General features: G+C 59.7%; 107 protein-coding genes, 4 tRNA genes and 1 pseudogene (1 of these 112 only partly in view). 54 read left to right on the top strand and 58 right to left on the bottom strand.

Translation table 11 applies throughout. The features are described 5' to 3' along the window. Nucleotides 1-465, bottom strand: the beginning of a protein-coding gene (locus AB4N74_RS13340; protein ID WP_460100690.1) for an AMP-binding protein. The gene continues 1,233 nt to the left of window position 1, outside the view; only the first 465 of its 1,698 coding nucleotides appear in the window; the start codon lies at nt 463-465; the stop codon falls past the left edge of the window. Nucleotides 466-765: 300 nt separating this feature from the next. Here AB4N74_RS13340 and AB4N74_RS13345 point away from each other — a divergent pair, with 300 nt between their 5' ends. The 4 genes from AB4N74_RS13345 to AB4N74_RS13360 all read left to right on the top strand — a co-directional run bounded on the left by AB4N74_RS13345 (nt 766) and on the right by AB4N74_RS13360 (nt 6,431). After that, the gene (locus AB4N74_RS13345; protein ID WP_093434150.1) at nt 766-1,929 is read left to right on the top strand and encodes an isovaleryl-CoA dehydrogenase; all 1,164 of its coding nucleotides are present in this window, start codon (nt 766-768) and stop codon (nt 1,927-1,929) included. Nucleotides 1,930-1,941: 12 nt separating this feature from the next. Continuing rightward, nucleotides 1,942-3,549: a carboxyl transferase domain-containing protein gene (locus tag AB4N74_RS13350; protein WP_414926371.1), complete on the top strand. Its 1,608-nt coding sequence runs from the start codon at nt 1,942-1,944 to the stop codon at nt 3,547-3,549. A 117-nt stretch (nt 3,550-3,666) separates the two neighbouring features. After that, the gene (locus AB4N74_RS13355; protein WP_093434145.1) at nt 3,667-4,482 is read left to right on the top strand and encodes a gamma-carboxygeranoyl-CoA hydratase; all 816 of its coding nucleotides are present in this window, start codon (nt 3,667-3,669) and stop codon (nt 4,480-4,482) included. Beyond that, complete coding sequence (locus tag AB4N74_RS13360; RefSeq protein WP_460100693.1) at nt 4,482-6,431, top strand: acetyl/propionyl/methylcrotonyl-CoA carboxylase subunit alpha; 1,950 nt, start codon at nt 4,482-4,484, stop codon at nt 6,429-6,431. Before AB4N74_RS13355 ends, AB4N74_RS13360 begins: the two co-directional genes overlap by 1 nt. 40 nt (nt 6,432-6,471) lie before the next feature. Here the strand turns inward: AB4N74_RS13360 and AB4N74_RS13365 are convergent, their stop codons facing one another. Then, on the bottom strand, nt 6,472-7,131 hold the full coding sequence (locus tag AB4N74_RS13365; protein ID WP_320337575.1) for a LexA family protein: 660 nt from the start codon (nt 7,129-7,131) through the stop codon (nt 6,472-6,474). Between the two features lie 130 nt (nt 7,132-7,261). Between AB4N74_RS13365 and AB4N74_RS13370 the strand changes: the two genes are divergently transcribed. Then, the gene (locus tag AB4N74_RS13370; RefSeq protein ID WP_093434137.1) at nt 7,262-7,600 is read left to right on the top strand and encodes a DUF6124 family protein; all 339 of its coding nucleotides are present in this window, start codon (nt 7,262-7,264) and stop codon (nt 7,598-7,600) included. A gap of 219 nt (nt 7,601-7,819) precedes the next feature. Here AB4N74_RS13370 and AB4N74_RS13375 read toward each other — a convergent pair whose 3' ends face one another. Beyond that, entirely contained in the window at nt 7,820-7,984 is a 165-nt protein-coding gene (locus AB4N74_RS13375; protein ID WP_156685516.1) for a hypothetical protein, read from the bottom strand. A gap of 96 nt (nt 7,985-8,080) precedes the next feature. Between AB4N74_RS13375 and AB4N74_RS13380 the strand changes: the two genes are divergently transcribed. Together AB4N74_RS13380 and AB4N74_RS13385 are read left to right on the top strand one after the other, a co-directional pair. Beyond that, on the top strand, nt 8,081-9,232 hold the full coding sequence (locus tag AB4N74_RS13380; protein WP_095050788.1) for a M14 family metallopeptidase: 1,152 nt from the start codon (nt 8,081-8,083) through the stop codon (nt 9,230-9,232). Nucleotides 9,233-9,380: 148 nt separating this feature from the next. Next, the gene (locus AB4N74_RS13385) at nt 9,381-10,574 is read left to right on the top strand and encodes an MFS transporter (RefSeq protein ID WP_099756677.1); all 1,194 of its coding nucleotides are present in this window, start codon (nt 9,381-9,383) and stop codon (nt 10,572-10,574) included. Here the strand turns inward: AB4N74_RS13385 and AB4N74_RS13390 are convergent. Next, nucleotides 10,571-11,116, bottom strand: a complete 546-nt coding sequence (locus AB4N74_RS13390) for a cytochrome b (protein ID WP_093434126.1) — start codon at nt 11,114-11,116, stop codon at nt 10,571-10,573. The genes AB4N74_RS13385 and AB4N74_RS13390 overlap by 4 nt on opposite strands. Next, a complete protein-coding gene (locus tag AB4N74_RS13395) occupies nt 11,113-12,219 on the bottom strand; it encodes a catalase family peroxidase (protein WP_320337573.1) in 1,107 nt (368 codons plus the stop codon). Before AB4N74_RS13395 ends, AB4N74_RS13390 begins: the two co-directional genes overlap by 4 nt. A gap of 157 nt (nt 12,220-12,376) precedes the next feature. Here AB4N74_RS13395 and AB4N74_RS13400 point away from each other — a divergent pair, with 157 nt between their 5' ends. Both AB4N74_RS13400 and AB4N74_RS13405 read left to right on the top strand, forming a co-directional pair. After that, nucleotides 12,377-12,883, top strand: coding sequence for a sigma-70 family RNA polymerase sigma factor (locus AB4N74_RS13400; protein ID WP_007917263.1), 507 nt, complete (start codon nt 12,377-12,379; stop codon nt 12,881-12,883). After that, nucleotides 12,880-13,635: an anti-sigma factor family protein gene (locus AB4N74_RS13405; RefSeq protein ID WP_093434121.1), complete on the top strand. Its 756-nt coding sequence runs from the start codon at nt 12,880-12,882 to the stop codon at nt 13,633-13,635. Before AB4N74_RS13400 ends, AB4N74_RS13405 begins: the two co-directional genes overlap by 4 nt. Nucleotides 13,636-13,786: 151 nt before the next feature. Here AB4N74_RS13405 and AB4N74_RS13410 read toward each other — a convergent pair whose 3' ends face one another. From AB4N74_RS13410 to AB4N74_RS13440, 7 genes are all read right to left on the bottom strand, one after another. Beyond that, entirely contained in the window at nt 13,787-14,758 is a 972-nt protein-coding gene (locus tag AB4N74_RS13410; protein WP_320337571.1) for a Csu type fimbrial protein, read from the bottom strand. Then, nucleotides 14,755-17,112: a fimbria/pilus outer membrane usher protein gene (locus tag AB4N74_RS13415; RefSeq protein ID WP_460100701.1), complete on the bottom strand. Its 2,358-nt coding sequence runs from the start codon at nt 17,110-17,112 to the stop codon at nt 14,755-14,757. Before AB4N74_RS13415 ends, AB4N74_RS13410 begins: the two co-directional genes overlap by 4 nt. Nucleotides 17,113-17,192: 80 nt before the next feature. Then, nucleotides 17,193-17,981 (bottom strand): fimbrial biogenesis chaperone, encoded by a 789-nt coding sequence (locus AB4N74_RS13420; RefSeq protein ID WP_460100704.1) that lies wholly within the window; start codon nt 17,979-17,981, stop codon nt 17,193-17,195. 33 nt (nt 17,982-18,014) lie between these two features. Continuing rightward, entirely contained in the window at nt 18,015-18,515 is a 501-nt protein-coding gene (locus tag AB4N74_RS13425; RefSeq protein WP_099756683.1) for a Csu type fimbrial protein, read from the bottom strand. Nucleotides 18,516-18,519: 4 nt separating this feature from the next. Continuing rightward, the gene (locus AB4N74_RS13430) at nt 18,520-19,056 is read right to left on the bottom strand and encodes a Csu type fimbrial protein (RefSeq protein WP_064389251.1); all 537 of its coding nucleotides are present in this window, start codon (nt 19,054-19,056) and stop codon (nt 18,520-18,522) included. A 20-nt stretch (nt 19,057-19,076) separates the two neighbouring features. Next, nucleotides 19,077-19,610 carry a Csu type fimbrial protein gene (locus AB4N74_RS13435; protein WP_093434107.1) on the bottom strand — a complete coding sequence of 178 codons (534 nt, stop codon included), beginning with the start codon at nt 19,608-19,610 and terminating at the stop codon, nt 19,077-19,079. 99 nt (nt 19,611-19,709) lie between these two features. Next, complete coding sequence (locus AB4N74_RS13440) at nt 19,710-20,213, bottom strand: Csu type fimbrial protein (protein ID WP_093434104.1); 504 nt, start codon at nt 20,211-20,213, stop codon at nt 19,710-19,712. A 305-nt stretch (nt 20,214-20,518) separates the two neighbouring features. Between AB4N74_RS13440 and zapE the strand changes: the two genes are divergently transcribed. Then, complete coding sequence (gene zapE, locus AB4N74_RS13445; RefSeq protein ID WP_257355573.1) at nt 20,519-21,649, top strand: cell division protein ZapE; 1,131 nt, start codon at nt 20,519-20,521, stop codon at nt 21,647-21,649. Nucleotides 21,650-21,865: 216 nt separating this feature from the next. Beyond that, the gene (locus AB4N74_RS13450) at nt 21,866-23,179 is read left to right on the top strand and encodes a leucine-rich repeat-containing protein kinase family protein (protein WP_460100710.1); all 1,314 of its coding nucleotides are present in this window, start codon (nt 21,866-21,868) and stop codon (nt 23,177-23,179) included. Between the two features lie 126 nt (nt 23,180-23,305). On the opposite strand, the gene AB4N74_RS13455 is transcribed toward AB4N74_RS13450, so the two are convergent. Next, complete coding sequence (locus tag AB4N74_RS13455) at nt 23,306-24,010, bottom strand: YebC/PmpR family DNA-binding transcriptional regulator (protein ID WP_099756686.1); 705 nt, start codon at nt 24,008-24,010, stop codon at nt 23,306-23,308. A gap of 221 nt (nt 24,011-24,231) precedes the next feature. On the opposite strand from AB4N74_RS13455, the gene AB4N74_RS13460 reads away from it, so the two are divergent. Then, entirely contained in the window at nt 24,232-25,623 is a 1,392-nt protein-coding gene (locus tag AB4N74_RS13460) for a type VI secretion system Vgr family protein (RefSeq protein ID WP_460100713.1), read from the top strand. A gap of 105 nt (nt 25,624-25,728) precedes the next feature. Here AB4N74_RS13460 and AB4N74_RS13465 read toward each other — a convergent pair whose 3' ends face one another. Together AB4N74_RS13465 and AB4N74_RS13470 are read right to left on the bottom strand one after the other, a co-directional pair. Continuing rightward, nucleotides 25,729-27,120 (bottom strand): FAD-dependent oxidoreductase, encoded by a 1,392-nt coding sequence (locus AB4N74_RS13465; RefSeq protein ID WP_460100716.1) that lies wholly within the window; start codon nt 27,118-27,120, stop codon nt 25,729-25,731. A gap of 72 nt (nt 27,121-27,192) precedes the next feature. Then, nucleotides 27,193-28,518 (bottom strand): MFS transporter, encoded by a 1,326-nt coding sequence (locus AB4N74_RS13470; RefSeq protein ID WP_460100718.1) that lies wholly within the window; start codon nt 28,516-28,518, stop codon nt 27,193-27,195. A gap of 281 nt (nt 28,519-28,799) precedes the next feature. On the opposite strand from AB4N74_RS13470, the gene AB4N74_RS13475 reads away from it, so the two are divergent. Then, entirely contained in the window at nt 28,800-29,672 is an 873-nt protein-coding gene (locus AB4N74_RS13475; protein WP_093434080.1) for a LysR family transcriptional regulator, read from the top strand. Between the two features lie 97 nt (nt 29,673-29,769). On the opposite strand, the gene AB4N74_RS13480 is transcribed toward AB4N74_RS13475, so the two are convergent. Beyond that, nucleotides 29,770-30,630 (bottom strand): LysR substrate-binding domain-containing protein, encoded by an 861-nt coding sequence (locus AB4N74_RS13480; protein ID WP_460100721.1) that lies wholly within the window; start codon nt 30,628-30,630, stop codon nt 29,770-29,772. A gap of 112 nt (nt 30,631-30,742) precedes the next feature. Here AB4N74_RS13480 and AB4N74_RS13485 point away from each other — a divergent pair, with 112 nt between their 5' ends. The 3 genes from AB4N74_RS13485 to AB4N74_RS13495 all read left to right on the top strand — a co-directional run bounded on the left by AB4N74_RS13485 (nt 30,743) and on the right by AB4N74_RS13495 (nt 33,562). After that, on the top strand, nt 30,743-31,852 hold the full coding sequence (locus AB4N74_RS13485; RefSeq protein ID WP_099756690.1) for a 2-aminoethylphosphonate--pyruvate transaminase: 1,110 nt from the start codon (nt 30,743-30,745) through the stop codon (nt 31,850-31,852). A 143-nt stretch (nt 31,853-31,995) separates the two neighbouring features. Beyond that, entirely contained in the window at nt 31,996-32,823 is an 828-nt protein-coding gene (phnX, locus tag AB4N74_RS13490; RefSeq protein WP_093434071.1) for a phosphonoacetaldehyde hydrolase, read from the top strand. A 190-nt stretch (nt 32,824-33,013) separates the two neighbouring features. Next, complete coding sequence (locus AB4N74_RS13495) at nt 33,014-33,562, top strand: cytochrome b (protein ID WP_093434069.1); 549 nt, start codon at nt 33,014-33,016, stop codon at nt 33,560-33,562. Between the two features lie 3 nt (nt 33,563-33,565). Here AB4N74_RS13495 and AB4N74_RS13500 read toward each other — a convergent pair whose 3' ends face one another. The 3 genes and pseudogenes from AB4N74_RS13500 to AB4N74_RS13510 form a co-directional block, all read right to left on the bottom strand. Next, nucleotides 33,566-34,492: a 1-aminocyclopropane-1-carboxylate deaminase/D-cysteine desulfhydrase gene (locus AB4N74_RS13500; RefSeq protein WP_460100725.1), complete on the bottom strand. Its 927-nt coding sequence runs from the start codon at nt 34,490-34,492 to the stop codon at nt 33,566-33,568. A 93-nt stretch (nt 34,493-34,585) separates the two neighbouring features. Next, nucleotides 34,586-34,675: pseudogene (locus AB4N74_RS13505) on the bottom strand (metal ABC transporter ATP-binding protein); the annotation flags it as partial. A gap of 17 nt (nt 34,676-34,692) precedes the next feature. Then, entirely contained in the window at nt 34,693-36,732 is a 2,040-nt protein-coding gene (locus AB4N74_RS13510; protein WP_093434064.1) for an NADPH-dependent 2,4-dienoyl-CoA reductase, read from the bottom strand. Between the two features lie 208 nt (nt 36,733-36,940). Here AB4N74_RS13510 and AB4N74_RS13515 point away from each other — a divergent pair, with 208 nt between their 5' ends. Then, nucleotides 36,941-38,071 carry a carbon-nitrogen hydrolase family protein gene (locus AB4N74_RS13515; protein WP_460100728.1) on the top strand — a complete coding sequence of 377 codons (1,131 nt, stop codon included), beginning with the start codon at nt 36,941-36,943 and terminating at the stop codon, nt 38,069-38,071. Nucleotides 38,072-38,074: 3 nt separating this feature from the next. Continuing rightward, nucleotides 38,075-39,115, top strand: coding sequence for an AraC family transcriptional regulator (locus AB4N74_RS13520; protein ID WP_099756693.1), 1,041 nt, complete (start codon nt 38,075-38,077; stop codon nt 39,113-39,115). Nucleotides 39,116-39,526: 411 nt separating this feature from the next. Here AB4N74_RS13520 and AB4N74_RS13525 read toward each other — a convergent pair whose 3' ends face one another. Then, a complete protein-coding gene (locus AB4N74_RS13525) occupies nt 39,527-40,381 on the bottom strand; it encodes a DUF2242 domain-containing protein (protein ID WP_099756694.1) in 855 nt (284 codons plus the stop codon). Between the two features lie 92 nt (nt 40,382-40,473). Next, nucleotides 40,474-41,373, bottom strand: a complete 900-nt coding sequence (locus AB4N74_RS13530) for a LysR family transcriptional regulator (RefSeq protein ID WP_257355582.1) — start codon at nt 41,371-41,373, stop codon at nt 40,474-40,476. Between the two features lie 118 nt (nt 41,374-41,491). Here AB4N74_RS13530 and AB4N74_RS13535 point away from each other — a divergent pair, with 118 nt between their 5' ends. Next, nucleotides 41,492-42,697, top strand: coding sequence for an MFS transporter (locus AB4N74_RS13535; protein WP_257355583.1), 1,206 nt, complete (start codon nt 41,492-41,494; stop codon nt 42,695-42,697). Between the two features lie 688 nt (nt 42,698-43,385). Here AB4N74_RS13535 and AB4N74_RS13540 read toward each other — a convergent pair. The 6 genes from AB4N74_RS13540 to tig form a co-directional block, all read right to left on the bottom strand. After that, nucleotides 43,386-45,257: a SurA N-terminal domain-containing protein gene (locus AB4N74_RS13540; RefSeq protein WP_460100733.1), complete on the bottom strand. Its 1,872-nt coding sequence runs from the start codon at nt 45,255-45,257 to the stop codon at nt 43,386-43,388. Nucleotides 45,258-45,485: 228 nt separating this feature from the next. After that, nucleotides 45,486-45,758 (bottom strand): HU family DNA-binding protein, encoded by a 273-nt coding sequence (locus tag AB4N74_RS13545; RefSeq protein ID WP_003183171.1) that lies wholly within the window; start codon nt 45,756-45,758, stop codon nt 45,486-45,488. Between the two features lie 148 nt (nt 45,759-45,906). Next, nucleotides 45,907-48,303, bottom strand: a complete 2,397-nt coding sequence (gene lon / locus AB4N74_RS13550; RefSeq protein WP_016986884.1) for an endopeptidase La — start codon at nt 48,301-48,303, stop codon at nt 45,907-45,909. Between the two features lie 163 nt (nt 48,304-48,466). Continuing rightward, complete coding sequence (gene clpX, locus AB4N74_RS13555; RefSeq protein WP_003223632.1) at nt 48,467-49,750, bottom strand: ATP-dependent Clp protease ATP-binding subunit ClpX; 1,284 nt, start codon at nt 49,748-49,750, stop codon at nt 48,467-48,469. A gap of 112 nt (nt 49,751-49,862) precedes the next feature. After that, a complete protein-coding gene (clpP, locus tag AB4N74_RS13560) occupies nt 49,863-50,498 on the bottom strand; it encodes an ATP-dependent Clp endopeptidase proteolytic subunit ClpP (RefSeq protein ID WP_007951559.1) in 636 nt (211 codons plus the stop codon). Between the two features lie 93 nt (nt 50,499-50,591). Next, nucleotides 50,592-51,902: a trigger factor gene (tig, locus tag AB4N74_RS13565; protein WP_007917329.1), complete on the bottom strand. Its 1,311-nt coding sequence runs from the start codon at nt 51,900-51,902 to the stop codon at nt 50,592-50,594. A 144-nt stretch (nt 51,903-52,046) separates the two neighbouring features. Between tig and AB4N74_RS13570 the strand changes: the two genes are divergently transcribed. Then, nucleotides 52,047-52,259, top strand: coding sequence for a hypothetical protein (locus tag AB4N74_RS13570; protein WP_093434046.1), 213 nt, complete (start codon nt 52,047-52,049; stop codon nt 52,257-52,259). A gap of 45 nt (nt 52,260-52,304) precedes the next feature. Here the strand turns inward: AB4N74_RS13570 and AB4N74_RS13575 are convergent. The 4 genes from AB4N74_RS13575 to AB4N74_RS13590 form a co-directional block, all read right to left on the bottom strand. Further along, nucleotides 52,305-52,380, bottom strand: a tRNA-His gene (locus AB4N74_RS13575). A 77-nt stretch (nt 52,381-52,457) separates the two neighbouring features. Continuing rightward, nucleotides 52,458-52,542, bottom strand: a tRNA-Leu gene (locus AB4N74_RS13580). A 56-nt stretch (nt 52,543-52,598) separates the two neighbouring features. Continuing rightward, a tRNA-His gene (locus AB4N74_RS13585) sits at nt 52,599-52,674 on the bottom strand. A gap of 32 nt (nt 52,675-52,706) precedes the next feature. After that, nucleotides 52,707-52,783, bottom strand: a tRNA-Arg gene (locus AB4N74_RS13590). Nucleotides 52,784-53,058: 275 nt separating this feature from the next. Here AB4N74_RS13590 and folD point away from each other — a divergent pair. Further along, nucleotides 53,059-53,913, top strand: coding sequence for a bifunctional methylenetetrahydrofolate dehydrogenase/methenyltetrahydrofolate cyclohydrolase FolD (folD, locus tag AB4N74_RS13595; RefSeq protein ID WP_038362797.1), 855 nt, complete (start codon nt 53,059-53,061; stop codon nt 53,911-53,913). Between the two features lie 230 nt (nt 53,914-54,143). Continuing rightward, nucleotides 54,144-55,082, top strand: a complete 939-nt coding sequence (gene pbpG / locus AB4N74_RS13600) for a D-alanyl-D-alanine endopeptidase (protein ID WP_093434043.1) — start codon at nt 54,144-54,146, stop codon at nt 55,080-55,082. A gap of 62 nt (nt 55,083-55,144) precedes the next feature. Here pbpG and AB4N74_RS13605 read toward each other — a convergent pair whose 3' ends face one another. The 3 genes from AB4N74_RS13605 to AB4N74_RS13615 all read right to left on the bottom strand — a co-directional run bounded on the left by AB4N74_RS13605 (nt 55,145) and on the right by AB4N74_RS13615 (nt 56,331). Beyond that, nucleotides 55,145-55,351: a hypothetical protein gene (locus AB4N74_RS13605; protein WP_257355589.1), complete on the bottom strand. Its 207-nt coding sequence runs from the start codon at nt 55,349-55,351 to the stop codon at nt 55,145-55,147. Nucleotides 55,352-55,363: 12 nt separating this feature from the next. Continuing rightward, nucleotides 55,364-55,570, bottom strand: coding sequence for a DUF6021 family protein (locus AB4N74_RS13610; protein WP_320337558.1), 207 nt, complete (start codon nt 55,568-55,570; stop codon nt 55,364-55,366). Between the two features lie 89 nt (nt 55,571-55,659). Beyond that, nucleotides 55,660-56,331, bottom strand: a complete 672-nt coding sequence (locus AB4N74_RS13615; protein WP_093434034.1) for a peptidase C39 family protein — start codon at nt 56,329-56,331, stop codon at nt 55,660-55,662. A gap of 234 nt (nt 56,332-56,565) precedes the next feature. On the opposite strand from AB4N74_RS13615, the gene AB4N74_RS13620 reads away from it, so the two are divergent. Then, nucleotides 56,566-56,736: a hypothetical protein gene (locus tag AB4N74_RS13620; protein WP_186625636.1), complete on the top strand. Its 171-nt coding sequence runs from the start codon at nt 56,566-56,568 to the stop codon at nt 56,734-56,736. Between the two features lie 268 nt (nt 56,737-57,004). Here the strand turns inward: AB4N74_RS13620 and AB4N74_RS13625 are convergent, their stop codons facing one another. Together AB4N74_RS13625 and AB4N74_RS13630 are read right to left on the bottom strand one after the other, a co-directional pair. Further along, nucleotides 57,005-57,754: a TerC family protein gene (locus AB4N74_RS13625; protein ID WP_034154674.1), complete on the bottom strand. Its 750-nt coding sequence runs from the start codon at nt 57,752-57,754 to the stop codon at nt 57,005-57,007. Nucleotides 57,755-57,783: 29 nt separating this feature from the next. Beyond that, nucleotides 57,784-58,026, bottom strand: coding sequence for a hypothetical protein (locus AB4N74_RS13630; protein ID WP_007965379.1), 243 nt, complete (start codon nt 58,024-58,026; stop codon nt 57,784-57,786). Nucleotides 58,027-58,159: 133 nt separating this feature from the next. Here AB4N74_RS13630 and nhaR point away from each other — a divergent pair, with 133 nt between their 5' ends. Next, entirely contained in the window at nt 58,160-59,059 is a 900-nt protein-coding gene (gene nhaR / locus AB4N74_RS13635) for a transcriptional activator NhaR (RefSeq protein WP_095050826.1), read from the top strand. On the opposite strand, the gene AB4N74_RS13640 is transcribed toward nhaR, so the two are convergent. Then, nucleotides 59,054-60,217, bottom strand: a complete 1,164-nt coding sequence (locus AB4N74_RS13640) for an MFS transporter (protein ID WP_460091498.1) — start codon at nt 60,215-60,217, stop codon at nt 59,054-59,056. The two genes, nhaR and AB4N74_RS13640, sit on opposite strands and share 6 nt — an antisense overlap. Before the next feature lie 336 nt (nt 60,218-60,553). On the opposite strand from AB4N74_RS13640, the gene sstT reads away from it, so the two are divergent. Next, on the top strand, nt 60,554-61,786 hold the full coding sequence (sstT, locus tag AB4N74_RS13645) for a serine/threonine transporter SstT (protein ID WP_093434023.1): 1,233 nt from the start codon (nt 60,554-60,556) through the stop codon (nt 61,784-61,786). Nucleotides 61,787-62,042: 256 nt separating this feature from the next. On the opposite strand, the gene AB4N74_RS13650 is transcribed toward sstT, so the two are convergent. Then, a complete protein-coding gene (locus AB4N74_RS13650; protein ID WP_093434020.1) occupies nt 62,043-62,552 on the bottom strand; it encodes a DUF1993 domain-containing protein in 510 nt (169 codons plus the stop codon). 124 nt (nt 62,553-62,676) lie between these two features. Here AB4N74_RS13650 and AB4N74_RS13655 point away from each other — a divergent pair, with 124 nt between their 5' ends. Further along, entirely contained in the window at nt 62,677-63,324 is a 648-nt protein-coding gene (locus AB4N74_RS13655; protein WP_093434017.1) for a YceH family protein, read from the top strand. Nucleotides 63,325-63,440: 116 nt separating this feature from the next. Here AB4N74_RS13655 and AB4N74_RS13660 read toward each other — a convergent pair whose 3' ends face one another. Then, complete coding sequence (locus AB4N74_RS13660; RefSeq protein ID WP_460100746.1) at nt 63,441-63,959, bottom strand: cupin domain-containing protein; 519 nt, start codon at nt 63,957-63,959, stop codon at nt 63,441-63,443. A 218-nt stretch (nt 63,960-64,177) separates the two neighbouring features. Continuing rightward, nucleotides 64,178-64,996, bottom strand: coding sequence for a shikimate 5-dehydrogenase (locus tag AB4N74_RS13665; RefSeq protein WP_460100749.1), 819 nt, complete (start codon nt 64,994-64,996; stop codon nt 64,178-64,180). A gap of 256 nt (nt 64,997-65,252) precedes the next feature. Here AB4N74_RS13665 and AB4N74_RS13670 point away from each other — a divergent pair, with 256 nt between their 5' ends. The 3 genes from AB4N74_RS13670 to AB4N74_RS13680 all read left to right on the top strand — a co-directional run bounded on the left by AB4N74_RS13670 (nt 65,253) and on the right by AB4N74_RS13680 (nt 66,309). Continuing rightward, nucleotides 65,253-65,603 carry a hypothetical protein gene (locus AB4N74_RS13670; protein WP_093434008.1) on the top strand — a complete coding sequence of 117 codons (351 nt, stop codon included), beginning with the start codon at nt 65,253-65,255 and terminating at the stop codon, nt 65,601-65,603. Between the two features lie 230 nt (nt 65,604-65,833). Further along, on the top strand, nt 65,834-66,028 hold the full coding sequence (locus tag AB4N74_RS13675; RefSeq protein WP_016984641.1) for a hypothetical protein: 195 nt from the start codon (nt 65,834-65,836) through the stop codon (nt 66,026-66,028). Nucleotides 66,029-66,126: 98 nt separating this feature from the next. Next, nucleotides 66,127-66,309 (top strand): hypothetical protein, encoded by a 183-nt coding sequence (locus tag AB4N74_RS13680; RefSeq protein WP_093434005.1) that lies wholly within the window; start codon nt 66,127-66,129, stop codon nt 66,307-66,309. On the opposite strand, the gene AB4N74_RS13685 is transcribed toward AB4N74_RS13680, so the two are convergent. After that, complete coding sequence (locus AB4N74_RS13685) at nt 66,306-67,367, bottom strand: AI-2E family transporter (RefSeq protein WP_093434002.1); 1,062 nt, start codon at nt 67,365-67,367, stop codon at nt 66,306-66,308. The two genes, AB4N74_RS13680 and AB4N74_RS13685, sit on opposite strands and share 4 nt — an antisense overlap. A 155-nt stretch (nt 67,368-67,522) precedes the next feature. Between AB4N74_RS13685 and trhP the strand changes: the two genes are divergently transcribed. Next, a complete protein-coding gene (gene trhP, locus AB4N74_RS13690; RefSeq protein WP_460100754.1) occupies nt 67,523-68,854 on the top strand; it encodes a prephenate-dependent tRNA uridine(34) hydroxylase TrhP in 1,332 nt (443 codons plus the stop codon). Nucleotides 68,855-69,188: 334 nt separating this feature from the next. Here the strand turns inward: trhP and AB4N74_RS13695 are convergent, their stop codons facing one another. Both AB4N74_RS13695 and AB4N74_RS13700 read right to left on the bottom strand, forming a co-directional pair. Further along, on the bottom strand, nt 69,189-69,422 hold the full coding sequence (locus AB4N74_RS13695; protein ID WP_093433996.1) for a hypothetical protein: 234 nt from the start codon (nt 69,420-69,422) through the stop codon (nt 69,189-69,191). Nucleotides 69,423-69,514: 92 nt separating this feature from the next. After that, nucleotides 69,515-70,228: a FadR/GntR family transcriptional regulator gene (locus AB4N74_RS13700; RefSeq protein ID WP_093433993.1), complete on the bottom strand. Its 714-nt coding sequence runs from the start codon at nt 70,226-70,228 to the stop codon at nt 69,515-69,517. A 347-nt stretch (nt 70,229-70,575) separates the two neighbouring features. Between AB4N74_RS13700 and AB4N74_RS13705 the strand changes: the two genes are divergently transcribed. Beyond that, nucleotides 70,576-71,922, top strand: coding sequence for an MFS transporter (locus AB4N74_RS13705; protein WP_186624143.1), 1,347 nt, complete (start codon nt 70,576-70,578; stop codon nt 71,920-71,922). Between the two features lie 39 nt (nt 71,923-71,961). Then, nucleotides 71,962-73,305 carry a glucarate dehydratase gene (gene gudD, locus AB4N74_RS13710; RefSeq protein ID WP_122597342.1) on the top strand — a complete coding sequence of 448 codons (1,344 nt, stop codon included), beginning with the start codon at nt 71,962-71,964 and terminating at the stop codon, nt 73,303-73,305. Nucleotides 73,306-73,427: 122 nt separating this feature from the next. On the opposite strand, the gene AB4N74_RS13715 is transcribed toward gudD, so the two are convergent. Beyond that, nucleotides 73,428-74,300: a LysR family transcriptional regulator gene (locus tag AB4N74_RS13715; protein WP_460100759.1), complete on the bottom strand. Its 873-nt coding sequence runs from the start codon at nt 74,298-74,300 to the stop codon at nt 73,428-73,430. A gap of 160 nt (nt 74,301-74,460) precedes the next feature. Between AB4N74_RS13715 and ampC the strand changes: the two genes are divergently transcribed. Beyond that, nucleotides 74,461-75,627, top strand: coding sequence for a class C beta-lactamase (gene ampC / locus AB4N74_RS13720; RefSeq protein WP_460100762.1), 1,167 nt, complete (start codon nt 74,461-74,463; stop codon nt 75,625-75,627). A gap of 63 nt (nt 75,628-75,690) precedes the next feature. On the opposite strand, the gene AB4N74_RS13725 is transcribed toward ampC, so the two are convergent. Together AB4N74_RS13725 and AB4N74_RS13730 are read right to left on the bottom strand one after the other, a co-directional pair. Beyond that, nucleotides 75,691-75,957, bottom strand: coding sequence for a hypothetical protein (locus tag AB4N74_RS13725; protein ID WP_194935582.1), 267 nt, complete (start codon nt 75,955-75,957; stop codon nt 75,691-75,693). Between the two features lie 16 nt (nt 75,958-75,973). Beyond that, nucleotides 75,974-76,300, bottom strand: a complete 327-nt coding sequence (locus AB4N74_RS13730) for a DUF6124 family protein (RefSeq protein WP_460100765.1) — start codon at nt 76,298-76,300, stop codon at nt 75,974-75,976. A 472-nt stretch (nt 76,301-76,772) separates the two neighbouring features. Between AB4N74_RS13730 and AB4N74_RS13735 the strand changes: the two genes are divergently transcribed. After that, nucleotides 76,773-77,123, top strand: coding sequence for an AAA family ATPase (locus tag AB4N74_RS13735; RefSeq protein ID WP_460100768.1), 351 nt, complete (start codon nt 76,773-76,775; stop codon nt 77,121-77,123). Between the two features lie 132 nt (nt 77,124-77,255). On the opposite strand, the gene AB4N74_RS13740 is transcribed toward AB4N74_RS13735, so the two are convergent. Beyond that, nucleotides 77,256-77,498: a hypothetical protein gene (locus AB4N74_RS13740; protein ID WP_460100771.1), complete on the bottom strand. Its 243-nt coding sequence runs from the start codon at nt 77,496-77,498 to the stop codon at nt 77,256-77,258. Here AB4N74_RS13740 and AB4N74_RS13745 point away from each other — a divergent pair, their 5' ends adjacent. Then, entirely contained in the window at nt 77,499-77,906 is a 408-nt protein-coding gene (locus tag AB4N74_RS13745; protein WP_460100774.1) for an AAA family ATPase, read from the top strand. A gap of 154 nt (nt 77,907-78,060) precedes the next feature. On the opposite strand, the gene AB4N74_RS13750 is transcribed toward AB4N74_RS13745, so the two are convergent. Further along, entirely contained in the window at nt 78,061-78,624 is a 564-nt protein-coding gene (locus AB4N74_RS13750) for a DUF4174 domain-containing protein (RefSeq protein ID WP_093433972.1), read from the bottom strand. A 208-nt stretch (nt 78,625-78,832) separates the two neighbouring features. On the opposite strand from AB4N74_RS13750, the gene AB4N74_RS13755 reads away from it, so the two are divergent. Further along, nucleotides 78,833-79,297, top strand: a complete 465-nt coding sequence (locus AB4N74_RS13755; RefSeq protein WP_460100777.1) for a GNAT family N-acetyltransferase — start codon at nt 78,833-78,835, stop codon at nt 79,295-79,297. A 36-nt stretch (nt 79,298-79,333) separates the two neighbouring features. Here AB4N74_RS13755 and AB4N74_RS13760 read toward each other — a convergent pair whose 3' ends face one another. The 4 genes from AB4N74_RS13760 to AB4N74_RS13775 all read right to left on the bottom strand — a co-directional run bounded on the left by AB4N74_RS13760 (nt 79,334) and on the right by AB4N74_RS13775 (nt 82,843). After that, nucleotides 79,334-79,660 carry a hypothetical protein gene (locus AB4N74_RS13760; protein WP_180698828.1) on the bottom strand — a complete coding sequence of 109 codons (327 nt, stop codon included), beginning with the start codon at nt 79,658-79,660 and terminating at the stop codon, nt 79,334-79,336. Nucleotides 79,661-79,667: 7 nt separating this feature from the next. Continuing rightward, nucleotides 79,668-80,453, bottom strand: a complete 786-nt coding sequence (locus AB4N74_RS13765) for a sulfite exporter TauE/SafE family protein (RefSeq protein WP_034154648.1) — start codon at nt 80,451-80,453, stop codon at nt 79,668-79,670. A gap of 229 nt (nt 80,454-80,682) precedes the next feature. Beyond that, nucleotides 80,683-81,897 (bottom strand): MFS transporter, encoded by a 1,215-nt coding sequence (locus tag AB4N74_RS13770; protein ID WP_460100781.1) that lies wholly within the window; start codon nt 81,895-81,897, stop codon nt 80,683-80,685. 196 nt (nt 81,898-82,093) lie between these two features. Next, nucleotides 82,094-82,843: a hypothetical protein gene (locus AB4N74_RS13775; RefSeq protein WP_095051023.1), complete on the bottom strand. Its 750-nt coding sequence runs from the start codon at nt 82,841-82,843 to the stop codon at nt 82,094-82,096. Nucleotides 82,844-83,121: 278 nt separating this feature from the next. On the opposite strand from AB4N74_RS13775, the gene AB4N74_RS13780 reads away from it, so the two are divergent. From AB4N74_RS13780 to AB4N74_RS13790, 3 genes are all read left to right on the top strand, one after another. Next, nucleotides 83,122-84,270: an aldose epimerase family protein gene (locus AB4N74_RS13780; protein ID WP_257355602.1), complete on the top strand. Its 1,149-nt coding sequence runs from the start codon at nt 83,122-83,124 to the stop codon at nt 84,268-84,270. A 184-nt stretch (nt 84,271-84,454) separates the two neighbouring features. Next, nucleotides 84,455-85,276 carry an aldo/keto reductase gene (locus tag AB4N74_RS13785; RefSeq protein WP_257355603.1) on the top strand — a complete coding sequence of 274 codons (822 nt, stop codon included), beginning with the start codon at nt 84,455-84,457 and terminating at the stop codon, nt 85,274-85,276. Between the two features lie 25 nt (nt 85,277-85,301). After that, nucleotides 85,302-85,772 (top strand): DUF1810 domain-containing protein, encoded by a 471-nt coding sequence (locus tag AB4N74_RS13790; protein WP_093433943.1) that lies wholly within the window; start codon nt 85,302-85,304, stop codon nt 85,770-85,772. Here AB4N74_RS13790 and AB4N74_RS13795 read toward each other — a convergent pair. Beyond that, a complete protein-coding gene (locus AB4N74_RS13795) occupies nt 85,737-88,097 on the bottom strand; it encodes a DNA polymerase II (RefSeq protein ID WP_460100787.1) in 2,361 nt (786 codons plus the stop codon). The genes AB4N74_RS13790 and AB4N74_RS13795 overlap by 36 nt on opposite strands. Nucleotides 88,098-88,295: 198 nt before the next feature. Between AB4N74_RS13795 and AB4N74_RS13800 the strand changes: the two genes are divergently transcribed. Then, complete coding sequence (locus AB4N74_RS13800) at nt 88,296-88,736, top strand: CBS domain-containing protein (protein ID WP_008084932.1); 441 nt, start codon at nt 88,296-88,298, stop codon at nt 88,734-88,736. Between the two features lie 127 nt (nt 88,737-88,863). Here the strand turns inward: AB4N74_RS13800 and AB4N74_RS13805 are convergent, their stop codons facing one another. Further along, on the bottom strand, nt 88,864-89,487 hold the full coding sequence (locus AB4N74_RS13805; RefSeq protein ID WP_093433937.1) for a glutathione S-transferase: 624 nt from the start codon (nt 89,485-89,487) through the stop codon (nt 88,864-88,866). Between the two features lie 1,113 nt (nt 89,488-90,600). Here AB4N74_RS13805 and AB4N74_RS13810 point away from each other — a divergent pair. From AB4N74_RS13810 to AB4N74_RS13865, 12 genes are all read left to right on the top strand, one after another. Beyond that, nucleotides 90,601-91,425 (top strand): energy transducer TonB, encoded by an 825-nt coding sequence (locus tag AB4N74_RS13810; protein WP_099756719.1) that lies wholly within the window; start codon nt 90,601-90,603, stop codon nt 91,423-91,425. 67 nt (nt 91,426-91,492) lie between these two features. After that, nucleotides 91,493-92,179: a MotA/TolQ/ExbB proton channel family protein gene (locus tag AB4N74_RS13815; RefSeq protein ID WP_371748312.1), complete on the top strand. Its 687-nt coding sequence runs from the start codon at nt 91,493-91,495 to the stop codon at nt 92,177-92,179. Then, nucleotides 92,179-92,580 (top strand): ExbD/TolR family protein, encoded by a 402-nt coding sequence (locus AB4N74_RS13820; RefSeq protein ID WP_007918272.1) that lies wholly within the window; start codon nt 92,179-92,181, stop codon nt 92,578-92,580. The genes AB4N74_RS13815 and AB4N74_RS13820 overlap by 1 nt, the downstream gene beginning before the upstream one ends. Nucleotides 92,581-92,788: 208 nt before the next feature. Continuing rightward, on the top strand, nt 92,789-95,500 hold the full coding sequence (locus AB4N74_RS13825) for a TonB-dependent receptor (RefSeq protein ID WP_177413120.1): 2,712 nt from the start codon (nt 92,789-92,791) through the stop codon (nt 95,498-95,500). 89 nt (nt 95,501-95,589) lie between these two features. Next, nucleotides 95,590-97,455, top strand: coding sequence for an extracellular solute-binding protein (locus tag AB4N74_RS13830; protein ID WP_460100793.1), 1,866 nt, complete (start codon nt 95,590-95,592; stop codon nt 97,453-97,455). Between the two features lies 1 nt (nt 97,456). Beyond that, on the top strand, nt 97,457-98,521 hold the full coding sequence (locus tag AB4N74_RS13835) for a microcin C ABC transporter permease YejB (RefSeq protein ID WP_460100796.1): 1,065 nt from the start codon (nt 97,457-97,459) through the stop codon (nt 98,519-98,521). Next, entirely contained in the window at nt 98,521-99,543 is a 1,023-nt protein-coding gene (locus AB4N74_RS13840; RefSeq protein WP_320337542.1) for an ABC transporter permease, read from the top strand. Before AB4N74_RS13835 ends, AB4N74_RS13840 begins: the two co-directional genes overlap by 1 nt. Before the next feature lies 1 nt (nt 99,544). Further along, on the top strand, nt 99,545-101,179 hold the full coding sequence (locus tag AB4N74_RS13845; RefSeq protein ID WP_460100800.1) for an ABC transporter ATP-binding protein: 1,635 nt from the start codon (nt 99,545-99,547) through the stop codon (nt 101,177-101,179). A gap of 168 nt (nt 101,180-101,347) precedes the next feature. Next, on the top strand, nt 101,348-101,869 hold the full coding sequence (locus tag AB4N74_RS13850) for a DUF3455 domain-containing protein (RefSeq protein WP_093433916.1): 522 nt from the start codon (nt 101,348-101,350) through the stop codon (nt 101,867-101,869). Nucleotides 101,870-102,031: 162 nt separating this feature from the next. Next, entirely contained in the window at nt 102,032-102,565 is a 534-nt protein-coding gene (locus AB4N74_RS13855) for a sigma-70 family RNA polymerase sigma factor (RefSeq protein WP_093433913.1), read from the top strand. Then, nucleotides 102,562-103,254, top strand: a complete 693-nt coding sequence (locus AB4N74_RS13860) for an anti-sigma factor (RefSeq protein WP_257355612.1) — start codon at nt 102,562-102,564, stop codon at nt 103,252-103,254. The genes AB4N74_RS13855 and AB4N74_RS13860 overlap by 4 nt, the downstream gene beginning before the upstream one ends. 132 nt (nt 103,255-103,386) lie before the next feature. Continuing rightward, the gene (locus AB4N74_RS13865) at nt 103,387-103,827 is read left to right on the top strand and encodes a phage infection protein (protein ID WP_460100805.1); all 441 of its coding nucleotides are present in this window, start codon (nt 103,387-103,389) and stop codon (nt 103,825-103,827) included. A 70-nt stretch (nt 103,828-103,897) separates the two neighbouring features. On the opposite strand, the gene AB4N74_RS13870 is transcribed toward AB4N74_RS13865, so the two are convergent. Further along, nucleotides 103,898-104,989, bottom strand: coding sequence for a DUF1615 domain-containing protein (locus AB4N74_RS13870; protein ID WP_116256007.1), 1,092 nt, complete (start codon nt 104,987-104,989; stop codon nt 103,898-103,900). 221 nt (nt 104,990-105,210) lie between these two features. Here AB4N74_RS13870 and AB4N74_RS13875 point away from each other — a divergent pair, with 221 nt between their 5' ends. Then, entirely contained in the window at nt 105,211-107,415 is a 2,205-nt protein-coding gene (locus AB4N74_RS13875) for a TonB-dependent receptor (protein WP_460100809.1), read from the top strand. 394 nt (nt 107,416-107,809) lie between these two features. After that, nucleotides 107,810-109,345, top strand: coding sequence for an FAD-dependent oxidoreductase (locus AB4N74_RS13880; RefSeq protein ID WP_460100812.1), 1,536 nt, complete (start codon nt 107,810-107,812; stop codon nt 109,343-109,345). A gap of 124 nt (nt 109,346-109,469) precedes the next feature. Here the strand turns inward: AB4N74_RS13880 and hemB are convergent, their stop codons facing one another. The 3 genes from hemB to AB4N74_RS13895 all read right to left on the bottom strand — a co-directional run bounded on the left by hemB (nt 109,470) and on the right by AB4N74_RS13895 (nt 112,888). After that, nucleotides 109,470-110,444: a porphobilinogen synthase gene (gene hemB / locus AB4N74_RS13885; protein WP_116256004.1), complete on the bottom strand. Its 975-nt coding sequence runs from the start codon at nt 110,442-110,444 to the stop codon at nt 109,470-109,472. Nucleotides 110,445-110,698: 254 nt separating this feature from the next. Further along, nucleotides 110,699-111,397: a glutathione binding-like protein gene (locus tag AB4N74_RS13890; RefSeq protein ID WP_460100814.1), complete on the bottom strand. Its 699-nt coding sequence runs from the start codon at nt 111,395-111,397 to the stop codon at nt 110,699-110,701. Nucleotides 111,398-111,481: 84 nt separating this feature from the next. Continuing rightward, complete coding sequence (locus AB4N74_RS13895) at nt 111,482-112,888, bottom strand: hypothetical protein (RefSeq protein WP_460100817.1); 1,407 nt, start codon at nt 112,886-112,888, stop codon at nt 111,482-111,484. Between the last annotated feature and the right edge of the window lie 76 nt (nt 112,889-112,964).

Consider the following 112,964-nt stretch of genomic DNA (forward strand, 5'->3'; position numbering starts at 1 on the left):
GCCGATGGATTGCTCGGCCAGTTCCGGCACCAACCCTTGCAACATGGCGTGGTAGTTGGAGGACTTGAACGCCCCGGCGCAGACAAGCCATTGGCAGCCGGATTGCTTGAGCACGTATTCGAGTTCGGAGCTGCGATAGGCCGGGTTGATGTTGACCAGGATCACGCCGATTTTTGCCGTTGCAACTTGGGTGATGCACCACTGCGCGCAATTCGGCGCCCAGATACCGAGGCGATCGCCGGCCTGCAAACCCAGGGCGAGCAGCGCTCTGGCGTGCAGGTCCACCGCATCGGCCAGTTGTCGCCAGGAGTAACGCAGTTGCTGATGGCGCACGACGAGCGCTTCACTGTCAGGGTATTGCGCGGCGGTGTGATCGAACTTCTGCCCGATGGTCAGTGCCAGCAAGGCTTTGTCCTGTGAGCCACGGGTGTAGCTGCGCTGCGGGTTTGCACTGGGTTGATCCATGACGACCCCTATTGTCTTTATTAGTGGGTTTTGCCGGATTTAACCCCTGTGGGAGCGAGCTTGCTCGCGAAGAGGCCAGCAGATTCAACATCCGTCGTGTTGACTGATCTGACGCTTTCGCGAGCAAGCTCGCTCCCACGAGGCCTACTCCGTTTCAATCTTGAACTGCCCCTACTCTCGCCTAAGTTGACGTTAACGTAAAGGGTGATTGACAGCCATCCATCGCAGGCTTACGTTAACGTAAAGGTGAGAGCTGAGTGACCGCCCTCCCCACCCTACAAAAAAGCCAAAAGGTGACCCATGAGCTATCCCTCCCTGAACTTCGCCCTCGGTGAAACCATCGACATGTTGCGCGATCAGGTTCAGTCCTTTGTCGCCAAGGAGATCGCTCCGCGCGCCGCGCAGATCGACAGCGACAACCTGTTCCCCGCCGACATGTGGCGCAAATTCGGTGACATGGGCCTGCTCGGCATCACTGTGCCGGAAGAGTACGGCGGCGCTGGCCTGGGTTACCTGGCGCATGTGGTGGCGATGGAAGAAATCAGCCGTGGTTCGGCTTCGGTCGCCCTGTCCTACGGCGCGCACTCCAACCTTTGCGTCAACCAGATCAACCGTAACGGCAACCACGAACAAAAAACCCAATACCTGCCGAAGCTGATCAGCGGCGAACACGTCGGCGCCCTCGCCATGAGCGAGCCGAACGCCGGTTCCGACGTGGTCTCGATGAAACTGCGCGCCGACAAACGCGGTGACCATTTCGTCCTCAACGGCAGCAAAACCTGGATCACCAACGGCCCTGACGCCAACACCTACGTGATCTACGCCAAGACCGATCTGGAAAAAGGCCCGCACGGCATCACCGCGTTCATCGTCGAACGCGACTGGAAAGGCTTCAGCCGCAGCAACAAATTCGACAAGCTCGGCATGCGCGGCTCCAACACCTGCGAGCTGTTTTTCGATGACGTCGAAGTGCCGGAAGAAAATATCCTCGGCGTGCTCAACGGCGGCGTCAAAGTGTTGATGAGCGGTCTCGATTACGAACGCGTCGTGCTCTCCGGCGGCCCGACCGGGATCATGCAGTCGTGCATGGACCTGATCGTTCCATACATCCACGACCGCAAACAGTTCGGCCAGAGCATCGGCGAGTTCCAGCTGATCCAGGGCAAAGTGGCCGACATGTACACCCAGCTCAACGCCAGTCGCGCCTACCTCTACGCCGTGGCCCAGGCCTGCGAGCGCGGCGAAACCACCCGCAAGGATGCCGCCGGAGTGATCCTCTACACCGCCGAGCGCGCCACGCAAATGGCCCTCGACGCGATCCAGATTCTCGGTGGTAACGGTTACATCAACGAATTCCCGGCGGGCCGCTTGCTGCGTGACGCCAAGCTGTACGAAATCGGCGCCGGTACCAGTGAGATCCGTCGCATGCTGATCGGTCGCGAACTGTTCAACGAAACCCGCTAAACGGAGCTGGCCATGGCTACCCTGCACACTCAGCTCAACCCTCGTTCAGCGGAGTTCGCCGCCAACAGCGCGGCGATGCTCAAACAGGTCGACGCCCTGCACACCCTGCTCGCCCAAGTGGCGCAGGGCGGCGGCGCGAAAGCCCAGGAACGCCACACCTCACGCGGCAAACTGTTGCCTCGTGAACGCATCAACCGCTTGCTTGATCCAGGTTCGCCATTTCTGGAAATCAGCCAACTGGCCGCCCACGCCGTGTATGGCGAAGACGTTCCGGCCGCTGGTGTGATTGCCGGGATCGGCCGGGTTGAAGGCGTCGAATGCATGATCGTCGCCAACGACGCGACGGTTAAGGGCGGTTCGTACTACCCGCTGACCGTGAAAAAACATCTACGTGCACAAACCATCGCGCAACAGAATCGTCTGCCGTGTATCTATCTGGTCGATTCGGGCGGCGCCAACCTGCCGCGTCAGGACGAAGTGTTTCCGGATCGTGAGCACTTCGGGCGGATCTTCTTCAATCAGGCCAACATGAGCGCGATGGGCATCCCGCAGATCGCCGTGGTCATGGGCTCGTGCACTGCCGGCGGCGCGTATGTACCGGCAATGGCGGACGAAGCGATCATGGTGCGCAATCAGGCGACGATTTTCCTCGCCGGCCCGCCGTTGGTGAAAGCCGCGACCGGTGAAGTGGTCAGCGCCGAAGACTTGGGCGGTGCCGATGTGCACTGCAAGATTTCCGGGGTCGCCGACCATTACGCCGAGAGCGACGAACACGCCCTCGCCCTCGCCCGCCGCAGTATCGCCAACCTTAACTGGCGCAAACTCGGTGACGTGCAGCAACGCGCGCCGATTGCGCCGCTGTACGCCAGCGACGAGTTGTACGGCGTGGTTTCGGCCGACGCCAAGCAGCCGTTCGACGTGCGCGAAGTGATTGCGCGACTGGTCGACGGTTCGGTGTTCGATGAATTCAAAGCGCTGTTCGGCACCACGCTGGTCTGCGGTTTTGCGCATCTGCACGGCTACCCGATCGCGATTCTGGCGAACAACGGCATCCTCTTCGCCGAAGCCGCGCAGAAAGGTGCGCACTTTATCGAACTGGCCTGCCAGCGCGGTATTCCGTTGCTGTTTTTGCAGAACATCACCGGCTTCATGGTCGGTCAGAAATACGAGGCCGGCGGCATCGCCAAACACGGCGCGAAACTGGTAACAGCGGTGGCTTGCGCCAAGGTGCCGAAATTCACCGTGATCATCGGCGGCAGCTTCGGCGCCGGTAACTACGGCATGTGCGGCCGCGCTTATGACCCGCGTTTCCTGTGGATGTGGCCAAACGCGCGGATCGGCGTGATGGGCGCCGAGCAGGCGGCGGGCGTGTTGGTGCAGGTCAAACGCGAACAGGCTGAACGCAGTGGCCAGGCCTTCAGTGCCGAGCAGGAAGCCGAGATCAAGCAACCGATCCTCGACCAGTATGAAGAGCAAGGTCACCCCTACTATTCCAGCGCACGGCTATGGGACGACGGCGTCATCGACCCGGCGCAGACCCGCGATGTGCTGGCCCTGGCCTTGTCCGCGTCGCTGAACGCGCCTATCGAACCGAGCCGCTTCGGCGTGTTCCGAATGTGATTTTTTGTGGGAGCGAGCCTGCTCGCGAATACGGTTTGTCAGCTAGCGGATAGGTCGACTGATACAACGCTTTCGCGAGCAGGCTCGCTCCCACAAGAACCGTGGAGACGGATGAATATGAGCGATTTCAACACCCTCGAACTGCACAGCGACCCACGCGGTTTTGCAACGCTGTGGCTCAACCGCGCAGAAAAGAACAACGCCTTCAACGCCGAGATGATCCGCGAGCTGATCCTCGCGCTGGACAAAGTCGCCAGCGACGCCAGCCTGCGTTTCCTGCTGGTGCGTGGTCGTGGCAAGCACTTCAGTGCCGGCGCTGATCTGGCGTGGATGCAGCAATCGGCCGAACTCGATTACCACACCAACCTCGACGACGCACGTGAACTGGCAGAGCTGATGTACAACCTCGCCAAGCTGAAGATCCCCACAGTGGCCGTGGTGCAAGGCGCGGCGTTCGGTGGCGCGCTGGGGCTGATCAGTTGCTGTGACATGGCGATTGGCGCCGATGACGCGCAGTTCTGCTTGTCGGAAGTGCGCATCGGTCTGGCGCCGGCGGTGATCAGTCCGTTCGTGGTGCAAGCCATCGGCGAACGCGCTGCGCGTCGATATGCGCTGACCGCCGAGCGTTTCGGCGGACAACGTGCGCGCGAAATCGGTTTGTTGTCCGAGAGCTATCCGGCGGCAGAACTTGATCAGCAAGTCGAACAGTGGATCAACAATTTACTGCTCAACAGCCCCGCCGCCATGCGTGCCAGCAAGGACTTGCTGCGTGAAGTCGGTAACGGCGCGCTAACCCCGGCGCTGCGCCGCTACACCGAAAATGCCATCGCCCGTATCCGCGTCAGCCCTGAAGGTCAGGAAGGCCTGCGCGCCTTTCTGCAAAAACGTCCGCCGAGCTGGCAAGCCGCAACCACCACCAAGGAGCCGCGTTGATGAGCGCACCTGTTCTCACCACCCTGCTGGTGGCCAACCGTGGCGAAATCGCCTGCCGCGTGATGCGCACCGCCAAAGCCTTGGGCCTGACCACGGTTGCCGTGCACAGCGCCACCGACCGTGAGGCGAGGCACAGCCGGGAAGCGGATATTCGCGTGGACCTGGGCGGCAGCAAAGCCGCCGACAGTTATCTGCAGATCGACAAGCTGATCGCAGCGGCCAAGGCCAGTGGCGCGCAGGCGATTCATCCGGGTTACGGGTTTCTCTCGGAAAACGCCGGGTTCGCTCGTGCCATCGAAGCGGCCGGGCTGATTTTCCTCGGCCCGCCCGCCTCGGCCATCGATGCCATGGGCAGCAAATCCGCCGCCAAAGCACTGATGGAAACCGCCGGTGTGCCACTGGTGCCGGGTTATCACGGCGAAGCGCAGGATCTCGACACCTTCCGCGATGCCTGCGAACGCATCGGTTATCCAGTGCTGCTCAAAGCCACGGCCGGCGGTGGTGGCAAAGGCATGAAAGTGGTCGAGGACGTCAGCCAGTTGGCCGAAGCCCTCGCCTCGGCTCAACGTGAAGCGCAGTCGTCGTTCGGCGATTCGCGCATGCTGGTGGAGAAATACCTGCTCAAGCCACGTCACGTGGAAATCCAGGTGTTCGCCGATCAGCATGGCAACTGCCTGTACCTCAATGAACGGGATTGCTCGATTCAACGGCGCCATCAGAAAGTCGTCGAAGAAGCGCCGGCACCCGGCCTGTCCACGCAACTGCGGCGGGCGATGGGTGAAGCAGCGGTGCGTTCGGCACAGGCGATCGGTTACGTCGGCGCCGGTACGGTGGAGTTCCTGCTGGATGCGCGCGGTGAATTCTTCTTTATGGAGATGAACACGCGGTTGCAGGTCGAGCACCCGGTGACAGAAGCCATCACTGGCCTGGATCTGGTCGCCTGGCAAATCCGCGTCGCTCGTGGTGAAGCACTGCCGATCACTCAGGAACAAGTGCCGTTGAATGGCCATGCGATTGAAGTGCGCTTGTACGCCGAGGATCCTGCGAATGACTTCCTGCCGGCGACCGGACGTCTGGCGTTGTATCGCGAATCGGCCGAAGGGCCAGGGCGCCGGGTGGATAGCGGGGTTGAAGAAGGCGATGAAATTTCGCCGTTCTACGACCCGATGCTCGGCAAGCTGATTGCCTGGGGCGAGGATCGCGAACAGGCTCGATTGCGCTTGTTGAGCATGCTCGACGAGTTTGCGATTGGCGGTTTGAAAACCAACATCAACTTCTTGCGGCGGATCATTGCGCACCCGGCGTTCGCGGCGGCGGAACTGGATACCGGGTTTATTCCGCGTTACCAGGAGCAATTGCTGCCTGCACCGGGCACGCTGAGCGACGCGTTCTGGGCGGCGGCGGCTCAAGCGGTGGCGCAGAGCCTGCCACAACTCGCACGCCAGGATGACCCTGCTTCGCCTTGGTCGCTCAATAGCGGTTTGCGTGCGGGGCTGCCGCCGGAAATCACCCTGCATTTGAGTTGCGAGGGGCAGGATCGCGCCTTGACGCTGAATGCTGCCGACCACGCCAGACTGTCCGGCGAAGCACTTATCGTCGAGCACGAAGGCGTTCGTCGTACGTTGCGTGCGATTCGCCAGGGCGATGCGCTGTACCTGCAATGGGAAGGTGAGTTGCGCCGTATCGAAACATACGATCCGATCAGCGCCATCGAAGCCAGCCACAGTCATCAGGGCGGCCTGACCGCGCCGATGAACGGCAGCATTGTCCGCGTGTTGGTGGAGGCCGGGCAATCGGTTGAGGCCGGTGCGCAACTGGTGGTGCTGGAAGCGATGAAGATGGAACACAGCATCCGCGCGCCGCATGCCGGGGTGATCAAAGCGCTGTATTGCCAGGAAGGTGAAATGGTTGGCGAAGGCAGCGCTTTGGTTGAGCTGGAAGAAGTATGAACGGGAGGATCGATCCTGCGCCTGGCGAGGATCGATCTGACTAGTAACGCGCCGTTGCCTGCACCACAACACCGATGATTCGACACTCATCGGTCAGCAGGGCTTTCGGCCATGTCGGATTGAGCGGCACCAGGTAACGCTGGCCGCCCTCTTCGTCGAGTTTGCGAAAAATCGCCTCCGTACTGTCGAGCCACTGGGCGATCACCAGTTTACCGGGCAGCGCTTCGGCGGCCGGGTCGACCAGAATCAGCATGCCTTCGGCAATGCTCTGGCCACTGGGTGCGGTCATTGAATCTCCCGTCACCGTCAACCAGAACGCCGGGCCGCGCGCGTGGTAATCCGTCAATTCGAAGCGCTGCTTGCCTGCTGCCTTGTCGTAGGACGCCGGATCGCTTTCACGCACTTCGCACGTCGTCTGCCAATCGCTGACCGGGTAACGGAAGTACGGGTTGTACTTCTGCGCCAGCGGCATCTCGTCCTCGGACGTGGGTTGCGGTTCACGGATCACCAGCACCACTTCGAGGAAATCCATGCCCAGCGCTTGCAGCACCCGGTTCATTTCAGTGATACCGGGTTCGCGACGCTTGTTCAGCCAATGGCCGATCCCGCCCTGGGACATGCCGACGCGCTCTCCGAGCTCTGTTTGAGTGATTTTGAGTTCACTCATCTTGGCCTTGACCAACTCAATCCATTTATCCATGTGCAGCACCTTACGTGGACGCCTTCGGCCAGCAAAACACATATTGTAGTATTTAAATTCTCGTCACAACTACACAGAGTACTATTCTGAAGGCACGGATTTTCAATCGACCAAGGAGTGCCCCCTCATCATGAATATCAGCAGCAAAGACTTGCCCGATCTGCAAATGGACACCACCTTCACCTCGCCCCAAGGCAATGCGGCGGCGCAACGAGCGCTGGACTACTACTTGAAACCAGCTGTGTCAGAACCTGAGGTCGACGAGCGTTTTTTCGATGTCAGGCGCCATCTCAGTGGCGAGGAAGCCCTGGTGCACGCCTCGGACCTGCTGCGCTGCGCGGCAGCCACGGCGTTCAAGGCAGCCGAAAATCTGCAAGGCGCGAGTCGCGATCTGGCATTTTCAGTGGTGCATATGGTGGATATGGCGCGCGCGATGGTCGACCATTCACTCGATGGCGATGAAGCCTGAGAAACGGAAGTGCGGGCGGACGGGAAAGAATTTTCCAATCGAGCAGGTAAAAACATTTGACTTGCAAATGATAATGATTATTATTGCAAGCAACTGGTCGCGAGATCAGTCGATGGACCAGAGACCTTAGGTCGGTCTTCTGGACTATCTCCTCATCAGGCTAATCACGGTTTTTGACCCGGCTTTTTGCCGGGTCTTTTTTTTGCCCGTTTTTCAGGCTTATGGCTTCAGGCTAATGAAGTCTTTAGGTGCTGCAAATTCGATGGCGCGGATAATATCAAAAGAATATTGGTTGGCAAGCGAAGCCCGGCCGCATTGGGGCAAACTAATGCCAATTAGCACTTGAGAATCAATCGCACAGTCTCTAAGCTGCTTGCGCGTCATGGAGGACGCCCCCCGCCACACACCGCAATTCCCCTCGGTTTCAGCCCTGCCTGCGTGTACAGTAACGGCCATAAAAATCATATTCAGGAATCGATTATGACCGTGGCCAAATCTTCGTTCGACATCAGCGCCAACTTCGACAGCGGCAACATCCAAGTCATCGACATCAGCAATCCACTCAATCCGGTTCTGGCCATTCGTCCAGATACTCGCAGCGCGCATTTCCAGTGGTTTCACTTCAAGGCCAGCGGCCTGCATGTCGGCCAGGAACACTGGTTCCGCCTGAACAATGCCAGCCAATCCACGTACAGCAAGGGCTGGCCCGGTTATCAGGCCGTAGCGTCCTACGATCACGTCAACTGGTTCCGCGTGCCAACTATTTACGAGGGCGACTGCCTGCGCTTTTGCCTCGAGGCCACGCAGACCCATGCCTGGTTCGCCTACTTCGAACCCTATAGCCGTGGCCGTCACGACTGGCTGATCGAGCAGGCGCTGAGCAAGGCCGGCACCGAATTACTGGCGACCGGTAAAAGTGTCGAAGGTCGCGACATTCAATTGCTGCGCAAAGGCACTGGCGCTGAAGGCCAGCGCAAAATCTGGATCATCGCTCAGCAACATCCCGGCGAGCACATGGCCGAATGGTTCATGGAAGGCGTGATCGAGCGCCTGGAGAGGCACGATGATCCGGTGCTGAACAAGCTGCTCGCCAGTGCCGATCTGTACCTGGTGCCGAATATGAATCCGGACGGCGCGTTCCATGGTCATCTGCGCACCAACGCCATGGGCCAGGATTTGAACCGGGCCTGGCAGAACGCCAGCCAGGAGATCAGTCCCGAGGTGCTCTTCGTCCAGCAGCAAATGGAAAAGTACGGCGTCGATCTGTTCCTGGACGCCCATGGCGATGAAACCATTCCTCACGTATTCACCGCCGGCTGCGAAGGCAATCCGGGCTACACGCCGCGTATCGAGAAGCTCGAAGAGCATTTCCGCAATCACCTGAAACACACCACCAAAGATTTCCAGACCAAGTACGGCTACACCCGCGACGAACCGGGCCAGGCCAACATGACCCTGGCGTGCAACAGCGTCGGCCAGAAATACGACTGCCTGTCGCTGACGCTGGAAATGCCGTTCAAGGATCACGACGACCATCCCGACAAGGTCACCGGCTGGTCGGGTAAACGCTCTAAACAGCTGGGCAAAGACGTGCTGACCACCATCGCTGACATGGTTGATACCCTGCGCTGATCCCCTCCTCCGTTCTGTAAAAGATCGCAGCTTGTCTGCGATCTTTTGTTTTCCGCCATTCACCATCTTGCGCAAACAGGTTGCAAAATAAAACCCGAATCAATACCGTACACAAGGTTTTATTTTGAAACCTAAAAGGATGCGGGAAATGAAACCTCTAAAGAGCAGTGCCGTTTTGCTTTTCTCCGTGGCCTGCGGTCTGGCCGTGGGCAATGTGTATTACGCCCAGCCATTGCTGGACGCGATGGCCGAGGCGTTTGCGATGTCGCCGGCGACCATCGGCATTGTCATCACCCTGACGCAAATCGGCTACGGCATCGGACTGGTGCTACTGGTCCCTCTCGGTGATCTGCTCAATCGACGCCGATTAATCGTTACTCAAACCCTGCTGTCGGCAGCGGCGCTGTTGATGATCGCGCTGGCGCCCAACAGTGCGTGGCTGTTGCTTGGCATGACCTTGACAGGGCTGCTCGCGGTAGTGACGCAGGTCTTGGTAGCTTATGCCGCGACGCTGGCAATCCCGGCCCAACGCGGGCGCGTGGTCGGGGTGGTCACCAGCGGCATCGTTGTCGGCATCTTGCTGGCACGCACGGTTGCCGGCGGTATGGCCGATTTGGCTGGGTGGCGAGCGATTTACTTGCTGTCAGCCGGGCTGACACTGTTGATGGCGTTGCTGCTGTTGCGTGTTCTGCCGAAGGATGAGGTCCCGCAACCGATTACGACTTACGCCGCCCTGATCGCCTCAGTATTCAGCCTGTTCAAAGAAGAACCGGTACTGCGCCAACGCGCGATCCTCGCATTGCTGACTTTTGCCAGTGCGATGGTGCTGTGGACGCCGATGGTGCTGCCGCTGGCCGCGCCACCGTTGTCGTTGTCGCACAGTGAAATCGGTCTGTTCGGACTCGCAGGTGCTGCGGGTGCACTGGCAGCCGCACGGGCCGGTCATCTGGCTGATCGTGGTCTGGGGCAATGGGTCAGCGGTCTGTCGCTGTTACTGATGCTCGCCTCATGGTTGCCGATCGCCCTGACTCAATCCTCGCTGTGGGCATTGCTGCTCGGCGTAATCACCTTGGATCTGGGTCTGCAAGCCGTGCACGTCACCAGCCAGAGCATGATCTACAGCGTGCGCCCCGAAGCGCAAAGCCGTCTCACCGCCGGTTACATGCTGTTCTATTCGATCGGCAGTGCGCTCGGTTCCATCGGCTCGACCGCGATGTACGCGTGGGCCGGCTGGATCGGCGTGTGCCTGCTCGGCGCCAGCATCAACGCCGTGGCGCTGGCGTACTGGTGGCTGACCCTGAAACGCGGCGCATCGCTACGATGCGCCACGCAAACGGGTTAGCTGCGATCGCGACCACGCAACATGCTGTCGAGCACCTCGTCGCGGCGGACCCAGCCATGAAACAACGCCGCCGCCAGGTGCAGCAGCACCGTCAGGAACAGCAGATAGGCCAGATACCCGTGAGCCTTGCGCAGAAACGCGAACAACTGCGCATCGGCCGGAACGATCGCTGGCAACTGCAACGTTGTGCTGAGCATCACCGGTTCACCAGAAGCGCTGATCATCGCCCAACCGAGCAACGGCAACACCAGCATCAACGCGTAAAGCAGCAGATGGGACGCCTTGGCCGCCAGTACTTGCCAGCCCGGCAGATCGGCGGGCAACGGTGGCTGGCGCGTGGTGAGCCGCACCAGCAAACGCACGATCACCAGCGCCAGAATCGCAATGCCCAGCGGTTTGTGCAGATGGATCAGCCATTCATGCCGCTCGGACACCGAGGTGACCATGCCGGCGCCGATAAACAGCATGGCGATGATCATCAGCGCCATCAGCCAGTGCAGCAGCCGCGCCAACAGGGCGAAATGCGTCGGTTGAGTGCTCATGGACGAGCCTCCTGTTTGGCGGCGGGCAACTGACTGACTTCGCTGGTGCGACGCAAGTAGGAATTGGCGTAACCGGCGGAACGCGCCGCGAGCAACGGGTCGTCGGAACCTTGAATCCCGGCCGGCAGCACCAGCGGGTCATAGTTGATGTCCCGGCATTCGCCGCTCAATTGCGGCTGGGTCTTTTCCAGCACCAGCGTACCGGCGTTCAACACTTTGCGCCCCTCGGGCCAGGTCTTGCTGGCGTCGTTCACCGGATCCTCGGGATTGGCCAGAGTGATATTCAACTGAAAACGCAGCGGTGCAGACGACAACCGTTGCACCAGATCTTTCTCGAGAAAATCACCGCCCTCAGGCGCACTGGCGCCCGCAGCATCGCGCGCCAACGGTGTCATGCTCCAGCGCACGGCCTGTTTTTTACCGCTGGCGTCGACCAGATAAAACGCGTTGACGCTGTTATAGGTTTCGGTGGCATAACTGGCCGACGGTTTGGCTGTCTTCACCCAGGTCAAAAACGGCACGGTTTCCGGGTGCGCGGCGAAGAACGCCGGAACCTTCGCCGGATCAGGTTTACCGGTGGCCGGATCTGGCGATTGCGCCTGTTGCAATTGATAAAACGCCTCAGGCGTACCGACCGGGAACACCGGCATGCTGTTCATCCCGGTGCGCCATTGCTGCCCGTTAGCCTGGGTGAACCGCAACGCCAGACTGCGAATCGGCACGCTGCTGTCCGGTGCATAGGGATTGCCCGCCGGCAGCGCAAAACGCCCGACCACTGGAGTCTGCGGCTCGTTGAACACCTGCGCGGTGGAGAATACCCGTGCCTCACCACTGCTTTCGAAATGCCCGATCACGCACACGCCTTTGGCGTGATTACGACGAAACCCGGGATGCACGCCATTGTTCTTCTCCAGCACATCGACCAGCGCCTTTGGCGTCAGGCGTTGTGGGTCGAAGTTACCGTGAACGTAGGCAAACGCCCCGGCCACCGCAGCGACTACCACGGCAATGCCGCCCAGACGCAATATCAGGCTCGCGACACTCAGTGGCGGGCGCTGCGGCCCGCCAGGCGGTGAAGCGTTGGGTGAGGTGCGATCAACCATGAAGGACTCCAGGGCCAATGGCCACAAGTAGGAAGAATCAGCAAGACGCGCCTCATCCGGGTTTATTCCACACAACGGTATTTATTTTTCCGAACGTGGAATAACCTCCAACGGCGGGCGTCTCCCTAGTCCACAGCGTAGTGACTAGCAGAATTTCATGAGCGAATTCGACGAACAGTTGAGAGAAATCATTCCCAGATTGCGCCGCTTTGCCGTGTCGTTGACGCGCAACAGCAGCAGTGCTGACGATCTGGTGCAGGCCTGTCTGGAGCGTGCCCTGTCGAGTTGGGGCGACAAACGCGCCGACGGCGACTTGCGTGCCTGGCTGTTCGCGATCCTCTATCGGCAGTTTCTCGACGCCCACCGGCGCTCGCGGCGTTATGCGCGAATGCTCGAATTCTTCACCGGTCGCGACGATGCCGAACCCTCGGTGGAGCGCACCGTTATCGCTCAGTCAACCCTGCAAGCCTTCGACCGACTGCCCAGCGAACAGCGCGCGCTGCTGCTCATGGTTTCAGTGGAAGGCCTTTCCTATAAAGAGGTCGCCGAGATTCTCGGCGCCCCGATCGGCACCGTGATGTCGCGCCTGTCCCGCGCCCGCCAGGCCCTGCGCCAACTCAGCGACGGCGAAATCAGCAGCCCTTCTTTGCGGATACTCAAATGATCAGCCTGCCTCCCACCGAGCGTGATCTGCACGCCTATGTCGACCACCAGCTCAGCGACGCCGACCGGCGTGTGCTGGACACCTGGCTGGCCAGTCACCCGGACGAAGCGGCGCAGGTTCGCGCCTGGCAACAGGATGCCCAGCAATTGCGCGCGGCACTCAGCGGCGCGTTGCAGCAACCGGCCAACCCAGCGCTTGACCCAGCGATGATTCGCCAGCGCCGTCAGCGCCAGTCGCGTCGTCATCTGGCCAGTGCTGCGGTGTTGCTGATCGCGGTCAGCCTCGGCGGTTTCAGTGGCTGGCAGGCCCGGGACATGACCCTTGTGCGCCCGGCCATGTTGCCAATGACCGACGCCCTGCAAGCCTATCGCCTGATTGCCCAGCAAGGCATGTTGCCAGCCGATTACAAGGTCGACAGTGATGGCGACATGCAGCGCTGGCTCGATCGTTATTTCACTCGGGCCAGTCGTTTACCAGATCTGAAGGCGGCCGGGTTTGAACCGGTCAGTGGACGCCTGCTCAGCACCGACGAAGGCCCGGCAGCGATGGTGATGTATGAGGATGGCAGTGGCCACAAGGTGAGTTTCTACGTGCGCCCGCCGGGGCCGAAGAACACCTTTTTGCCGCGTGGCACGCGCAGTGACGGAGATTTGCAGGCCCAGTACTGGTCAGGTGGTGGCTATAACTACGCGATGGTCAGCCCGGTCGATACACCGGCGGCGCAACAGCTCAAGCAATCACTGCCATTCTGAGAACACCACCTTTCCCCTGTGGGAGCGAGCTTGCTCCGGGCGGCGTTCCGACGAAGGCGCTGGATCAGTCGCATCTTTGCTGAATGACACACTGCATTCGTCGGAACGCCGCCCGGAGCAGGCTCGCTCCCACTAGGGATCAGCGTCAGGCTCAGAAACCTACGTCGAGCACCACATTGTCCAGATAAGTACCTGCAGGCGGCGTGCTCTGGTCGGTGTAGATTTTCGCGTTGTAGTTGAAGATCTGGCTGCCCGTGCCCAAGCCGTTACCCGGATTGACCTCGGCATCGCTACTCGCCCGCCGCGCCGCGCCGACACTGCCCCAGCGCGTGGTGCCGGCACTTTTGAAAATGTCGTAGGCCAGATAATTGCTCCCGGAAATCATCCGTCGCCGGCCGCCGACACTCACCGCGTTCTGCCCGTCGCTCAGCCCCACGGTATAGGCACTGCCCTTGGTGCAGGCCAGATTGATGGTTTGCCCGGTCACCGGGGTGAACGCACTGATCACCGGAGCGCTGCCGAACGCAATGTTCGGCGCAGTAATCGTGCAGTCGTTGGACACCGTCATGTTCACCGTCAACGAGGTCGTGCCACTGGCGATGTCGCGCCCAAGACAGACAGAACCAATACCAATCCCCGAGCAGTAATTCCAATTCCAGAAAATGCTCAGGGTCTCGGTGTACACCCCGGCGGCGACGTTGCTGCCAATGGTTGTGCCGAGATACAGCGGCACGGTTTTCGGCGTTGTACCGTTGAGCAGGCCCAAGGCATCGATGATGCCGTTGCGCGCAAAGTCGTAGGCCGTGCCACGCGTCAGCGGGTAGCTGGTGCTGTTGTTGGCGTAGACCGTGTAACTGATGACATCTCCGGTCGGCCCGACCAGACCACTTTGAGTCGAAGAAACGGTGCCCCAGAAGTGGTCGTTGCTGGTCAGCAGGGACAGCAGCGAACCGGTACAGCTCAAACCTGCATTCAGCGTGGAGCTGGGCTGCGACGTCGTGCGCACGGCGATCGAACTGAGCGTACCGAATGCTGCCGGCGTGGTGCTGACCACCGAGCACGCAGCCTGCGCCGCCCCCGGCAGCATCAGCGCCAGCAACAGAAGCAAGCGTGCGCCGATCATTGACACACCAACGGGCCAATCAGCGGCACCTGGTCCTGATTCATATCGACGCTGAACTGCGCCTGACAGGTCTTGCCGTCGGCCAGCGTGACCTGCAGCGAGTTCTGCGCCTGCAGGTTTTCCAGATACACCAGCCCATCCCAACCGACCACCGTCCGCGTACCGCTCTGCTCATGCAACACACCCGCGCCCAGCGGCAGTTCGCGCTGTTGCGCGTCGACCAGCACGATGCTCGCGGCAATCACCCGGGCCAGCGGAAACTCCAGCAGATATCCGCTACCGCGCCTTACCGCGATGCGTTGTTCGACATTGGGACTGCGCACATTGGCCGGCAGATTCAGTGGGTCGATTTCATACTTGCCCCGGTAATAGGCGCTGCTCCACGGCACCAGCAGATGACCGTTCTTGTCGGTCTGACCCACCTGCTGGTTTTCGTAGCGCACCGGAATGTCGGCGAAACCATCGGTGCTGACCACTACAAACGCGTCGTCGATGCGGTTGGCGGCGAACACCTGACGGTCCATCCACACCAGCGAACCACTGGCGTCGGCCCAACGGGTTTCGGCGTCGGAAGTGCCGTAGACACCGGCCTGCAACTGCACCGATTGCAGCCGCCAGGTGACGTCGGCCTGGCGATAATCGGCGCCATCACCCTTGGCGTAGCCGAGGTTGAAACCCACGCCGCCCTCAGTCGGCACCGCACGACTGTAGTTGACCCGTTGCTGGCTCTGCCCGGTTTTACTGCGATCGCTGCTGATCGCCAGGCTGCCACGCAGATCGAACGGAATCACCAGTTGCGCCTGCACCGCCCAGTTGCTGTCGCCGATTTCGCGGTTGGCCGACAGGTAAAAACTGCTGTTGCGCCACAGCGGTTTGCTCCAGCTGAGGTTGAGCAGCCGCGTGCGCGAGTCGTCCGCCGCACGAACATCGAAATAACCGGCGCCGAGGCTGCCCCAACGCTCAAGGTTAAGGCTTAAGGTCGCCTGTTCGCTGCGTCGACTCAGGCTGATGTAGGGGCTGTCGACCACGGTCAGGTCGGCATATTGATCGTGACGTTGCAGGCGTTGGTAGGAAAAGCTGAAGCGCTGATTGCTGTACTGGTAGCCCAGGCTCAATTGCTGACCGCCCTCGCCGTCGAAGCGGCTTTGACTCAGGGCACTATTGAGTACACCGAAATTACCCAGCCGCAGGTTGCCGCCGAGGCCGCCCAGTGTCAGCGAATCGGCCGCTTCGGCGTGGCTCTCCAGAGTAAAACTGTCGCTGACGCCGTAACGCAGGCTGCCGGAGGTGACACCCGGGCCGTAACTGAAATCCTTCAAGCCATAGTCGCGGCGCAACGTACCGGCCGCCACGGAAAAATCGCTCAAGCCTTTTTGCAACAACGTGCTGGTGACATAGAACGGCACCGTGGTCGACACCTGCCGACCCAGTGCATCGGTGGTCACCACCACCGCTTCGCCCGCACCGTTGATGAACGGAATATTGGTCAGTGTGTACGGCCCCGGCTGCAAGTCTGCACTGCTGGACTTGTAGCCATTGATGAACAGATCCACCGAGGACGGCACCGCCGCTTCACCGGCAAATTGTGGCAACGGATACGTCACCAGATCCGGGCGTACGGCAAAATCCCGAGAAAACTGCACGCCACCCAAACGCACCGAACTGCTCCACGGCAACGCACCGCTGATCACGTCACCGGCCTCGTAGGTGAGCATTCGCTCGTCGTCGGAGTAACGCCAGGTGGTGTCGTAACGCAGGTAACCGTTGTCCAGCGTGTTGAGCGAGTCACCAGACAACGTACGCCGGTATTGCCCGGTGCTGGACAATGTGCCCCAGCTGTCGAACAGCCGCACTTCGTTCCACGCCGCCAGGTAAGTGCCGGCATCGTCGGTGTCGTTGAGGTACAGGTCATAGTTGAACAGCGCGCCGAAACTGCTCAGCGCCGGAGTGCGCGGGTAAGCCTGGCGATTGCCGATGAACTGTTCCGGCAGCCAGTCCGGCGGCACGTCCAGCAGCAGGCGCTGACCGACACTGTCGTAATCACTGTGCAGCCCCGTCAGACTGTCGAGATCGACCTCGGCGCCGAGGTTGTCGGACAGTTTCATGCCGGTCTCGCGCAACGCGGTCACTGGCACGAACAAGCGCCCGTCGCGCTGCTGCACCGCCACCACGCGTCCGGTATTCATCTGGTTGACCACCAGTTCCAGAAACAACTGTGCATCACTCACGGCCTCCATGCCGCTCGGTGGCGGCGGCAGATCGCCGGCCCCGGATGGTTGAACGAACATCAGGCAACACGCGCCGGTGATGAGCCACAACGGACGCTGAATACGACGAACCCGTCCTGGGCTCATACCCGTTTTACGTCCGTCAATGGACTGAATCCTCCCTGATACCGCTTTAGCCGACGTCAGATAACTGCGCTACGACTCACTCACTTGGCAGGTGTAATGCTCTGCACCTGCGGCGCGCCGTTCACCCGCACCTGCAACGCCGAATCACCGGCCAACGGCCCCGGTGCCGGCCAGCGCATTACCGCCCCCGGCAGCACGTACCCCAGCAGCCCTTCGGCAAGCGGTCTGCTCTGCCCCGCCTGTTTGATTGCCACGTCAGTCAGTCGCGCATGCACCGCGCCCTGATTACGCACTTCCACATAGGGCCGGCCGTCCACGGCCACCGTGCGCCAGCTCAATTGCGGCAGGCCGACACCCTTGGGATCACGCGCGCGGCTGCTGTCTTCCTTGCTCCACAGCCCGGCACCATAGGCAAACAACGGCACCGAGTAGCGCATCTGGAAGCGGATCGCTGCGGCGGTTTTGCCTCCGTCAGCGGTCGCGGGTTGTGCGGAAGGAATTTCGTCGATGATGATCCGGTAGGCCAGCTCCTGCCCCGGCGGCACGTCCTTTGTCCGGGTCAGGCGCACCAATTGTTTCTGTCCCGGCTCGATTTTCGCCACCGGCGGGCTGCCGATCACGTCGCGCTGGTTCTGGTATTGCTCGGCGAAACCACTCTGGCTCCAGCCGAACACGCGGATCTGCAGATTGGCGGTTTCGCTGCCGCGATTCTCCAGCCACAGCGCACTGGCCTGCTGATCAGCCTCCAGCACCGGATCGATCGGCCAGATCAGCACCGAACTCGCCGCGTGTGCCTGACGTGCCCCAAGCATGACCAGCGTCCACATCGCACAGCGCACGAACGAATACCGTGACGTAACTGACCCCATAAACCTGCTCCTTGTCGGCCATTCAACTTCGCCTTACCACGACAGTTGCACCTGCAACACGTCGCTGTACGTCCCCCCAGGCTGATTGCCCGGCAATTGCACCTGACCGTAAATCGGCAGGCTGATGTTGTTCGCATCGCTGTAGGCCACCGCCACACTCTGGCCGATGCCCAGGCTCTGGCTGTATGCCGCATCGCTAAACAGCGCATACGCCACCCGCGCAGTGCCGCTGTTGACCTGCATGTGCCGGCCGCTGTTGTTGTACTGGCCGCCATCAACGCTCATGTTCAGCGTCACGCCCGGCGTGCATTGCAATTGCACCCCACCCGTCAGCGCGACCTGCACGGTGCCGGTGGCCAGTGCCGAACGCGAACCGAAATTCAGCCCGCCATAATTCGACACCCCGCCCACCACCAGACACCCGGCAGTGACCGTGGCACTGACCTGAAAGCTCTGGCTCGTTGCTGCGGTCAGCGGCAGCGGCGCACTGCCTGCGCAGAGCAGGAGCAGCGCGGCACAGCCATGGCGGCGCATGGCATCAGAACGTCAGTTCGACGGCGACAGTGTCGGTGTACGTCCCCGCCGGCAAACCGGCCTTGCCCACTGCCTGACCGTAGATGTTCACTGTCTGCGCGACACCGGTACTGGCGGCGAGGTTGATCGTCCCGTCAATCGCCAGCAGTTGCGAGTGCCCGGCATCGGTGTACAAGTCGTACGGCACGTAATTGGCAACGCCGTCGTACAGCGCCCGCGTGCCACCCGGTGACATTCCGTCGTGGGAGCCCGCGCGTACCTTGACCGTCGGCGTGGTGCCGCTGGAGCAGAGAATCGACAACGCCCCGCCGCCCCCGCCCAACACCTGCCCGGTGGCGGTGGTGAACAGGCTGTTGGCAGTGCCGAAGTTCAACGCACCGAAGTTCAGCCCGGTGGAACCGCCAGCGCCGTTGACCTGACAGCTGCTGATCAGAATCAGGCTGGAGGTGATCTGGCCGGTGACCGTGGTGGCGGCGTTGGCACTGGAAACCAGCGCCAGGCCAAGCAACGACAAACCTATCCTTGATGCAAACATACGCATGGTGTCCGTCCTCTACGGGGTTACCAGTCGAGCGTCACCGTCAGGGTGTCGGTATAGACCCCTGCCGGTACCGCACGGGTATTCGCCACCACCGTGCCAAATACCGGAATGGGTATCTGCGCACCGCTGGTGACAGCGAAATTGTGTTGCTGGCCGATGCTGTAACTCCGGACGCCGGAGGGATCGACAAACAGCTGATAAGGGAGGGTCTGGCGACCGTTGCTCAGGCGCCGGGTATTGCCGTCACCGTGGGTGCCGCCGTCGATGGTGACGGTGAAACCGGTGACCGAGGGATTGCAGGCGACGTTGAGTTTGCCGCTGCTGTCGCCGTCCAGACTGGCCTTGATCGGCGCGTTCCAGGTGGGCCCCTGAAGGCCGAAGTCGAGGGTGCCGAGGGCGCTGAGCGGACTGTCGGGTGTGCTGGTATTGGTGACTTCGCAGCCGGCAATCAGGATCAGCCGCGCATTGATCTGCCCGCTGACCGCCGCTTGCGCCTCGTCTGCGAGCAATGCCAGCGTACCCGCTGCCACCACCATCCAGTGTTTACCTGTCATTGCGCCCGTCCCTGCTCCTTTACGCTGATTCGATCACCGCGCTCATCATCGAACGCCTTCCTTGCGCACCCGCGTCCAGCGGCTGCCTTGAAACCACACTCACCAGGTGACCGTCACCTTGACCAGATCCGAATAACGGCTGACCTGCGGCACCTCAGCCAGGCGCTCGATCCGCGCGTAAAGTGGCAACTCCACCGTGCCGCTGTCCGGCACCCGCCCACTGACCGGAACATCCACCACCAGCGGCACCCGGCGCGCCGCGTCCTGATACAAGCGGTACGGAATCGGTTTACTGCCTGTTGAACCGACCATATAGCGAACTTCCCCGACACCACCATGCAAGCCGCCGTCGACACGCATCTGGTACGGCGTGTCCGGATTGCACTCCAGCCGTGGCAGGCGTTGATTGGTCAGCGCCGCTGCCAAAGGCCCGGCCGGGTCATCGAGACGTGCAGTGCTGCCGAAATCAAGCACGCCCAGTTGCTCAATGCCAGCGTTGCGCTGCTGGCCGATCAACTGGCAGCCGCGTTGCACATCGACGCGCACTTCAACCTGAAGATCCGCCGAATAGACAGGTGCAGCGAGCACACCCAACAGCCCCATAACCCCATGTACATTCACTGCGCCATTCCTTGTCAGTGATCGCTTGCGACGTCGTTTCTGTGATTGAGGTTAGCAACGGTCGACGATTCCGCCAGTCGATTGGATCCATGGATCGGCCGGGATATGTTTCGAAAGATTGGCAACGGGGCGAGCCATGTCGCTAAAAAAGGCTGTACGTGCCGCACAAATTTGTTCAATAACCGCCCACTGTCGACACGTCGCGGTGGCTGGTCATCTCGGCGTCTGGTTACACTACATCGCCGCGCTCCCGGGAGCCGGTTTTGACGAACACGGAGACGCCGACAGTGCCTGCCCACCCGCCGAAACGATCGCGACTGATCCAGCGCTGGCCGGCGTTGCGCCGCTGGTTCGGCAAGGGTTTGCCGGCCGGCGCCGGGCATGACGCCAGCGCCCAGTCGATCCGCGATTACTTCCGACACAAGGCCAGCGGTCAGGGCTACACCCTCAGCCACAGCCAGCAGCGCGTCATTGAGTGCATGGCGCAGCAGGCCAGTCTGCTGTTGGCCGCCAACAGCCGAACCGCGCCAAGCCTGTATCTGTTCGGCGCCGTCGGGCGTGGCAAGAGCTGGCTGCTCGACGGCTTCTTCCAGGCGCTGCCGATCACTCAGAAACGACGCTTGCATTTCCATCAGTTTTTCGCGCAATTGCATCAGGGCATGTTCAGCCATCGCCTGCAGGACGATGCCCTCGAAGTGACCCTCGACGAACTGCTGCAAGATTGTCGGGTGCTGTGTTTCGACGAGTTTCATGTGCATGACATCGGCGATGCCATGCTGATCACCCGGCTGTTCAAGGCGTTGTTCAAACGACGGATTCTGCTGCTGGTGACCTCCAACTATGCGCCTGAGGGTTTGCTGCCCAATCCGCTTTATCACGCCCGCTTCAAACCGGTGATCGAACTGATCAATACGCACATGCAGGTGATGGAAGTCGGCGGCCCGCATGATTACCGCAGCCAGACGCGTCACTCTGCACACCAGATATTCACCCAGGGACATTACGTGTGGCCGGCGACGCCAGCACAACGCACGGCCCTGGATCTGCCACCTGCAGAGGCACCGGCCGTTGCGCTAACGGTCGGCACCCGGCAGTTTCAGGCGCGTTTTTTTGAGAAGCGGCGTGTCGGTTTTACCTTCAACGATCTGTGCGAACAGCCGACGGCGGTGATGGATTATCTGGAACTGTGTCGCCGTTTCGACCGCTGGATCATCGATGATCTGCCGGAACTGGCGGAGTGCTCGATCGCCGCGCAACAACGCTTCATCAACCTGATCGACGTGCTGTACGACCAGGACAAGCACCTGACGCTACTCGGTCGACTGCCCTTGCGTGAAAGCCTGGATGGCCAGGCCATTGACCTGGCGCGCACGCGCAGTCGGTTGGGGCAGTTGCAAGAAGTGCACGGGACGATCTGAGCACGCCATTCCCCTGTGGGAGCGAGCCTGCTCGCGAAAGCGCCCTATCAGTCAAAACATCAGCTTCTGACACTCCGCCTTCGCGAGCAGGCTCGCTCCCACCAAGGGCAACTGAAGTTTCGCCGCCTATCCAATTCAAACCCGGGCTTTGCCGTTATCATGTCGCCCATTCCCAGCGCCCCAGCGGCGCGCACCTGATCAATAGCGAACCCCAACATGCACACCCTTGCTCAATTGCGCGCCGGCGAGTTGTCGGGCATCACTCGACTGGATCTGTCTTGTGGCCTGACCGAATTCCCGCGCGAGATTTTCGATCTGGCCGACACCCTGGAAATCCTCAATCTCAGCGGCAACGCCCTGAGCCGCCTGCCGGATGACTTGCACCGTCTGACGCGCCTGCGGGTGCTGTTCTGCTCCGACAACCCGTTTACCGAACTGCCGACCTGCCTCGGCCAGTGCGCGGCGCTGACGATGATCGGCTTCAGAGCCAATCGCATCGTCAACGTACCCGCCGCAGCCCTGCCGCCACAGCTGCGCTGGCTGATCCTGACCGACAACTGCCTTGAAAGCCTGCCGAGCGAACTCGGTGAGCGCCCTGCCCTGCAAAAGCTCATGCTGTCCGGCAATCGTCTGCAAGCGCTGCCACCCTCGCTGAGCAACTGCCATCGTCTGGAGCTGTTACGCATCTCCGCCAACCGCCTGACCGAGCTGCCGCAGTGGCTGCTCGCGCTGCCGAGCCTGACCTGGCTGGCCTACGCCGGTAACCCGCTGGAAACCGAGGCGGACGCCGCCGCGCTCGACGCGACGGCACAGATCCCCTGGTCTGCGCTAAGTCTGGAGCAACGCTTGGGTGAAGGCGCCTCGGGGGTGATTTCCCGGGCGAACTGGCAACGCGACGATGGTTCGGTGATACCGGTTGCGGTGAAGTTGTACAAAGGTGAAATGACCAGCGACGGCTCGCCGCTGCACGAAATGAATGCGTGTATCACCGCCGGCCTGCATCCCAATCTGATCCGCGTCGAGGGACGCATCAGTGGCCATCCCGACGGCCAGCAAGGATTGGTGATGCAGTTGATCGATTCGTCGTTCCGCAACCTCGCCGACCTGCCCAGCCTGGCGTCCTGCTCGCGGGATGTGTACGCCGATGATTGCCGGTTCAGTGCCGAGGTCGCGCTGAACATTGCCAAAGGCATCGCTTCGGCAGCCGAACACTTGCATCAGCAAGGCATCACCCACGGCGATCTCTACGGGCACAACATTCTGTTGAACGAGCGCGGCGATTGCCTGCTCGGGGATTTTGGCGGGGCGTCGTTCCATGCTGTCGACGACACGCTGGAAACGCGCGCGTTGCAACGCATCGAAGTGCGCGCGTTCGGGATTTTGCTGGGTGAGTTGCTGGCGCGCGTCGACTCGGGGTTGAGTGATGAACTGCGTGCGGTGCTTGAAGAGCTGGAGCGGAGTTGCTGTCAGGCGGATGTGCTGGCGCGGCCGGGGTTTGCTGAGGTCATGCGGCAGCTTGAGAATCTGTGACCGCTGCGCGGTCAATCGCGAGCAGGCTCACTCCTACAGTGGACGGTGGTGATCACAAATGATGTGTTCACCTCTGGCCTGTAGGCCTGCGCCTGGTCGCGATGTGGCCATCACTGACGCAGCCGATCAGCCCGCCAGGCCAACAAACATGTCCTGCACGTCATCATGGTTGTCGAGGCCTTCGAGGAACGCTTCAACTTCAGCCATCTGCTCGTCACTCAAGCCGCTGACCGGGTTCTTCGGCTGGTAGCCGAGCTTGGCCGACAGCACGGTGAAACCCTGCTCTGGCAGCGCTTTCTGCACCGAATCCAGGTCGGTAGGGTCGGTCAGGAACAGCGTTGCGCCGTCTTCGCCCGGCTCGAAATCCTGAGCACCGGCTTCGATCGCGGCCATTTCCGGATCGGCGTCCGGGGTGTCCGGCGAGGCTTCGATCATGCCGACGTGGTTGAAGTCCCAGGCCACGGAGCCGGAAGCCCCCAGTTGGCCTTTACGGAACGCCACGCGGATTTCGGCGACGGTACGGTTGATGTTGTCGGTCACGCACTCGACGATCAGCGGCACCTGGTGCGGGGCGAACCCTTCGTAGGTCACGCGATGGTATTGCACGGTTTCACCCAGCAGACCGGCGCCTTTCTTGATCGCGCGATCGAGGGTTTCTTTTGGCATCGAGGCTTTCTTGGCCTGTTCGACCACCAGACGCAGGTGTGCGTTGGTGGTGGTATCGGCACCGTTGCGGGCAGCGATGGTGATTTCCTTCACCAATTTGCCGAAGATCTTGCCTTTGGCGTTGGCTGCCGCTTCTTTGTGTTTAACCTTCCACTGTGCGCCCATTACTCACTCTCTTGATCTGTGGCGCCGAGACATCTATTGGCCGACGCGTGGCGCCAAGTTTATACGGCCTAAAGTCGGCAATCGACCAAAAAAACGCAATGTGGAATCGACATCTTCACCAGAGCTTGTAGGGGAATTCTGAAAAACGCCTTTGACATGACCATTCAACGCTGCGGTTTCGTACCCTCTCAGGCCCGTATTGCCTGACAGAGCCTGTTCGAATGCTCAATGACAAGGAAAGTCCTTTTACCCTGACCCTGACCGACAGCGGTCTGTGCCTGCCGGTGGTGCGTTTTCACGGCGAGGAAGCGCTCAACCAGCCCTACCGTTTCGACATCGAACTGATCGGTTTGGCCCCCGCCGTGACGCCGGGCACATTCCTGCACCAACGGGCCTTTCTGCGTCTGGACGACCATCATGGAATCCACGGCGTGATCGACAGTGCCAGTTGCGAACATCGCGGTACGCACCGGATCGGCTATCGCGTGACGGTCGTGCCGCGCTTGCACAGGCTGGCTCAGCCGAGCAAACGGCGAGTGTTCGTGCAACAGAGTGTGCCGCAGATTCTCCAGCAGTTGCTCACGGAAAACGCCCTGCCCGCCGACGGCTACCGGATTGAAATGACCGTCGGCCGCTACCCGATCCGGCCTTTTTGCATCCAGTACGAAGAAAGTGATCTGGCGCTGCTGCACAGACTTTGCGAAGAGGAAGGCATTCACTATCACTTTGAACACCGGATGGACGGACACGTGGTCGTGTTTGCCGATGACAGCCTCAGTCTGCCGCAAACGCCGGTACTGGTTCCGTTCAAGGCCTGTGAGCAAACGCCTTCACCCTGTATCACTTCGCTGTACCAGCATCATCACGCCGCGCCCGTCGCCACGCTGCATGCCGTGCGTAACCGAGGGCAGCGGGCGATCAGCGACGAGGCCGCCAACCACATCACGGCAAATCCCCTGCCGCAGGCATCTTCCCTCGAACAACGACACCACGAACAACGCAGCCGTCGACATCTGGAACGGCAACGCTGCCAGCATCGCACGATCAATGGCCGCAGCGACCGGATCGGCTTGCTAAGTGGACAACTGCTGCAAGTGTCGGCGCATCCGGTCAGCCACTTCAACGAACAATGGCGGCTCACATCGATACGTCATCACGGGCAACATCCGTCGATTCTTGACCCGACCCCACCCTTGCACCGCTACGAAAACGATTTTACCGCCCAGCCCTGGTCAAGCGATTTTCGCCCGGCGCTCAACCAACCGCGTCCAGGCATTGCCGGTTATCACCTGGCGCTGGTGCTGGGACCAGCCGGGCAACCGGCGCAGCTCGATGAAGAGGGTCGGGTCGCCGTCAGGCTGTGGCCCTCGGAACATCTGCAAACCCTTGATGACGAGGCGATCTGGCTGCCCATCGCGATGACTCGCGCCAATGGCCGAGTGGCACGGGAGGAACTGCCCTGCGCTGGCAGCGAAGTGTGGGTGAGTTTCCTTGACAGCGACCCCGACCGGCCGATTCTGTGTCTGGGCAACTCACGCAAGCCCACACCTCGCGAACCACCCGCACGTGACAGCCTATTGCTCGACTGGCTACTCGACAGCGGCGCACGCTGATCCCTTCGTAAGAGTTGCCGCAGGCTGCGATCTTTTGATTTTGATCTTAAAAACAAGATCGAAAGATCGCAGCCTGCGGCAGCCCCTAGATCAACACGCCGTGCTTCAGGCTTTGTCAGCCTTGCCCGCCGCCGCAGCGAATTTCGCCAGACGCACATCCAGATGCCGAGGACGCCGCCCGTGATCTTCGGCGCGCTCCTTGCGGCGGATGGCGTTGCGCACCATCAACGAACCGAGGTAGCGGATTGGCTCCGGCGGGAAATAACCCAGCGGCCCGTTGACCAGCGGCGAACGGGTCCACGGGTTGTCCAGGCCCTGCACCAACGAAGCAAGAATCTGTCCGCCCATGTGGCACGGGCCGACGCCGCTGCCAGAATAGCCGAAGCCGTAAAACACATTGCCGGCGCTGCTCATCTGGCCGAAGAACGGCAAACCGGTGACCGAGCGATCCGACGGGCCGTTCCAGGTGGCATCGACTTTGACATCGGCAAACGCCGGGAAGAAGTCGGCGAGGCTGTTTTTCAGCAGGCCGGCATAAGGCGATGGCTGATCGAACACCGGCAGCATGCGCCCGCCAAACGCGAAGGTGTTGCCACCCTTGCCGAGCATGATCCGGCCGTCCGGGGTGTTGTGGTAGTAGTGCACGAAAATCCGCGAATCGAGCACAGTGACCCCGCTGGTCAGGCCGATCTCCTGCAACAGATCCGGGCGCGGCTCGGTGATCAGCATGTCGCTGGAAACAATCGCCACGCTGCGTTCGAACTGTGGAAAGGCACGGGCCATCCACGCATTCATCGCCAGCACCACGCGATCGGCAACAATGCTGCCGTTCGGTGTTTGCAGGCGTGCCGGGCGTCCTTCTTCCAGCCCGGTCATTGCCGTGTTTTCGTGAATTTTCACACCCAACTGCAACGCCACGCGACGCAAGCCACGCACCAGTTTGCCCGGTTGCACGCTGGCCGCTGCCGGCGAGAACCAGCCTTCCAGATGCTTGCTCGAACCGGCCATGCGCTGCACATCGGCTACTGGACGCTGGGTGAATGAGTTGATGCCATTGCGCTCGAGTGCAGCGATTACCGCATCGGTCGAGCCGACTTGCGCGCGGTTGGTCGCGGTGTACAGCGTGCCGTCGAGCCGATAATCGGCATCGACGCCGTACTGCTCACAGAACTCGCCGATCGCGTGGATACTGCGCTCCGATTCCTTGACCAGGCGCACCGCTTCCTCGACGCCAAACAAGCGTTCAAGGGTGAAATACTTCGCCGACCACGACAGCGCACAACCACCGTTGCGCCCGCTGGCGCCGGCGCCGCAGATGTCCGCTTCGATCAGCAAGACATCGAGTTCGGGGTTTTGTTGCTTGAGCATGATCGCTGTCCACAACCCGGTGTACCCGCCGCCGACGATGCACACATCGGCGCGGACTTGGCCTTGCAACGGCGGGCAGGTTTGCGAGGTGTCGGCCTGCAAGGCCTGCTCCAGCCAAAACGGTCTCATGGGGTTTCTCCAAGTCAGATGGCCACGACCCAGCCTGCCGCGAGCGTCGCAGCAGGCCACGAGGCAAGGGTTTCAGAAACGCAGGGGTTTGATCGTCAGCGGGCAATTGGGGATAGAGGCGCGCGGTTCCATCACGCCAACCGGGCGGCTGTTCCAGTGCGGAATCAGCACCAGCGCCGAGAACAGCGCGCAACCGGCGAAGACGATGAACACCGTCACCGAGTCGAAGTAACCCGGCAGCAAACCGCCAAGTACCGCACCAACCGAGCCGCAGCCGTTGACGAAACCGGCCGCCGTGGCGCCGGCCTTGGCTTTGCCGAAGTCGATCGCGGCGGCACCGCTGATCATCGAGTCCGGGCCATACAAAGTCAGGCCCATGACGAACAGCAGCGCGACCACCAGCAACACACTGCCGGTATGCAACGCGGCCATAAACAGCGCCAGCGTCACGGTCAGCGCCAGCAGGCTCAACACGCAGGCCGGCATGCGCCGGGCACCGAACAGTTTGTCCGAGGCCAGGCCAATCAGGATCGGCCCGAGCAACCCGGCCAGTTCAAACGAAGTGGGAATGATCGCCGCGCCGACCTTGCCGACACTCGGCATCTGTTCAAAGACAATCACCGGGCCCCACAACAGAATCGCGTAACGCGCCGGTTTCAACATGAAATACGCCAGGCCCAATACCAGCACCGTGCGGTTACGCAGGATTTCCTTCAAGGGCTCCCAGACGCTGAGTTTGCTGTTGGTTTCGGTTTCTTCCGCCGTCAATTCAGGTTCCGGCTCGACCGCCGGCAAGCCGACGTCTTCCGGCTTGTTGCGCTGGAAGATAAAGAACAACACCGCCACCACGGCGACCACCACCGCACTGGAAATGAACGCCGCGTGCCAGGTGCCCACCAGCGTATAGGCCCACCAGCCGGCGAACGGCGACGCTACCAGACCACCAAACGCGTAGCAGGAACTCCATAACCCGAGCACCCGTCCGCGTTGTTGGGAGGGGAAAAAACTGCCGAGGTTTTTGCACAATCCCGACCATCCAGTGGACTGCGCCAAACCCTGAATCAACATGCAGGTGGCGAAGATTGGCAACGTCGCGTAACTGCCCATCACCAGCGCCGCTGCGGCGGAAATCAGCAAACCGCCGAGCACCACGACCCGTGGGCCAAAGCGGTCAGCGAGCATGCCCCAAGTGAACTGGCCGAGGGCATAAGCCGCCAGATAGATCGCATCGAGGTTGGCCATGGCCATCTTGTCGAGCATGAAGGTCGGGTCTTCGGCGATGCCGAGTTTGGCCACCGAAAACGCTTTGCGGGTGAAATAGAAAGCGGCGTACGCAAGCCAGGTAATCGCGAAAATCTGCACGCGCCAACGCGCAATGGTGCCGATGTGCTTGTTCATGGTGGTTCTGACCTCAGGGTGTGAGTGTGCCGGCAGAATCGTTAAGAAAAACGCCTGTGTTTTTATTGTTGAGCACTGCGATATCACCTCGTCCCTGTGGCGATATCGGTCAGATGAGTCCTGTTGTTGCACGCACAGGCTCATGGCTACCGTGCGGCCCGAGCGGGTCGTCAACGATGGCGTGAGCCGATCAAAGCAATTACTGTTTAATAAATAAAATCGATTTATCGTATTTCACACATAAGCTCAGCTTGTTACTGACTAAACGATCAGGTGACTGCATGTCGGTGTCCCACGCCCAACTCAAAGCCTTCCACGCCGTGGCTGTGCATGGAAGCTTCACCAAAGCCGCCGAGCGCCTTTTTCTCACGCAACCGGCGATATCCGACCAAGTGCGCAAACTCGAAGAGCGTTTTGGCGTTTTGCTGTTTCACCGCAATAAACGTTCCGTACGCCTGACTGACCTGGGCGAACGCTTGCTGGCGATCACCCAGCGCCTGTTTGTGATTGAAGCCGAAGCACAGGAACTGTTGCAGGAATCCCAGGCCTTGCAGACCGGCAGCCTGATTCTGGCAGTGGATGCGCCGGTCCACGTGCTGCCGCAGATCGCGCGCTTCTGCGAGCGCTATCCGGGAATCAGCGTGAAGATCGAGACCGGCAACACCGATGAATCGTTATTTCGCCTGTTCAACTATCAGGCCGATCTGGCGTTGCTTGGCCGCGATGTCAGTGATGAACGCTTGCTGTGCGTGCCGCTGCGCAATGATCCGATGGTCGCGTTCGTGTCGCGCCATCATCCGTGGGCCGAGCGGGAATCGATCTGCCTGGCAGACCTGGATGACACGCCGCTGGTGTTGCGTGAGCACGGTTCGGTAACCCGGCAGACGCTGGAAGAGGAAATGGCCCGCGCGGGGTTTCGCATTCGTCCGGCGATTCAGGTTGAGGGCCGGGAAGCAGCGCGTGAGGCGGTGGTGGTCGGGATTGGCGTTGGCGTGGTGTCGGCGGCGGAATTTGGTGCGGACTCGCGGGTGTGCGCGTTGCCGATTGTCGACTGCACCCGACGGTTGACGGAGACGCTGGTGTGCTTGCGCGAGCAAAGCAATCGACGGGTGGTGGCGACCTTTCTCGATATGGTGCGCCAGAGTCTTGTGTGAACCGTGATGGCCCCTTCGCGAGCAAGCTCGCTCCCACAGGGGTTACGCATTCCAAATGTGGGAGCGAGCCTGCTCGCGAAGGGAGCGCCACGGTGTATCAGGTCGGCGCTAGGCCAAAGAACGCCTGTATCAAGCGCAACTCCCGCCGCCGCTCCATGCAGCCGATCATGTGCCGATTGACCAGCCCTGCCCCGACAATCGGAATCGCCACCACCCTCGGGTCATGGCTGACCTCCACCGATGACACCACGCCAACGCCCAACTCAGCGGCGACGGCTTCAGTCACCGCCTCACGGCTGTCCAGTTCCAGCAACACGCGCGGATGGATCGACGCCTGCGCACAGGCGTCATCAAATGTACGCCGGGTGATCGAACTCGGCTCACGGAGCACCATGATCACCTGATCCAGTTCCTTGAGTTTCACTTCCCCGGCGCGCATCGCCCACGGGTGCCCTGCCGGCACCAACGCGCAGATCCGTGATTCGCTCAACGCTTGCAGATGCAGGCCTTTGCGCGGCTCGACCTCGGTCAACACCGCCACATCCGCGTGTTCCGACAACAATGCAGCGAGGGTTTCCTGAGCATTGCCCAAGCGCAGGTTCACCGTAATTCCCGGATACCGCGCGCGCAGGCTCGCCAACATTGGCATGACCATATGCGGCCCGTCCGCCGCCACTTCCAGCCGCCCGGTCAGCAACTGTCGATTGGCCTCAAGCATCGTCTGCGCCTCTTCCGCGAGGCCAAACATCGCGCGGGTAATCGCCGCGAGTTTGGTGCCCTCCTCGGTCAGTTCCACCCGTCGCGCGGTGCGCCGCAACAGGGTGATCTGGTAGTGCTCTTCCAGCGCCTTGATGTGCCCGGTAACCGCCGGCTGACTGATGAACAAGCGCGCGGCGGCACGGGTGAAGCTGCCTTCACGGGCCACGGCGTCGAAGGCGCGGAGCTGGAACAGGTTCATGAATAACTCTCACTGATGGCTGGCATAACAACAAACAATTTGATTGATGCAACGGCGAATTGCAACGTATGCCCCGTAGCTTCATCCCACAGCGCTATCCGAGGACACACGAATGAGTATTGCCGAACCCATCCTGCTCACTCCCGGCCCGTTGACCACTTCGGCCCGCACCCGCCAGGCGATGATGGTCGACTGGGGGTCATGGGATGACCGCTTCAATCAACTGACCGCCAGCCTTTGCGAACAACTGCTGGCGATCCTCAACGGCGCCGCGACTCACCACTGCGTACCCTTACAGGGCAGCGGCACCTTCGCTGTTGAAGCGGCCATCGGCACATTGGTGCCGCGTGACGGCAAAGTCCTGGTGCTGATCAACGGCGCCTACGGCAAGCGTCTGGCGAAGATTTGCGAAGTGCTCGGTCGCTCATTCAGCACCTTCGAAACCGCTGAAGATGAACCGACCACCGCCGCCGACGTCGACCGCTTGCTGCGCGCCGACAGCAATATTACCCACGTCGCCCTGATCCACTGCGAAACCAGCACCGGGATTCTCAATCCGCTGCCGGAGATTGCCCAGGTCGTCGCGCAACACGGCAAACGCTTGATCATCGACGCCATGAGTTCCTTTGGCGCACTGCCGGTGGACGCGCAGAAAGTGCCGTTCGACGCACTGATCGCCGCTTCCGGCAAATGCCTGGAAGGCGTGCCGGGGATGGGTTTTGTCTTCGCTCGCAAAGAGTCTTTGGCCGCAGCCGCTGGCAATTCGCACTCGCTGGCGATGGACCTGTACGACCAGCACGCTTACATGATGAAAACCGGTCAATGGCGCTTCACCCCGCCGACTCACGTGGTCGCGGCGCTGCACGAAGCGCTGCTGCAATACAACGAAGAAGGTGGCCTGCCGGCACGCCATGCGCGTTATGCCGCCAACTGCCAGGCGCTGATGGACGAGATGGGCAAACTCGGTTTGCGCAGCTTCCTGCCAGCGGCGATTCAAGCGCCGATCATCGCCACGTTCCATGCGCCGCAAGATCCGCGCTACCAGTTCAAGGATTTCTACGAACGCGTGAAGGCCAAGGGTTACATCCTTTATCCGGGCAAATTGACTCAGGTCGAAACCTTCCGTGTCGGCTGCATCGGTCACGTCAGCCCGGGCGAAATGCGCCAGGCCGTTGCAGCGATCGGCGAAGTGCTGCGCGAGATGGAAGTCCTCGAAATCTAAGAACACCACCAATCCCCTGTAGGAGTGAGCCTGCTCGCGATGAGGCCGTGTCAGTCGACGAAGATGTTGAATGATCAACCGCTATCGCGAGCAGGCTCACTCCTACATTTGAATTGCATTGCCAACTCAGGAATTTGATCAACATGAACTACGTCAACCCAAACAAACTGCAAGCCGCGATCCTCGACTGGGCCGGCACCGTGGTCGATTTCGGCTCGTTCGCACCCACGCAGATTTTCGTCGAGGCCTTCGCCGAATTCGACGTGCAGGTCTCCATCGAAGAAGCGCGTGGCCCGATGGGCATGGGCAAGTGGGACCACATCCGCACCCTCTGCGATCAGCCGCAAGTGGCCGAGCGTTATCGCAAGGCGTTCGGCCGCACGCCGACCGACGATGACGTCACCGCCATCTACAACCGCTTCATGCCGCTGCAGATCGAGAAGATCGCCGAACACTCGGCGCTGATTCCCGGCGCACTGGAAACCATCGCCAATCTGCGTCAGCAAGGCATCAAGATCGGCTCCTGTTCCGGCTACCCGAAGCAGGTGATGGACAAGGTCGTCGAACTGGCCGCCACCAACGGCTACGTCGCTGACCATGTGGTTGCCACCGACGAAGTGCCAAATGGCCGTCCGTGGCCGGCTCAGGCGCTGGCCAACGTGATCGCGCTGGGCATCGACGATGTCGCAGCGTGCGTGAAGATCGATGACACCGTGCCGGGCATTCTCGAAGGCCGCCGCGCCGGGATGTGGACCGTGGCGCTGATCTGCTCAGGCAACGCACTGGGTCTGGATTACGCCGGTTTCCGCGCCTTGGGCAGCGATGAACTGGCCAGCGAGCGCAAACGCATTCACGCGCTGTTCGAAGGCTCGCGCCCGCATTACATGATCGACACCATTACCGATTTGCCGGAAGTCATCGCCGACATCAACAAGCGTCTGGCCAACGGTGAGATGCCGCAATCGAGCTGATTCCTGCCGCTTGCTGCAAAGAAAAACGCCAGTGTCTTGCCGACACTGGCGTTTTTTATTGGCAAAGCCCCGATTCAGAGCGCTGAAAGTCCGATCAGCCTCAGGCAAATCCGCCAAAGCGGATTACAGTTAAAGCATGCCGTCGGCCAAGAACGGCAGGTTTGAACCCTGATCTGTGAGGAAACACCGTATGCCGTGGACAAGTTCCGAATCCCGCTACAGCACCGTCTCGGTCCTGTTGCACTGGCTGATGCTGGTCCTGTTGGTGCTGGTGTACGCCAGCATGGAGTTGCGCGGCCTGTTTCCCAAAGGCAGTGGCGGGCGCACGCTGATCCGCGAAGTGCACTACATGCTCGGCCTGACCGTGTTTGTGCTGGTCTGGTTTCGCCTGCTCGCGCGCAGCATTGGTCCGGCGCCGAAAATCTTCCCCGCCTCACCACAATGGCAAACCGTGCTGGCGCGGCTGATGCACTGGGCTTTGTACCTGTTCATGATCAGCATGCCGATCCTGGGCTGGCTGATCACCAGCGCCGAAGGACATCAGGTGATGTTCTATGGCTTTGACCTACCGCTATTGGTGGCGGAAAACAAAGCCTTCGCCAAGCAGGTCGAACACTGGCATGTGCTGATCGCCACGATCGGTTACTGGTTGATCGGCCTGCATGCACTGGCGGGGATTTATCACCACTATGTGGTGGGCGATAACACGCTGCTGCGGATGATGCCCAAGCGCGGCTGAATATCAGCGGCTGACGCTAAACCCACGCCGGCCCTGCAAGCCTCCGGTATGAATGAAGATCAGCCGCGTGCCGGGCGCGAACCTGCCTGCCTCCACCTGCTGCTTGAGCGCCAGCAACGCCTTGCCGGTGTACAGCGGCTCCAGTGGGACGCCGCTGGCCTGCTCGGTCTGCTCAATGAACGCGAGCAGCAGCGGATCGACCTTGGCAAAACCGCCACGGCTGGCATCGATCAACTCATAGTCGGCAGTGGCCAGTCCGGCTGACCGCATAATCGACTCGACCTGCGGCGCCACGCCGTGATCCTCAGGGACTGCCAACGCGCCATAGACCCGGTGCGCACCCGCCTCGGCGAGGACCAGTCCGGCGAGTGTCGTCCCGGTGCCGCAGGCCAGCCACCAACCGTGAAAGTCGCTCCAGCCCAGCGCAGGCAATTGCGCTTGCGCCTGTTCCTTGATGGCTGCACAGCCGAGCGCCCCTGCAAGTCCACCTCCCCCCTCAGGAACCGCTTGCAGATTGGGGTATTGCTCGTGCCAGGGTTGCCAGAATCCCGGCTCCTTGCGCGCGCGATAACCGCCATAACCCAACCAATGCAATTGCATGCCAAACGCCTGCAGATCCAGCACCGTGGAAGTTTCCTGCGCATGCCCGCGCAGCAGCCCCACGGTTTGGAAGCCCAGCCGTTTCCCCGTCGCCGCCAACGCGTGCAGATGATTGGAGTGCGCACCGCCGAGACTGATGATGCCCTCGGCACCCATACGGTCGGCGGCTTTGAGGTGTTCGACGAGTTTGAACCATTTGTTGCCGCTGATCAGCGGGTCGATCTGGTCGAGGCGCAGGATGGCCACTTCAATGCCGGCGGTTGCGAGCCAGTCGAGGTGAAGGTGTTCAAGAGGGGCTTGGGGTAGCCAATCGGTGGGAGGCAAAAGCATGAGCGGCGATTCGATCTGGACAGAGCCAGCATTCTAATCGCTCACAAGCAGCCATCGCGAGCAGGCTCACAAGGTTCACGATGCGCACAAATCCTGTGGGAGCGAGCTTGCTCGCGAATGCGGAGTGTCAGTCAATATATATGTCGACTGACACGATGCCTTCGCGAGCAGGCTCGCTCCCACAGGTTCAGCGGTGGAGCTTAAAGTTCAGCAGCGAGGCGCGAGCCTTGGTTGATCGCGCGTTTGGCATCCAGCTCGGCCGCGACATCGGCACCACCGATCAGGTGCACGTTCTGCCCCGCTTCCACCAGACCGTCATGCAATTCACGCAGCGGATCCTGCCCCGCGCAAATCACGATGTTGTCCACCGCCAGCACTTGCGGCTCGCCGGTTTCGCCGATGCGGATATGCAGGCCTTGGTCATCGATGCTCAGGTATTCAACGCTGTTGAGCATCTGCACCTGTTTGTTCTTCAGACCGGTACGGTGAATCCAGCCAGTGGTTTTACCCAGACCATCACCGACCTTGGTTTTCTTGCGCTGCAACAGAAACACTTCGCGGGCCGGCGCGTGCGGTGCGGCTTTGATCCCGGCCACACCCCCACGGGCCTCCAGTTGCGTATCGATGCCCCACTCTTTCCAGAACGCGGCGCGATCCTGGCTGGTGGCCACGCCTTGGTGAACGAGGAATTCCGAGACGTCAAAACCGATACCGCCGGCGCCGATCACCGCCACGCGTTTACCGACCGGCTTGCGCTCAAGGATCACGTCCAGGTAGCTCAGCACCTTGGCATTCTCGACACCCGGAATTGCCGGCACGCGCGGTGCAATGCCAGTGGCGAGGATGATCTCGTCGTAACCGCCTTCCACCAGTTTCGCGACATCGACGCGGGTGTTCAGGCACACCTCGACATTCGTGGTCTGCAACTTGCGTTTGAAGTAACGCAGGGTTTCGAAGAACTCTTCCTTGCCCGGCACGCGTTTGGCGATGTTGAACTGGCCGCCAATTTCGCTGGCCGAATCGAACAGGGTCACTTGATGGCCACGCTCGGCAGCCACGGTCGCGGCGGACAAACCGGCAGGGCCGGCGCCAACCACAGCGATTTTCTTGATCTGCTGCACCGGCAGATAATTGAGTTCGGTTTCGTGGCAGGCACGCGGGTTGACCAGGCAACTGGTCAGCTTGCCGCCGAAGGTGTGATCGAGGCACGCCTGGTTGCAACCGATACAGGTGTTGATTTCGTCAGCGCGGCCTTCAGCGGCCTTGTTGACGAAGTCCGGGTCGGCGAGGAACGGCCGCGCCATCGAGACCATATCGGCATCGCCTTCAGCCAGAATCTGCTCGGCGATTTCCGGGGTGTTGATACGGTTGGTGGTGATCAGCGGAATCTTCACCGAACCGCGCAGCTTGGCGGTGACCTTGCTGAATGCCGCACGCGGCACTTTGGTGGCGATGGTCGGGATCCGCGCTTCGTGCCAGCCGATGCCGGTGTTGATGATGGTTGCGCCGGCCTGCTCGATGGCTTTGGCCAGGGTAACGATCTCGTCCCAGGTGCTGCCGCCCTCGACCAGGTCGAGCATCGACAGACGGAAAATAATGATGAAGTTCGGCCCTACCGCCTCGCGCACACGACGAACGATTTCCACCGGCAGGCGCATGCGGTTTTCGTAGCTGCCGCCCCAGCGGTCGGTGCGGTGGTTGGTGTGTGCGGCGAGGAACTGGTTAATGAAATAACCTTCCGAGCCCATGATCTCGACACCGTCATACTCGGCGGTTTGCGCCAGTACCGAACAGGTGACGAAATCGCTGATCTGTTTCTCGATGCCTTCCTCGTCCAGTTCTTTGGGCTTGAACGGGTTGATCGGGGCCTGAATCGCGCTCGGCGCGACTTGTTTCGGGCTGTAGGCATAACGCCCGGCGTGGAGGATCTGCATGCAAATCTTGCCGCCCGCGTCGTGCACCGCGCGGGTGACGATGCGGTGCTTGAGCGCTTCTTCCTCGGTGGTCAGCTTGGCCGCCCCGGAGTACACGCCGCCCTCGTCGTTCGGGCCGATACCACCGGTGACCATCAGGCCAACGCCGCCACGGGCACGTTCGGCGAAGTACGCCGCCATGCGCTCGAAACCGCCCGGTTTTTCTTCCAAACCGGTGTGCATCGAACCCATCAAGGTGCGGTTGCGCAGCGTGGTGAATCCCAGGTCCAGCGGGGCCAACAGGTGCGGGTAATGAGCGGCGGTCATCGGTAACTCCACAACGAGCAATCACGGAAAAGTTGCGGGCGCTCTGCGGCTCCCGTCAGTCATGTTCGACAGACTAAGAGTCGCATCGCTGTCACTCAATGACCGTAACTGACAACTTATTGATCCAAATGCGCAGCGCCCCTTGGCAATCAGCTCCATGGGCCCTACCCTAGTCGCCATACCCTGTACCCGGTAGCTGTTGGTTTTCATGCGCAAACTTTTGTACCTGTTTTTCTCCATGGCCCTCGTCGCCGCCCTGACCACCTACGCCATGTGGGCGGCGGACCGGCCGGCGGGCCATTACCTGTCGGACTTACGCATTAAAGTGGCGGTCGATCAGGGCATCCCCGCCGATCGTGGCAATCTGCTGGGCATCCAGCCCGAGCTGTTTCCCACCGATTATCAAAGCACCGAGCGCTTGCACCGCAAACTCGCAGCCTATCTGCAGCAAGCCCAGGATCAAGGCCTGCTGAACGATAAAACCGTCGTGGTGCTGCCGGAGAACGTCGGCACCTGGCTGCTGCTCAGCGGCGAAAAAGACGAGCTGTATCAGGCCCCGACCCTCGCCGAGGCGATGAACTGGCTGGCGGCGAGCAATCCCTTGCTGTTCGCCCGCGCCTGGCTCAGCGCCAACGGCAGCGACCGCCTCAACGACGCGTATCTGCGGATGAAAGCCAAGGCGATGGCCAAGGATTACCAGGCGCTGTTCGGTGGTCTGGCCAAAGAATTTCACGTGACCCTGGTGGCCGGCTCGATCGTGTTACCGGAACCCAGCGTTCGCGATGGCCAGCTCAAACCCGGTAGCGGTGCCCTGTTCAACAGCAGCGTGGTGTTCGGCCGCGATGGCGTGCCGCTGGGCCAGCCGCAACGGCAGATGCACCCGGTATTCGATCAGCGCGAAGTGCTCGAAAGCGCAGACAAACACGCGCTCAACGTGGTCGACACCCCGGCCGGACGCCTTGGCGTATTGATTGGTAGCGACAGTTGGTACCCCGACAATTACCGCAAACTCGACGAGCAAAACGCACAATTGGTCGCGGTACCGGCGCAGGTATTCGGTCAAGGTGCGTGGAATCAGCCATGGCGCGGTTACAAAGGTTCAAGCACACCGGGGTCGGTCAGCCTAAAACCCGGTGAAGTCACCGAAGGACAAGCCTGGCATCGACTGACACTGACCGCGCAACCACCGAGCAGTCGAGCGATTGCCGGCATCAGTGTGTTCCTGCGCGGGCAGTTCTGGGACAAGGCCAGTGCCGGTCAGAGTTTCCTCAGCAGCAACGGTCAGCAGTTCGCCGATGGCGATGCCCGGGGCGCGCGTTTGTTGAACATCTGGTTGTAAGCCATGAAGCCCCTGCCGATGCGCCTCGGGGACCTGTCGGTGGGCTTTGTTCACAGCCTCGCCGACGCCGTGCGCAGTCATGGGGCGGATCCGCAGTCGTTGCTGGAGCAATATGGTCTGGACGCCGCGCGACTGGCCGAGGCCGGGGCGCGTTTGTCGATTCCGCGCTATATGCGCCTGGGCCACGCGGCGATTCAGTTGACCGGCGATTCGGCGCTGGGCCTGCGCATGGGCCAGCTCAGTCGCCTGAGTCAGGCCGGGCTGGCCGGCGTCACCGCCGCACAAGCGCCGACCGTGCGCGAAGCCGCGCGCTGTCTGATCCGTTTCGAGGCGTTGTACGGTTCCAACTATCGCGGTCAGTCCAGTTTCCATGAAGATGCCCATGGCGCGTGGCTGCGTTTCTATTCGATCAGCCCGTACAACGCCTATAACCGTTTTGTCGTGGACTCGATCATTGCCGGATGGCTGCATCAGCTCTCCAGTGTCAGCCGCGAACCGCTGCGCGCCGAACGCATTGAAATCGAATTCGATGAGCCGGATTACCGCGTGGCGTACGACTTGCTGGGGGATTGCCCGATCCAGTTCGGTGCCGAGGGCAATCAACTGCGCCTGAGCCTGAACAGCCTCGCACAGCGCAATCCCGAGCATTGCCCGAGTACCTGGCGGCATCTGCTGCAACTGTGTGAACGCGAGCTGGAGCAATTGACTCGCACCCGCAGCCTGCGCGAACGCATCACTCAACTGTTGGGGCCATTGCTCAATGGTGGCCGGGAACCCGACCTGGAAGAAGTGGCGGCACGCCTGAAGCTGCCGACCTGGACGTTGCGGCGCAAACTGGCCGAGGAAGGCACGCAGTTTCGCGCAATCCTCAATGACACTCGCCGAGACCTGGCGATGACTTACATCCGCGATACCGAACTGGCATTCGGTGAAATCGCCTACCTGCTGGGTTTTGCCTCAGCCGAAGCCTTCCAGCGCGCCTTCAAACGCTGGAGCGGTCAGACGCCCGGCGAATTCCGCCGCAGTCACCGCAAAACGGCCTGAAAGCAGCTGCGAGCTATAAGCTGCAAGTTAAAGCTCGGTGGCGTCTTCGGCTGGCTCGGGTTGGTCCAGTTCAAAGGCCTGGTATTCGAGCAGCTCTTCTTGATATTCATCCATCGTGTAATCCCCCTGCTGCTCTCTTGAATGGGCCTGCGCAAATGCCCAGTGCCTCGAGCTTAACGTGCTCGTATGAAGGAAAAGTGAAACCCGGCCTTCATGAATAAAACGTAGCAGGTGGTCAGGAATTTATCGCAGGATTTTTGTCAGGGGAATGTAACGAGATTTTAAGCCACCCCAAAAGCTACTGTGGGAGCGAGCTTGCTCGCGAAGGCGGCCAGTCAGTCACATGCGTGCTGAATGTTCCGACGCTTTCGCGAGCAAGCTCGCTCCCACAGGGGTTGCTGTGAGGCTGGATTATTGGCCGGACGCTGGCATCGCCGGAATCGGCTCGGATGGCGGGGGGATATCCGGGTTGGCCGGTGGCGTGATGGTTTCGGTCGCCGGTGCAGGTTCTGCACTCGGCGCCGGAGTGATCGGCGCGGCCTCTGCCGGTGGCGCAACCGGTTCAGACGTCACGGGTGCGGTCTCGGCAGGTGCGGGAGCGGGCTCCGCTGCAGGCGCCGGGGTTGCGGCGGGCGCAGGCGTTGGAGTCGGCGCTGGCACCAGCGCTGCCGGAGCAGGCTTCGCCTCAGGCACGCCGAGGTCAGTCTTCGGTTTCTCTTCAATGTGCGCAGCTTTCTTCGCATCCGTCGGCAGGAACTGCTCGACCAGGGTAAAGAAACGCTCGTAGAACTTCTGTGCCGTCACCGTCTCGCTGGCGACTTTGACCATCGAATCGTCGGACGAGCCGATCGGCATCGACACCGAGCCCAACACACCCACGCCGAGGCTGGCCGAGTTGTTGGTCTTCTTCAGCGCATAACGATCCTGCAAGGCGTTGGCGAACATCGTCGCATGGTGCCCGACACTGCCGTCATCGGCGCAGACCACGTTGAAGCTGATCTCCATGTGGGTGTCGCCGGTTTGCTGGAAGCTCTTGTGGCCACTGACCAGTTTCGGGTCACTGCTGGTGATGATGTAGCCCTGGCTAAGCAATGCACGGCGCGCCGCTTCGCAACTGACCGCGTCGGTCACCGGGTAATTGCGCGAAAACGTACCGGAGTCATCGAAGTTCTCATGCTCATACATCGGCTTGTCTTTCGAACAGCCGGCAACAGCGGTCAACAACAGCGCCAACCCGACAACACGCATGGGAGTGGAAATCAACATTGAACATCCTGAGAGAAAACAGTCCGGGGCGTATTGTGCAACAGATCACGCCCCGGCGGCGCATGGATTAGTGTCTTAAAGCAGTTACAACTCTATCGACCTTCAGTTGCGGGAAAAAGTCGCAATGCCAGATGATCGATGAACACGCGCAACTTTGCCGTGGCGTGGCGACTGGATGGCCATAGGACCCAGAACTGTCCGGTGTGTTCCAGATGCGTATCAAGCACGCGACGCAAACGCCCTTGAGCCTCGGCCTCCCGGGTCATGAAATCCGGCAGACAGGCAATGCCCATGCCGGCCAGCGCCGCGTGGCTCACCGCCTCAATCGACGTGCTGACCAACCGTGTCGGCAACGTCGCCTCTGCGGCGCCGTCCACGCGGATCAGCGGCCAGGTTTCCAGTTTGCCAGTGGCATGAAACGTATGCCGAAGGCACGCGTGAGCCGCCAGATCGCCGGGCTTTTGCGGCTCCCCGCGCTGCTCCAGATACGCCGGACTGGCCACCAGCACCATATGAAACTCGCCCAACGCTCGCGCCATCAGTCGGGAGTCTCGTGGTTTGCCGGTGCGGATCACCGCGTCGAAGCCTTCTTCAACCACATCGACCATGCGATCAGTCAAGTCCAGATCCAGTTCAATCTGCGGGTACAACGCCATGAACTCGTTCATCACCGGCATCACCAGGCCATGCACCTGCGGCAGGCTGATGCGTAACTTGCCATGAGGTTTGGCAGCGGCGTCACACAACTCAAACTCCGCCGCCTCGACTTCCGCGAGGATCTTGCGACACCGCTCAAGAAACAGCGCACCTTCACTGGTCAGCGTGACACTGCGGGTGGTGCGTTGAAACAGCCGCACCCCCAGTCGCGCTTCCAGTCGCGCAATACTTTTGCCCACCGCCGACGATGACACCCCTTGCAGCCGACCAGCTTCGGTAAAACTGCGGGTCTCGGCGACCTGAACAAACACCGAAATACCGCCCAGGCTATCCATACCAATCTCCCATTGCTGACATCCGTGTCCGATATGTTCGGAACCTTAACCCGTTTTTCGCCGATGTGCAGCGCCCTACCCTGTGCTCCTCGTCAACTCTGCACATGGATGCCGGCTCATGAACGACACACAACTCGATTGCCCCACACTTGAACGCCCCGTCGACCGCCGCGAGCGACTCCCCCTCGGCGCGCTACTGGCACTGGCCACCGCCGGATTCATCACGGTCATGACCGAAGCCATGCCTGCCGGCCTGTTGCCGCAGATGAGCAGCAGCCTGAACGTTTCCCAGGCGCTGATCGGCCAATTGGTCACGCTGTACGCGATCGGTTCGATACTCGCTGCAATTCCCCTGACAATCGCCACCCGCGGCTGGCGCCGCAGACCACTTTTGCTGTCCGCTATCGGCGGCTTTGCCATCGCCAACAGCATCACCGCCCTGTCGGAGTGGTACTGGCTGACCCTGATCGCACGCTTTATCGCCGGGGTATTTGCCGGTTTGCTTTGGGCACTGCTGGCGGGATACGCGAGCCGCATGGTCGCCCCACACCTGCAAGGTCGCGCCATTACCGTGGCCATGCTCGGCGCGCCGCTTGCGCTGTCGCTCGGAATACCCGCAGGCACCCTGCTCGGCACCCTGGTCGGCTGGCGTCTGAGCTTCGCCATCATGACCGCGCTGACCGTTGTGCTGGTGATCTGGGTACGCTGGCAAGTACCGGATTTCGCCGGCGAACGCGTGGAAAACCGCCTGCCACTGCGTCAGGTATTGACCTTGCCTGGCGTGCGATCCGTGTTATTGGTCACCCTCACCTACGTCGTCGCGCACAACTTGTTGTACACCTACATCGCGCCGTTCCTGCAACCGTCCGGGCTGGACGCCAATGTCGACCGCGTGCTGCTGGCATTCGGCCTCGCTTCAGTGTTGAGCTTATGGATCGTCGGCAGCCTGATTGACCGCTGGCTGCGCGAACTGGTGTTGATCAGTGCCGGGTTGTTCATGCTGTCCGCGATAGCGCTGGGCGTCTGGCGCGAATCGCCGAGCACCGTTTACATCGCTACCGCCATCTGGGGACTGGCGTTTGGCGCCATGCCATCGCTGCTGCAAACCGCCTCGGCGAAAACGGCGAAAGAGGCTGCCGATACGGCGCAATCGATGCTGGTTACCCTGTGGAATGTCGGGATAGCTGGAGGGGGCTTGGTGGGTGGTTTGTTGCTGGGAAACCCCGGGGTGGGGGTATTCCCGTGGATTGTTGCTGGATTGTTGGTGTTGACTTTGTATGTGGCGGTCAAAGCTCGGGATCATGGTTTTCCAAGAGCCGGATGAGATCGGATGCCCGGCTGAATTAGCTCCGGTCTGCGGGAAATGGGTCGATTGGCAGACCGCTATCGCGAGCAGGCTCGCTCCTACAATTGGAATGAGTACATCCGCAAAAAACAGGCCGGCTGTCCGGCCGCTATCGCGAGCAGGCTCACTCCTACAATTGGAATGAGTACATCCGCAAAAAACAGGTCGGCTGTCAGGCCGCCTTCGCGAGCAGGCTCGCACACAGAAGAGCAACAGCAGAACGCATGCTGCTTCTGCTCCTCACCACTCAACAGGATGAGCGTTAGCTCGGCTGCAGCTCTTGATCTTGATCTGAAGGCCCGTCGGCAGGCTGAGTGGAGGGCTTGATCCGGGCGTGGGAGCGCAGCGACCGTTTGGCGAAGCCAAACACAGCGGGAGTAGGTGCAGCGAAGCAAACCGGAGACGCTGCGCCCGGATCAATCCCGCAGCGAAGGAACCCCGAGCTTTAGCGAGTGGGCCGAACGTCAGGGCAAAGACCTTTGGTTCCTTTGGGGCGTTTGCCAAAGGGACTCGCCGTAAGGGCGAAACCGCCAGCGGCAACACCCGCAGCAACGGATATTCACCCAAAACCCCAAGAACATGGTCGGCCCAAAGGCCGCCACTACCCAAAGCCCAAAAAAAGCCCCGACCTATCAGGCCGGGGCTCTCATCACATCTCAGTCAACCATCAAAACCGCTTGATGTCCGCCTGAGCTTCCAACTGCTTGCGATAAGCAGCAAAGTCCTGCTGCCCCTCACGCGAAGCAAGGAAACGACGGTACTGAACCTTCTCTTCATCCGTCGGCGCCGCCGCTTCGTTAACACCATTCAGACGCACGATCATCAGACTGCCATCCGGCAACGTCACGCTGGTGAACGTCGGCTTGTCCTTTGCAGCCGGCTTCGGCATACGGAACAACGCTTGCAGCACCGCCGGATCAACACCTTCCTGACCACGGGTGGCCGCTTCAGTGGCTTTCCAGTTCTGACCCTCAACCGCCTTGTCCAACGGCGCCTTGCCATCGCGCAGATCAGCGATCAGCTTCTCGGCCCTGGTCTTGGCAGCCGCGCTGGCGTGCTCTTTGGTCAACTGGGTGCGGATCGCCGCACTCACGTTTTCCAGCGGCAGTTGCGCAGGCTTGAGGTGTTCCTTGGAACGCAGCACGATCACGGTTTCCGGATCCAGCTCGATGGCGGTGCTATTGGCACCTTCGTCGATCACTTCGGTGCTGAACGCAGCAGTAACCACGGCGCGGTTCGCCGCAACACCTTCGCCACCTTCACGGCCGAATGGCTTGGAGGTATGCACGGTCAGCTTCAGATCCGCCGCTGGCTGAGCCAGGTCAGACGCTTCGAATGCGGAGTCTTCCAGTTGCTTGGTCGCCTCGACAAAACGCTGCTCGACCTGAGCGGCTTTCAGCTCGCGGGTCAGCTTGTCTTTCAGGCTGGCCAGGGTCGGCACTTCAGGCGCTTCCACACCCAACAGCTTGATCAAGTGATAACCGAAGTCGGTACGAATCGGCTCGGACACCTGGTCTTTCGACAAGGAGTACAAGGCTTTTTCGAACGCCGGATCGTAAACGCCAGGGCCTGCATAACCGAGGTCACCGCCGTTATTGGCCGAACCTGGATCCTGCGAGAACTCTTTGGCCAGCGCTTCGAACTTCTCGCCCTTGGCCAGACGAGCCTGAACGTCTTCAATCTTCGCCTTGGCCTGAGCCTCGGTGGTCTTGTCGTTCACTTCGATCAGAATGTGCGCGGCACGACGCTGTTCCGACAGATTGGCGATCTCTTTCTGATACGCCGCCTGCAGGTCTTCGTCCTTGACGGCAACCTGATCGAAGAACGAAGACTTCTTCAGTTCTACGTAATCGATGATCACTTGATCCGGAGTCATGAACTCCTTGGCGTGCTCGTCGTAGTAAGCCTTGACCTCGTCGTCGGTCAGTTTGACCGCCGCCGGGTCAGCCTTGACGTTCAGGGTCGCGAAATCGCGGGTCTGCTTTTCCAGACGGGCGAATGCCAGCACTTCGGCGTCAGTGACGAAACCGCTGCCTGCCACACCGGCACGCAGTTGGCCGATCAGCATTTCCTGAGCCAGCATCTGACGGAATTGCATACGGCTGTAACCCAGTTGACGGATCACCTGGTCGAAACGGTCGGAGCTGAACTTGCCGTCCACCTGGAATTCAGGTGTCTGCAGGATCACTTGGTCCAGTGCGCCTTCGGAGAAAGCGAATTTCGCTTGTTCTGCACCTTGCAGCAGCAGCTTGCGATCGATCAGACCCTTGAGGGCCGATTCGCGCAGCATTTTCTCGTCGAGCAAGGAAGCATCGAAGTCCTTGCCCAGCTGTTGCATCAGCTGACGGCGTTGCATATCAACGGCCTGGCTCAGCTCGTTCTGGCTGATTTCATCACCGTTGACCTTGGCCGCCTCATTCTTGTGAGTCGTGGCCTGGAAAATGGCGTCGAAACCGGTCAGAGCCATCAGTGCAACGATGACCCCGATAATGGTCTTGGCAATCCAGCCTTGTGAATTGTCCCTGATATTCTGCAGCATGCGTCCCCCAGAAACGGTTGAACTTCAAAATTAGGCAACCGTGGAGCGTGGGTAGAATCCGGATAGAAGAAAGGCGCATCCGAGGATGCGCCTTCTCGTAACTGGCGGAGCGGACAGGGCTCGAACCCTCGATCCCGGCGTTACAGGCCACTGTTTCAGCGACCTGCTCTACCGCTCCGCTGCCAAGTCAGGCATGACCCCGACCCGGATGGGTAAAAACCTGAAAACTTAGTTAACAGCTTCTTTCAGTGCTTTACCGGCTTTGAAACCTGGCTTCTTGGCAGCCGGGATTTCCAGAGTCTTGCCGGTTTGAGGGTTACGACCGGTACGAGCCGGACGGTCCGTCACGGAGAAAGTACCGAAACCAACCAGAACAACGGAGTCGCCAGCCTTCAGAGCGCCAGTGACGGATTCGATTACAGCGTCCAGCGCACGGCCAGCAGCAGCTTTCGGGATATCAGCGGATGCAGCGATAGCATCAATCAGTTCCGACTTGTTCACTCTAAGTCCCCTTATATCTATTTTGAGATGATTCTAAGTTTTTTGGTGAAAGCAAAAACGAGTGCTGAATGGCCTACAGACACTTAAGAGCCGCTTTATAACAAGGGCTCTAAAAAACTGTCAAGGAAGCCCCCCAGGCAAAAGCGTATTAATGCGTGCTAATTCTTTCCTTAGAGTCAGACTCACGTTTTTCGTCCTTGGCAACTATCTCCGGAGCCACATCCGGCAAGGGCTCCGGCGCGTATTGCAGCGCAATTTGCAGGACCTCGTCAATCCATTTAACCGGTTTAATCTGCAGATCCTGCTTGATATTGTCAGGAATCTCCTTCAGATCGCGCACGTTCTCTTCCGGAATAATCACGATCTTGATTCCGCCGCGGTGAGCCGCCAGCAGTTTTTCCTTCAGACCGCCAATCGCCAGCACTTGACCACGCAGCGTGATTTCACCGGTCATGGCGACATCGGCGCGCACCGGAATGCCGGTCAAGGCCGACACCAGCGCCGTACACATGCCTACGCCAGCGCTAGGGCCGTCTTTCGGCGTCGCCCCTTCCGGCATGTGGATGTGCGTGTCACGCTTCTCGTGGAAGTCCAGAGGAATGCCCAGACTCTTGGCCCGGCTGCGCACTACAGTGAGCGCGGCAGTGATCGATTCGACCATCACGTCGCCCAGCGAACCGGTCTTGATCAGTTGACCTTTACCGGGCACAACCGCGGCTTCGATGGTCAGCAATTCACCACCCACCTGAGTCCAGGCAAGCCCCGTGACCTGACCGATCTGATCCTGTTGCTCAGCCAGACCGTAGCGGAATTTGCGCACCCCGAGGAAGTGTTCCAGCAGGTCAGCTGTCACTTTCACCGAGAAGCGTTTTTCCATTGCGTGCTCTTTAACGGCCTTGCGGCAGACCTTGGCGATCTGACGTTCGAGGCCACGCACACCGGCTTCACGGGTGTAGTAACGGATGATGTCGCGGATCGCTTCCGCGTCGAATTCCAGCTCGCCCTTTTTCAGACCGTTAGCGGCGATCTGCTTTGGCGAGAGGTATTTGACGGCGATGTTGATCTTTTCGTCTTCGGTGTAGCCCGGCAGACGGATCACTTCCATCCGGTCGAGCAGCGCCGGCGGGATGTTCATCGAGTTCGAGGTGCACAGGAACATCACATCCGAGAGGTCGTAATCGACTTCCAGATAATGGTCGTTGAAGTTGTGGTTCTGCTCCGGATCGAGCACTTCCAGCAACGCCGACGCCGGGTCGCCACGCATGTCGCTGCCCATTTTGTCGATTTCATCGAGCAAGAACAGCGGGTTGCGCACACCCACTTTTGTCATCTTTTGAATCAATCTTCCTGGCATCGAACCGATGTAAGTCCGACGGTGACCGCGAATTTCCGCTTCATCACGCACGCCACCGAGGGCCATGCGCACGAATTTGCGGTTGGTGGCATGGGCAATCGACTCCGCCAGCGAGGTTTTACCCACGCCCGGAGGACCGACCAGGCACAACACCGGACCACGGATTTTCTTCACGCGCTTTTGCACGGCGAGGTATTCAAGGATACGTTCCTTGACCTCTTCGAGACCGTAGTGATCGGCATCGAGAATGTCTTCTGCGCGCGCCAGGTCCAGACGTACCTTGCTCTGCGCTTTCCACGGCACTTGCACCAGCCAGTCGATGTACGAGCGCACCACGGTGGCCTCAGCGGACATCGGCGACATCTGCTTGAGCTTGTTAAGCTCGGCAGTAGCTTTGGCCAACGCGTCTTTCGGCAGACCGGCAGCGTCGATACGCTTCTTCAGGTCTTCGATTTCGTTGTGGCCTTCGTCGCTGTCACCGAGCTCTTTCTGAATGGCCTTCATCTGCTCATTCAGGTAGTACTCGCGCTGACTACGCTCCATTTGCTTTTTGACGCGGCCACGAATGCGTTTTTCGACTTGCAGCAGATCGATCTCGGCATCCAGCAACGCCAGAACGTGCTCGACCCGAGCCGACAAATCGATGATTTCGAGGATTTCCTGCTTCTGCTCGATTTTCAGCGCCATATGCGCCGCCATGGTATCGACCAGGCGACCCGGCTCATCGATGCTGTTGAGCGACGACAGGACTTCAGCCGGGACCTTCTTGCCCAACTGTACGTATTGTTCGAACTGCGACAGCAGTGTGCGCACGAACACTTCGGATTCGCGCTCGGCGGCGTCGACTTCTTCGATCAGCGAGACTTCGGCACGGCAGTGGCCGTCAACTTCGCTGAAGCGCTCGACGGTGCCACGCTGCTCACCCTCGACCAGAACCTTGACGGTGCCGTCAGGCAGCTTGAGCAGCTGTAGAACAGTGGCGATGGTACCTACGCGATAGAGAGCGTCTTCACCGGGATCGTCGTCAGCCGGGTTTCTCTGGGCCAGCAGCAGGATCTGCTTGTCGCCCGTCATCGCGGCCTCGAGGGCTTCGATGGATTTCTCGCGCCCCACGAACAGCGGGATAACCATGTGCGGATAAACCACGACATCACGCAATGGCAGGAGAGGCAATTCGATGGTTGTCTTCATGATTTCGCCTCTACGGCGGCCATATGGCCGTAATCAGATGGAATTGAGCTTGAAACCAAGATGGGGGCTGCCTTGAAAAAAAACAAGCACAAAGCGGATGTAAAAAATGACATAAAAAAAAAGAGGCCCGAAGGCCCCTTCTTTATTCCACCAGACTGGACGCTTAAGCGTCCGGCGCTGCCTTGGCCGTCGGCTCACTGTTTTCGTAGATATACAGTGGCTTGGACTTGCCTTCGATCACGCTTTCATCGATCACGACTTTGCTCACCTCGGACTGCGAGGGGATTTCATACATCGTGTCGAGCAGTACACCTTCGAGAATCGAGCGCAGACCACGAGCACCGGTTTTACGTTCCAGGGCACGCTTGGCGACCGATTTCAGTGCGTCGGTCCGGAACTCCAGATCCACGCCTTCCATCTCGAACAGCTTGGCATACTGTTTGGTCAGAGCATTTTTCGGCTCGGTGAGGATCTGCATCAGCGCAGCCTCGTCAAGCTCGTCCAGCGTCGCGAGGACCGGCAGACGACCGACGAATTCCGGGATCAGACCGAACTTGACCAGATCGTCAGGCTCGACTTCACGCAGGGATTCACCGACTTTCTTGCCTTCTTCCTTGCTGCGCACTTCTGCGTTGAAGCCGATGCCGCCCTTGGTGGAACGGTTTTGAATAACCTTTTCCAGACCGGAGAACGCACCACCGCAGATGAACAGGATGTTACGGGTGTCGACCTGCAGGAATTCCTGCTGCGGGTGCTTGCGACCACCTTGCGGCGGTACGGAAGCGACCGTGCCTTCGATCAACTTCAGCAAGGCCTGTTGCACGCCTTCACCGGAAACGTCCCGGGTGATCGACGGGTTGTCGGACTTGCGGGAAATCTTGTCGATTTCGTCGATGTAGACAATACCCATCTGGGCCTTCTCTACGTCGTAATCGCACTTCTGCAGCAGCTTCTGAATGATGTTCTCGACATCTTCACCCACGTAACCCGCCTCGGTGAGGGTGGTTGCGTCGGCAATGGTGAACGGAACGTTCAGCAAGCGGGCCAGTGTTTCGGCCAGCAGGGTTTTACCGGAGCCTGTCGGGCCGATCAGCAGGATATTGCTCTTGCCGAGTTCGACGTCGTCAGCCTTCTTGTCACGCTGATTCAGGCGCTTGTAGTGGTTGTACACCGCTACGGCCAAAACCTTTTTCGCACGCTCCTGACCAATGACGTACTGGTCAAGGATGCCGCTGATTTCTTTAGGCGAAGGCAATTTATGCGCGCTGCTCTCGGCCTGGGCTTCCTGCACCTCCTCGCGGATGATGTCATTGCACAGGTCGACGCACTCGTCGCAGATAAAGACCGAGGGGCCGGCAATCAATTTGCGCACTTCATGCTGGCTTTTGCCACAGAAGGAGCAATAGAGCAGCTTGCCGTTGTCCTCGCCGTTGCGGGTGTCAGTCATTCGTTCGATCCAAATCCGATAGGCTTGCAACACAAGATGAAGGCTATTGCGGGCTTTTTCAAGCCCGCCGCTGATCAGACAAGCCGACCAAGCCTATTTTGAGCTGCTTATTTTAAGCTGGGCGCTGGTTGATCACTTCGTCGATCAGGCCATATTCCTTCGCAGCTTCTGCACTCATGAAGTTGTCGCGATTGGTATCGCGCTCGATTTCTTCCAGAGTACGCCCGCTGTGTTTGGCCATCAGCGTGTTCAGACGCTCGCGAATGAAGAGGATTTCCTTGGCGTGGATTTCGATGTCCGACGCCTGGCCCTGGAAACCGCCCAGTGGCTGGTGAATCATCACGCGCGAGTTCGGCAGGCAGAAACGCTTGCCTGGGGCACCTGCGGTCAGCAGGAATGCGCCCATGCTGCAGGCCTGGCCGATGCAGGTGGTCGACACGTTCGGCTTGATGAACTGCATGGTGTCGTAGATCGACATGCCTGCAGTCACCGAACCGCCCGGGGAGTTGATGTAGAGATGGATGTCCTTGTCCGGGTTTTCCGCTTCAAGGAACAGCAGTTGCGCACAGATCAGGTTGGCCATGTAGTCCTCTACCGGACCAACCAGAAAGATCACTCGCTCCTTGAGCAGGCGCGAATAGATGTCATAGGCGCGTTCGCCACGAGCAGATTGCTCGACAACCATCGGGACCAGGCCGCCGGCGGCCTGGATATCAGAGTTCTGCTGAATATAAGAATTACGGAACATGCTCTGCAGTCGCTCCCAAATAGTTATGTCTTGAATACGCATAAGCCAGCTCGAGAGCTGGCTTATGGTGTGTACTTCTTAACGCAAAACCAATCAGTCGGCTGTTGGAGCTTCTACCGGCTTGACTGCTTCTTCGTAAGAGACCGCTTTGTCGGTCACACTAGCTTTCTGCAGAACAGTATCCACAACTTGCTCTTCCAGCACAACCGAACGCACTTCGTTCAGCTGCTGCTCGTTTTTGTAGTACCACGACACAACCTGCTCAGGCTCCTGGTAAGCGGAAGCCATTTCCTGAATCATTTCGCGAACGCGAGCTTCGTCAGGCTTCAGATCGAATTGCTTGACCACTTCAGCAACGATCAGGCCCAGCACGACGCGGCGCTTGGCTTGCTCTTCGAACAGCTCGGCCGGCAGTTGATCAGGCTTGATGTTGCCACCGAACTGCTGAACAGCCTGCACACGCAGACGGTCAACTTCGTTGGACAGCAGCGCCTTAGGCACTTCGATCGGGTTGGTGGCCAGCAGACCGTCCATTACCTGATTCTTGACCTTGGATTTGATCGCCTGACGCAGTTCACGCTCCATGTTCTTGCGAACTTCGGTGCGGAAACCGTCGATGCCGCTTTCCTTGATGCCGAATTGAGCGAAAAACTCTTCGTTCAGCTCTGGCAGCTTAGGCTCGGAAACAGTGTTGACGGTCACGGTGAACTCGGCGGTTTTGCCAGCCAGGTCCAGGTTCTGATAGTCCTCTGGGAAGGTCAGGTTCAGAACGCGCTCTTCGCCCGCTTTAGCGCCAACCAGGCCTTCTTCGAAGCCCGGGATCATGCGACCGGAACCCAGTACTAGCTGAGTACCCTTGGCGGAACCGCCAGCGAATACTTCGCCGTCAACCTTGCCAACGAAATCGATGTTCAGTTGGTCTTCGTTCTGGGCAGCGCGATCGGCCACTTCAAAACGAGTGTTCTGCTTGCGCAGGATGTCGAGCATTTTGTCCAGGTCAGCGTCAGCCACGTCAGCGCTCAGGCGCTCAACGGTGATGCCGTCGAAACCGGCAACGGTGAACTCAGGGAACACTTCGAATACAGCAACGTATTCCAGGTCCTTGCCAGCTTCGAGCGACTTAGGCTCGATCGATGGCGAACCTGCCGGGTTCAGCTTCTGCTCAACCACAGCTTCGTAGAAGGAGGACTGGATCACGTCGCCTACAGCTTCCTGACGAGCATCAGCACCGAAACGGCGCTTGATTTCGCTCATTGGCACTTTGCCTGGACGGAAGCCAGCAATCTTGGCCTTTTGGGCAGTCTGCTGCAGACGCTTGTTGACCTGAGTCTCGATGCGCTCAGCCGGCACGGTGACGCTCATGCGGCGCTCGAGAGCAGTAGTATTTTCAACAGAAACTTGCATGGATATTCCTCGTTGCACAGACGTTAGCCGGCCGTTTCCGACCCCAGAATCAAGGGCATGCATTCTAGTGGGTCAAACTCAAGAAGTCACCCTACTGAAAACGGGTAAAAAAACAGCAGGCAATTTATAGGGATCGATGCACGGATGCAGCGCGTCCCACAGGCGAATACAACCAATCACGCCAGGGCTCTGCGCCAACCGCTTCTATATATAGAAGAGGTTGCCAATCAGTCCCTGACGGCCGAACCTGAAAGCAAGCCCGGCGAGCAGCACAGCATCATCGAGCAACATAAATACGACGAAGCGCCCTGCCCCTGCGCCCCGAAACCGGCAATTGCCGCTTTTCAGAACCGCTAAAACAAAAAAGGCGCCAGACTGTTAAATCTGGCGCCTTTCGAAATATGGGGTGGACGATGGGGATCGAACCCACGACAACGGGAGTCACAATCCCGTGCTCTACCAACTGAGCTACGCCCACCATATTGCGTAACAAAAAAGCCAAACAACTTCTTTGTTGGAACCTCACCAGCCCGAAGACATGAATGAAGCTTTAATTGGTGCGGATGAAGAGACTCGAACTCTTACGCCTCGCGGCGCTGGAACCTAAATCCAGTGTGTCTACCAATTCCACCACATCCGCGATGAAGCTTTTAAAGCAAAGGCGCCAGACTGTTACATCTGGCGCCTTTCGAAATATGGGGTGGACGATGGGGATCGAACCCACGACAACGGGAGTCACAATCCCGTGCTCTACCAACTGAGCTACGCCCACCATATCGCGTTACTTGTGCCAAAGCTGCCTAATGGCGCACCCGGCAGGACTCGAACCTGCGACCATCCGCTTAGAAGGCGGATGCTCTATCCAGCTGAGCTACGGGCGCCTTATTAATCTGTACTCTTAAAGGACTACAAACTAAGTGCTTTCCAGTGTCGCAGAACCTTGATTCCGCTTCACCTTCTTAACCAGTGCTAGGCTGTGCCCGACAAGTGCGACGAATAGTATAGAGCGCTCCGAAGGTCGTCAAATCCTTTTTGAAAAAAATTCATTTAATTAAAGGAGTTAGAGGAATTTGCTGACCAAGCGCCTTTGCCCTCACCGCTCGACATGCGAGAATGCGTTCTCATTTTTTCCCCTCTCGATGGTTAATCACGCGCAATGACTGCACAACTAATCGACGGCAAATCGATCGCCGCCAGCCTGCGCCAGCAGATCGCCCAACGAGTTGCCGAGCGTCGCCAGCAAGGCCTGCGCACTCCCGGCCTCGCGGTGATCCTGGTCGGCAGCGATCCTGCCTCTCAGGTTTATGTCTCGCACAAGCGTAAAGACTGTGAAGAGGTTGGCTTCCTCTCTCAAGCCTACGACCTGCCCTCCGACACCACGCAAGACGCGTTGACCGATCTGATCGATCGCCTCAACGACGACCCTGCAATCGACGGCATCCTGCTTCAGCTGCCGCTGCCCGAGCACCTGGATGCCTCCAAATTGCTGGAGCGCATTCGCCCGGACAAAGACGTCGACGGCTTCCATCCTTATAACGTCGGTCGCCTGGCCCAGCGCATTCCGCTGCTGCGTCCCTGCACACCTAAAGGCATCATGACGCTGCTGGAAAGCACTGGCGCCGACCTTTATGGCATGGACGCAGTGGTCGTCGGCGCCTCCAACATCGTCGGTCGCCCGATGGCGATGGAGTTGTTGTTGGCCGGCTGCACCGTGACCGTGACTCACCGTTTCACCAAGGATCTGGCCGGCCACGTTGGTCGTGCTGATCTGGTGGTGGTGGCCGCCGGCAAGCCGGGCCTGGTCAAAGGCGAGTGGATCAAGGAAGGCGCGATCGTGATCGACGTCGGCATCAACCGTCAGGACGACGGCAAACTGGTCGGCGACGTCGTCTACGAAACCGCCCTGCCCCGCGCTGGCTGGATCACTCCAGTGCCGGGTGGCGTAGGTCCGATGACCCGCGCCTGCCTGCTGGAAAACACCCTTTATGCGGCAGAAACCCTGCACGCCTGATCGGTACTTTCAGCAATAAGAAAAACCCGCCTTGTGCGGGTTTTTTCATGCCTGAGAAAAAACTGTAACCGTTCGCCGGAAACCCCTCTTTTTACAGGCCTTTTCACGAGTTTTTCAGGTCATTCAAACAACCATCGACAGATCTTCAGCCATACTCCTAGAATGCGACGCTTTGAAGAAATAACCCGTTACAAACTAACGGAATATCCAACCTTTATGAGTTCGCCCGCGTGAAAATTCGTCTTTCGATTCTGAGCCTGTTTTTTGCTTTTACAGGCACATTCATCACGCCAACGATCAACGCTGCGGAAACCACCGCTGCCCCACGTGACGCTTCGAGCCTGAAGATCGCCTCCGGCAGCGCACTGCTCATGGATATGCAGACCAACAAAGTCATCTACTCCAGCAACCCTGACGTGATCGTGCCGATCGCCTCTGTCAGCAAGCTCATGACTGGATTGGTAGTGGTTGAAGCCCGGCAGAACATGGACGAATGGATCAATGTCGATATCAGCAACACACCGGAAATGAGGGGCGTGTTCTCCCGAGTCAAACTCAAGAGTGAGCTGCCGCGTCGCGAGATGCTGCTGATCGCCTTGATGTCTTCGGAGAACCGCGCGGCCGCCAGCCTCGCTCACCACTATCCGGGAGGTTATGCGGCCTTTATCGCGGCCATGAACGCGAAAGCCAAGGCACTGGGCATGACCAGTACGCACTTTGTCGAACCGACAGGCCTGTCGGAACGTAACGTTTCCACCGCCCGCGACCTGAGCAAGCTGCTGGTGGCCGCGCATAAGTACCCGCTCCTCAGCGAACTCACCACCACCAAGGAAAAGACCGTGTCTTTCCGCAAACCCAACTACACCCTGGGTTTCCGCAATACCGATCACTTGGTCAATAAGGCCGACTGGGACATCAAGATCACCAAGACCGGCTTCACCAACCCTGCCGGTCATTGCCTGGTTCTGGTAACGAAAATGGCTAACCGCCCGGTCGCGCTGGTGATTCTCGATGCCTTCGGCAAATACACCCACTTTGCCGATGCCAGCCGTATTCGCAGCTGGGTGGAAACCGGCAAGAGCGCCAACGTCCCTGCGGTGGCGCAACAATACAAGGCCGAGAAAAACCTTAAGTCACGCCAGAGCGGTGTGGTTGAAGCGTCCAAGTAACCCGGGGCCGTAAGAAAAAGCCCCGAATCCTCGGGGCTTTTTTTCGCCTGCATTCCTGCATTTCAGTCATTGGGCAGCGGCATCTTGTCGTCATCAGGAATGCCATCACCTGCACTTGGATCCCGCGAAGGTTCCGGCGTCATGACATTAGGTCGGGCCATCGGATCGCGCAGCGGGCTGTCCGGATCCAGCACCGGATCAATCTCCGGCTCCGGCGTCGTGGGCACGCTGTCCGGTTTTTGCTCATCGAAGCTTGAGTCAGTACTCATACGCACCTCACATCAAGGTTTCAGATTGGCTAACGGGTCATACGGTTTGGCCGGCGTCTTGTGGTCTTCACCGGGTTTCACGTCTTTCGGCGCCTTGGCCGGGCCAACCGGATCGACTTGCGGATCATCAAGGTCCGGCGAATCGGGGTCGAAACCCAGATCATGACCCGACGAATGCTCGGTCGAATGCGGCCCTTTCGGGGATGGGGAATCTGCCATGTTCGCCTCCTGAGTCACCCGCAGAAAACGGGTTCTATTCGTAGGAGGCTTGCCGGGCGCAGTCGTGCCCGGCAAATGACGAACGGAACTCAGTGGGCTGCCAGCGCCTTGCGCGCCTGCGCCGCTTCGTTTTCCTGACCGGCCTGGGCCAGTTCATCGGCCGCTTTGAGCCAGCGCTGACGGTCAACGGCTGCCGGGATCTGCGACGGTTTCTGGATCAGCACGGCCCAGCCGCCGGATTTCTCCAGTGCCGACTCAAAGGAGCTGAAACTCATCAGTTCGCGACGGTTCATGCCGGCACGCAGCAAGACCTTCTGTTTGTTGCGGTCGTAACCGGACAGGATTGCGTAACGCGGCTCGGCCCAGAATGCCGCCCCCTCGCTGAAGCGCACCATCACCGGATAGCCTGCCGCCACCTGGGTCAACAGTGCGGGCAGGTTGCTGTCCAGCGGGTAAACCACCATGCCGTACTCGCGGGCGAGGTTTTGCAGGTTCTGCTGCAATTTGTCTTCGGCACCCGGCAAGTGCAGAGGTTTCTCGAGCAAGCCCGGGGTGATCACGATGCCCTGCTGCGACAACAGGCTGGCCAACACTTGCGGCCCACTCTGATTGGCTTCGCCGCGATAGAACGTGCCACTGAGTTCGACCCGCTCCGGCAGACGCTTGACCTCAGGCGCCACAGTACCTGCACATCCGGCCAACACGGCCGCACAACCTGCCACCAGTAGCGCCGCACGAATTCGAGAAAATACCTGCACCATCATCACTCTCTGTTCAGACGCCGGTCATCGTGTTCCGGCAACGCTTGCGATCATAGGGCCGCGCCCGGCTGCGGTATAGCCTTAAGCGGCAGACCCATCGATTGCATAGAGCAAAGTGATTGGTCGCAATCGACCTTTGGTCAATAGTCTGAAACACCCCATTGTCTAGACTGTCACTGAAACAGAGCGAATTGAAAAAGTGTGGGCCCGATGCAGGGCGAAGAGGAGGCACTGATGAGCCTGACCATGACCATTGTGATGTTGATTGCCGGCTGGCTGGCCGTGGCCGCTGCCATGTTGTGGGGGGTGCTGCGGGTTTCGCGGCGCCATCATCACCATCCGGTTCAGCCTGCTGCGGTTGAGAAAGCCGAGGAACACCGAGTGCGTCACGCGACTGCACACTGAGGGTTGAACGGCAAAGGCAAAAGCCCCTCATCGGAACGCCGCCCGCCTAGCCCTCTCCCAGAGGGAGAGGGGACTGACCGGGGTGTCTTTCGAGTTACGCCGACCTGAAATACCGAGCCGAGCTCAAGTTTGAAAACCACACAGATCGGCTCCCTCTCCCTCGGGAGAGGGCTGGGGTGAGGGGCTGATCTTGCACGGCATAGAAAACCTGAAATGAAAAAAAAGCCGCTTGAACTGAGTTCAAGCGGCCTTTTTGGCTTATTGGCGGTTACGCCTGCTCAGCCAGCTTCTTCTGCTTCGCCCGGCGCGACATCATGTTCAGCACTTCAATCGAAGCCGAGAACGCCATGGCCGCATACACATAACCTTTCGGTACATGGGCGCCGAAGCCTTCGGCGATCAGCGTCATGCCGATCATGATCAGGAAGCCCAGAGCCAGCATCACCACCGTCGGGTTGTCGTTGATGAACTTGGCCAGCGGTTCAGCAGCAAACAGCATCACCAGCACCGACACCACCACCGCGATGATCATGATCGGCAAGTGTTCGGTCATGCCGACCGCAGTGATGATGCTGTCGATCGAGAACACCATGTCGAGCATCAGGATCTGGCCGATAGCCGCGGCGAAACCCAAAGTGACTGTCGAGGTCGCCGACTTCGGATCTTCCGGCGCCGGGTCCATGCTGTGATGGATCTCGGTCGTAGCCTTCCAGACCAGGAACAGACCACCGGCGATCAGGATCATGTCCTTCCAGGAGAAGGCCTGGCCCAGGATTTCGATCACAGGTGCGGTCAGCTGCACGATGAAGGCGATGGTGCTCAACAGTGCCAGACGCAGGATCAACGCCATGCCGATACCGATACGGCGTGCTTTCTGCTGGTACTGCTTGGGCAATTTGTTGGTGAGGATCGAGATAAAGATCAGGTTATCGATGCCGAGCACGATTTCCATCACCACCAGTGTGGCCAAAGCAACCCAAGCGGTGGGGCTGGCGGCGAGCTGTAACAGATATTCCATGGGTCAGTCCTGACTCTGTGTAAGACGAATTAGATGGTCTTGGAGGAAGATTCGGATTTTTCCGCATCTTTTTCCGGAGTTTCTTTCTTCTCGATCAACCCGCCGGTGGCATCACTGAGTGCCTGCTCAGCGGCTTTATGGGTGTCGTCAATCGCTTGCTTGGCGCTTTCGGCCGCTTTGCCCATCAGTTGCTGGGCGCTTTTCTCGGCCTGATCGCAACCGGCCATAAGCAGTAAAGACGTAAACATCAATGCCGGGATTGTGTATTTCATAAGGTTTCCTTCGAATGAACAGACAGGCTCACAGACCGGCCGTCGATGGCTGGGCATTCTAGGGAGACAAACACTTCAGGAAAATTCGTATTTTTATTGGCTATACTTCGGTTTTCACGAACTGTAGAACGTCATGCTCAATTACCGACAACTGCATTACTTCTGGGTCGTAGCCAAGACCGGCAGCATCGTGCGCGCCTGCGAGCAACTGAACCTGACGCCACAGACCATCAGCGGGCAGATATCACTGCTCGAACAGACGTATGGCATCGAGTTATTCAGACGCGTCGGCCGGCAACTCGAATTGACCGAAGCCGGGCGACAAGCCCTGCCCTACGCCGAGCAGATGTTCCAGCTCGGCGGCGAACTGGAACTGATGCTGCGTGCCCAGCCCAACGAGCAGCAGATCCTGTTCCGCGTCGGCGTGGCTGACGTGGTGCCTAAATCCATTGTCTATCGCCTGATCGCGCCAACCATGGAGCTGAACGAGCCTCTGCGCATTACCTGTCGCGAAGACAAACTCGAACGTTTGCTCGCCGATCTGGCGATCCAGCGCCTGGATCTGGTGATTTCCGACAGCCCGATGCCCTCGCACCTCGACATCAAGGGCTACAGTCAGAAGCTCGGTGAGTGCGGAATCAGTTTCTTCGCCACCCCGGAACTGGCAGCCAGATACGGTCAGGATTTCCCGCGTAGCCTGCACGGTGCGCCACTGTTGATTCCCGGACCGGAAACCGTGGTGCGCAGCCGCTTGCAGCGCTGGTTTGCCGAGCAGCAGATCCAGCCGCAAATCGTCGGCGAGTTTGATGACAGTGCGTTGATGCAGGCTTTCGGCCAATCCGGCAGCGGGATTTTTATCGGTCCGAGCGTGATTGCCGATGAAGTGAAGCGCCAGTGCGGCGTCGAGCTGATTGGCCAGACCGACGCAGTGACCGAGTCGTTCTATGCCATTTCGGTAGAGCGCAAGGTCAAGCACCCCGGCATCGTTGCGATTACCGAAGGTGCCCGACGCGAGCTGTTTACCGCGTTATGAGGCCTCGGCGCACATCTCGCGCGGCTTGAGCGTCATCAGCACCATGGCGAGGAACACCGACAGCAAAATGAACCCGGCGGCGGCAAACCCGAGGAAGCCCAGACCCGCGCTGTCGATCACCCGGCCACCGACGATGGCACCCAGGCCGATCCCCAGATTGGCCCCGGCGATATTCAACGAAGCAGCAAACGCTGGCGCTTCCGGCGCGGCTTTCATCAGGCGCACATGGCTGACCAGGAACAACGCAGCCTGAGTCACGCCCCAGATCCCCATCGCCACCGCCAGCCCCAGCGGCGAATGAATGTTCGGTACCAGCGAGACCATGCCGGCAATCATGAACGCACAGAACAACACCGACGCGCCCAGCGGATGGCGATCCACCGCACGACCGCCCAGGGAGTTGCCGATCAGCCCGACCGCACCGAAAGCCATCAGGCACCAACCGACCACGGTGCCGTTGAACCCGGCGAGGCGCTCAAGAATGTCGGCCAGATACGTGTAAGCGGTAAACATGCCGCTGAACACCAGGATCGACAGGAAGATGTGGCCGATCATCAACGGGCTGCGCAGAATCTTGAACTGCGAGCGGAAGCTGACCTGATGTTGGTGCAGGCTGGTTTTCGGCAGATAAACAAACAGCAACAAGGCTTTGGCAAAAGCGATCACCGCCAGAATGCCAAAGGCACTGCGCCAGCCGAACGCATCGGAAATCAGCGTGCCTACCGGGATGCCGAACACCGTGGCGCAGACAATGCCGAAACCGATCTTGGCGATCGCGCGACCGGCGAAATCCGGGCCGACGATGTCCACTGCGGTCTCACTGGCCAAGGCCCAGAACACCGGCAGCCCGAGCGCCGGGATCAACCGGGCAATCGCCATCACCCAGATGTTCGGCGCCAGCGCCGCCACGGTATTGGCCAGACCAAACATGATCAGGATGCTGATAAATAGCTTGCGCCGCTCAAAGCGGGCGAAATACGCGGTCAGGAAAGGCCCGAACATCGCCACGGTGAAAGCGAATAAAGTCACCAGCAACCCGGCCTGCGGGATGGTGACTTCGAGGTCTCGGGCAATCGCCGGCAACAGGCCGACGATGACGAATTCCGTGGTCAGCACCGTGAACCCGGCGGCGGACAACAGAAGAATGGGCAACAGCATGCGCAACTCCAGCAAAACGACGACACCAGCGTTGACCCGAAGGCCCGCTGGCGAAATTTGAAAATAAGGATGCGCAATCTTAACAGAGTGTGTCCGGGCTGACTTGCACAAACCTGCCGACTTTGTTGCCTGATCCGGTGGCAGATCGTCACATGCCTGAAGGATAAGGCCTACGCTGTGATAAAGTCCGCGCCCTGAAAAACGTACAACCTGCTCAACGACCGGTTTATTGGCGTTGATGTCGCGTCAACACTTTCGGTTCGTGGCGGTGGTCTGCCCCTGCTTTGCCATCGCTTTACGCAACCTTGCACCCTATAAAAAATCAGAGATGCCGCTATGACCGCTTCATCCCCTTCTCTACTGCAACGCCTGAAAAACCTCAGCCTGGTCACGCAGATCGTCATCGGCCTGATCGCCGGTATCGCCCTGGCGCTGCTCGCCCCGGAAGCGGCGAAAGGCACGGCGTTCATCGGCAAAGTGTTTGTTTCAGCGTTGAAAGCCGTCGCACCGATTCTGGTGTTCGTGCTGGTGATGGCCTCGATTGCCAACCACAAGCACGGCCAGGAAACTCATATCCGCCCAATTCTGTTCCTCTATCTGCTGGGCACTTTTGCGGCGGCGGTCGTGGCCGTGGTTGCGAGCATGGCGTTCCCATCGCACCTTGTGCTGTCGACCGACAACGTTTCGGTGACGGCGCCGGGCGGTATCGGCGAAGTGCTGCAAAGCCTGCTGTTGAGCGTGGTCGACAACCCGGTCAGCGCACTGATGAACGCCAACTTCATCGGCATCCTGGCGTGGGCGATCGGCATGGGCATCGCAATTCGCCATGCCGGCGACACCACCCGTGAAGTGCTGGGTGATCTGTCCAATGGCGTGACGGTGATCGTGCGCGTGGTGATTCGCTTCGCCCCGCTGGGCATTTTCGGTCTGGTGGCATCGACACTGGCCACCTCCGGTTTCGGCGCGCTGATCGGTTACGCGCACCTGCTGGCCGTGCTGCTCGGCTGCATGCTGTTCGTGGCACTGGTGATGAACCCGCTGATCGTGTTCTGGAAACTGCGTCGCAACCCGTATCCGCTGACTCTCAAATGCCTGCGTGAAAGTGGCATCACCGCATTCTTCACCCGCAGCTCGGCGGCAAACATTCCGGTCAATCTGGAATTGAGCAAGCGTCTGGGTCTGCATGAAGACACCTATTCGGTGTCGATTCCGCTGGGCGCGACCATTAACATGGCCGGTGCAGCGATCACCATTACGGTGCTGAGCCTGGCGGCCGTGCACACATTGGGTATTGCCGTGGATATTCCAACGGCGATTCTGCTCAGCGTTGTCGCCGCCATTTGCGCGTGTGGCGCGTCGGGTGTGGCGGGTGGATCGCTGTTGCTGATTCCGTTGGCGTGCAGCCTGTTCGGGATTCCGAGCGAGATTGCCATGCAGGTGGTGGCGGTCGGTTTCATTATTGGCGTGTTGCAGGATTCGGCAGAGACGGCGCTGAACTCGTCGACTGATGTGCTGTTTACCGCTGCGGCGTGCCTGGGTGAGGAAGCAAAAGCCCAACGTACGGCGTAACAGACGCTGTAATGAAAAGCCCGCCACGGTGTGAACCTTGGCGGGCTTTTTTTGTGGCTGAGATCTTTTCCCCCTCACCCCAACCCTCTCCCCTAAGGGGGCGAGGGGGAAAGGGAGCTGATTTGTGTGCTGTTCAAAACCTGAGTTCGACTCGATAGATCAGGTCGGCGTATCTCGAACAAACAACTCGGTCAGTCCCGTCTCTCTCCGGGAGAGGGCTAGGCGGGCGGCGTTCCGATGAGGGGCTCTTAAAAACTCAGAACGCGCCCATGTAATCGCGTTTACCCACTTCCACACCGTTATGACGCAGCAGCGCATAAGTGGTAGTGACGTGGAAGAAGAACTGCGGCAGACCGTAAGTCAGCAGGTAAGCCTGACCGCTGAAGCGCTTCTCTTTCGGCGTGCCCGGACGAGTAACGATTTCGATGCCTTCCTTGCCATTGATCTGCTCCGGCTTGATCTCGCCGATGTAGGCCAGAACCTTGGCGATCAGGGCTTGCAGCTCGGCGAAGGTGGTTTCGGTATCGTCGTACTTAGGCACTTCGACTTCAGCCAGACGCGAAGAAACGCCTTTGGCGAAGTCGACGGCGATCTGCACCTGGCGGGTCAGCGGGAACATGTCCGGGTACAGACGGGCCTGCAGGAAAGCGTTCGGATCGATGTTTTTCTCGGTGGCGTGGGCTTCAGCCTTTTTCAGGACATCGCTCAGTGCGTTGAGCATTTGTTGAAAAACCGGGACGGATGCGGCGTACAGGGAAATGGTCATGGCAGTCTCGTGTGGTGGCTGGGTGGAACAGGAGGCGATTATAGCCATGCTTGATGACCACACGGCTTGCCTTTTGTTTGGCAAGGATTAGGCTAGGCGCCTTCGACTGCAGAGGGAACGCGCGATGACCACAGAGACAGAATCCAGCTTCGACGAACCACGGCTCAATGCCACGGAAATCCGCATCCTTGGTTCGCTGATCGAAAAACAGGCGACCAGCCCGGAAACCTACCCGCTGACCCTTAATGCGCTGGTCACGGCGTGTAATCAGAAAACCAGCCGCGAACCGGTGATGAACCTGACTCAGGGTCAGGTCGGCCAGAGTTTGCGGGCGCTGGAAGGTCGCGGTTTCGCCAAACTGGTGATGGGCAGCCGCGCCGACCGCTGGGAGCACAAAGTCGACAAGGCGCTGGAACTGGTGCCAGCGCAGGTGATTCTTAGCGGACTGATGTTTCTGCGCGGCCCGCAAACCGTCAATGAGCTGCTGACCCGCAGCGGGCGCATGCATGATTTCGAAGACGCCGAACAAGTTGTGCATCAGCTTGAGCGCTTGATTGCGCGGGGGCTGGCGGTGTTGATTCCGCGTCAGGCCGGGCAGCGCGAAGATCGTTATACCCATGCGCTGGGTGATCCGGCGGATAGCGAGGCAATTATGGCAGCGCGGCAGAGTCCGCAGGATCGCGGTGCAAGCAGTGGCGTTTCGGTTGAGCGTATCGAAGAGCTAGAAGCGCGAATCGCCGCGCTGGAAGAACGCCTGGCCCGCCTCGAATAACCACACAAAACCAATGTAGGAGTGAGCCTGCTCGCGATAGCGGTGTATCAGTCACATCATTTTTGGATGACACACCGCTATCGCGAGCAGGCTCACTCCTACAAGGGATCTGCGTGTTATTCACCGTCCCAGTAATCCACGCCATCCGCCTGCCGTGCCACCGCGACAAAGCCTGAGGCATTGCCCTCGGCATCCAACTTGAAGTTATCCATCACCACGTACTTGTTCGAATCCGGGTATTCGCAAATATCGGGCTGCTGCTGGGTGCTCACCGCCAGATAGCGCAATTCGCCCGAGCTGGTATTGATGATCTGATGCGCCTTCTCCGGCCCACCCGGCGGGCAAGCGATCACGTCGCCTTCGCGGATCGGGAAACGCTCGGCGCCCAGACGCACCTCACCCTCCCCGGCCACCACGTAAAACATCTCTTCGTTGACCCGATGGCTGTGAAACGGGCTGCCACGCATGCCCGGTGGCAAGGCATACAGGCGATAACCGAGTTTTTGCGACCCCAATTGCTGGCCAATCCGCGCCATGTGCTGTTGATAGCGCCCGGCGGTTTCGCCTTCCGGGGCCAGGGCTTCGGGCAGGGGTTCGAGTTCGACCTGATGCAGGTTGAGGATAGGCGGATGCATAGGAGCCTCGGTCACGGTTTTTATGGTGGGCAAGTCTGGGCTTGCTGAGGAGGCAGTATAGGCATTGATGGCCGGCGTGAAACCGCGTCGCCTCCTTCGCGAGCAAGCTCGCTCCCACAGGGGATCTACAGCGAACACACAACTTGTGTATGACAAAAATTCCACTGTGGGAGCGAACCTGCTCGCGAAGAGGCCCGCCCAGCCACCACAATACTCAATCAGCTCCGGGCAAACGCCACCGCCGCCGCAAACTGCTCTTCAGTCGGCCGCACGCCGGTGTACAGCACAAACTGCTCCAGCGCCTGAATCGCAATCACCTCAAGTCCGGTGATCACCCGCTTGCCCTCTGCTCGACCGCGCACAATCAGCGGCGTCTCCGACGGGATCGCGACCACATCAAACACCGTTTCGGCAGCCTTGATCACCTCCGGTTCAAACGCCAACTGCCCCGCCTCCGGCCCGCCGTCCATGCCCACTGGCGTCACATTGATCAGCATCTGCGGGCGTTCATCGCCCAGTTCAGCCTGCCAGCGATAGCCCAGCGAATCCGCCAATGCACGTCCGGCGCGTTCGTTGCGGGCGACGATCAAGCCGTTTTTGTAACCACCGTCACGCAGGGCGCTGGCCACCGCTTTGGCCATGCCGCCACTGCCTCGCAAAGCAAAGGTCGATTCCTTGGGCACCGCGTGGGTTTCCAGTAACTGCGCCACAGCGATGTAATCAGTGTTGTAAGCCTTGAGATGGCCGTGGGTGTTGACGATGGTGTTAATCGACTGGATCGCTGCCGCCGACGCATCCAGCTCATCGACCAGCGCAATACACGCTTCCTTGAACGGCATCGACACGCCGCAACCACGGATACCCAAGGCGCGAATGCCGCCGACTGCGCCGGTCAGATCCTGGCTGCTGAACGCCTTGTAGTAGAAGTTCAGGCCCAACTGCTCATACAAATGGTTATGAAAACGCAGACCGAAGTTCCCCGGGCGCCCGGACAGGGACATGCACAGTTGGGTGTCTTTGTTCGGGTTCATCTGCATGAAACTTCTCCTTCAAACGCACTTTCGGATAAACGGGATTAGCCAGCCCATCGGCTTCTGAACGATCATAGAGGCCTGTTTTAAACGTGTTCCGCGGCCATCACACCGCCCGGTAAATAAACCGGTACAGACCTTACACAAAATTTACCCAGTGGCTGTGCTGATTTTCCAAAATTCGCTGTCTTAGAAGTATCCCCGCGACAACTGTGGGCCTGGTGCAGGCCCCGATGCCGGGTCGAAGAACCGAGGAATTATCATGATTCGTAAACTCCCTATCGTCGCCCTGCTGATCGGTGCTTTTGCTGTCACAGGGCAAGCAGAAGCCCACGGCGGTGGCTGGCAGGGTCCGGCGGTGTTTGGCGCAATCGTCGGCTCGGCCATCATCGGTTCGGCGCTTATCAACCAGGATCGTCCGGTTTATGTGCAACAGGCGCCGGTGTACGCCCCGCCACCGGTCTATGTGCAGCAGCCACCGCCACCGGTCTACTACCAGCCCGCGCCGGTGTATGTGCAACAACCGGTCTACGTGCAACCGGCCCCGGTGTATTACGGCCCGCCGCGCGGCTACTACGGTCGTCCGCACTACTACGGCGGCCCACGCTGGTAACCGAAACACAAAGCCCTGCTTTTATAGCGGGGCTTTTTTATGACCGTTGGTCGGCCAGCGTCTGAAAAAATCTCGCCAAGGTCGCTGTGAGGACAGTTTCACCGGCTAAAGTCGGCATGATTGATTGACCGTTATGTACTTTTTCATAAAACGGTCATTTATTTGTCATGACGGAACCGCAATCTGAATCCGTCCGTAAACAACAGGTTGATAACAACAAGGACGACTGTATGCCAACACAAAACCCGCACCGCATCGTCGGCCTGTGCACCTCCAGCAAGGTGTACAGCGCGCTGACCGAGCTCAAGCACCTGGAAGGCCATCGTTGCGCCAAGTTCCTTTCGCTGCTGGCGGAAAACCTCGTGCACAAAGGTTTGCTCAACGAGCGTGAAGTCATGCACATGCTTGATCAAGTGGTCGACTGAAGCCTCAACGGCATCAATGACCACTATCGAAAGCGTTGATTGTCCGTAGAACCGGCGAATCTTTAAGGTAGCTCCATTGATAGATGGAGGTACTCGTCATGGCTCAGGTTCAAATCATGTCCGTTATCGGCAGCGCCGTCCCCGCTTCGCTCAGGGCCACGGGCCTGCTTGCCTGCTGGTATCTGATGCGCGACGGCGAAGCGATCAGCGGCCCGCTGACTTCCTTGCCCGCTGCGCAGGCACTGTCGCAGAAGCTTGTCAGCGAGCCGTTTCACGCTTAAGGCAGTTGCACTTTGGGCTTGGTCTCGGCGAACAGCGCCCAGCTCGACATGAACAATGCCGCGATCAGCGGCCCGATCACAAAGCCGTTGAGACCGAAGACTGCGAGGCCGCCAAGGGTCGAGATCAGAATCATGTAATCGGGCATTTTGGTGTCCTTGCCCACCAGAATCGGCCGCAGCACGTTGTCCACCAAACCGATCACGAATACCCCGAACAAGCCCAGCACCACGCCTTGCCAGATCATCCCGCTGAGCAGGAAATACACCGCCACCGGCGCCCAGACAATCCCCGCACCGACCGCTGGCAGCAACGACAAAAACCCCATCAACACCGCCCACAGCAGCGCGCTGGGGATGTCGAGAAACCAGAAAATCGCCCCGCCCAATGCGCCCTGCGTCACCGCGACTACCAGATTGCCCTTCACCGTCGCCCGTACCACGCGGTTGAACTTCAACTGCAAGCGCCGCTTGTGGCCTTCCTCCAGTGGCACAGCGGTGCGCACCTTGCGCGCCAGTTCGGCGCCGTCACGCAGAAAGAAAAACAGCAGATACAGCATGATGAAAAAACTCACCACGAATTCGAATGTGCCCTGGCCAAAACTGAACGCCTGACTGGCCAGCACCTGGCTGCCCTGCATCGCCGATTTGACGATTTTCTCGCGCAAGCCGTTTAGCTCGCCCATGCCAAACCGGTCGAGCAAGTGCTGAAAGTACGGCGGCAGGCTGTGCTTGAATTGCGCCAGATACGCAGCGATGTCCAGCTCGCCGCTTTCGATGTTCTTGTAGACCGCTGCGCCTTCCTGCACCAACAGCACACTGAGGATGATCACCGGCAGAATCGCGATCACCAGGCAGACCGACAAGGTACACAGGGACGTCAGGTTGCGCTGCCAGCCGAATTTCGCCTGCAGCCGGCGTTGCATCGGCGCAAACACAATGCCGAGAATTACCGCCCAGAACACCGCACCGTAGAACGGCAAGAGGATCCAGATAAACGCCACCGTGACCAGCAACAGCAGCACGGTGAGGGATTTGAATTGAAGGCTTTTTTCGTTCATGTCCGATCCATGTCAGTCAGGCGTCATGCACGCCCCGATGCTTAGTCAACCGCGACCTGCACGAGTGCCATCTTTATTCATGGAGCATAGATCCAGATCAACAAACCCTCGCCGCATCTGACTTACCCTGCCGCGCTTTTGCGACCGACACCGCCATGACCCCTACCCTCGCCGCCCCCGAACTGCTCGCCCCCGCTGGCACCCTGAAAAACATGCGTTACGCCTTCGCTTACGGCGCCGATGCGGTCTACGCCGGCCAGCCGCGTTACAGCCTGCGGGTGCGCAACAACGAGTTCGATCACGCCAATCTGGCACTGGGTATTCGTGAAGCGCAGGCGCAAGGCAAACGCTTTTACGTGGTGGTCAACATCGCGCCGCACAACGCCAAGTTGAAGACCTTCCTCAAGGATCTGGCACCAGTCATCGACATGGCCCCCGACGCGCTGATCATGTCCGATCCGGGACTGATCATGCTCGTGCGGCGACATTTCCCGCAGATGCCGATTCACCTGTCGGTGCAGGCCAACACGGTGAACTGGGCGAGCGTCGAGTTCTGGCAGCAGATGGGTTTGAGCCGGATCATCCTGTCGCGAGAATTGTCGCTAGAGGAAATCGGCGAAATCCGTGAGCAGGTGCCGGGCATGGAACTGGAAGTGTTCGTCCACGGCGCGCTGTGCATGGCCTATTCCGGGCGCTGTCTGTTGTCGGGTTACATGAATAAGCGCGATGCCAATCAGGGCACCTGCACCAATGCTTGTCGCTGGAAATACTCAGCGCAAGAAGCCACCGAAAACCAGCTCGGCGAGATCGTCCAGACCTTCCAGCCAGAGCCAACGCTGGGGCTGGGCACGCCCACCGATCAGGTGTTCCTGCTGCAGGAAGCCAATCGCCCCGATGAATTGATGCCAGCATTCGAGGACGAACACGGCACCTACATCATGAACGCCAAGGACCTGCGCGCGGTGCAGCATGTCGAGCGCCTGACGCGCATGGGCGTGCATTCCCTGAAAATCGAAGGCCGGACCAAATCGCACTTCTATTGCGCGCGCACCACCCAGGTGTATCGCCGCGCGATTGATGATGCGGTGGCCGGGCGTGAATTTGACCGTAGCCTGATGACCGATCTGGAATCACTCGCACAGCGTGGCTACACCGAAGGATTTCTGCGTCGGCATGTACATGACGAGTACCAGAATTATCAGCACGGCAGCTCGGTGTCGGAGCGTCAGCAGTTCGTTGGCGAGTTGACCGGCGAACGGCGTGGGTGGTTGGCAGAGGTCAAGGTGAAGAACCGCTTTGCCTTGGGTGATCATCTGGAGTTGATGACGCCAAAGGGCAATTTCCATTTTGATCTGCATGAGTTGCAGAACGCTAAAGAAGAAGCGATCGAGGTGGCACCGGGGGATGGGCACACGGTGTATCTGCCGATTCCGGATGCGGTGGATTTGCGGTTTGGGTTGTTGATGCGGGATCTGCGTGATGCCTGAGAAGGCCCTCACCCTAGCCCTCTCCCAGAGGGAGAGGGGACCGATTGGGGGAAATTGGAGAAATCCGCCGACCTGAAATTACGCCGGTGAATCCACAATCGACTCTTCTGATCAAGAAAACTGGACTTGGCCGAGTCCATAATCGACTCGGTTGTTCAGGTCGATATATAACGCAAGACATCTCGGTCGGCCCCCTCTCCCTCCGGGAGAGGGCTGGGGTGAGGGAAGCTTACGAAAACAGACTCTTCCCGCAACATCGCCAGGCTCGCTCCCACATTGGGACGCGCTTCCCTGCTCGCGAAGGGGACGGTAAATCCAGCACAACAACCAGGATTCAGCGCCGATCATCGGAAAGAGGCGTCGGCTCATCCGCCGGCGGCACATCCTCATCTTCCGCCGCCGGGTCCTTCCAGTCTTCGGGCCGATCGGCATCGCTCAGCGGGTCGCGCCCCGGTGGCATCCCCATTGGAGAATCATGATCAGCCAGTGTCGGTTCATCGGTACCGGGCAGCGGCCGGGTCGAATCGGTGGGCAGCACGCCACCCTGAAACAGCAAATCGTTAGCCATGACGCACCTCACTCAGGAGGTCCGGAATACCCGGGCCGTACAACTTGGAATCAGCCCTGTGCACGGCGTGCTACCGAACAGACCAACGGCCATCAACCCCGCGCGGAAAACCGGTCGCGGCTGTTGGTCAGATGCAGCCACATGGCCGCGCGCGCGGCGTCCGCATCCTGACGTTTGATCGCATTCAGAATCGCCTCATGTTCCAGATGGGCCAGTTGCCCGAGCTTGCTCAGATCCGCCGCGCCACGTTCAGCAGCATTGAGGCGATGACGCGGAATCATCGCGCTGCCCAAGTGCTGCATGATCTCGCTGAAGCAAACATTGCCGGTGGCCTCGGCGATCAGCAGATGAAAACGCCGATCCGCTTCGACGCAACTGTCGTTGTTGTCGAGCAGCCGCTGATAGTCATCCAGCGCCTGACGCATCTGCAGCACTTGCGCTTCCGTGCGCCGCTGCGCCGCCAGCGCCGCCGCTTGGGTTTCCAGGCCCAGACGCAGTTCGAGAATGCTGCGCACACCGAGCGCCGTGTCGACATTCAGGCGTAAGCCCTGCTCCGCAACACGCTCGATGACAAAGGTGCCGATGCCGTGGCGCGTCTCCACCAGCCCGGAGGCCTGCAACTTGGAAATCGCCTCGCGCACCACCGTGCGGCTGACCCCGTGTTCCTGAACGATGGAATTCTCTGACGGCAGCTTGTCGCCGGGCGATAGCTGACCGAGCAGGATGCTTTGCGTGAGCTTCTCCACCAGGTCATGGGCGAGGTTGTGCGCACGTTTACGGGCGGGAGCGTCGAGGTCTTCTTGCATGATCGGTTCCGGTGATCGGGGGCTTGTGGATCGTAGCATCCTGCGGGGATGACGAAATTGAGTCTAGCGGCTCAACTTGTATGACAACACTCAAATAAACGGAAATACCTTCAAACACTCCTGACAAACAGAAGCGCGTCCCCCTGGGGGGTGACGCGATGCTCTACGCCTTAAAAAACCCAGCAAACATTGATCATTAACGCAAAAAAGCATAAAAAACCGGCATCCCAGAGAAAAATAATCGGCCAACCCTACTTGTCGGACAAAATTTCTCAGTTGTATGATGTCTAGCAACAATGCAGCACCTGCCCTACCCCGCATAAAAATAATCAGTGGGAGAAAACCAAGTGAAAACCTCCGTCTCCGGGATGAACGAGGGCGTCGATTCGACACTCGCGTCGGCCATCTCGAAAGTGAAACGCCACGTCCTGCCGCTTTTCGTGATCATGTTCATCGTCAATTACATTGACCGAGTGAACATCGGTTTCGTCCGCACTCACATGGAACATGACCTCGGTATTGGTGCCGCCGCTTATGGCTTCGGCGCCGGCCTGTTCTTCATCGGTTACGCGCTGTTCGAAGTCCCCTCCAACATGCTGCTGCAGAAAGTCGGTGCACGCATCTGGCTGACCCGCATCATGTTCACCTGGGGCCTGGTCGCCGCCGGCATGGCCTTCATCCAGAACGAAACCCACTTCTATGTGTTGCGCTTTTTGCTCGGCGTGGCCGAGGCCGGGTTCTTTCCCGGGGTGATCTACTACTTCACCCGCTGGTTACCCGGCGCCGAACGCGGCAAGGCGATTGCGATCTTCCTCAGCGGCTCCGCCGTGGCCTCGTTGATCTCCGGCCCGTTGTCCGGTCTGCTCCTGCAAATCAACGGGCTGGGCATGCACGGCTGGCAATGGATGTACTTCATTGAAGGGATGTTTTCCGTGTGCCTGTGCGTGTTCGTCTGGTTCTGGCTCGACGCCAAACCCCACGACGCGAAATGGCTGACCCGCGCCGAACAGGACGCCCTGGTCAACGCCATCGATGCTGAACAGAAGGCCCGCGAAGCCGCGACGCCGATCCGGCCATCGATGGGCAAACTGCTCAAGGACCGCCAGATCATCCTGTTCTGCCTGATCTACTTCTTCATTCAGTTGACCATTTACGCGGCAACCTTCTGGCTGCCGAGCATCATCAAGAAAATGGGCGAGATGAGCGACTTCCAGGTCGGCCTGTTCAACTCGATTCCGTGGTTGCTGTCGATCATCGGCATGTACGCCTTCGCCTCGTTCTCGGCCAAGTGGAAACACCAACAGGCGTGGGTCGCCACCGCCCTGTTGATCGCCGCTGCGGGGATGTTCATGTCCACTACCGGCGGGCCGATCTTCGCTTTCGTTGCGATTTGCTTTGCTGCGCTGGGGTTCAAATCCGCCTCATCGCTGTTCTGGCCGATTCCGCAGGCGTACCTGGATGCGCGCATCGCTGCGGCGGTGATCGCGCTGATCAACTCGGTGGGCAACCTTGGCGGCTTCGTCGCGCCAACCACGTTCGGCCTGCTCGAAGAACACACCGGCTCGATTCAGGGCGGCCTCTATGGGCTGGCCGCGACCTCGATCATCGCCGCGATCATCGTCTTCTTCGCGCGCACCACGCCGAAACCTGCTGCCGACATCGCCGTGGTCGAGACCGCGCCGAAACACGCCTGACGTCCATTGTTAAAGATTGCGTATTAAAAGGATAAGAACATGACCGCACACGACACCGCCAAAGCCCCGATCATCACCGACATGCAAGTCATCCCGGTGGCCGGCCACGACGGCATGCTGCTCAATCTGAGCGGCGCCCACGGGCCGTTTTTCACCCGCAATATCGTCATCCTCAAGGACAACGCCGGCCACACCGGCGTCGGTGAAGTACCCGGTGGCGAGCGCATTCGCCAGACCCTGGAAGACGCGCGCAGCCTGGTGGTCGGCAGCCCGATCGGCACGTATCAGAAGATCCTCAATCAAGTGCGCCAGACCTTCGCCGACCGCGATGCCGGTGGCCGTGGCCTGCAGACTTTTGACCTGCGCATCACCATTCACGCGGTCACCGGTCTTGAAGCCGCCCTGCTCGATCTGCTCGGTCAGCATCTCGATGTACCGGTGGCGGCACTGCTTGGCGAAGGTCAGCAACGCGACGAAGTGAAGATGCTCGGTTATCTGTTTTACGTCGGTGATCAGCGCGAAACCGACCTCGCCTACCGCAGCGAACCGGACGCCGACAACGACTGGTTCCGCGTGCGTCACGAGAAGGCCATGACCGCCGAAGCCGTGGTCCGCCTCGCCGAAGCGGCCCACGCGAAATACGGTTTCAAGGACTTCAAACTCAAGGGCGGCGTTCTCAGTGGCGATGCCGAAATCGAAGCGGTCACAGCGCTGGCCGAACGCTTTCCTGATGCGCGCATCACCCTCGATCCGAACGGCGCGTGGTCACTGAAAGAAGCCATTCGCCTGTGCCGCGATCAGCATCAGGTGCTCGCCTACGCCGAAGACCCGTGCGGCGCGGAAAACGGTTATTCCGGTCGAGAGGTGATGGCCGAGTTTCGTCGTGCCACGGGGCTGAAAACCGCCACCAACATGATCGCCACTGACTGGCGTGAGATGGGTCATGCGATCCAGTTGCAGTCGGTGGACATTCCGCTGGCCGACCCGCATTTCTGGACCATGCAAGGTTCGGTGCGCGTGGCGCAGATGTGCCATGAATGGGGGCTGACCTGGGGTTCGCATTCCAACAACCACTTCGATATCTCGCTGGCGATGTTCACCCATGTCGCTGCCGCCGCACCGGGCGAGATCACCGCGATCGACACCCACTGGATCTGGCAGGACGGCCAGCGGTTGACCAAGGCGCCGCTGCAAATCGTCGATGGTCTGGTGCAGGTGCCGAAAAAACCGGGGCTGGGTGTCGAGCTGGACATGGACCAGGTGGCCAAGGCTCATGAGCTATATAAAGGCATGGGCCTCGGCGCGCGGGATGACAGCGTGGCGATGCAGTTTTTGATTCCGGGCTGGAAGTTCGATAACAAGCGGCCGTGTCTGGTGCGCTGATCTCCAATCCACCACGGTCCCTGTAGGAGTGAGCCTGCTCGCGATAGCGGTGTGTCAGTTGATACCAATTTTGACTGACACACCGCTATCGCGAGCAGGCTCACTCCTACAAGGGTTTTGCATTAACCAGAGATTTGCAGCAGCCAGTTTTTGAAAGCGAACATCGCCGCTGTTTCAGGGCGCGATTGCAACCGCGTCAACCAGTAACTCCCCGTCGTAATCTCAATCGCAAACGGCTGACAAATCGCCTCCGCCGCCAGTTGCCGGGCGAACATCAGCGGCGGCGCCAACGCCACCCCACTGCCCTGCAACGCCGCTTCCATCATCGCCAGCGATGAATCAAAAACGATGCTCTGCGGCGGCGCAGCCTGGGTCGCCAAACCGGCAGCCTGAAACCACTCCGGCCATTCATCGGTGCGATAGGAACGCAGCAGCGTTTGTTGCAGCAAATCCCCCGGCGATTGCAATTGCCGAGCGATCTCCGGCACGCACAACACCGACAGCGGCGCATCGAGCAAACGCGTCGCCTCAATGCCATGCCACGCCCCGGCACCGAAGCGAATGGCGTAATCCAAACCCTCAGCGGCGACATCCACGCGATTGTTGTTGGTCGACAGCCGCAAATCTATGAGCGGATGTTTCGTCCGGAAGTCCGCCAGCCTCGGCAACAGCCAACCCACGGCGAACGTACCCACCGCGCCAACGGTCAACATTTCGCGGTACTGTCCGCCAGCGAGGCGTTCCAGAATCTGCGCGATGTGATCGAACGAGGTGCTCAGCACCGGCAGCAAGGTTTCACCCTCACTGGTCAGCATCAGCCCACGGGGCAGGCGTTTGAACAGGGTGACGTTGAGTTGCGCCTCAAGGCTTTTCACCTGATGGCTGACCGCCGCTTGCGTGACGCACAGCTCCACGGCGGCGCGAGTGAAACTCAAATGACGCGCGGACGCTTCAAAGGCACGCAGCGCGTTGAGCGGCAATTGCGGTCGAATCATGCCCAGTCCCAAATTTTTCTAATGGCTCGTGCGAATTTTCGTCGTTTGTCGATTGGCGCCGCGCTGACTAAATTGGCGGCGCTGATCGGTCGCCCAACGAAGAAATCGCCCGCAGTGTAGCGGGATAACGTCATCAACACTCATGGAGAGTGGTTCATTCATGTCATCCATTCAATCGAGCAAAGTCATTTCCTGCGCCGCTTTCGGTCTGCTCTTCGGCACCAGTGCCTGCTTCGCCGCCGTGCCCGACGATGCGCAACTGTCAGCGCTGGTCAACGCAGCGGTGACGCCGGTGATGCAGCAACAGAACGTTCCCGGCCTCACCGTAGCGCTGACCATCAACGGCAAGGCGCATTACTTTAACTACGGCGTCGCCAGTAAAGACACCGGGCAGAAAGTCAGCGAAAACACCCTGTTCGAAATCGGCTCGGTGAGCAAAACCTTCACCGCCACCCTCGCCGGTTACGCCCTGGCGACGGGCAAACTCGATCTGTCGACCAAGGCCAGTCAGCTCTGGCCTGATCTGAAAGGCAGCGCCTTCGATAACATCAGCGTGCTGCAACTGGGCACCTACAGCGCCGGCGGTTTGCCGCTGCAATTCCCGGACAGTGCGGATTCGTCTGACAAGATGCTCGGCTATTTCCAACAGTGGAAACCGGTATATCCCGCCGGCAGCCATCGCCAGTACTCCAATCCGAGTCTGGGCCTGTTCGGTTATCTGGCCGCTCAAAGCCTCGGCCAGCCGTTTGATCAGGCGATGACACAAACCCTGCTGCCTAAACTCGGTTTGCAGCACACCTACCTCAGCGTGCCGGCCGCGCAAATGGACCTGTATGCGCAGGGCTATGACAAGAACGGCAAACCGGTGCGCGTCACCCCCGGCGCCCTGGATTCGCAGGCCTACGGGGTGAAAACCAGCGCGGTGGACATGCTGCGTTACGTGCAGGCCAACTTGAAACCTGAAGCGCTGGAAGCCTCCCTGCAAAAAACCATCGCCAACACCCACACCGGGTACTACACCGTCGGCGACATGACCCAAGGCCTCGGTTGGGAAATGTACCGCTACCCGATCAGCCTCGACCGTTTACTGGCGGGCAACTCGACGGAAATGGCCATGGAAGCACACAAAGTGCAGTGGCTGAATACGCCGCAACCGCAGCCACAGGATGTGTTGATCAACAAGACCGGCTCTACCGGTGGTTTCGGGACTTACGTGGCGTTTGTGCCGAGCAAGGATGTTGGCATCGTGATCATGGCCAACAAGAACTTCCCGATTCCTGAGCGGGTGAAGATCGCCCATAAGATTCTCAGTGCTGTCGCCGATTAAAAGTTTCGCGTCAGGCAATAAAAATGGGCGACCTTTCAAGGTCGCCCTTTTTCGTTTCAGCCTTTAAAGCTGTGCCTGCAACTTCCAGCCGATGACATCCATCAAGTCGCAACTGTCCCGCAACGGGATCGCCATCACCCGGGCGAAATCCTGTAGCAGTAATGCGTCGTGGCCCTTGCCGTCTCCCAGCGCCAAGGTCTCCATTAATTGCGTCACACAGCGCAAACGGTAAGCCGCTGTGCCGTGCAGCACATCCACCGGTGCTTCGCTGTCGATCAACAGACTGGGAATCTTGCAGTCGATCCCGGTAATCGGAATGTATCGCGCCATGTTTGAACCTCCCTGTTCATTGTTGCGTCGCCGCCGGTGGATCGAGATTGTCCAGCGCTCGGTTGACCAGCAACTCGCCGAGTACGGCCAACTGCTGAATCGACAAGGCAAGGCTACGCGGCGAACCTTGCAGTTCAGCGGCCAGGTCGGTGGTCAGGACGTTCAATGAAGCGAGGGTTTCGCAAGCGTGGCAGAGCAGCGTGGGGGTATCGATATCGGGGAGGATGGTGAAGAGGTGGCTGATGGGATCGGGGTGACGGGGGTTGCGTAAGCGGGGGTTGTTGGCGTCGAAGGACCCTGAATCCATGGGGGATTCGGGGGGACTTGGAGTGTGTTTTTTCATTAGTAAATCCTCGGGACATTCAAAGAAAAAACTGCCGAACTCACTTCCACGAGAGGGTGGCAGCTTTGCGCAGGGGTGGAAGTCCGGGGAAACCCGAGGAACCCGGTGCACTCGAGAGTGCTCCTGCGCATCGCTGCCATAAGCAAACAATGTTGGCATAAAAACCACCAACATGTGTTTACAGGCGCAACGCGCTCTCGGGAATCACCGGACTTCCACATCCGACCACTGTGTTTTGCAGCGGCCCAAGAAGACTATCCCTCCTCCCCCAACCCCACCAGTTCACCACCGCCGCCGTGACTTGCAGGAAAAATCCGCGCGACCTGAAGGAGCTTTGTGTAAGACATTTCGGCCGGCACATGCTGCAACGACTTTGTATTAGCGAATGAATTTGTTGTATCTACACTGCATCGAGTCAATCTTTGGACGAGGATGGCGTCGGGCAAAAAACAGTCATTCGAAGGGCGCAGTGATGGAAATCAAAAGTTTGAAACTTGCGGATGTCGGACACTTTGGCGACATGGATATTCAGTTTGCCCCTACCCCGACACACCGTTCGAACATCACGGTGCTGGTAGGAAATAACGGCAGCGGAAAAACCACCATTCTCAAATCCCTGAATATTTGTCTGAGCTGGCTGATCGCAAAAATTCGCTCCAATAAAGGCAATGGCAAATACCTTGTCGATGAAGATATTCGCAACGGCGCCTCAGGAGCTGTCCTCTCGATTGGCATCACCGACGTTTCACATCCGCGCGCAGCTGAGAGTGGTGCGGGTTCCGAAAACGAATTGTTCGTATGGGGCGCTGCCCGAAGTCGCTAAGAAGGTGCTGTTTCGGGCCGTGGATATTTAAACGAAGTCAGACTGCTTGCAGACCACTACCGCACTCAACTCACCGCCGACGATAGTGCCTCACTCCCGCTGATCGCTTATTACCCGGCCGAACGTTGCGTTTTAGAAGTCCCGCTGAAAATCAGCGGCAAACAAGCCTTCGATCAACTCGACGGCTACGACACCAGTTTTCACGGGGGTGCCGATTTTGGCAGTTTTTTCGAATGGTTCCGCGAACGCGAAGACAGCGAAAACGAAGACGGGATTTCCGATACCGCACTGGCCGAAATCGCGGAAAAATTCGGTACTGACAGCGACGCCTGGAAAACGCTGGCCAATGTGAAAGCCTCCACTCGCGATCGCCAATTGACTGCCGTTCGTTCGGCCCTGACTGCATTCATGCCGGACTTCACTAACCTGCGCGTGCAACGCAAACCGCATTTGCATATGGCTATCGACAAGCATGGCGCGACATTCAATGTCACTCAGCTCTCGCTTGGCGAAAAGTCGATGATTGCGTTGGTGGGTGACATGGCCAGGCGTCTGGCGATGATGAATCCATCGATGGACAACCCGCTGCACGGCGACGGCATTGTTCTGATCGACGATGTGGAATTGCGCATGGATCCGCAATGGCAGCTCGGTCTGATTGCACAGTTAAGTACGACCTTTCCCAATTGCCAGTTCGTGTTGACCACGCATTCTCCACTGGTCGTAGGTGATACCAAAGGTGTGCTGGTTTACCTGCTTGATGAGGGCGATAGCCGTGGGTAGACAGGTTGCAGTGAGGCTTCGGTGTCCGCAAATATGTAGGAGTGAGCCTGCTCGCGATAGCGGTGTATCAGTCAACGCTGATGGTGACTGATACACCGCTATCGCGAGCAGGCTCACTCCTACAGGGGACGCGTTTTATTCAGTGACTGTGCGATCAATCATCCGGCATTTCCGGCGGCTTGCTCGGTTTCGCAGGCTTGGTCGGCTTCGCGTTCTTCGCGCCTTTGGCAGGTTCCGGCGTAGCAGCGACCGGCACCTGAGCCGCAGCGGCTGCTTCCTTCTCGGCCATCGGCATGGCATCGATGGTGTCGAAGATTTTTTTCAAATCCACTGCCTTCGCTTCATCCCCCGAAGCCGAGAGTTTGGTCTCGCCGTCCTTGCCCACCAGGAACACTTTCGGATACGCCCCGGCGCCCAGTTTCAGCGAGCGCAGCAGCGCCATGGTGTCTTGCTGGCCCATGTCCTTGCCGTCGAGCTGGCCGGACATGTTGAGGATGGTGTAGACCTTGATGTTGCGGTCGGCTACGCCTTTTTTGTTCGCGGGGTCTTCCAGCGACTTTTTCAGGCTTACCCACACGGGGTCGACCGTGCTTTGTGCGATCACGATCAGCGGTCGGGCGCGGCCCATGTCCCCGGCGATGGGCGAATCGTTGTCAGCGGCGAACAAGGGGCCGGCAATCGCCAGCAAGAGTGTCAGGGTCAATGACCTGATGAGCATGCGCATCTCCTTTTGATATCCACGCTCTAATGATTGCGCATCGTGGCGATTGTTCCGGGACAACCCGGCAAATATCTTCCGCCTAGTCAGAAGCTTAGGACAGGCGCGACATTGCGCAACATATCCGAGGTGATCGCAACGCGGATTTGATTACCTTTTATGACCGCATTAGGGTGGTGGTTCTGCCAATGGAATGGAGTTCAGCCACATGCACATCGATTACCTGTGCGATCACCGCGAATTGATCGAAGAACTGGCCACGCTCAACTTCAAGGAGTGGGGCGAGTTTCGTCCCGGGCAAACCGTCGAGGACCGTATCGAACACATGCGCGAATCCTGCGGCAAAGGCGCAGTGCCCAGCGTGGTGGTAGCGCTTGAGGGTTCACGTTTGCTGGGCGGCGCGCTGCTGATCGAAAGCGATCTGAAGCTGCGACCGAACCTGACGCCATGGCTGGCCGGGGTTTACGTGAAGGCTGAGGAACGCGGTCGCGGGATTGCTTCGCAACTGGTCAATCGAGTGGTTGCAGAAGCGGCGGCGCTGGGTGTGCCTGAGTTGTATCTGTACACCGACACGTCGCAGTCGCTATATGCGCGGCTGGGTTGGGAAGTGGTTGAAGAACTGGTGTACGACGATTTGCCGGTGACGATAATGAAATACGTCATTCTGCGTTAACCCGTGGTGAGGCGGCGCGCCGCAAGCTGTGCCGCCTCAGTCTAGCGCTGAATCGAGTGTCGAAAGCAATTGCGAAGGGTCGACGGGTTGTCCACCGAGCTTGAGTTCACCGCTGTCGAGTTCAACGCTCAACCTCACCGACGCCCGATCACCCGGGTACTTGCGCAGCACCAGCGCGAGGCCATTGGCCGTCTCGTCGACGGTACCGAGCAAATCCCACAGGCTCTCGCTCAGATCCAGCAGCACTTGCTGGCGCTGCAGATCGACCGCACGCGGCGCATACAGCCAATGGCTCATACGCATTTCACGCGGTTCGACGGTGATGGCGAGACGGCCATCGCAATGGACAGTGGTTTCACTCATGGCCAGATCAGAACGCCAGTTTGTAACCGATCAACACCAGCATCGTCGCCAGGCACGGGCGCAGCACTTCATCGGAGATGCGTCCGGTCAGGTGACTGCCGAGCCAGATGCCCGGCAACGAGCCAACCAGCAAGAAGCCCAGCACCCCCCAATCCATATTGCCCATGCTGGCGTGGCCGAGGCCTGCAACCAGGGTCAGCGGCACGGCGTGGGCGATTTCGGTGCCGACCAGACGGCGGGTCGGCAGTAGCGGATAGAGGATGAACAGCGCAACGGTGCCCAGGGCGCCCGCGCCGATCGAGGTCAGGGCGACCATGGTGCCGAGAATCAGACCGGTGATCACGGTCATCACGTTCAACCGCGAACCGCTCGGGTTGTAGTTGCCGCCAGCGCGTTTGTGGGCGAAGTCGAGCAAGCGTTTCTTGAAGAAGATCGCCAGCGCCGTGGCGAACAGGACGAAGCCCAGCGCCTGCTTGATGATGGCGTTCATCGCGTCCGGCGCGGTGTGCAGGGTGCTGAGGAACCACAAGGTCATGGCCACCGCCGGCACACTGCCGAGGGTCAGCCAACCGGTGATGGCCCAGTCGATGTTCTTGTTTTTGCGATGGACGAGGACGCCACTGGATTTGGTAATGGCGGCGTACAGCAGGTCAGTGCCCACCGCCGTTGCCGGGTTGATGCCGAACCACAGCAGGATCGGCGTCATCAACGAACCACCGCCGACACCGGTCATGCCGACAATAAAACCCACCACCAGCCCGGCAATCACCAGGCCGAAATTTGCCAATTCCATTAAACCGTCCAGAAAAACGACAGGAAAAATCTGGCCCGCAGCATAGCGATTTTTCTTATAACCACATATATCGATGCGGTCTATCGTTATGCCATATTGAACTCACCATCGCTTTACTGTAGGAGTGAGCCTGCTCGCGATAGCGGTTTATCTGTAACGAGTTCAGTGACTGAAACACCGCTATCGCGAGCAGGCTCACTCCTACAAGGGGATCTCGGTGTGCCGCAGATCAGTGCACCCGCCGTCCCGGTTTGAAACTGTGGTTTTTGTTGACCCACACCGTGGCCAGCGCGATCAGCGACAAAATCAGCAACGCCCACGGAAACGACATCGCCCCGGCCCGATCCAGCAACAACCCGCCAAACAAGCCGCCGCCGGCAATCGCTACGTTCCAAGAGGTGGTGAGCATCGCCTGCACCACGTCGACGTGATCACCGGCCGAGTCCGCCGCTGAGGTCAGCAGCAACGTGGCCGAGCCACCAAACGACAGGCCCCACACCGCCATGCAGGCATAAATGATCAGCGGTGACGGCGCTGCCACTGCCAACACCAGCGCGGTCAACGCAAACACCGCGAGGCTGATCAACGTCAGCCAGCGCAACCAGCGATCCACCAGCAGACCAATGATCCAGATCCCGCCCAGCGAACACAGGCCAAACACCAACAGCACCAGATCAACCCGGTCAGCCAGTCCGGCCTGCATCAGAAACGGCGCGATGTAGGTGTAGAGAATGTTGTGTCCGAGCATCCACGTCAGCACCACGAACAACACCGGTCGCACACCCGGCAGGCGCATCGATTCGAGCAGCGGCAGACGCTCGTCACTGGCCTGCCCCGGACGATCCGGCACCGCGATCACGATCCACGCGGCCAGCACCAGAGCCAGCGCCGACATGATCCCGAACGACGCACGCCAGCCGATCAGATTGCCCAGCCACGTCCCCGCCGGCGTGCCCAGTGACAGCGCCACCGGGGTGCCAAGCATGGCAATCGCCAGTGCTCGACCCTGTTGATGCACTGGCACAATGCCGCGCGCATACCCGGCCATGATCCCCCACGACAGCCCCGCCGCCATCCCGGCGAGGAAGCGCGAAGCCAAGGTCAGACCGTAATGGCTGGAAAACGTGGTGACAGTGTTGAATATCAGAAACCCGCCGACCGTCATCAACAACACCCGCCGCCGAGGCCAACCGCGCGTGGCGACGGTCAGCGGGATCGCCGCGACAATCGAACCCAGCGCGTACAGCGTCACCAGTTGCCCGGCGAGCACTTCGCTGACATCGAGCCCGGCGCCGATCTGCGGCAGCAGCCCGGCGGGCAGGGTTTCGGTGAGGATGGCAATGAAACCGGTCATGGCGAACGCCAGCAACGCGGCATAGGGCAATTTGTCCGCACGGGCGGTGCGGTCGACGCGGCTGAAATCGGCGCTGGCGGGGTCGGTCATGACGGGTGCGGCTCCATTTTGATCAATAGCGGTGACGGATTGTATACAAAAATCACCTGCACTATTGATTCAATGTGGGAGCGAGCCTGCTCGCGAATGCGGTCTTTCAGGCACTGAAGTGTTGATTGATCCACCGCTTTCGCGAGCAGGCTCGCTCCCACATTGGATCTCTGCACTCCCCAGGTTCTCGTGGAACTCACTGCACGGGCAGGAAATTCAGGAAGAGCAGACTTTGCGCGTAGTTGAGGCCGATCCGCCGATAACGCTCATCAAGCATCTGCGTGATCAGGTCCAGGCGCGCGACGATTTTGCCGAACTCGGTGGCGAAACTCAGGTTGCTGCCCTCCTCCGAGATCTCATTGGAAAACAGCAGCGGCTGCCCTTCCTTGTTCTGCCGCTGGGACAAAATCCACGTGGCTTTTTCGATATTGCGTGCAGCGTTGTGAACGAACGTCGGGTTGATCGCATCGGTCATGTAGAACTCAGTGCGATTGCCATGGGCGGTGACCAGCATGCTGCCGATGGCATAGATGAACGCGCCGACACGGTCGCCGAGAAACTCCGGACTCATCGCATAGCTGAGCGCCGCCAGATCTTTTCGACCGCCAAGCACCGGCAACGGCTGTTGCTGCTCCACGGCCATCCGCACCTGCTTCACAGCGGCATGGATGTTGAGGAACCCTGACTTGCGCAGCTCGTCCGGGTTGCGCAGGTACAGCTTGGCTTGCAAGCGATAGAGGCTGCTGAGGTTGTCGCGCATCGCCAACGTGGCCATGCGGTCGACGCTGGTCTGCAGGAACTCCTGCGGCTTCCCTTCACGCATCTGATTGAAGAAGCCGTTGCCGTCCTGGTGACTGCAACCGCTGAACAGCAGCGACGACAAACAGGCCAGCAACAGGCACGGGCGGCGGAAAAAAGCAGCGATCAGGGCAAAAGCTCTCGGCATGAAATCTCGAACAGGCACATTCCTGTGCGGCGGGAGTCACCGCATCCTGGCCATGGATAGAGCCGCCGATTGCGAAAAAGTGCAGTGCACCGAATGCCCGGTCGTCCTTCCACCTGCCACGATCTGCAATTTAGTCTGTCTTTATTGTTGAAATAAACGATTAATCAGCTATAAATTTTCACCTGATGAGTATTTAGTATGACTACTTTGTTTTTTCGGTGATCAACATACCGATAGAACGCCGCTTTCAAAAACAACAACAAAAAGGAAGGTCTACCATGCTTCAATCCCGTCACCTGCTCTCCGGCCTCGGACTGTCCCTGATGATCGCCACTCTCTCCGCCAACGCGGCCGGCCTCAGCGCCGAACACAAAGCCTTCGGCAAAACCAATGACGGCACGCCCGTCGAGCAATACATCCTGCGCAACAGCCACGGCATGCAAGCCACCGTCATCACCTACGGCGCGACCCTGCAATCGCTGAAAGTCGCCGACAAGCACGGCAAGTTCGACGACGTCGTGCTCGGCTTCGATGATGTCCAGGGTTACCAGAAAGGCACCGCCTACTTCGGCGCAACCATCGGCCGCTTCGGCAATCGCCTCGCCGAAGGTGCCTTCGAACTCGACGGCAAGCGCTATCAAGTGCCGCAGAACGATAAGACCAACGCGCTGCACGGCGGCCCGCAGGGCTTCGACAAGAAAGTCTGGAAGGCACAGGAAACCAAGGACAAGGATTCGGTCGGCGTGACCCTGACCTATCTGTCGGCGGACGGCGAAATGGGTTTCCCCGGCAACCTCACCACCGAGGTGACCTATCGCCTTACCGACAACAACGAACTGCGCATCGACTACAAGGCCAGCACCGACAAACCGACCGTGCTCAACCTGACCAACCACAGCTATTTCAACCTCGCCGGCGCTGGCAATGGCGACATTCTCAAACAGGTCGCCACCCTGCACGCCAGCCATTACACCCCGGTCACCGCCAAACTGATCCCGACCGGCGAACTGGCGCCCGTGGCCGGCACGCCGATGGACTTCACCAAACCGACGGCAATCGGCAAGCACATCAAGGCTGATCATCCGCAGTTGAAATTTGCCGAGCCGAAACAGGGTGGGTTTGATTTCAACTGGGCGCTGGATACCAAGGGCGATATCGGCAAAGTTGCGACTGAGGTGAGTGATCCGCAGTCCGGTCGTGTGCTGCAGTTGTTCACCACGGAACCGGGCGTGCAGTTCTATACCAGCAACTTCCTCGACGGCACGGTCAAGGGCAAGGGTGGCAAGGTCTATCCGCACTGGGGCGCGTTTACCCTGGAGACTCAGCATTATCCGGATTCGCCGAATCAGCCGGACTTCCCGAGTACTCGGCTTGATCCGGGGCAGACTTACAGCCACAGCGTGGTGTTGAAGTTCTCCGCAAAATAACTCGCCCCGCCGTACCTGATCGTTCCCACGCGCAGCAAAGGAATGCCTCAAGGGACGCTCCGCGTTCCAGCTCGCGAAGGGACGCGGAGCGTCCCGGGCTGCATTCCCACGCAGAGCGTGGGAACGATCTGGTCTATCCTGCTGCCCACTAAAAGGTATCGACACATTCAGCAAGGAGGTTTGCATGCGTACCCTCGAACTGGCCGGCGTCCAGGTTCCGATCATTGGCCAGGGCACTTGGCGCATGGGTGAAGACCGCTCGGCGCACAAGCGTGAAGTGTCGGCGCTGCGCACGGGGATCGAACTGGGCATGACCCTGATCGACACCGCAGAAATGTACGCCGAGGGCGGCGCCGAATCAGTCGTTGGCGAAGCCATTGCCGGCATTCGCGATCAGGTGTTTCTGGTGAGCAAGGTCTACCCGCACAACGCCAGCCGCAAAGGCATCCCGCAGGCCTGCGAGCGCAGTCTGCGGCGGCTCGACACCGATTACATCGACCTCTATCTGTTGCACTGGCGCGGCCAGTATCCGCTGGAAGAAACCGTCGAGGCCTTCGAACGCCTGCGCGAGGACGGCAAGATCGGCCGTTGGGGCGTGTCGAATTTCGATGTCGACGACCTCGAAGAACTCTCCAGTTCCGCCTGCGCGACCAATCAGGTGCTGTACAACCTGGAAGAGCGCGGCATCGAGTTCGATCTGTTGCCGTGGTGCCAACACCAGCGCATGCCACTGATGGCCTACTGTCCGATTGGCCAGGGCGGCGAGATGCTGGCTGAACCGCTGCTGAATGAGATTGCCGCTCGTCATGGCGTAACCCCCGCGCAGGTTTCGCTGGCGTGGATTCTGCGTCAGGATGGGGTGATTGCGATTCCCAAGGCTGTACGGCCGGAACACGTGCAACTCAATGCACAAGCCGCGCAACTGCAACTGGAGGCCGGGGATCTGGCGGCGCTGGACCAGGCGTTTCAAGCGCCACAACGCAAGCAGCGGCTGGCCATGGTTTGAGCCAGCGGCTGGCGAGGGCTTCGCGATGAGAAGCACTGATCAGTACGACCCGTTCAACCTGCAACGTTTTGTCCAGGCTCAGGACCCGGTGTTCGAGCGCGTGCAACGCGAGCTCGATGAGGGCCGCAAGCGCAGCCACTGGATGTGGTTTGTCTTCCCGCAGTTCGCCGGCCTGGGCGGCAGTGAAATGTCCCGGCGCTACGCCATCGGTTCAGCCGAGGAAGCCCGGGCCTATCTGTCCCACGAGCTGCTCGGCGCCCGACTACGCACCTGCACGCAGCTTGTGCTTAATGTGCCACAGCGCTCGATCGCGGAGATTTTCGGCCATCCCGATGACCTGAAATTTCATTCCTCGATGACGCTGTTCGCTCAATTTGCCGCTGAAGACAGCGTGTTCAATCAGGCGCTGGAACGCTACTTCCACGGCATTCTCGATGAATGGACGCTGCAACTGCTGGACTCAAAACAGGCCCAGTTGCCCCCCGATCAGGGTTGAAAAGTCGTCGTCGACAAACGGCAGAATCGCATCCGCCACCGGTTGCAATTGCCGAGTGATGTAGTGGTCGTAGTCGATGGCGGCGCGGCGCACCTCCAGCGGCTCGGGACCGGCCAGGGTGATGACATAGCTGATCCAGCCACCGTTCTGGTATTGCCGTGGGCGGCCGTGCTGGGCGTTGTAGTCGTCGGCCAGGCGCGCCGCGCGCACGTGCGGCGGCACGTTGCGTTCGTAATCGTCGAGGGTGCGGCGCAGGCGCTTGCGGTAAACCAGTCGATCATCGAATTCGCCCGCTAGGGTTTTGCGCACATAGTCGCGCACGTAATCCTGATAGGGCTTGCGCTGGAAAATCCGCTCGTAGAGTTCCTGCTGGAATTGCCGGGCCAGCAGCGACCAGTCGGTACGCACGGTTTCCAGACCTTTGTAGACCATTTCATCGCTGCCGTCGGCACGGGTGACCAGACCGGCATAACGTTTCTTGCTGCCCTCCTCCGCGCCGCGAATGGTCGGCATCAGGAAACGTTTGTAATGAATTTCGAATTGCAGTTCGAGGGCGCTTTCCAGGCCATATTCATCACGCACATGCGCGCGCCACCAGTCGTTGACGTGCTTGACCAGCGCATGACCGATGCTGGCCGCTTCTTCCTGCCCGTGCGGACGACGCAGCCAGACGAAGGTCGAGTCGGTGTCGCCGTAGATCACCGCGTGGCCCTGCTCTTCGATCAGCTTGCGCGTGCGCAGCATGATCTCGTGACCGCGCAGGGTGATCGATGACGCCAGCCGCGTATCGAAGAAGCGGCAGCCGCTGGAGCCGAGCACGCCGTAGAAGGCGTTCATGATGATCTTCAGTGCCTGCGATAGCGGCGCGTTGTGCTCACGTTTCGCGGTCTCACGACCTTCGGCCACGCGCGAGACGATCGACGGCAGGCAATGGCGGGTGCGTGAGAACCGCGCACCACGGAAGCCCGGCACCGAGTCGGCGTCATCCGGGTGTTGCAAGCCTTCGATCAGGCCGACCGGGTCGATCAGGAATGTACGGATGATCGACGGATACAGACTCTTGTAATCAAGCACCAGCACCGACTCATAAAGCCCCGGTTGCGAGTCCATGACAAATCCACCGGGGCTGGCCTGCGGTGGATTGGTGCCGAGGTTTGGCGCGACGAAACCCTGGCGATGCATCAACGGCATATACAAGTGCGTGAACGCCGCCACCGAGCCGCCGCTGCGATCCGCCGGCAAACCGGTGACGCTGGCGCGCTCCAGCAGGAAGGTCAGCAACTCGGTCTTGGCGAAGATCCGCGTGACCAGTTCACAGTCCTTGAGGTTGTACTTGGCCAGCGCCGGTTTGTCTTCGGCGAACATGCGGTTGATCTCGTCCATGCGCTGGTACGGGTTGTCGATCGACTTGCCTTCGCCGAGCAGGGTCTGCGCGACGTTCTCGAGACTGAACGAGGGGAAACTCCACGTTGCCGAGCGCAGGGACTCGATACCGTCGATGATCAACCGCCCCGCCGCCGAGGCGAAGTAGTGATTGCGACTACCGTGTTCGCGCCATTGCATTTCTTCGCCGCCACGGCCGATCTTCAGCGGCACGCCGAGGCGCCGCGCGTGTTCGTGGAGGATGCGTAGATCGAACTGCACGACGTTCCAGCCAATGATCGCGTCGGGGTCGTGACGGGCGAACCAGTCATTGAGCTTCTTCAGAATGATGGTGCGCGAGTCGCAGTATTCGAGGTCGAAATCGACGATGCTGTTATCGCCGTTCGGCGCGCCGAGCATGTACACCTGACGCTCGCCACAGCCTTCGAGCGCGATGGAGTACAGCTCGCCGGTTTCGGTGGTCTCGATGTCGAGCGAGACCAGGCGCAGCTTCGGTCGATAATCGGGGTCAGGTTTGAGCTGGGCGTTGAGCAATACGCCGTCGGCATCGGGCGTGCCGCTGAACTGCACCGGCGCAGTGATGAAGCGCTCCATCAGGTAGCGTTCCGGCGGGCGTACATCGGCTTCGTAGACGTCGACCCCGTTGCGGTTGAGCGCGGTTTCCAGGCGCATCAACTGGCCGTGTTGCTGGCAATACAGACCGAGTACCGGGCGATGTTCGAAATCCTGCAAGGCCAGCGGGCGCAGTTCGACATTCTTCTCGTCATGCAGCAGACGTTCGGCCGCTGCGCGCTGCTCGGCGGGAATAAACGCCACCGACGGCTGATGCGGCAAACGCACACGGCGCGGCCCGGCGTCAGTCGCCAGCCAGAACTCGACTTCGGTGCCGGCCGCGGTATCGCGCCAATGCCGGGTCAGGACGAAGCCCTGCGGTAAATCCACCACTGCAACCTCAGAAATTGAAACAGAGGGGCATTCTACGCGGCATTACCCGGGATGACCCTGGCGATAAATCGGCGTCAACCACGGAAAAAACCGGCGAATGACGTTTTTTGCGTGTTATCTGCCGCTTTGCCACCTTGCCCTGCGCGCTTGCGTCTACGATGCTTGGAGAACAACGACAACACCTGAGTAACCACCATGAAGACCGTCGCCCAACTGCTCAAGCTCAAAGATCAGAAAAATCAGGAAGTGCACCAGATCAAGCCTGATCACATGGTGCTCGAAGCGCTGATGAAGATGGCCGAAAAAAACGTCGGCGCCTTGCTGGTGGTCGAAGACGATAAGGTGGTCGGCATCATCAGTGAACGCGATTACGCGCGCAAACTGGTGCTGCATGGCCGCTCATCCGTGGGCACGCCGGTGCGCGATATCATGGTGGCGAACGTGATCACCGTCGACACCCACCAAACTGTCGACACCTGCCTGGGCATCATGTCTGACAAACGCCTGCGCCACTTGCCGGTGGTCGAGAACGGCAAGTTGATCGGCTTGCTGTCGATCGGTGACCTGGTCAAGGAAGCCATTGCCGAACAGGCGGAGCTGATCAAGCAGCTGGAGCAGTACATTCGCGGGGAATAACCCTTCAGGATCATCCCCTACCCCTGTGGGAGCGAGCTTGCTCGCGAAGGCGGAGTATCAGTCGACGCTTGTTTTTCTGACCCACCGCTTTCGCGAGCAAGCTTGCTCCCACAGGGTTCTTTAGCGGTCAGGACGGCCAATGCCGGGCAAACACCGGCGCCAGCACCGGATGCCGGTCAATTCGCTGCAACCACGCATAAAACCCCGGTCGCGTCTGGCGCAAATGCTCGCGACTGCCCGCCCAGCGTGTCACCACCGCCGCCAGCACATCCAGCGCCCCCGGCGTTTCGTCATCCAGATAAAGCTCGGCGGAAAACTGGTCGGCAAACACCTCCCAACTCCAGTGCAGCCGCTCGCGCGCGCCGGCGACCAGATTCTGCCGCGAAGCTTCGTCGGGCATCAGCAGCCAGCGCTCCGGATAATCGATGACGCCGATCGCTGCGTAGCAATTGCTGACGATATAGACCAGGCCGCGAATGGCCTGGTCGCGATCATTCGCCTTGGCTGGCAGCAGGCCGGACTTGGGAAATGTCAGGCCCAGATGAATCAGGATCGCCGCGCTCTCGGTGATGGCGCTGCCGTCGGGCAGTTGCAAGGTCGGTATCTGCTTGAGTGGATTGAGCTGCGCCAACGCCTCGGCAGCTTCGGTGCTGGCCTCGACATCAATGAAACGGTAAGCGATCTGGCACAGTTCCAGCGCCGCTTCGATGGCCGCCGCGCCTGAATTTCTGTGCCCATAGAGCTGGTACATATCCAATCCCCCCGAAAAAGCCATTGCCACAGGGTAGATGGCTGTAGCGTGGATGTAGAAATAATCTGCCTGTGTATCGGCTTTGGCACGGTTTTCCCATGCACTCGCGACTTGCGAATTCAAACCTCGCAAAACAGCGCTGGCGGTGCCCATCCCGCACCAAGAGCATTCATCGAACGCTATCCGCGTTCTTGTAAGGTGCGATACCGAACCAAAAGTTCGCGTATCCGAGCTGGCAACAAGGAGTTCACCGCGTGAATCTTCAAACGCTCTGCCGCATCACAGCCTCTTTGCATTTATCCGTTCGCCGCCGAGTTCATCCGAACAGTCCCGGCTGCCTTCACACTTACTTTATTACCTGACACCTCGACAGCGCACTGCGTTCGCCAATGAGTTATTGGCCGACGGCAGCGTGCTATTTATTTTTTAAATAAGACTCGGACATTTACTACGCAAACGCAGTGCGCATTGAACGACAGCAGGATTGTCGAACAATAACTTTCAGCGCCACTTCAAGTGCACCAAAACTGCTCCACGGATTTGAACTATTCAATACTTCAAACATTGATTTCATTTAACCAACAACAAGGAACATGCCCCGTGAGCCGCTAAAACATTGACCCGCACCAATTCGGTCCGCCGCGCACCAGCAAGTGCCTAGGCCGCAAGTCACGACGCCGCTCTATCCCGCCTTTCAGCGGGATTGCGCGTACAGCCTGACTCGCCTGTGAAAAAGCTCCCTCGACCGGAGTAACGGCAATCTGCGCGCCATGGAAAAACCACGACAAGGTTAAAACTTATATAAATGCGACATGGGTAACACTCATGAAATACGCACTCTACATTTCAGCAATATCTGGCACAGCGGTTGCTATGTGTAACAAGCATGAGACACCGACCGTTGTCTTACGCAATAGAAGAACAACCAGGGAATGGCCAATGAACACTCAAAGTCGATGACGCCAAGCCAGTAAGTTTGCACAAGCCTTGTTAACCGGATAGTTCAACTATCGGCTTCTGCTCACCTTGAAGAAAGTTGCACCCACCCACTCGAACATCTCCTGGATGTTCGGACGGCACCTTATTGCCCTTCATCAACCCGAGGGAGCTTTAATGAACGATGCGGTAAAGCACAGAACCCTGCCGGGGTCGTTGCGGGAAGCGCCAATTCCGCCGCCTCCGGGCAGGCCGGCGTTTAAAGCCAACACTTCGCAACCCGGCGGTCTGAATAAACAGCAGATGGTGTTGCTGGTGGCTGTGTCGGCGCTGATACACGGCGGCGCCTGGTGGTTTCTCCAGCAATCCAAAACAGAGCCATTGCCAACGCCACCGCAGATTCCGGAAATGACCGTTGAGCTGACCAGCCCGACGCCACCGGCACCGCCCACACCGGAACCACCACCACCGCCTCCTCCGCCACCACCGCCGGAACCGGAACAACCGGTGGAAGACGAGGACGCGGTCAAGCCACCACCGAAACCGGTGGAGAAACCCAAGCCGATCGAAAAACCGAAACCGGTCGAAAAGCCGAAACCGGTGAAAAAGGTCGAGCCACCGAAAGCGCCACCGGCGCCGGCACAACCTGCCGCGCCTGCTGCACCGGCTACCCCGAGCGCGCCACCGGCCCCTGCCGCCGCGCCGGGTCCGGTCAAGGAGTCGGCAGCGATTTCCGGTCTCGCCAGCCTTGGCAATCCGCCGCCGGAATACCCGTCGCTGGCACTGCGGCGCAACTGGGAAGGCAGCGTGGTGCTGCGCATTCAGGTACTCGCCAACGGTCGCGCCGGCACGGTGACGGTGACCAAATCCAGCGGCAAGCCGCAACTGGATGAAGCCGCCGTCGCCGCTGTGAAGAACTGGAAGTTTATTCCGGCCAAACGCGGTGACACGCCGATCGACGGCTTCGCCACCCAGACCATCGATTTCAAATTGCCGCAATAACCGAACGCTCAATCAACGCACAACCGAATAACGCAAGCGAGGTGTCACCATGAACGATTTGTCTTCGATGATTGTCCCCGGCGTGCTCTGGGGTCTGGTGCTGTTTTCCGTGGTCAGCTGGGCGATCCTGCTGGTCAAGTCGGCGCAGTACCTGCGGCAGAAAGCGCAGAACAAACAATTCAGCAAAGCCTTCTGGGGCGCGCCGGATCTGCTCACCGCCGCCGAACACGCCAGCCAGTATCCGGGCTCGCTGGCGCGTATCGCCAGCAGCGGTTTCGAAGCGCTGCTGGTGGAAGATTCGCCGCGTACCACCCAGCAATTGGCGCACACCATCAACCGTTCGGATCGCCTGGAACGCAACCTGCGCCAGCAGATCCAGAAGGAACGCCGCTCCCTGGAAAACGGCCAGGCAATTCTCGCCAGTATCGGCAGCACCGCGCCGTTCATTGGTTTGTTCGGCACCGTGTGGGGAATCATGGAAGCGCTGAAAAGCATCGGCGAAACCGGTTCGGCCAGCCTGGAAGCGGTCGCCGGTCCCATCGGTCACGCGTTGATCGCCACCGGCGTCGGTATCGCTGTCGCCGTACCGGCGGTGCTGATTTACAACTTCTTCCTGCGTCGTTTGAAACTCGCTTCGGCAGACATGGACGACTTCGCCCATGACTTCGACGCCCTCGCCTCACGCAGTGCGTTTTCCATCAGCCGTCAGGCCATCGCCAGCAAAACCACGGCCGCCGTGCGGGAGGCCAGCTGATGTCCTTTTCCACTCAAGACAGCGATGAAGTGCTCAGCGAAATGAACGTCACGCCACTGGTTGACGTGATGCTCGTGCTGCTGGTGGTGTTCATCGTCACCGCGCCGCTGATGACCAACGCGATCAAGGTCAACCTGCCGAAAACCGACGCTGTCGCCCCCGCCGAGAAGAAGGATCCGGTGGTGGTCAGCGTCGATCAGGACGGCAAGTTCTATCTGGCGAAAACCGAGCTGGCCCCGGAATCGCTGGAAGCGAGCCTCAAGGAGGTCAAGGCCAAGGACGCCGAAGTGCGCGTGCAGTTGCAGGCCGACTCCGCCGTCAATTACGGCCAGGTGGCGAAAGCCATGGCGTCGATCGAACGCTCGGGCATTACCAAGATTTCGGTGATGACCACCCACTGAGTGCGGTGGCGGCCGCGTACTGAAAACACGCGTCCGGCACCGCTGACCGAATCCCGTCGTAAACGGCCGACCGAAAAAACGCCACGCGTCTTCGGAGGGGATCGGCTTGCTTGAAGAAAGTGGTTTTCCGCACGCGGTATCACCGATAGCGGAGCAATGAGGGGCTCACAAGGCCAATTCGATAACGTCTAAAAAGTCGGAAATAACCATGCTGATGAACACTCCACGCTTCACGCTCAAACCATTGGTGGCAACGATTTCTCGTCACCGTTTTGTTCCGTTGTATCTGGTGGCCATGGGGATGGGCGCCGGGACTGTGCAGGCGGCCGAGGACGACAACGCTAACGTCCCGGCGGCTGCGGCGGTGGTTGCGCCGACCACGCAACTGCAACGGGTGGAAGTGACCGGTTCGGCGATTCGCCGGGTCGATGCGGAAACGGCGGTGCCGATCACCATTCTCAAGGCCGATGAGCTGCGCAAACAGGGCGTGACCACCACCGCCGAACTGGTGCAGCGCATCACCGGCAGCCAATCGATCAACAACAGCGCAGGCTCCGTGGGCGCAGCCACTGGCGGCGCCTCATTCGCCGACATGCGCGGCATCGGCGCAAACAAGACGCTGGTGCTGCTCAACGGTCGACGCCTGGCCAACAACGCCTTGTCCGGGACCAACTCGGCCGGCGGTGCGGTGGATCTGAACATGATCCCGTTTGCCGCCATCGAACGTGTGGAAGTGCTGCGCGACGGCGCCTCGGCCCTGTACGGCACCGACGCCATCGGCGGCGTGATCAACTTCATCACCAAGAAATCCCTGACCGACGGCCAATTGACCCTCGGCGGCGAAACCCCGACCCACAGCGGTGGCGGCCAAACCAAAGACATGAGCGCCAGTTGGGGCTACGGCGATCTGGAAGAAGACCGCTTCAACGTTCTCGGCGTGTTCAACTACAACAAGCAGCAGAACCTCGACGCCAACGACCGCTCCTTCGCCACCGACTACGCCCCGGGTCGCGGCCTCGATCAGACCTCCGGCACCGCGTTTCCCGGCAACTACAGCCAGAACGGCAACGCCACCAACCCGCTGGCCAACAGCAATTGCAACGGGCCGAACCTGGTCGCCCGAGACGGCTTGTGCCGCTTCAGCACCCGCGAATACATCGACCTGGTGCCACAGACCGAGAAGACCTCGTTCTTCGGCAAGACCACCGGCAAACTCGGCGACGATCACAACGTCAACCTCGAATACTTCTGGTCGCGCAACAACAACGCCACGGCGATAGGCCCTGCGCCACTGACCGGTCTGAGCCTCGACGGTTCATCGCCCTACTACCCTGGCAACGGCATCACCCCGGCGCCGACCGATTTCGCCCTTGACCCGACCCAACCGGTCGACGTCAACTGGCGTGAAACTGCGGCCGGCCCACGCGAATCGAAAGACCAGAACACCAGCCAGCGCTTTTTGCTCAGTTTCGATGGTCTGGTTGGCGGCTGGGATTACAACGTCGGCGCCTCGTACAACCAGAACAAAATCGTCTCCAGCGTCACCAATGGCTTTGTCAGCGACCAGGCGATGATCAATGGTCTGGCCAGTGGTTTGCTCAACCCGTTCGGCCCGCAGTCCGCCGCCGGTCAGCAGTACATCGACAACGCGGCCTACCACGGCGCCTACTCCACTGCTGTGGGCCGTGTAGCCGGTTTCGATGGTCGTATCAGTCGTGAAATCGGCGACTGGTTCGGCGCAGGTCCGTCCGGTCTGGCCCTGGGTGGCGAGTACCGCAAAGAGAAATTCCATCAGGACTTCGAGTCGTTCGCCGGCGACATCCAGAGCCTCGGCATCGACCCCAACGGCAGTGTCGAGGGCGACCGCAGCGTCAAAGCCGCCTACGCCGAAATCAACGTGCCGGTGCTCGACAGCCTCGAACTGTCCGCCGCCGTGCGTCACGACAAATACAGCGACTTCGGCAGCACCACCAACCCGAAATACTCGTTCCGTTATCAGCCGTTGAAAGAGCTGGTGGTGCGTGGCGCCTACAGTGAAGGCTTCCGGGCGCCGTCGCTGTACGAGCTGTATTCGCCGCGCAGCATCACTTTCACTCAGGGTTACTACAACGACCCGGTGCTGTGTACTGGCGGTGTGGTGCAACCGGGCGGTAACGGCGGCCGTGATTGCGGTCAGCAGTTCCTCAATCAGATTGGCGGCAACGAAGATCTGGCCCCGGAAAAGGCCCGTAACGTGACCCTCGGCTTCGTCTATCAGCCGATCAACAACCTCTCGGTGGGTCTGGATTTCTGGTGGATTCACATCTCCAACCAGATCCAGCCGTTCCCGGAATCCACCGTGTTTGATCAGGCCGGTTCCTACCCGGACCGCTTCGTGCGCAACGCCGACGGCACGCTCAACTACATCGTCACCGGCAACGCCAACCTCGGTATCGTCGAAACCAACGGTGTCGATGTGTCGCTGGATTATCGCTTTCCGAACACGCCGTACGGTCAGTTCGGTCTGGGCCTGCAAGGCACCTACGTCGATGAATACGACTTCCAGAGCACCATCAAAGGCCCGTTCACCGACAAGGTCGGCGACTTCCAGGGTGACGGCGTGATCGCGCGCTGGAAGCACAACCTCACCGGCAGCTGGACCTTCGGCGCGGCGCGGGCGGCACTGACCAACCGCTTCACCACGGGTTACAACGACTACGACCGCGACACCCACGCACGCGTGGCGTCGTATTCGGTGTGGGACCTGTCGGCCGGCTACACCTTCAACAAGGTGCTGGATGTCGATGCCGGGATGAAGAACGTGTTCGACCGCAACCCGCCGTTCTCCAACCAGGCCTACAACTTCCAGAGCGGCTATGACCCGCGCTACACCGACCCGCTGGGCCGCACCTTGTTTGCGCGCATGACTTACCACTTCTAACCAAGAGCACCGCAAACCCAATGTGGGAGCGAGCTTGCTCGCTCCCACAGGGGGGTCGGGTTCCTTCAGGGATTTTGAGGAGTGATTGCATGAGTTTTTTGCGCAACATGGCGGGCCTGCTTTTGGGCAGTGCGCTGCTGTGCACCGGCACCTCGGCGCTGGCCGGCGGCGGTTATGCGCTGACGGTGTACGGCGAGGCGCCGAAGTATCCGGCTAACTTCGAGCATTTCGATTTCGTCGATCCCAAGGCGCCCAAGGGCGGTTCGCTCAGCCGCGCGTCGATGGAAATCGGTCAGTACAACTACATCAGCCCGTATGCCGATCAGGGCATTTCCGTGGTGCAGGTCAATGACTGGGTGTATTCGCCGCTGGCGTTTCGGTCGCTCGACGAGCCCTACACCGTTTACGCATTGGTCGCGCAACAGATCGAGCGCGACCCCGAAGGCTTGTGGGTACGTTTCACCCTCAATCCAAAAGCACGTTTCGCCGACGGCACGCCGATCACCGCCGAAGACGTGCGCTACACCTTCAACCTGTTGATGACCAAAGGCAGCCTGAGTTATCGCCAGCAATACGCCGATGTGCAGGACGTGCTGATCGAAGGCCCACGGCAGGTGCGCTTCACCTTCAAGAACAACCTCAACCGCACCTTGGCGCTGGATCTGGCGACGATGCGCGTGGTCCCCGAGCACTGGTGGAAAACTCGCGACTTCGCCAATGGCGGCGGTTTCGAGCCACCGCTGGGCAGCGGCCCGTACCGGGTCAGCAAGGTCGACGCCGGGCGCAGCATCAGTTTCGAGCGCGATCCGGACTGGTGGGGCAAAGACCTGCCGGTCAGTCGCGGGATGTACAACTTCGACACGCTCACGGTGAATTTCTACGGTGACACCGACGTCGCCCGCCAACTGCTGCAGGCCGGCGCGTTCGACTACAACCGCGAGTTCTCCTCGTCCGGTTATGTGGTCGGCTATGACAGCCCGGCATTGCGCGACGGTCGTTTGCAACAGTCGATCCTCGCCCCGGACAAACCCACCGCCGCTCAGGGCTTCGTGTTCAACCTGCAGAACCCGTTATTCAAGGATCGCCGCGTGCGTCAGGCGATCAGCCTGCTGTGGGATTTCGAGTGGACCAACAAACAGATGATGCGCGGCTTCTACGTGCGCCAGAACAGCTTCTGGCCGAAGAGCGAAATGGCCGCCACCGCCCTGCCCGACGCCGAAGAATTGAAGATCCTCGAACCGCTGCGTGGGCAGATTCCCGACGAGGTCTTCACCGAGGTTTATCAGGCGCCGAAAACCGATGGCAGCGGCTACATCCGCGATAAACAACTGCAAGCACTGAAGCTGCTCGCCGAGGCTGGCTGGACGCCGCAACACAATCGCTTGGTCAACGCTGCTGGCGAGCCGTTGGAGTTCACCTTTCTCGACGGTCAGGGCGGCTTCGACCGCATGTTGCTGCCGTTCAAACGCACCCTCGCGCAGATCGGCATCACCCTGAATTTGCGCCGCATCGATTCAGCGCAATACGTCAACCGCCTCAACGCCCGCGACTACGACATGATCGTCACCAGTTTCCCGCGCAGCGGCGATCCGATCGTCTCTCCCGGCCGCGAGTTGTACAGCCTGTACGCCTCGCAAAGTGCCACGCAAGTCGGCAGCTCGAACTCGATGGTGCTGGCCAATCCGGCGGTCGATCAACTGATTGACGGACTGGTCCAGGCCAACAGCCGCGAAGCCATGGTGCATTACGCCCGCGCCCTCGACCGGGTGCTGCAATGGGGTTACTACATGATTCCCAACTATTACTCCAAAGGCACGCCGACGGTGTATCAGAACCGCTTCGGCATGCCGGCCGTGCAACCGGCCTACGACGAAGGCCTCAACACCTGGTGGGAGGTATCGGCCAAGGCGCTGACCACGCAACAAATGCACAGCCAGCTTGCGGGGGGCCAGTGACATGTTGCGTTATCTGAGTCGACGTTTACTGCTGATCATCCCGACGCTGCTGTGCATTCTGGTGGTCAATTTTCTCATCGTGCAGGCCGCGCCGGGTGGCCCGGTGGAGCAAGCCATCGCGCGCTTGCAAGGGTTCGGCGGGCATAGCATGGGCGGCGGTGGCGAGGTCGCTGCGGTTGGCGGCGCCGGGCGTAGCAGCCGTGGCCTCGATCCGGCGCTGATCGAGGAGATCAAACACCATTACGGCTTCGACAAACCGATGCACGAACGTTTGTGGCTGATGCTGAAAAACTATGCGCAGCTGGATCTGGGCAGCAGTTTTTTTCGCGGCGCCAAGGTCACCGATCTGATTGTGCAGAAGCTGCCGGTGTCGCTGTCGCTGGGCTTGTGGGCGACGTTGATCACCTACCTGATTTCGATCCCGCTGGGCATTCGCAAAGCGATCAGGAACGGCAGCGCGTTTGATGTCTGGAGCAGCACGGCGATCATCATCGGCTATGCGATGCCGGCGTTCCTCTTCGCGATTCTGTTGATCGTGGTGTTTGCCGGTGGCAGCTACGTGAACTGGTTTCCGGTGCAAGGGCTAGTCTCGGACAACTTCGACGGCCTCAGCACATTGGGCAAGGTCGGCGACTACCTCTGGCACCTGGTGTTGCCGGTGACGGCGCTGGTGATTGGCGGCTTCGCCACACTGACGATCCTGACAAAGAACAGCTTCCTCAACGAAATCAGCCGCCAGTACGTGATCACCGCGCGGGCCAAGGGTCTGACTGAGCGTCGCGTGCTCTATGGCCATGTGTTTCGCAACGCCATGTTGTTGGTGGTGGCCGGTGTGCCGTCGGCACTGATCGAGGTGTTTTTCGCCGGTTCCTTGCTGATCGAAACCATCTTCAACCTCGACGGCCTCGGGCGCATGAGCTACGAAGCGGCGGTATCGCGCGACTACCCGGTGGTGTTCGGCGCGCTGTTTCTGTTCACCCTGTTCGGCCTGTTGATCAAGCTGATCGGCGACCTCTGCTACACCCTGCTCGACCCGCGCATCGACTTCTCGGCGAGGACTGCCTGATGTTCACTCTTTCTCCTCTCGGTCAGCGTCGCGTTGCGCAATTCAAAGCCAATCGGCGCGGACGCTGGTCGTTGTGGCTGTTTATCGGACTGTGCCTGATTTGTCTGGGCGGTGAGTTGATCGCCAACGACAAGCCGCTGGTGATCCGTTATCACGACGCCTTTTACTTCCCGATCCTCAGTGATTACCTGGAAACCGATTTCGGCGGCGAGCTGCCGTTTCAGCCGGATTACGCCAGCAATTATGTGCACAAACTGATCGAGGATCAGGGCGGCTGGATGCTGTTTCCGCCGATCCCGTTCAGTTACGACACGGTCAATTACGACCTCAGCGAACCGGCACCGAGTCCGCCGTCATCGAGCAATTGGCTGGGCACCGATGATCAGGCGCGCGACGTGTTGGCGCGAGTGATTTTCGGCACGCGGATTTCGATCCTGTTTGCGCTGATTCTCACGGGCATCAGTGCGCTGATCGGCATCGTCGCCGGGGCATTGCAGGGTTATTACGGCGGTTGGGTCGACTTGCTCGGACAACGGCTGCTGGAGATCTGGTCGGGGTTGCCGGTGCTGTACCTGCTGATCATTTTGTCCGGGTTTGTCTCGCCGAGTTTCTGGTGGTTGCTGGGGATCATGGCGTTGTTTTCCTGGCTGGCGCTGGTCGATGTGGTGCGTGCCGAGTTTCTGCGCGGACGCAATCTGGAATACGTCAAAGCCGCGCGAGCGCTAGGCCTGACCGACAACGAACTGATGTGCCGGCACATCCTGCCCAACGCGATGACCTCCACCCTCACCTACCTGCCGTTCATTCTCACCGGCGCCATCGCCACCCTGACTGCGCTGGATTTTCTCGGCTTCGGCATGCCGGCCGGCACCGCGTCGCTGGGCGAATTGATCGGTCAGGCCAAGCGCAATCTGCAAGCGCCATGGCTGGGGCTAACGGCGTTTTTTGCCTTGGCGCTGATTTTGTCTTTGTTGGTTTTTATTGGTGAGGCTTGCCGTGATGCATTCGATCCCCGGAGCTGAGATGAACGACAATTTGATCGAGATCCGCGATCTGCGCGTGGCCTTCGCCGGGCAGGAAGTGGTGCACGGTTTGAACCTCGATATTCGCCGGGGCGAATGCCTGGCGCTGGTCGGTGAATCCGGCTCGGGAAAGTCAGTAACCGCGCATTCGATCCTGCGTTTGTTGCCGGGCAATAACGTCAGCAGCAGCGGCGCGATCCGCTACAACGGCGTGGATTTATTGCACGCCAGCGAGCAGCAGATGCGCGGCCTGCGCGGCAACCGCATTGCGATGATTTTCCAGGAGCCGATGACCTCGCTGAATCCGCTGCACACCGTGGAAAAGCAAGTCAGCGAAGTACTGGAAATTCACAAAGGCCTCAAGGGCCGCGCTGCCCGCGAACGGACTCTGGAGCTGCTGGAACTGGTCGGCATTCGCCAGCCGTTGCAGCGTTTGAAAGCCTATCCACATCAGCTTTCCGGCGGACAACGGCAACGGGTGATGATCGCCATGGCGCTGGCCAACGAGCCGGAACTGTTGATCGCCGATGAGCCGACAACGGCGCTGGATGTCACGGTGCAGCAGAAGATTCTCGAACTGCTGATCGAGTTGCAGCAACGGTTGGGCATGTCGCTGCTATTGATCAGTCATGACCTCAATCTGGTCCGGCGCATCGCGCAACGGGTGTGCGTGATGCGCCATGGTGAAATCGTCGAGCAGGCGGATTGCGAGGCGCTGTTTCGCGCGCCGCAGCATCCTTACAGCCGTTTGCTGATCGAGGCCGAACCGAGCGGTGCGCCGGTGCCCAGTGAGTACGACCACAACCTGCTCGAAGTCGACGAATTGAAGGTGTGGTTTCCATTGCCCAAGGCGTTGTTCAGTCGCCAGCAGGATTACATCAAAGCGGTGGACGGCGTGAGTTTCACCCTGCAACGGGGCAAGACTTTGGGGATTGTCGGTGAGTCAGGTTCGGGTAAATCGACGCTGGGTCAGGCGATCCTGCGGTTGGTCGAGTCCGAGGGCAATATCCGTTTTGGTAACAAGCAACTGAGCTTGCTCAATCAACGTTTGATGCGGCCGTTGCGGCGGCAGATTCAAGTGGTATTCCAGGACCCGTTCGGCAGCCTCAGCCCACGGATGTCAGTGCAGCAGATTATTGCCGAAGGCTTGCTGACTCACGGTATCGGCACTGAGGCTGAGCGGGAAGCGGCGGTGATCCGGGTGCTGGAGGAAGTCGGCCTCGATCCGCAGAGCCGCCATCGTTATCCCCACGAATTTTCCGGTGGCCAGCGCCAGCGCATTTCCATCGCCCGCGCACTGGTGCTGGAACCGGCGCTGATTCTGTTGGATGAGCCGACGTCGGCGCTGGATCGCACGGTGCAGAAACAGGTGGTGGAGTTGTTGCGGCAATTGCAGATCAGGCATGGGCTGACCTATTTGTTCATCAGCCATGATCTGGCGGTGGTACATGCGCTGGCGCATGACTTGATGGTGATCAAGGATGGCAAGGTGGTTGAGCAGGGTTCTTCACGCGAGATTTTTGCCGCGCCCAAACACCCTTATACCCAGGAACTCCTGAAAGCCTCCGGCCTCAAGCCCGACACAAAACCCTGTAGGAGTGAGCCTGCTCGCGATAGCGGTATTCCAGTGACATGAGTGCTGCCTGACCCACCGCCATCGCGAGCAGGCTCACTCCTACAGGGATGGTGGTGAGTCATTGAAATTTATTTTCCGCCACTGCATCCAAACGCCTCCGTCACGGGTAGTCCCTGTAACAGCCCTCTTCGGCTGTCAGCGGTCTACCCTTTTTTGGAGATAACACTGATGAACATCACCCAGCTGATTGGCCTCACCGGTTTGCTCGCCCTGTCCTCGACGACCTTCGCCCAAAGCAGTTACCCCGACGCGATCAAAGTGCCGGACGGCCACAAGATTGCGATGGAAACCACCGGCGTCGGCGAGATCACCTACGAGTGCCGCGACAAGCCTAACGCGGCCGGGCAGACCGAGTGGACGTTTGTCGGTCCGAAAGCGGTGCTCAATGATCGCAGCGGCAAGCAGGTCGGCACCTACTTCGGCCCGCCAGCGACCTGGCAGGCCAAGGACGGTTCGAAAGTCACCGGCACGCAACTGGCCGTGGCGCCGTCGACTCCTGGCAACCTGCCCTATCAACTGGTCAAGGCCAACCCCGCCGAGGGTAAAGGCGCAATGAGCGGCGTGAGTTACATCCAGCGTGTCGCGCTCAAGGGCGGCGTGGCGCCGGGCAGCGAATGCACGACGGCGAACAAGGGCAAGCAGGAAGTGGTGAAGTACCAGGCTGATTACATTTTCTGGGCGGCGAACTGACTTCTGGCACCACTGATAAACCCTGTGGGAGCGAGCTTGCTCGCGAAGGCGGAGTGTCAGTCAACACAGTCTTCTCTGACCGGCCGCCTTCGCGAGCAAGCTCGCTCCCACAGTGGTCAATGGGTTCTGGATGTTTACGGAATGTGAGCTAGATTGCACGACATGCCTTTAGCCGAATCCGTTTTCGATTACGAAGCCCGCCTCGCTGCTTGTGCCCGTGGCGAGCGTTCGGCCCTGCGCGATTTGTATGTGCAGGAAGGTCCGCGTCTGCTCGGCGTGGCCAAGCGCCTGGTGCGCGATACGGCGCTGGCGGAGGACATCGTTCATGAGGCCTTCATCAAAATCTGGAACGGCGCGGCGGGGTTTGATCCGGCGCGCGGTTCGGCGCGTGGCTGGATGTTCAGCGTGACCCGGCATCTGGCGCTGAATCTGCTGCGTGATCACGGCCGGGAAACGCCGTTCAGCGAGGCCCACGAAACCGCTGCGGACGATGCCAGCTTCGACGCCCACGCGCATTCGGCGCGTATCCACCATTGCCTTGAACAGCTGGAGCCACAACGGCGCAGTTGCGTCCTGCATGCTTACGTCGACGGCTACAGCCACGCGCAGATTGCCGCGCGCCTCGACACGCCGCTGGGCACCGTCAAAGCGTGGATCAAGCGCAGCCTCAATGCCTTGCGGGAGTGCATGGGATGACCAGCGAATCAGCGCAGGAACGAGATGAACTGGCCGGCGAATATGTGCTCGGCACGCTGTCGTTCGAACAGCGCAGCGAGGTGCAACGGCGCTTGCCGAATGATCCGCAATTGCGCGCAGCGGTAGACGCCTGGGAACGGCGTCTGCTGGAGCTGACGGATCTGGCCGAACCGCAGCAACCCTCGGCGCAGTTGTGGCAACGCATCGAGCGCAGTGTCGGGCGACTGGCGCGGCAAGCACCTTCAACTTCATGGTGGAATCTGCTGCCGCTCTGGCGTGGGTTGAGCGCAGCCGGTTTGGCTGCCACGTTGATTCTGGGTTCGATCCTGCTGACCCAGACCACGCCGAAACCCAACTATCTGGTGGTGCTGGTTGCGCCGCAGGACAAGGCCCCGGGCTGGGTGATTCAGGCGAGCAACTCGCGGGAAATTCAGTTGATTCCGCTCGGTGTGGTTGAGGTGCCGGCGGACAAGGCGCTGGAATTCTGGACCAAGGCTGACGGCTGGCAGGGGCCGGTTTCGCTAGGGTTGGTCAAGCCTGGACAGGCGTTGTCGGTGCCGTTGGACAAGTTGCCGCCGCTGCAACCCAATCAGCTATTCGAGCTGACACTTGAGGGCGCCAATGGCTCGCCGATCGGCAAACCGACCGGGCCGATTCAGGCGATCGGGCGCGCTGTGAAGGTGCTGTGAGGCTCTGCTCTGCGGCTCCTGGCTACCATCATCGGCATCGATGTTCACCATCACGGCAATGAAGTTCTCATAAAAAATCCCGGGCGTAACATCTGCTCCATACCAACCAACAACACCCCGGAGCACACCATCATGAAACGCCAAACTCTTCTCGGAATCGCTTTCTCGGTCTTCGCTATCAACGCTTTCGCCGCTACCCCGGCCCACACCATGATCGCCGAAGGCGGCTCGGACAAACTGATCGAAAGCCGTTTGGCTGAAGGTGGTTCGGATCGTCTGCTTGGACGTCGCGTTGCTGAAGGTGGCGCTGATCGTCTGCTTGAACGTCGCGTTGCTGAAGGTGGCTCGGATCGTCTGATCGAACGCCGTGTTGCTGAAGGTGGTTCTGATCGTCTGCTCGAACGCCGCGTTGCTGAAGGTGGTTCTGATCGTCTGCTCGAACGTCGCGTCGCTGAAGGTGGCTCGGATCGTCTGATCGAACGTCGCGTCGCTGAAGGTGGTTCGGATCGTCTGCTCGAACGCCGCGTCGCTGAAGGTGGCTCGGATCGTCTGATCGAACGTCGCGTTGCCTGATGATTGGCTGTAAGCGCAACAACCCAGAGAAACCCGGCTCCCTTGGCCGGGTTTTTTATGTCTGTCTGATTTATCCGGCCTTGGCCATGCAGCGCTTGTAGCGCTCGTCCACGCGCTTGGCGAACCACGCTGTGGTGAGTTTGCGGGTGATCTTCGGGCTCTGCAGCACGATCCCCGGCAACACCGCGCGCGGCAGCTTTTTCCCCTCCGCTTGCTCCGCCAGTTCGAACACCCGCTGATAGAGTTTGGTCTCTTCGAATTCCAGGGTTTTGCCCTTCTCCAATTGGTCGCGAATCGTCGGGTTGCGCATGCCCAATGACTTGCCGAGGGTGCGCACCGCCAGTTCCGTGCCGCCGGGCATGATCGAGTCGTAGCGGATCAGGTCGCCATCGAGCGCTAGCGGGATGCCCGAGGCGCGGCTCACCGCGTTTTGAAATGCGGCATTACGACTGGCGTACCACCCGGCGTTGAAATCGGCGAAGCGATAAAGCGGCTCGCGATAACTCACCGGGTAACCGAGCAAGTGGGCAATACCGAAATACATGCCACCACGGCGGCTGAACACCTCGTGGCGGATCGTGCCGTCCACCGGGTACGGATAGTCCTTGGCGTGTTGCTCGGCAAATTCGATGCTGACCTGCATCGGCCCGCCGGTGTGCACCGGGTTGAAGCCACCGAACAGCGTGCGCCCCATCGGCACCCGGCCGATGAAGTCGTCGAAAATACCACTGAGTTCTTTCTCACTGCGCGCCGCATTCAAGCGTTCGCTGTAGGTCTTGCCGTTAGTTGAGCGCACTTGCAACGCGCCGCTGACCAACAGGCTGGGGATGTGCACTTTAGCGGCGCGACGGTCGATTTCGTCGCGGGCGATCTTGCCTAGGCCGGGCACCGTGGGGTCGGCCTGAAAGGTAGATTCCTGTTCGGCAACGGCCAGCACCGAACACAGATTCTGCGTGGTCGGGCTGATGTTCTGCGCGGCAAACGCGGCGTAGATATCGGTGGCCCAGCCTTGCCGATCGGCAGTCTTGGCCGGCATCAGCCGCACGATCTCGGCCTTCACTTCAGCAGGCGCACGGGGCGCCGGTTCCTGGCTGCGTTGCCCGGCGCAACCGGCGAGCACCAGCAGTGCGGCGAGGGTGATCGGTAATTGAAAGTTGTGCATGAAGCTTTATCCAGTCCGTTAAGCCCAAACCACCATACACAATCCGTGTAGGAGCTGCCGCAGGCTCCTACACAGGAATGCGGGTATTGAAGGGGTGATGACAAACTGATTGCAAGTCGCTACTGAGAAAACCTATCATTTGCACCTGGAGTCGCATTTGCGCAAGGAGTTCCCGCGCCGCCCTTATTTTTCTCACCGGCCGTGCGCCTCCAGGTCCCTACATGCCCGTTCCAGCTCGACTCGCCGTCCCGTTTCGCCCGACGCTTCTCGCCCTGCTGTGCTCCCTGACTGTCACCGCCCACGCCGCAGACGGCGATAACAAGGCGCTGGTGCTGGACGACGTCAACGTCAACGCCCAAGCCCCGACGCCTAACGCCCTGCCCCCGGTTTACGCGGGTGGTCAGGTCGCCCGTGGCGGCCAGCTCGGCGTGCTGGGTAATCAGGACATGATGGACGCGCCGTTCAGCGCCGCCTCCTACACCGAACAATTGATTCAGGATCAGCAGGCCGAAGACGTCGCCGACGTATTGCTCAACGATTCGTCGGTGCGTCAGGCCTCGGGTTTCTCTAACCAGGCGCAGATTTTCATGATCCGCGGCCTGCCGCTGACCGGCGACGACATTTCCTATAACGGCCTCTACGGTGTTCTGCCACGGCAGATCATTTCCACCGATGCCCTGGAGCGCGTGGAAGTGTTCAAAGGCCCGAACGCCTTTATCAATGGCGTGACCCCGACCGGTTCCGGCATTGGCGGTGGCGTCAACCTGCAACCGAAACGCGCCGGCGACGTGCCGCTGCGTCGTTACACCACCGACATCAACAGCGAAGGTCGCATCGGTCATCACTTCGACATTGGCCAGCGCTTCGGTGAAGACAACCGCTTCGGTGCACGGATCAACCTGTCGCAGCGTGAAGGCGACACCGGCATCGATCACGAAAACCAGCGCTCGAAACTGTTTGCCATTGGCCTCGATTATCGCGGTGATGCCCTGCGCATTTCCGGCGATTTCGCGTATCAAAAAGAACGCGTCAACGGTGGCCGCAACTCGGTCAACCTCGGCACTGCCACTCACATTCCGGATGCGCCGTCGGCCGACACCAACTACGCGCCGAAGTGGGGTTACACCGACATCGAAGACACCTTCGGCATGCTCCGCGCCGAATACGACCTGAATGACAACTGGACCGCCTACGCGGCCGGCGGCGCCAAGCACACCCGCGAAGTCGGGCGCTACAACTCGACCACCCTGGTCGGCAACAACGGCGCTTCGTTCACCACTGGCTCGTTCATTCCGCACGATGAAGACAACACCAGCGTCATGGCCGGCCTCAACGGCAAATTCGATACCGGCGCGGTCAGCCACAAGCTCAACTTCGGCCTGACCGGAATCTGGGCCGAACAACGCAGCGCCTATGATTTCGACCTGACCAAGTACGCCAACAACATCTACCACCCGGTACAGACGCCGTCGCCAGTGGGCAATTTTGCCGGCGGCGACTTGAATGATCCGGGCATCGTCGGCAAGACCTTCAACCGCAGCATCGCACTCTCCGACACCCTCGGTTTCTTCGATGATCGCCTGCTGGTCACCGCCGGCCTGCGTCGCCAGCAACTGGTGGTGCAAGGCTACAACTACGCCAGTTGGGGCAGCGGCGGCCGCAAGTCGAGCTACGACGAATCGATTACCACACCGGTCTACGGTGTGGTGTTCAAGCCGTGGGACCATGTGTCGTTTTATGCCAACCACATCGAAGGCCTGGCCCAGGGCCCGACCTCGCCGACCAGTTCCGGCGGATTCCGTGTGACCAACGGCAACGAAGTCTATGCACCCGCGCGCTCCAAGCAGACCGAAGTCGGGGTGAAAGTCGACATGGGCACTTACGGCGCCAGCCTCGGTGTTTATCGCATCGAGCAGCCGAGCGATGGTTACTGCGAAATCGACAGTGCGACTACCTGCACCTACGTACGTGAAGGCGAGCAGATCAACAAAGGCGTGGAAATGAACGTGTTCGGCGAGCCGATCCAGGGCCTGCGCCTGATCAGCGGTCTGACCCTGATGGACACCGAACTGAAGAACACCCTCAACGGCGCCAATGACGGCAACCGTGCGATCGGTGTGCCGACCTTCCAGTTCAACGCTGGTGCGGATTGGGACGTGCCGGGTCTGCAAGGTGTAGCGCTGAATGCGCGGATGCTGCGCACTGGCGGTCAATACGCGGATGCGGCGAACAATCTGAGCCTGCCGACCTGGAACCGCTTCGATGCGGGGGCGCGTTATGCGTTCAAGATGTCGGAGAAGGACGTGACCGTGCGTCTGGGCGTGGAGAATCTGGCGAACAAGAAGTACTGGGAATCGGCTCAGGGTGGGTATCTGACTCAGGGTGAGCCGCGGGTGGCGAAGTTGTCCGGCACTATTGATTTTTAAAGCTGAAAAGCCCCTCACCCTAGCCCTCTCCCAGAGGGAGAGGGCTAGGGTGAGGGGCTTTTCAGCTACGCCGACGTGTGCCACCAAGTCGAACTCAGGTTTTGAAAGGCACCCAAATCGGCTCCCTTCCCCCCTCGCCTTTTAAAGGAGAGGGGACTGACAGGGGTGTTCTTTCGAGCTACACCGACCTGAAATATCGAGTCGAACTCAGGTTTTGAACGGACCCCAAATCGGCTCCCTCTCCCTCGGGAGAGGGCTGGGGTGAGGCGCCCGTATTTACGTCACACAACAGCACCCCAGCCGAACACCATCAAAACATCCCCGTCTGGCCGATCAACTGGCCAGCCTCTCCTTCTGATCCATACTTGCTGCACAGCAAACGGAGGACAGGCCCATGAACCGCAGCGACGTTCTGATCATCGGCGCCGGCCCGACCGGACTGGTGCTGGCCCTGTGGCTGAGCAAACTGGGCGTGCGCGTGCGCATCATCGATAAAACGTCCGCGCCCGGCACCACGTCGCGAGCGCTGGCGGTGCAGACGCGCACCCTCGAGTTGTACCGGCAACTGGACCTCGCCGACACCGTGGTGCGCAACGGCCATCGGGTGGCGGCGGCGAATTTCTGGGGCAACGGCAAACCGATCGCGCAGTTGCCGCTCAATCGCATCGGCGAAGGCCTGACGCCCTACGCATTCGTCGAAATCTTCCCGCAGGATGAGCACGAACGGCTGCTGATCGAACGCCTCGAAGATTACGGCGTCACGGTCGAACGCGACACGACGCTGGAAAGCTTCGAGGAAACCGGCGACGGCCTCACCGCGCACTTGCGCCTGCCCGATGGCGAGCAGGAAATCTGCCAGGCCTGTTATCTGGCGGGATGTGATGGCGCCCGCTCAGTGGTGCGCAAAACCCTCGACACCGGTTTTCCCGGCGGCACCTATCAGCAGATTTTCTACGTCGCCGACGTCAAGGCCAGCGGCCCGGCGATGAACGGCGAGTTGCACCTGGATCTGGATGAGGCGGACTTCCTCGCCGTGTTTCCCCTGGCCGGCGAAGGCCGCGCGCGGCTGATCGGCACGGTGCGTGATGAGCGCGCGGATCGCGCCGAAAGCCTGGAATTCTCCGACGTCAGCAGCCGTGCCATCGAACATCTGAAAGTGCATATCGAAGACGTGCACTGGTTCTCGACCTACCGCGTGCATCACCGCGTGGCCGAGCATTTTCGCAGCGGTCGTGCGTTTCTGCTCGGCGATGCCGCGCATGTGCATAGCCCGGCGGGCGGTCAGGGCATGAACACCGGCATTGGCGACGCGATCAATCTGGCGTGGAAACTCGCCGCCGTGCTCAGCGGTGCCGCCGAACCAAACCTGCTCAACAGCTACGAAACCGAACGCATTGCCTTCGCCCGCCGACTGGTGTCGACCACCGACAAAGTCTTCAGTTTTGTCACCGCCGAGGGACGCATGGCCGATCTGCTGCGCATGCGTGTGGCACCGTTTCTGATCCCGAAAATGGCTTCGTTCGAGGCCAGTCGCGAGTTCCTTTTTCGCACCGTGTCACAAGTCACCCTCAACTATCGCGGCATGCCGCTGAGCCAGGGCGCGGCCGGCCATGTGCATGGCGGCGATCGCTTGCCGTGGGCGCATGATGGTGAGGGGGATAATTACGAACCGCTAAGGCAACCGTGCTGGCAGGTCCATGTGTACGGCGACACCAGCGACGAAATGATCGCCTGGTGCAATGAACACCATTTACCGCTGCATGTGTTCGACTGGCGCCCGGCGTTTGAAGCGGCAGGATTAGGGCGCAACGGTTTTTATCTGCTGCGCCCGGATACTTATGTGGCGATTGCCGAAAGCAGCGCGGACCCGAAAGTGATTGAACGCTACTTCCGCGATCACGGCATCCGACCCTACTTCAACTGCCCCTGACACACCACATATCAAATGTGGGAGCGAGCTTGCTCGCGAAGGCGTGGTGTCAGTCAACATGGATATCTGCTGAAAGACCGCTTTCGCGAGCAGGCTCGCTCCCACAGGGGTAACGCGTTGGTCGTCAGATCCCGGCCAATGCCAAGTCCATCGCAAAGTAAGTAAAGATCAAATCAGCACCCGCACGCTTGATCGCGCCCAGACTCTCTCGCACCACGCGATCCTCATCAATTGCCCCGGCCTGCGCGCCGAACTTGATCATCGCGTACTCGCCACTGACCTGATACGCCGCCAGCGGCAGGTTCGAGGCTTCACGAATGTCGCGGATGATGTCGAGGTAAGCGCCGGCCGGTTTGACCATCAGCGCATCGGCGCCTTCCTGCTCGTCGAGCAGCGATTCGCGCAGGGCTTCGCGGCGGTTCATCGGGTTCATCTGATAGCTTTTGCGGTCGCCTTTCAGCGCACTGCCACCGGCCTCGCGGAACGGGCCGTAGAGTGCCGAGGCGAACTTGGTCGAGTAAGCCATGATCGGAATCTGGGTGAACCCGGCCGCGTCGAGTGCCTGACGAATCGCCCGCACCTGACCATCCATCGCCGCCGACGGCGCGATCACGTCGGCACCGGCGCGAGCAGCGGCTACAGCTTGTTTGCCGAGGTTGATCAGGGTCTGGTCGTTGTCGACTTCATGGTTGTGCATCACGCCGCAGTGGCCGTGATCGGTGTATTCGCAGAAGCAGGTGTCGGACATCACGATCATCTCCGGCACAGCGTCCTTGGCGATGCGCGACATGCGCGAGACCAGACCGTCTTCGCGCCAGGTGTCGCTGCCGTTGCTGTCCAGATGATGCGACACGCCGAAGGTCATCACCGACTTGATGCCGGCGCGGGCATAACGCTCGATTTCGCTGGCCAGTTTGCGCTCGGGAATGCGCATCACCCCGGGCATGCTCTTGATCGGCACGAAGTCATCGATTTCTTCCTCGACAAAAATCGGCAGCACCAGATCATTCAGGCTGAACTCGGTTTCCTGGAACAGGCTGCGCAGGCTCGCATTGCGGCGCAGACGGCGGGGACGTGCTTCGGGGAACTGACTGGACATGGGGGCCTTTCCTGAAAACGGCAGATGAGACGAAAGTCGTAGGGGGCGAAGCTTATGCCTTGCGGGGCGCGCGGTACAAACCTGGATCAATCAAGAGTGCATTACCGGGGGTGTAATAATCCCTGTGGCACAACAAATCCCCTGTGGGAGCGAGCTTGCTCGCGAAGTTGGTGTATCAGCAATAGCAATGCTGGCTGACACGACGCCTTCGCGAGCAAGCTCGCTCCCACAGGGTTATGTGTATAGCCCTGAGATTACGAGGGGATGGTCAGGCCGCGAATGACCGCTGGGCGGGCGAGGAATCGCTCGAGTACGCGGGTGACATTCGGGAAGTTCTGGATGCCGACCAGATCACCCGCTTCATAAAACCCGATCAAGTTACGCACCCACGGAAACGTAGCGATATCAGCGATGGTATAGCGCTCGCCCATGATCCAGTCACGGCCCTCGAGCCGGCCGTCGAGCACCTTGAGCAGACGTTTGCTTTCATCGACGTAACGATCACGCGGGCGCTTGTCCTCGTAATCCTTGCCAGCGAATTTGTTGAAGAAACCGAGCTGGCCGAACATCGGACCGATGCCGCCCATCTGGAACATCAGCCACTGAATGGTTTCGTAGCGCAGCGCGCCTTCCTGCGCGAGCAACTGGCCGCTTTTGTCGGCCAGGTAAATCAGAATCGCCCCCGACTCGAACAGCGGCAGTGGCTGATCCCCGGGACCGTGCGGGTCGAGGATCGCCGGGATCTTGTTGTTCGGGTTCAGCGACAGGAACTCAGCGGACAGCTGATCCTGAGTTTCGAAAGCGACCTTGTGCGGCTCGTACGGCAGGCCGATCTCTTCGAGCATGATCGAGACTTTGACACCATTGGGCGTCGGCAAGGAATAGAGCTGAATCCAGTCAGGGTACTGCGCCGGCCATTTCTGGGTGATCGGGAACGCGGACAGATCGGTCATGGGAAGCATCCAGTCACAATTTAAAGCCAGATCATAATTCAGAGCCGCCGCAGCCTGTGATCTTTTGGCCAGTGCTCGCCCACATCAATCCTCGATAAGGCGGTCAAGCCACGCATATTCAATTTTGTTGCGCTGCAACGTCTGCAGGCTTTTCGCCGCGTAAACAACGCTGTCAGCATTGTTCGCGGCCATGTGCGCGCGCATTTGCGAATTGACATTGAACAGGTCAACCGCCGTATGAAGATCCAGATCGTCGTCGACGCCCAGGTAATCACTGACGCCGAACAAAAAGCTATCGTGATCGTCCCCGAAGGCCTTCAAGTAATCGACCGTCAATCCACCACGCATGATCGCTTCGGAAACACCGCGCTCCGGCACGTCATAAATGCTTGGCAAATCCGGGCTCAACAGACCTTGCAGATGGTTGTTCAGATAGAAGAAATCCGCGGCATTGGGCCCGATGGCCTGGAACCGGTCGACTCTGTTGGTGTGCAACATTTCATGGCCCAGCGACATACTCAAAATTCCACGTCGCATGTACTTCCGGTTGATGAAGAACCGGCCATGAAAATCTCTTTTGTACATCCATGCGGCGGCGTCATTATCGACATCAACGCCGATAAATTTTTCCTCCCCCCACACGCCCTGATACTCCCTGGACAGCGCCAGGCCTCGCGAGACTGACTCAGCGAATTGCCCTGCAACGACTCGATGGTCAGCGCCAAAGAAGCTTGTGTAAACCGCATCGGCTTCGTGCAGATTTTGACTTATGGCGTAATTGGCATCAGAGAAAACCGTTTCGATCGCCCGCAACTCCGAACGAATGAGTGCTGCCTGTTTTGGCTTGAACTGCTTCAACCCACGCGCAACCAGGGTGGCACCGATCAACGTGTCACGCTCGATCATGTCTTCGCTGCCATCATGAATCCGTTTTTTTGCGGTCGATTCATTTCTGATGCCGCGAATCAGCTCATCAATATCGATATCAATCACGTTGGCTAAGTCAGAGGAAGGCTGAGCAGCGGCGAGCTTCCACAGCCTGTTTTGCGGATCAAAGATCAGCGCCGGCCCGGAAGCTGCCAATTCGGATGCCAATGTCGCCCGATACTCGCCGGTTGCTGCTGTTTGCCGGACCTGAACGATCTCGTCGTGAGCAATATCGACGTATTGGCGCCCGTTGAAGATCCTCAAGCCCTGGGCATCGGCCGCAGGCAAGCTGGCCGGTGATTTCAAGCGATAGTGTTCAAGTGATCCGACCACAGGACGAATAGGTAAAACCCCGGCAGACGGCAATGCTGAGACCGTGAAAGGTGTAGTCGACATTTCAGGTTGATTGGCAGCCGCCACCTGCGTTTGCGGCTCATCAAGCCGCGAATTCTTCACCGGCCCGTCGTCGGCGAGCACACCGTTGCTTCTTTTACGAGACGGGTTTGCGTCTGCCAGTCCAGGGCTGGACAGCGAGTGGGTGGCGGTTTTGCGAACAATGCCCATAAAAATCCTTTTTTTAAGAGTGCTGCCCAATGAAAAACCAGGCAGACGTCGCGATAGTCGTCTATCACACAGGCGC

The organism is Pseudomonas sp. H3_C08, from assembly GCF_054669455.1.

Excerpts from the sequence above, each read along its gene's own strand:
- AB4N74_RS13360 (WP_460100693.1), top strand. The coding sequence starts at position 4,482 with ATGAGCGCACCTGTTCTCACCACCCTGCTGGTGGCCAACCGTGGCGAA.
- AB4N74_RS13530 (WP_257355582.1), bottom strand. The coding sequence starts at position 41,373 with ATGGATAGCCTGGGCGGTATTTCGGTGTTTGTTCAGGTCGCCGAGACC.
- tig (WP_007917329.1), bottom strand. The coding sequence starts at position 51,902 with ATGCAAGTTTCTGTTGAAAATACTACTGCTCTCGAGCGCCGCATGAGC.
- AB4N74_RS13775 (WP_095051023.1), bottom strand. The coding sequence starts at position 82,843 with ATGCCGAGAGCTTTTGCCCTGATCGCTGCTTTTTTCCGCCGCCCGTGC.
- AB4N74_RS13380 (WP_095050788.1), top strand. The coding sequence starts at position 8,081 with ATGACCGTGGCCAAATCTTCGTTCGACATCAGCGCCAACTTCGACAGC.
- AB4N74_RS13520 (WP_099756693.1), top strand. The coding sequence starts at position 38,075 with ATGAAGCCCCTGCCGATGCGCCTCGGGGACCTGTCGGTGGGCTTTGTT.
- AB4N74_RS13605 (WP_257355589.1), bottom strand. The coding sequence starts at position 55,351 with ATGAGTACTGACTCAAGCTTCGATGAGCAAAAACCGGACAGCGTGCCC.
- AB4N74_RS13350 (WP_414926371.1), top strand. The coding sequence starts at position 1,942 with ATGGCTACCCTGCACACTCAGCTCAACCCTCGTTCAGCGGAGTTCGCC.
- AB4N74_RS13880 (WP_460100812.1), top strand. The coding sequence starts at position 107,810 with ATGAACCGCAGCGACGTTCTGATCATCGGCGCCGGCCCGACCGGACTG.
- AB4N74_RS13730 (WP_460100765.1), bottom strand. The coding sequence starts at position 76,300 with ATGAAAAAACACACTCCAAGTCCCCCCGAATCCCCCATGGATTCAGGG.
- hemB (WP_116256004.1), bottom strand. The coding sequence starts at position 110,444 with ATGTCCAGTCAGTTCCCCGAAGCACGTCCCCGCCGTCTGCGCCGCAAT.
- AB4N74_RS13840 (WP_320337542.1), top strand. The coding sequence starts at position 98,521 with ATGTTCACTCTTTCTCCTCTCGGTCAGCGTCGCGTTGCGCAATTCAAA.
- AB4N74_RS13425 (WP_099756683.1), bottom strand. The coding sequence starts at position 18,515 with ATGCGCCGCCATGGCTGTGCCGCGCTGCTCCTGCTCTGCGCAGGCAGT.
- AB4N74_RS13790 (WP_093433943.1), top strand. The coding sequence starts at position 85,302 with ATGAGAAGCACTGATCAGTACGACCCGTTCAACCTGCAACGTTTTGTC.
- AB4N74_RS13675 (WP_016984641.1), top strand. The coding sequence starts at position 65,834 with ATGCCAACACAAAACCCGCACCGCATCGTCGGCCTGTGCACCTCCAGC.
- AB4N74_RS13390 (WP_093434126.1), bottom strand. The coding sequence starts at position 11,116 with ATGAGCACTCAACCGACGCATTTCGCCCTGTTGGCGCGGCTGCTGCAC.
- AB4N74_RS13365 (WP_320337575.1), bottom strand. The coding sequence starts at position 7,131 with ATGGATAAATGGATTGAGTTGGTCAAGGCCAAGATGAGTGAACTCAAA.
- AB4N74_RS13355 (WP_093434145.1), top strand. The coding sequence starts at position 3,667 with ATGAGCGATTTCAACACCCTCGAACTGCACAGCGACCCACGCGGTTTT.
- AB4N74_RS13660 (WP_460100746.1), bottom strand. The coding sequence starts at position 63,959 with ATGCATCCGCCTATCCTCAACCTGCATCAGGTCGAACTCGAACCCCTG.
- AB4N74_RS13415 (WP_460100701.1), bottom strand. The coding sequence starts at position 17,112 with ATGAGCCCAGGACGGGTTCGTCGTATTCAGCGTCCGTTGTGGCTCATC.
- AB4N74_RS13650 (WP_093434020.1), bottom strand. The coding sequence starts at position 62,552 with ATGACCATTTCCCTGTACGCCGCATCCGTCCCGGTTTTTCAACAAATG.
- AB4N74_RS13700 (WP_093433993.1), bottom strand. The coding sequence starts at position 70,228 with ATGCAAGAAGACCTCGACGCTCCCGCCCGTAAACGTGCGCACAACCTC.
- AB4N74_RS13820 (WP_007918272.1), top strand. The coding sequence starts at position 92,179 with ATGTCCTTTTCCACTCAAGACAGCGATGAAGTGCTCAGCGAAATGAAC.
- AB4N74_RS13835 (WP_460100796.1), top strand. The coding sequence starts at position 97,457 with ATGTTGCGTTATCTGAGTCGACGTTTACTGCTGATCATCCCGACGCTG.
- phnX (WP_093434071.1), top strand. The coding sequence starts at position 31,996 with ATGAACTACGTCAACCCAAACAAACTGCAAGCCGCGATCCTCGACTGG.
- AB4N74_RS13680 (WP_093434005.1), top strand. The coding sequence starts at position 66,127 with ATGGCTCAGGTTCAAATCATGTCCGTTATCGGCAGCGCCGTCCCCGCT.
- trhP (WP_460100754.1), top strand. The coding sequence starts at position 67,523 with ATGACCCCTACCCTCGCCGCCCCCGAACTGCTCGCCCCCGCTGGCACC.
- nhaR (WP_095050826.1), top strand. The coding sequence starts at position 58,160 with ATGCTCAATTACCGACAACTGCATTACTTCTGGGTCGTAGCCAAGACC.
- AB4N74_RS13715 (WP_460100759.1), bottom strand. The coding sequence starts at position 74,300 with ATGATTCGACCGCAATTGCCGCTCAACGCGCTGCGTGCCTTTGAAGCG.
- gudD (WP_122597342.1), top strand. The coding sequence starts at position 71,962 with ATGACCGCACACGACACCGCCAAAGCCCCGATCATCACCGACATGCAA.
- AB4N74_RS13480 (WP_460100721.1), bottom strand. The coding sequence starts at position 30,630 with ATGAACCTGTTCCAGCTCCGCGCCTTCGACGCCGTGGCCCGTGAAGGC.
- AB4N74_RS13525 (WP_099756694.1), bottom strand. The coding sequence starts at position 40,381 with ATGTTGATTTCCACTCCCATGCGTGTTGTCGGGTTGGCGCTGTTGTTG.
- AB4N74_RS13855 (WP_093433913.1), top strand. The coding sequence starts at position 102,032 with ATGCCTTTAGCCGAATCCGTTTTCGATTACGAAGCCCGCCTCGCTGCT.
- AB4N74_RS13405 (WP_093434121.1), top strand. The coding sequence starts at position 12,880 with ATGATCAGCCTGCCTCCCACCGAGCGTGATCTGCACGCCTATGTCGAC.
- AB4N74_RS13430 (WP_064389251.1), bottom strand. The coding sequence starts at position 19,056 with ATGCGTATGTTTGCATCAAGGATAGGTTTGTCGTTGCTTGGCCTGGCG.
- AB4N74_RS13800 (WP_008084932.1), top strand. The coding sequence starts at position 88,296 with ATGAAGACCGTCGCCCAACTGCTCAAGCTCAAAGATCAGAAAAATCAG.
- AB4N74_RS13655 (WP_093434017.1), top strand. The coding sequence starts at position 62,677 with ATGACCACAGAGACAGAATCCAGCTTCGACGAACCACGGCTCAATGCC.
- AB4N74_RS13685 (WP_093434002.1), bottom strand. The coding sequence starts at position 67,367 with ATGAACGAAAAAAGCCTTCAATTCAAATCCCTCACCGTGCTGCTGTTG.
- AB4N74_RS13485 (WP_099756690.1), top strand. The coding sequence starts at position 30,743 with ATGAGTATTGCCGAACCCATCCTGCTCACTCCCGGCCCGTTGACCACT.
- AB4N74_RS13665 (WP_460100749.1), bottom strand. The coding sequence starts at position 64,996 with ATGCAGATGAACCCGAACAAAGACACCCAACTGTGCATGTCCCTGTCC.
- AB4N74_RS13420 (WP_460100704.1), bottom strand. The coding sequence starts at position 17,981 with ATGGGGTCAGTTACGTCACGGTATTCGTTCGTGCGCTGTGCGATGTGG.
- AB4N74_RS13370 (WP_093434137.1), top strand. The coding sequence starts at position 7,262 with ATGAATATCAGCAGCAAAGACTTGCCCGATCTGCAAATGGACACCACC.
- AB4N74_RS13875 (WP_460100809.1), top strand. The coding sequence starts at position 105,211 with ATGCCCGTTCCAGCTCGACTCGCCGTCCCGTTTCGCCCGACGCTTCTC.
- AB4N74_RS13470 (WP_460100718.1), bottom strand. The coding sequence starts at position 28,518 with ATGAACAAGCACATCGGCACCATTGCGCGTTGGCGCGTGCAGATTTTC.
- AB4N74_RS13785 (WP_257355603.1), top strand. The coding sequence starts at position 84,455 with ATGCGTACCCTCGAACTGGCCGGCGTCCAGGTTCCGATCATTGGCCAG.
- AB4N74_RS13540 (WP_460100733.1), bottom strand. The coding sequence starts at position 45,257 with ATGCTGCAGAATATCAGGGACAATTCACAAGGCTGGATTGCCAAGACC.
- AB4N74_RS13615 (WP_093434034.1), bottom strand. The coding sequence starts at position 56,331 with ATGGTGCAGGTATTTTCTCGAATTCGTGCGGCGCTACTGGTGGCAGGT.
- lon (WP_016986884.1), bottom strand. The coding sequence starts at position 48,303 with ATGAAGACAACCATCGAATTGCCTCTCCTGCCATTGCGTGATGTCGTG.
- AB4N74_RS13810 (WP_099756719.1), top strand. The coding sequence starts at position 90,601 with ATGAACGATGCGGTAAAGCACAGAACCCTGCCGGGGTCGTTGCGGGAA.
- AB4N74_RS13725 (WP_194935582.1), bottom strand. The coding sequence starts at position 75,957 with ATGGCGCGATACATTCCGATTACCGGGATCGACTGCAAGATTCCCAGT.
- AB4N74_RS13870 (WP_116256007.1), bottom strand. The coding sequence starts at position 104,989 with ATGCACAACTTTCAATTACCGATCACCCTCGCCGCACTGCTGGTGCTC.
- AB4N74_RS13825 (WP_177413120.1), top strand. The coding sequence starts at position 92,789 with ATGCTGATGAACACTCCACGCTTCACGCTCAAACCATTGGTGGCAACG.
- AB4N74_RS13630 (WP_007965379.1), bottom strand. The coding sequence starts at position 58,026 with ATGAAATACACAATCCCGGCATTGATGTTTACGTCTTTACTGCTTATG.
- AB4N74_RS13895 (WP_460100817.1), bottom strand. The coding sequence starts at position 112,888 with ATGGGCATTGTTCGCAAAACCGCCACCCACTCGCTGTCCAGCCCTGGA.
- AB4N74_RS13780 (WP_257355602.1), top strand. The coding sequence starts at position 83,122 with ATGCTTCAATCCCGTCACCTGCTCTCCGGCCTCGGACTGTCCCTGATG.
- AB4N74_RS13510 (WP_093434064.1), bottom strand. The coding sequence starts at position 36,732 with ATGACCGCCGCTCATTACCCGCACCTGTTGGCCCCGCTGGACCTGGGA.
- AB4N74_RS13500 (WP_460100725.1), bottom strand. The coding sequence starts at position 34,492 with ATGCTTTTGCCTCCCACCGATTGGCTACCCCAAGCCCCTCTTGAACAC.
- AB4N74_RS13865 (WP_460100805.1), top strand. The coding sequence starts at position 103,387 with ATGAAACGCCAAACTCTTCTCGGAATCGCTTTCTCGGTCTTCGCTATC.
- AB4N74_RS13375 (WP_156685516.1), bottom strand. The coding sequence starts at position 7,984 with ATGACGCGCAAGCAGCTTAGAGACTGTGCGATTGATTCTCAAGTGCTA.
- AB4N74_RS13845 (WP_460100800.1), top strand. The coding sequence starts at position 99,545 with ATGAACGACAATTTGATCGAGATCCGCGATCTGCGCGTGGCCTTCGCC.
- AB4N74_RS13475 (WP_093434080.1), top strand. The coding sequence starts at position 28,800 with ATGTCGGTGTCCCACGCCCAACTCAAAGCCTTCCACGCCGTGGCTGTG.
- AB4N74_RS13890 (WP_460100814.1), bottom strand. The coding sequence starts at position 111,397 with ATGACCGATCTGTCCGCGTTCCCGATCACCCAGAAATGGCCGGCGCAG.
- folD (WP_038362797.1), top strand. The coding sequence starts at position 53,059 with ATGACTGCACAACTAATCGACGGCAAATCGATCGCCGCCAGCCTGCGC.
- AB4N74_RS13815 (WP_371748312.1), top strand. The coding sequence starts at position 91,493 with ATGATTGTCCCCGGCGTGCTCTGGGGTCTGGTGCTGTTTTCCGTGGTC.
- AB4N74_RS13450 (WP_460100710.1), top strand. The coding sequence starts at position 21,866 with ATGCACACCCTTGCTCAATTGCGCGCCGGCGAGTTGTCGGGCATCACT.
- AB4N74_RS13610 (WP_320337558.1), bottom strand. The coding sequence starts at position 55,570 with ATGGCAGATTCCCCATCCCCGAAAGGGCCGCATTCGACCGAGCATTCG.
- clpX (WP_003223632.1), bottom strand. The coding sequence starts at position 49,750 with ATGACTGACACCCGCAACGGCGAGGACAACGGCAAGCTGCTCTATTGC.
- AB4N74_RS13640 (WP_460091498.1), bottom strand. The coding sequence starts at position 60,217 with ATGCTGTTGCCCATTCTTCTGTTGTCCGCCGCCGGGTTCACGGTGCTG.
- AB4N74_RS13345 (WP_093434150.1), top strand. The coding sequence starts at position 766 with ATGAGCTATCCCTCCCTGAACTTCGCCCTCGGTGAAACCATCGACATG.
- AB4N74_RS13830 (WP_460100793.1), top strand. The coding sequence starts at position 95,590 with ATGAGTTTTTTGCGCAACATGGCGGGCCTGCTTTTGGGCAGTGCGCTG.
- ampC (WP_460100762.1), top strand. The coding sequence starts at position 74,461 with ATGTCATCCATTCAATCGAGCAAAGTCATTTCCTGCGCCGCTTTCGGT.
- AB4N74_RS13395 (WP_320337573.1), bottom strand. The coding sequence starts at position 12,219 with ATGGTTGATCGCACCTCACCCAACGCTTCACCGCCTGGCGGGCCGCAG.
- sstT (WP_093434023.1), top strand. The coding sequence starts at position 60,554 with ATGACCGCTTCATCCCCTTCTCTACTGCAACGCCTGAAAAACCTCAGC.
- AB4N74_RS13760 (WP_180698828.1), bottom strand. The coding sequence starts at position 79,660 with ATGAGTGAAACCACTGTCCATTGCGATGGCCGTCTCGCCATCACCGTC.
- AB4N74_RS13410 (WP_320337571.1), bottom strand. The coding sequence starts at position 14,758 with ATGATCGGCGCACGCTTGCTTCTGTTGCTGGCGCTGATGCTGCCGGGG.
- AB4N74_RS13465 (WP_460100716.1), bottom strand. The coding sequence starts at position 27,120 with ATGAGACCGTTTTGGCTGGAGCAGGCCTTGCAGGCCGACACCTCGCAA.
- AB4N74_RS13750 (WP_093433972.1), bottom strand. The coding sequence starts at position 78,624 with ATGCTCATCAGGTCATTGACCCTGACACTCTTGCTGGCGATTGCCGGC.
- AB4N74_RS13515 (WP_460100728.1), top strand. The coding sequence starts at position 36,941 with ATGCGCAAACTTTTGTACCTGTTTTTCTCCATGGCCCTCGTCGCCGCC.
- AB4N74_RS13440 (WP_093434104.1), bottom strand. The coding sequence starts at position 20,213 with ATGGGGCTGTTGGGTGTGCTCGCTGCACCTGTCTATTCGGCGGATCTT.
- AB4N74_RS13435 (WP_093434107.1), bottom strand. The coding sequence starts at position 19,610 with ATGACAGGTAAACACTGGATGGTGGTGGCAGCGGGTACGCTGGCATTG.
- AB4N74_RS13755 (WP_460100777.1), top strand. The coding sequence starts at position 78,833 with ATGCACATCGATTACCTGTGCGATCACCGCGAATTGATCGAAGAACTG.
- AB4N74_RS13860 (WP_257355612.1), top strand. The coding sequence starts at position 102,562 with ATGACCAGCGAATCAGCGCAGGAACGAGATGAACTGGCCGGCGAATAT.
- AB4N74_RS13735 (WP_460100768.1), top strand. The coding sequence starts at position 76,773 with ATGGAAATCAAAAGTTTGAAACTTGCGGATGTCGGACACTTTGGCGAC.
- AB4N74_RS13535 (WP_257355583.1), top strand. The coding sequence starts at position 41,492 with ATGAACGACACACAACTCGATTGCCCCACACTTGAACGCCCCGTCGAC.
- clpP (WP_007951559.1), bottom strand. The coding sequence starts at position 50,498 with ATGTTCCGTAATTCTTATATTCAGCAGAACTCTGATATCCAGGCCGCC.
- AB4N74_RS13670 (WP_093434008.1), top strand. The coding sequence starts at position 65,253 with ATGATTCGTAAACTCCCTATCGTCGCCCTGCTGATCGGTGCTTTTGCT.
- AB4N74_RS13770 (WP_460100781.1), bottom strand. The coding sequence starts at position 81,897 with ATGACCGACCCCGCCAGCGCCGATTTCAGCCGCGTCGACCGCACCGCC.
- AB4N74_RS13765 (WP_034154648.1), bottom strand. The coding sequence starts at position 80,453 with ATGGAATTGGCAAATTTCGGCCTGGTGATTGCCGGGCTGGTGGTGGGT.
- AB4N74_RS13625 (WP_034154674.1), bottom strand. The coding sequence starts at position 57,754 with ATGGAATATCTGTTACAGCTCGCCGCCAGCCCCACCGCTTGGGTTGCT.
- AB4N74_RS13385 (WP_099756677.1), top strand. The coding sequence starts at position 9,381 with ATGAAACCTCTAAAGAGCAGTGCCGTTTTGCTTTTCTCCGTGGCCTGC.
- AB4N74_RS13455 (WP_099756686.1), bottom strand. The coding sequence starts at position 24,010 with ATGGGCGCACAGTGGAAGGTTAAACACAAAGAAGCGGCAGCCAACGCC.
- AB4N74_RS13695 (WP_093433996.1), bottom strand. The coding sequence starts at position 69,422 with ATGGCTAACGATTTGCTGTTTCAGGGTGGCGTGCTGCCCACCGATTCG.
- AB4N74_RS13460 (WP_460100713.1), top strand. The coding sequence starts at position 24,232 with ATGCTCAATGACAAGGAAAGTCCTTTTACCCTGACCCTGACCGACAGC.
- AB4N74_RS13850 (WP_093433916.1), top strand. The coding sequence starts at position 101,348 with ATGAACATCACCCAGCTGATTGGCCTCACCGGTTTGCTCGCCCTGTCC.
- AB4N74_RS13805 (WP_093433937.1), bottom strand. The coding sequence starts at position 89,487 with ATGTACCAGCTCTATGGGCACAGAAATTCAGGCGCGGCGGCCATCGAA.
- AB4N74_RS13495 (WP_093434069.1), top strand. The coding sequence starts at position 33,014 with ATGCCGTGGACAAGTTCCGAATCCCGCTACAGCACCGTCTCGGTCCTG.
- AB4N74_RS13570 (WP_093434046.1), top strand. The coding sequence starts at position 52,047 with ATGCAGCGCGTCCCACAGGCGAATACAACCAATCACGCCAGGGCTCTG.
- AB4N74_RS13620 (WP_186625636.1), top strand. The coding sequence starts at position 56,566 with ATGAGCCTGACCATGACCATTGTGATGTTGATTGCCGGCTGGCTGGCC.
- AB4N74_RS13400 (WP_007917263.1), top strand. The coding sequence starts at position 12,377 with ATGAGCGAATTCGACGAACAGTTGAGAGAAATCATTCCCAGATTGCGC.